Below are 114,473 nucleotides of genomic sequence, written 5' to 3'. Positions count from 1 at the left end.
TCCAAATTCCCAATCTCCTCACCGCGCTCTTTTAAAAAGAATTCCTGTATATCGGCTATGAGTTGTTCCTTTTGCTGTTTGCTGAATGAAATAAACATTGTAATTCCTCACTTCCCGGCCGACTATTGGGAAACCTCAATAGCCGCATTTTCGCAATAATCTGTATGTTAAAGAATAATGAATAACTGCCCTTTTGTAAAGCGCGAAAAAGCCGGTTCCTTTTGAGGAAAACCGGCCGCAATCAGGCGCTCTGTTTATGAAAAAGGCCCATAACTTCGATTGTTTTGGTGATGTTGACGAAAGCATCAGGGTCAACTTCCGCGATTAATGATTTTACCTCGGCAAGCTCGTAGCGGGTGATGACGGTCATAAGGATATTGCGTCCTTCTTTTGAAAATCCGCCCATACCATCCAGCACTGTCAGGCCACGGTAGACATTTTGCACTAGCTGCTCCCGCATTTCCTCGCCTTTTACCGTAATGATAGTCAACGTTAGTTTGACATGGTGGGTATAGATGGCGTCGATAACCTTTCCGGTCACAAAAATTGAAACCATCGTATTCAGCGCCGTATCCCAGTCAAACAGAAAACCGCTTATCCCAATTATGACGGCATTCATTGCCGAAAGCAGCGTTCCAATAGGGAAATCCTTTTTTCGGGATACAATCATCGCAATAATATCCAACCCGCCTGTGGACGCCGACTGGCGCAATACTAGCCCCATACCCAAACCAGCAAGCGCGCCGCCAAAAACCGATGAAAGGATGCTGCTGTTGGCAATTTCATACACCGGAATCACAGACAACCCAAGCGAGATAACGATGACGGAAAGAATTGTGTGTAAAATAAATTTCCTGCCCAGTTTCAGATAACCGATTACAAGGAGCGGCAAATTCAGGAGAAAGTTCGCGGCTCCCGTATCAAGAGGGGTAAGCATCCCAATCATCATCGATAGTCCGCTTAAACCGCTTGAAAGGACCTCATGCGGGATGAGGAAACAATTAAAGGCAGCCGCGATGATGACCGAACCAATCGTGATAGCTAGTAGCTGCATTCAAGTATCCTCCTATTAAAAATCACTTATTCTAAAATAACATCAACTCCGTCAGGCCGTAAATTTAATAGTTTATTTTCATTATTGAAAGAACTCATGAAAAGGCCGCAAAACAATTGCACGGCCCATGACAAAAGAAAAACGGAAGGAATTCGAGGTTCCTTCCGCAGCAATTACCTTTGTTCCAGAAATTCCAGGGTCTCTCCTCCAAGACCTGTATAAAAAACGGTTTTCCAGCCGTTTTCCAATGTATACGGCCCTTCCACTTTTTCCAAGCCTGCCTTTTCCAGTTTTTTAATCAAGTTGTCCAGCGAGCCGGTCTCAAAGCAAAGATGAACGGATCCTTCCCCACCACCCCGCATAATGCTTTCAACCAATTCGAGACGAAAGCCCCCGAGCGTCATAAAAATTAGCTTTTTTCCACGAAAATCCATCGTCTCTTCAAGCTGAAACCCCAGTATATTTTTATAAAAATTCTCCACCTCTTTAAGGCGGTCCGTTTCGATAGCATAATGATGAAATAGCACCATCACATTCCCTCTCAAATAATCAAATTCATATCGCCAAATTCATGCCAAAGGTATTTTGCTTCGACGGCGTCAGCGTATGCGCCATAAAGTTTATCCTGGGGAATGAATGCCGACAGCATGGCAAGATGGCTTGCTTCCGGCTCGTGGAGGCCGGTCAGAATACCATCGACGGCTTTCAGTTCATAGCCGGGATGGATAAACAAATTGGTCCACCCATGCGCCTGGCCGGTTGAAAAAGCAGTTTCGAGCGCGCGGACAACGGTCGTCCCGACGGCAATAACCCATCTGCCTTCCTTTCTTGCTTCACCTATTATAGATAAAGTCTCCTCGGGTATAGCGTATTCCTCTCTATTTTTCGAAGGATGGTGGTCAAAATTGTCATCAAGGAAATAGCTTAAGCCTGTATGCAGCTGGATAAACACGATTTTGATTCCTTTTCTTCTAAGTTTGAAAATCAGTTCCCAGCTGAACGCCCTTCCCGCGGAGGGCATTTCAACCGAACCCGGATGTGAAGCGAATACAGTTTGGTAATAATCGAGGTTCCAAGGCGTATCGATGTATTCGTAACGAATTGGCTCACCCAGCGAATAGATTTCATCAAACAGATTTGTACCCGATTTTGAAAAACAGATGACCGACAAGGGTGTTTCCTTGGCTGGCTGTTCAACGGCGGCTTTAAGCCTGCCTGAAAATGAAATCCTTTCCCCAGCTTGGACGGTTGGCCCGACAATCAAGGCATGCCAGCGGCTTTCATCGATTTTGCCCGCAAGCCGGATTTCAACTTCCTTCTGGCTGCCAGTGAGGCAGCCGCGCAAAATCGCGGGGATTGTCCGGGAGGTGTTCAGGACAAGTACGTCCCCTTCATTTAAATACTGATCAAGACGATAAAAAGAATCATGGCAGGCATATCCTGTTTCTTTCGATAGCACCATCATGCGGACATGGTCCCGCCTTATCCCCCGCCTTTCCGGAGGGGCGGAGGCATTCAGGGAGGGCGGCAGATTGAATTTCAGGCTTCCGGCGATCATGCAATCCCCTTCCCCTCAGCGAATTCCTGGGCAGAAATGCGCTGTCCGCTAACCGAGGCAGCTTCTTCCGACGCAAGGTAAAGGAAAACAGGCACAACATCATTCGGGTCCGCGAGTTCATAATCGCAATCCGGGACGGCGAGTTGATGCATGTCAGTATCCATTTCCCCCGGGTCGACCATATTTACCCTGACCCCGGTTTCGCTCAATTCGTCCGCCCATGTTTCAGTCAGTCCTTCAACAGCGAATTTGGAGATGCCATAAGCGCCCCATCCCGCGTACCCCGTATTTCCGGCTTCAGATGTCACATTGATAATCGAACCGCTGTCCCGCTGGATCATCGCTGGCAATACGCGCCGTGTGACAAGGAATGTGCTCATCGTATTGACCCTTATTACTTCCGCGAAATCTTCTTCAGGATAATCAAGCAGCATCGGCATCGGGCTCGGACCAAGAATCGAAGCGTTGTTAATCAAGACATCGATTTGGCCAAACCGTTCTTCAGTCAAAGCAACATAGCGCTCGACATCCCGAGCGATTGAAATATCTGCCCGGATGGCGAGGACCTCCGCCGCCCCGGCCGCCTCGGCTTCCTTTTTTACTTCAAGTAATGCTTCTTCATTTCTGGCGCAGATCGAAAGCCTCGCCCCCTGTTTCGCGAATGCCAGCGCCAATGCCTTTCCGAGTCCCCGAGACGCTCCGGTTATCATTACGTTTTTAATTTTGCTCATTTTAACTATCCCCTATCGTAAACCGCTAACTGGTTTCATGCTTTTATGATAGCCGGTTACGAAAAACGAAACCTCGGAAAGAAGCTTGAACTTGCCTACAACTTTAGTCCGAGATTCTTTTTTTTCGAAAAGTATTTTTTAGCGAAAAAGGGAGGAAAACTGCGTTTTTTGGCGAAACTATATAAAGAGTGACTATGAAGGGGGACGTTGAAATGGATAAGGTAACCAGCATTGCATTTATTCTTTATCATGCCACCGATGACCCTGCCGTGAAGGAAAAAGCTGTGGATTTGCTCAATGGGGAGAAAGACCTTCGGGAACTTAGGTCGGATCAAGGCATGCTCCATCTCGTAGAAACCGCCGAAGCTTCGTTGAAAAAGCATCCGATTAATAAGGAAGAAATCCAAAGGTTTGTTGAACAGCATTTGTTTGTAGAAGCATAGCGCGCCGCTCCCTTCCGAGGGGGCTTTTTTTTTGAAAAAATTGTCACAAAAACAAGTTAAATATAGTAATAAATACTGTTGTAGGGCGGGTTACTCCGTGGTAAGATGAGTTACTGGTATTTTCTTGCAGTACTCCTATGAGTCCGCATCGGCGGCTTTTCCTTTTTTAAAAAAACAGGCATGTCCCTCCAAATGAAGCATAGGATGGAACAGTATGAATGTTTAAGCTGGCTGGATTGTTGGTATATAGAAATTGTACCGCAAGTTATATCAGGAAAGTAATTTTGTTGAAGAAAGGGTGGTTTAAATGGTACAGGTTAATGTGAAGGTTGAGTACCTTGGCAAGAATTACATGACGAATGTAATTACGGACCCTCAGGCAAGCGATGAGGAAATCATGCAGCTGGCTCTTGAGCAAGTCAAGAAGCAATGGACGGAATAAGATGATGGCCCCTGTGGAAGGAAATAGACAATAGACGGAGTTGGTCCACTTTTTCAAAAAGGGATTGGCTCCGTCTATTTTAATATTTACTCGAGTTCGTAGCCTTTCATTTTATCAATGTGGCTGGCGATCATGGCGATGATCGTACCCGCTTCTTCTTTAGTGAAAATAAAGTTCGTTTCATCCTTGATTAGTTCATCGTCCTCTGTCCAGATCCGGTTCACCCTTCTCAGGACTCCATCACCAGTTCCTTCGACCAGTCCGAATTGGTAGGTTACTTCTACCTCTTCTTCCTTTTGGAACGCGGTAACTTCAGGTGTTTCCCACTCCACATCGATCTCCTCATACACTTCATCGTCGGAATAGGCGATGATCGTAACATCGTCATCCTCATCAAGCAGATCATCAAACTCTTCGAGGTCTTCTTCGTAGTCGTCTAACTGATATTCATAGTCCTCTGGATCATCGTTCATATATTCATGGAAGCTTTCATGGACCGCGTCAATGATATTTTCGATGTCTGGCAATATTGTCCTTGCCGGCTGTTCCAGGTCAGCGTCAAACGTTTCGACGTAAAACTCCTCATTGTGCGGGTCAAAGAATAGCGTGCAGAAATAATCTCGGCCGTCGCAATCATCCGTTTCGACGAAGAATTCAATTCGCGGGTGCTTTGAACTCCTTTCGACAGACATTTGGCCTGCCTGATCATATTTTTCACATATTGATTCCAAATGGTCCTGCAGTTCAGACGTTACGCGATCAAACCATTCCAGTGACATACGCATCCTTCCCTTCGGCTGTTTTCTGTGTTAGTATGCCACCTGCTGCGTGAAAATTAATTAGCATATTTTTGTAAAATGAAAATAGCGCCGGTGAGTTGAAGTGCCGGCGCCAGGTTTATTATACAGCTTGTTCAGTGGCAAAATGGTATTCGCCCGCGATTGTTTCAATGATTTGCCTGACGGGAAGGATTTCTTTAATTTCTCCGACCCTTGCCCCGGCGAAGACAAGGCCCATGTCGACATCGCCATTGAGTGAGCGGACGAGCGAGTCCATCGTGCAGAACCTGTAGGAGCAGTTTTTTAGGCAGTCTATGCATTTTGCGACCTTAAATTTTCCGTCATCCTTGATAATGTCTGTAAATGCATTTCGAATTGCCCTGCCCTGAAGCCCGACGGTTGTTTTAACCAGCATAAGGTCTTCCTGCTTCGCTTCAACATACTTTTGTTTAAAAGCTAGAGGGGCGTCACATTCTTCACTTGCGACAAAACGGGTCCCCATTTGGACGCCTGATGCCCCAAGGCTGATTGCTTTTGCGACATCCTGACCGGTTAATATGCCCCCTGCCGCGATAACCGGTATGTTCACCGCTTCGACGACTTCAGGCAAAATATCAAACATCGGCCGGTCCGTACCAAGGTGGCCCCCAGCCTCGAATCCTTCCACAACTACCGCCGCCGCGCCAAGCCGCTCCGACAGCCTGGCAAGTTTCGCTGTCGATACAATGGAGAGGACCGGTATACCCGCTTCCTTCCCCCATGCATACATATCCCGGGAAATCCCTGCTCCAGAAATGATAAAATCAACTTTTTCTGCCAATGCCACCTTCATTCTTTCGGCAAAGTCATTCATTGCAAACAAGACATTAACGCCGATATATCCGTTCCCGTTTGATAGGTCACGTGCGCGCCTGATATGGTATCTCAATTCGTCATTCGTGATACCCGTCCCCGATATGATCCCGATTCCTCCCGCGGAAGCAACCGCGGAAGCAAGCCCGCTAAGCGAAATGCCGACTCCCATTCCTCCCTGTATGATTGGGTATTTCGGGGCAATATGCCCGATTTTTAATTGTGGCATTTTCAACGTAAATTCCTCATTTCTTTTCGGATAGATGTTTTTCTTTAATTGTAAACCCGATAAACTGAATTTGCCGTGATATTTATCACCAGTTACTAATAGCTGGCTATATTTTTAAAATTTATTGATTTTTTTAGGCACTTTACCATAAAGAAGAGGTGAATATTAAAACGTATAAATAGAATATATTCTGAACCAAAAGCCTGCCCCCTGCTGTTCGGGCGTTAAGTTGCCATTTCAAGTCCGATTAATATGCAGAACCTTACTGTCATGCAATCCAACAAGAAAACTTAATTTTTTGTACCTAATAAAACATGCGCAAGAGCGATAATTCTTCTATTACCGACCAATATCCCAATTGTGCCGTGTTAAGCCTTTGATAAACTCCTTTTTTGAGCATTCTTTTTGCAAATATGTGGATAATATTGGTAAATGGTTTTTTGGCATATTCCGTTTATTGTTGTTTGTACGAGGTATATAAATAATGCAAGACCAAAACAAAACAGGAGGGACTGGTTAAATTGCAATACGCAATGGAAACAGCGACTCAAAGGTTGGTTCTTGGGCTTGCAAGTGGTGAAGGGACATTTGCAGAGATGTCGAAAGGCACGCTCGTCTATAATCGATATATTTAAGATCGATTCGGCCCCGTGCAAAATGTAACTTTCACTAAAGTCTGGTAAGTCCTGATATTTCGGGACGTTGAGCGAAGTCCTGCGTTAGCGGGACAGAAAAAAGGCGCTGACACATGTGTTAGCGCCTTTTTTCGTTGCCTGGATAAGGTTTAATCCCATATCCCTCAAATTGCCCCCTTTTTAAAATAGGCTCTCTACAAGGTGGAGCAAACTTCTATAATAATAAAATGCCGTTCTCAAGTCCCCCATGGCAATAGAATATATTTCGCCTCCCTAAAAATTTTTAACGAGTGAACCTGTAAACCAGTCCGTTAAAATGAGTCCTAAGTCCTTATCCTCAACTAATCAAAAGCAAGATATTTCCTTTTCTGTACTTCCTTTGTAATGCTTTTTTAATTATTTTTTCATTTTATGCCATTTGTATGGTTAAAAATTGAATAAAAGGTCTCGTTTTAATAGGCGAATTATTCTGATATATTCGAATAGTAAAATCTTAAAGGAGTGGTGATAATTGTTAAAAGTTCTTTCAAAATCAGCAATTGCACTTGCTTTGGCTGGAAGCATCGGCCTTGCGGGCGTGCAAACACAGGACGAGCCTGTGGCAAAAGCAAAGGCGGCTTACGACCTAAGCCTTGCGCATTATATTAGTGCCGCTCCTGAATTGGTCGATAAGGCTAAAAAGCTTGGCATCGACATTTCAAAAGCCGACCCGGCTGAAAAAATCGCCGACAAGACTGGCGCAAAGTTCAACCAGGCAGGCGAAAGCCGTGTCGCGTACAAAAAAGCGACCGGGGATATCCCTGTTCTTGTCCTCCTTGCCAAATACCCGGATGGCGATGAACCGGTTGGCGACATGCCTGGCCAAGTACCGGCCCATTATTACGAGGATTTAATTTTCGGAACCGAATATAATCCTTATGAATTGCCGCAATTCCAAAAATATGCGGAAATCAATGGAGCCAAAGCGCCAACTAATAGAACGATGCAAAACGCCTATAAAGAGTCCTCTTATGGTAAAACGAATCTTGTCCATCTCGAGGACGTCGACTTTGAATGGGTGGAAATGCCAAAAGGGGCTTCCTACTATCTTGACCAGGAAGGCAAATATGCTGAGAATGGAAAATATGTATATGGAAATGTAAACGGTGACGCGCATACAGGCGAATTCGTGCGTGACCTGTTGAAAGCCGCGGATGAACAGATCGACTTCTCAAAATACGCTGAAGACGGTGAAGTGCCGAATGTGTTCATCGTACATGAAGGAACCGGTGCGGAATTCAGCCGCGACCCTGCGCAATGGTGGTCCCACAAATGGAGCCTGCTGAGCGCCCTTTATTACGGCAAATACTATGAAACTGGCAAACCAGCTGATGTCCACGCTGGCATGAATCAATCAGAGTGGATCAATAAAACAGTCGCAGAAGAAATGACTTACGATGGCGTAATCGTAAATAACTACAACATCCAGCCGGGCATTGGCGGAAACGTTGCGGGTTATGATGCCGCGACCGATTCTTACAAGGAAGACTTGAAATCCGGCCCATTCCCTGCCCAGACAGGCGTGTATGCGCATGAGTTTGGCCACGCGCTTGGATTACCGGATTTCTATGACACTGTTTATTCTTCTGAAGGTGTAGGAAACTATTCGATGATGGCTGGCGGATCCTGGATGCGATTCCCAGATGCCGCTCCATTCTCAGGCAACTCACCAACCCATTTCGACCCGTTCTCCAAGGTCTTCCTTGGTTGGGTTGAACCAATTGAAGTAAAACCTCAGGATGGCGTCAAGACAATCACCCTGCCTCCTGTAAATGCCGCTAACGATAATAATGGAATTGTGAAAATGGAAGTTCCGGGATCGAACGGAACAGAGTACTTCCTGTTTGAAAACGTCCAGCAGCAAGGCTTTAACCAAGGCTTAATCCGCCAGGGCAAAGATGCCCATGGGCTTCTGGCATGGCATGTTGACGAAAATGTGATCAGCCTGTATCAAACAGCCGGGTTCCGCCCGAACAATGTGGAAAACTGGATGAACAAGCGATTCCAGTTCAATCAATCCCAGACTGCCAGCGATGGCACTGTCGTTACCCATTACGGCCTATCTGTCCTTCAAAAGGACGGCCTGTATGAGCTAGAGAAGAACCTGAACCGCGGAAACGCAGGCGACTTCTTTAAATCCGGCAACAAGTTGACTCCGGTTAGCGGGAATGTCCATACTGGTTCCTACTATTTCTGGAAAGGCTATAGCAGTACCGCTGCAGACTCGGGAATCCATCTAACAGACATAAAGGAAAACAAGGACGGTTCAATCACAGCCAAGTTCTTCTATAATTTCGACAGCTCCACAAAGTAATTGGAACGATGCCGGGCCCGAATTTCGGGACCCGGTTTTTTTAATGCGCACCACCTCCCGGAGAGGCTCTGGACAATGAACCATCGTGTCCGATATCTTGTAAGCCTCGTCGCAGTCTTATATAATAGTAGATAGTATAGGATGAAAGTGGGAAGAAAATGCCGACACCGAGCATGGAAGATTATATCGAACAAATTTATTTGCTAATTGAACAGAAAGGCTATGCCCGGGTTTCGGATATCGCGGTCAATTTGTCTGTCCAGCCTTCCGCTGTTACAAAAATGGTCCAAAAACTCGATAAGGATCAATATCTTATTTATGAAAAATACCGCGGCCTCGCTCTTACACCGAAGGGGCGAAAAATAGGCAAGCGCCTTGTTTATCGGCATGATTTGCTTGAGCAATTTTTAACACTCATAGGTGTAGACGATGAAAATATTTACGTAGATGTTGAAGGAATTGAACATCATCTTAGCTGGAACGCCATCGACAGGATCGGCGACCTCGTCCAGCTCCTACAGGACGACCCATCCATTTCAGCCCGCCTAAGGGAACTGCAGGATAAAAATGAATCTTAAAAAGGAAGCATCCATTGTGGACGCTTCCTTTTTCAATGGCAATATTCTGCCTAAACCTTTTCGAGCGGACGCACGGTATTGAAGGAAAAAACCACGGTAGCCCCCCGAAAACCAAGCGATTTTACCTTTTCGATTTTCGGTAACCTGCCTTCCGGGCATCGTTTTCCGTGCAAAACCAGACAATTTCCTTTATATCGGAATGGTAGTAAGCACCGCCAGGAGTATGGTAGATTTTCGACTTTACATTCCCTTTTATTTTTTCCTCGCATTTGTCGTGCTTGCTGGAAAGTATCCCGCCGTTCGCCTCCCTCTTGGGAAGTTCCGCACCGAATCCCTCTTCGGTTGCATAATTTTCAATCGACCAAATGCCGGCGCCTTTCTTTTTCGCCTTGTCCTGGATTTGATAAAGCCGGTCAACATATTTTGTATTGGGCGGATATACATAAGCTACCCTGGCCAGGCCGTTTTCGAGCAGGAGCTCATTGAACATTTTGCAGTCCACAAATACGTATGCGAGAAGCCTCCCGTATTTGTCCCTGCCCCAGTTAATTCCCGGTTCAACCTCGATTTCTTTCCCCTTGGGGAGGATTGTTTTTGCAAAATCCGATGCTTCTGGGCCAAAAGGCTGTACCCCAAGGCGGGGATACTGTGTTTCGGGCGTGTCGACACAAAGGAGCCGCACCGTTTCTTCTTTCCCATTAAGCGAAATGACAACTGTATCCCCGTCAATATTTTTTAGAACCTTTGCTTTATATAACCCATTGGCTGATTTAATCTCGGCAGGCACATCCCCTGTCTCGGTGACGCCGGTCTTCAATTGTATGGAACAGCCTGCGGCCAAAAATAAAAACAGCGTGAAAACGGCTGCTAATTTGTATTTGAATCCTTTTGAAGCCATGATTTCCTCCTTGCCTTTTCCTTCTTATCAACATTCTACCCTATCTTTGCGGGTGGAAGGGAATCCTCCATCCCTATCCAGAAGAAAAAATAAACCGGCATGGACCTCTTGTGGTAAAATTCAGGCAAGAACCCGTCCTTAATAGCCACAAGAGTTGTTAAGGTATTTCCGCCCTTCCACTCTGCCAATCTACCATAAACTCTTTCACGGAGGCTGTTATGACCAGGCTAACCGACCATCTGATCATTTTGTCATTTGATTGTCTCTCGTCACTCGACATCCCGGCCCTTTTGAAGCTTCCTAACTTTCAAACCTTCATGAATGGAAGCTCCTATTGCACGAATGTCGAAACGATCTATCCGTCTGTTACGTATCCCTGCCATACTTCAATTATTACAGGGAACTATCCGAACCGGCATCGCGTCGTGAACAACACCTTCATCCAGCCCGGAAGGCAGTCGCCGGACTGGTACTGGCATCGCCAGGCAATCAACGGAACAACACTGTATGATGAAGCAAAAAAAGCAGGCATGGAGACAGCCTCCCTCCTCTGGCCTGTAACCGCCCGCGCGAAAATTGACTACAACATGCCTGAAATTTTCGCAAACCGTCCTTGGCAAACTCAAGTAATGGTCTCACTTTTTAACGGTTCCCCCCTATTTCAAATTGAAATGGAAGCCCGTTTCGGGAAAATTCGCAAGGGTATCCGGCAGCCGGAGCTTGATGACTTTGTCCTTGAGTCCGCTGTCCATACGATTAAAGCTAAAAAGCCCGGTTTGATGCTTGTCCATTTTGTTGACCTTGACTCGCAGCGCCACCACCACGGTTTTTCATCCAATGAAGCAAACGCGGCTCTTAAACGGCATGACAAAAGGCTAGGAAGGATATTGGGGGCAATCAGGGATTCGGGCCTGGCGGATTCCTCGACCATCGCTATTCTTGGGGACCACAGCGCCTTGGACGTCTCTAAAGCGCTAAAAATGAATGTGCTATTAAAAGAAAATGGATTGATTAAAACAGATAAAAAAGGGAAAATCAACAGCTGGAAAGCGTTTTGCAAAAGCTGTGACGGCTCGGCGTATCTTTACCTGAAAAACCCTAAAGATCATGAAACAAAGAAAACATTGGAACGCCTTATTGACATGCTGATAACCGATAAACGGAACGGGATTGAAACGGCCTATACCGGTATGGAAGCTGACCGATTCGGCGCTGATGGCAGTGCAATCTTCATGCTTGAGGCCTTGAGGGGATTCTATTTCGAGGATAGCCATGAAGGAACATTCATTGAGGATATTACCGAGGAAGCCGTTGCGAAAAGGAACTTTTCATTTGCCTGCCATGGATACTCCCCTCTCAAGGAAAAGTACAGTACCGTCTTCTTTGCGAAGGGAAAGGGCATACTCGAAGGTGTTCGCATCCCTTCTATGAGGCTTGTTGACGAGGGGCCAACGTTCGCCAGGCTGCTCGGTATCAGCCTTGGCAACACGGATGGCCAGGTCATTGAAGACATAGTCGACTATTCGCCTAACAATATGATACAAATGAGATCCTCCATCAATTCCTGAATTTAATGAGGTAACCCATCCCGGTTGCCTTTTTTAATGCCTCTTCTCTGTAGCCCCTTATACAGGTTTTTTGGCTTTTAAGCTTTACTCGCAATAGCTCTTTATCACTAGTCATAATTTGTTCAAACCATTTTTACAGAATTGTGAAATGCTGAACATAATTCGCACAAGCGGAAAAATAAATGATATATTCTAACCATAGAAACAGTAATTAACCTTTAAGGAGTGAAATAAAATGGTTGTCAATTTTTTAAGGAACAACAAAATCGCAGCAGGCATTCTTACAGTCCTTCGTCTTTATCTCGGTTATTCTTGGTTAACGGCAGGCTATCATAAACTTACAGGCGGATTCGACGCATCTGGATTTTTGAAAGGAGCGGCCGCAAATCCCATTAAAGGACCGGACGGATCTTTGGTATACGGCTGGTATGTCGATTTCCTTAATTCATTCGCCATCCCGAACGCAGAGATTTTTAACACGTTGATTCCTATCGGCGAATTCCTTGTAGGTCTTGGCCTCCTTCTTGGATGTTTGACAACAGCCGCTATGTTCTTCGGGCTCGTCATGAACTTTAGCTTTATGCTTGCGGGAACGATTTCCCATAATCCGACAGATATTTTCCTTGGCGCGATTATCCTGTTCGCAGGCTATAACGCCGGCCGCTTTGGCCTTGATCGCTGGGTCGTTCCGTTCATTCGCAAAACAGTCTTCAAAACTAAAGGAAACGTAAACCACGCTGCATAAAACTTGCGGAACGTGTCAATAATAGGAAAAAGCCCCTTCCGTTGAAACCGCCCAACTCCCCCGGGTTAGTTTCCTGAAGGGGTTTCTTGTATATTAGAAGCTTTTCATTGGCATTCCCAGCCAATTCAAAAAGGTATGTACTATTCATCGATATCCTTCTTAAGGTGTGTTCTTGTCATGCCTGGCAGGTGGATGATGATTGTCGTTCCTACTCCTACCTCACTGGAGAAGATCAGCTTCCCATTGTGGCCTTCAATGATTTTGAAACAGGTCATCAGTCCAAGCCCAGTTCCTTTTTCCTTTGTAGTATAAAATGGCTCACCAATCGTTTTCATCCTTTCCTCCGGGATACCGACTCCTTCATCGACAATTTTTATAAACACTTCTTCCGGTTGCGATTTTTGGACACTGATATATATATTTCCGCCATTTGGCATGGCTTCGATAGAATTTTTTAAAAGATTGATAAAAACTTGCTTTAATTGGTTCTCTTCGCAAATGATTGGCGGAATATTTGGGCCGACAGCAGTTGTAATTCGCACATTGTTCATCGCGGATTGCGTATTGATTAAGGTGACAACGTCATGTAAGATCTGGACGAGATTCCCTTCCCTGAAAACCGCGGCAGTTGGTTTAGCAAGCAAAAGGAATTCACTGACAATGCTGTTGATCCTATCCAGCTCGGAAAGAACAACATCGTAATATTCCTTTTTATCCGTTTCGGCTTTGAAAAGTTGAATGAATCCTTTTATGGAAGTGAGTGGGTTTCTGATTTCGTGGGCAATTCCGGCCGCCATTTGGCCAAGCAGTGCGAGTTTCTCCGATTTCTGAAGCAGGCGGTCCGTCTCCTTCTTCCGGTTTGTAATATCTTTTCCAAGCGATAAGTGGCAATCCTTTCCCCCATACGTTATCGCCAGCGAGGAAACTTCGAAGAAGAAGGAATCGCCATCCAGTCGCTTCATCTTGTATTCCATAACCGTTAGGGGTTTTCGTTCCTGCTCAGCAAGGCGGATCCTTTCTTTCACCCTGTTAATATATTCGGGGTCGATGCACTTAAAAATATTTTGTCCGATGAGCTGCTGCTTGTTTTCTGCGCGCATCATTTTAACCGCGGCTTCATTGACATAGAGGACCTGATAATTCCTGTGGATGATGACGGCTTCCGGCAAGGATTCAACGAGACGCCGGTAACTGTCCTCACTCTCCTTCGTCTTTTTCATGTAAAAGGAAAGCCGGTCATATTGCCAGCCAACTACGACAGCCATCGCCAGAAAGAATAGTGTGTGGAACCGGAAAAAATCGTCCCCGTGGTATAGCTTATCTAACAAAAGCAAGCCAAATGATATGATCACTATCGTTATTCGTCCGTAAATCTTCATACCAGCACCCCGCGATGAAATCATTGAATGGATAGAGAAGGTTGGCCAATTTGACAAAATAGATAGGACCTTCCCCTATAAATTCGACAAGAGAATCGTATTTCCTTCAATTTTTTCCAAAATTGGGAGTGGGGTTTACCGGCCAAGTTCATGCGGGATGCTATTCCTGGAAAGGTTACTTTCATGTAGAAAATATTTTTTAAAGAAGAAAGGCCATCCTACCGGAGTCAGTTCCGAATGATGACCCGCGTTCCATTTGGGACAAGTGAAGCAAGTTCGAGAACATCTTTGTTATACATTCGAACGCAGCCGTGAGAGACAGCTTTCCCAATCGAGGATGGCCGGTTTGTTCCATGGATTCCATATCCCGCCCGAGACAATGACAGCCACATGACGCCAAACGGTCCGCCGGGATTCGGTTCCCTGTTTACGATGATATACTCGCCTGTAGGCGTGGCAGTCAGCATTTTGCCTACCCCAATCGGATAAATTTTAAAAAGTTTTCCGTCTTTAAAGAGTACGAGATTCCTCCTTTTTACAGAAATTTCAATACGGAATGGAATGCTTGCCGGATCTGGCAGGCCGGGAATGATGATCCGCTGCCCCGCTGTTACTGCTCCCACCCCTGGATTGGCTTTTTGAAGACTACGCAGGCTGACCCTGTAGTTCATCGCGATAATGGCAAGCGTTTCGCCGGGTTTAACAATATGGACCATATGGTTCACACCTTTTTCATAGCATATTCATGTTTGCCCGGCTGGTTGCCTGCCCCGTTCTATTCACAAAAGGTTTTATGGCTTGGAGCCAATTATGTCACCCTCCCTTTCTTTAATATCAAGTATCATTGAAGATCGGGTAAATTTTGTTAATCCAGGGTGAAGAATTTAACATTTCGCGGCTGTTATTGTAAAGAATTGTTAATTTCTCCGTTTTAAAGTTCATTCTCATGTATGATAGACCTGTAAGTCATTCTCGCAACTATTAAGGAGGCAAAGGAAAATGAAAGATATAAAGGGAATGAAAAAAGGGCTATTAGCGTTCTTGGCAGCTTTCATGTTAACGGGTATTGCCACAGGTTGCAGCGATAATGATACTGATGCAGAAGATCCTGAAACTGAAGAAACCGAAGAAGATTCTGAGGAATAAGTTTACGGTAATAAGCCCCTGCCAATCGGCAGGGGCCTATTTTTCTATACTATGTTGATTTCCACTTATGCCACCTTATTTTATAGTCCTTCCTTAAGTCCTATGCTGCCCGAATTCTTTTTCAATAAAGGCAGCAGGACAATAATTCCAATAATGAGAAGAATCGCCGATGTTTCATAAATGTAAACGATTGATAAATGTGTCTTTAGCCAGCCTGCAATCGACATGGTCAGTACAGTAGCCCCCATGAAAATTGGATTTAATAATCCATTCACTCTTCCAATAAACGCTTCCTCTGTATTTTGCAAGATCATTGTGTTTATTCCGATTTGAATGCATGGCATGAATAAACCTGAAAAACACTGTGCTGCAAGTGTCAGCCAGAGTGTTGTCGACATGCCCATTCCGATGAAACCAACGGCACTTGCCGCCATCCCAATGGCAAGAAGCACCTGCGGCTGTACCTTTCGGGCAATTGCTACTGTTATGCCTCCACCAAGAATCATGCCGACTCCAAATGCAGCCATCAGCCATTGTAAATCTTCTTTAGGAAGCCCAAGCCTCTCCGTAATCAGGAATACACCAAGCGGCTGAGTCAAACCGATGGCCAGCCCTGATACAGCAAAACAGCCACCAAGCAAAGTTAAGGCCCTGTGGTTCCAAACATAACGGAAACCTGCCTTCATTTCCTCTACCAATGTAGTCTTCTGCTTTTCTTCGGTTAAAGCCGGATCAGCCGGAAGCATTAGCAGGACAGCAGCCGAGCAAATAAACGCTACCCCCATGATGGCAATCGCAGCAAGGATACCAAAATGCTGATAGACGAATGTACCCAAAACCGGTCCCAAAATTAAAAAGAAAGCAAAAAGGGTTTGGTACATCGACATCCCCATCTGGACAAGTTCTGCAGGAACATGCAGTTTAAACAACTTCATGCCGGACGGCTGTGAAAATTGTGAAAGGATTGAAGATACCAACGTTGCAAAGAAAATCACTTTCCAACTGCCAAAAAATAACGTTAACATTACGATAAATACAGACACTGCACTTAAAATGTCACACCAAATCATGGTCTTCTTTGGCCGCCACCGGTCTGCAAATGTTCCGCCTATGATGGAAAATAAAAAGATTGGCGCAAACTCAGCAACCGAAATAAGTGATATCGCAATCGGGTCACTATCGGTCTTTTCAATTACAAATAACAGAATGGAGTAATTCCTAACCCAAATTCCTATTTGCAGGAACAGCATGGACATCAATATTGTCCTAATTACCTGGTTACGGAACAATGCCCCCATTCCCAGTTTTTCATTTCCAGTTATCTCAGACATAAAAAAGCCCCCTACCCCTTTCTGGACAGAAGGCTTTCATTCGGGCAAAAAGAAAATGAAGGGTATCCCCATCATTTTTATTTCACCTAAAGGCAAGACCTATCCCTTCCAGAAAAATTGTTTGTCTCCAGTTTAACCGCGAGCGTTTTTCTGAAATAGGATTATATCATCATCGCCCCAGGCCACCCTTTCTCGCTTAAGTATCAACATGTTACCTTTTTATCCCTGAAAAATCAATAGTGCCACAGTACTTATGATTGTTAAATTTTGATTAAAGTTGGAGCATAAAGTGAAACATCACCCAAGCATTTACGGGCAGTTGATCTCAGCTGGCAGACTTTATACAAAAGATTTCCTCCTGGTGCATGAAACATAGGATGTGTAAATAAAAACAGGCCATGGATATCCGTGGGCCTGCCTGCGCTTATGGATCCTTTTCCCTACCAGGAATGGTATAATACGTTTTTTTTTTGTATAGGCTGCTCCGGACTACACCTCAGCGGCCCGCCCCCATGAAATACAAGAACCAGACCGCGTGGTTCTGTTCATCAGCCGCCGCATTCCTGAACGTTTCACGGACTTCATTGGATGTTGTTTCCTTTGCAATCCGATGATAAAAATCCACTGTTTCCTGCTCATCATGAAACGCGAAATTAAGCCCTTCCCGATACGTTGCCGGACAGCCTTCAATCACTTGTACATTTGGCTGCCTGCCTGTCATGTTTGTGTAAATACGCACAAATTCCTGGTAGTGCCTTTGTTCATCAGCCCTTATTTCATTGATTTGCCGCCGGACCCGGTCATTTGGGGCGAGCCTGGCAATCCGCTCATAACACTGGATTGCTGAATATTCCCCATTGATTGCCCGCAATACATCCGCTGCTAGCTTTTCCTGCTGTCTGTAAAAATCATTCTCATAATAATTTGGATACATCCTCATCCCTCCTCTTTCATTCCAGTATATGGGCGAATCGGAGAACTGGTGAGTGCTGCTTGCAGGGAACGATTTAAGCAGCCACAACTTTATGGAGATCCGAAATCCGAAAAATTTGTCTGTATGCCGCGATAAGTATTTCACCTGCTCCCTATTTCGTGTCCAGTTGGCAAATTCTTTGGCCTTTGTTTAATTCGCTCAGTTTCCCACTAGTTTTGATAGCTTTTGTCATGATGCAGGAAATCGTCTATTTTACGGCTAAACTTATTTAATATCAATCGAATGTCTTACCCCGCCGACAAGGAAAAACAATTTGGGATGAAAGGATGCATGCAGATGAAAGATGGGCAAATCATGAAGGCATATACAATCCAGGAGGTTTCGAGGCTTATCAATGTTCCCCAGGGCACACTCCGCCAGTGGGAGCGAGATTTCAACGGGCTGTTGACGATTCCGCGGACAAGGCAGGGTTCACGTTTTTATACTGATACAGAGATTAACCTATTGGAAAAAATCAAACAAATGCGCGAAAAGAACCTGGGAAAGGAAATGATCAGGGATTTAATCAAGGAGCATTTCAGGCAATGTTCAGAAGCGACTTCCGAACCATTCGCAGCATCGGTTACAGTCGTAGGTGAAACAAAACCTTTGCCAGCTGAAGCTTCCCAGTCCCCTTTTGATATGGAAGCATTTTTCTCCGCAATGGATGTGTACAAGCAGGATTTCTTTGCCGGTGTAAGGGAAGAAATCCGGGGGACCATCCGTAAGGAACTTATCGAGGAAGTTAAAAAGGAAGTTTCGAAAGGCTCTTTCCACACAGTAAAAAGCCTGTCTGATTCTATTTATAAATCAGGCGAACGCGTCGCCGCGGAAGTTGCGGAGCTATCTTCGGAAGTTGCGAGAACTTCGGAACAAGCTTCCGAAACAGCCCGTTTCCTTTCGAACAGCATTTCGAATGTTTCGAAGGCAAGCTCCGAGCATTTCGTAACCATCAACAAGCGGATCGCCCAAAATGCGGAGCGGTCGTCAAAAGAAATGAAAGCGCTGGTGAAATCAATGTCTGACGCCAATCTGGTAACCGAAAGCGTAGTGGAAAGCTTTAACGAAACCCTGATCAAGGATAGGGAATTTTACCTTGAAACCCTGCATATGGAACGGCTGGTACATAGCCAGGAAATGGACCGCAGGGAAGAATTGCTTCAGGAAATCGTTTCAAGTTTCAGGGACGCAGCCGCCGCGAAAGAAAAAAGATGGTGGAAATTCTGGGGCTGATTTTTAGCCAATTTTTTTAAAAAAATAAAGCTCACTATCAAAAACGGGGGAATAAACATGAATTCTAGCGAAGTTGCCAAACTTCTTGGAGTGTCCACAAGCACAGTTCAACGATGGGTGAAACAGCTGAATTTACCGATGGAACGGAATGAGCGCGGCCACTATACATTTAATGAAGAAGACATCGCCCTTCTAGAAAACATCCGCGACCAAATCCAGAAAGGCGCGCTTTTGCAGGACGTCGCACCCGTAGCCGTGAAGGAATCGAGGAAAGGAACTGTGAAAGTGGCCGAAATGCATCCCGATATGGAAAAAGTTCTCCTAATGTTTGCGGACCTTGAACGGCGGATGGACGGGAAAGCCGACTCGGTCGCTGCCTATCAGCTCCTCCAGCACCGGAAAGAGATCGAGGAACTTCAGGCACAGGTTGCCGCCCTGGCCGCCGCCTTTGAAAATATGGCCCAGCCTGCGGCAGCAAAAGAACAGCAAAGCATGCCGCCCCTTGTCCTTGATTCGGCAATCATAGGAAAGCGAAAGAAAAAACGCAAAATTATGGGTTTGTTTTTTGATATCTAATAATAGCTGGGCGCACAACAACCGTGCGCCTTCTTTTTGTTTTGCAAAGAACTTTCTGATATCTTTAATCGCTGTTATTCTTTATTTAAGAAGGCAGAAAGGACTGAAGGAGGAGGCTTCATGGCAAATACCGTTAACAAAAGACGAATAGTACTGGATCTAGCAGTAACATTGGATGGTTTTATAGAAGGCAAAAATGGAGAAGTTGATTGGTGCATAATGGATCCTGACATGGAGTTTAGTGATTTCCTGGAGCAAATCGATACGATTTTTTATGGTAGAAAAAGCTATGATTTATGGGGACAATTTACTCCCGAAGGTATTAATGAGACTGATCAAGAAGTTTGGGAATCCATCCATGGCAAAGAAAAATATGTGTTTTCGAGATTGCAAAAAGGAACCGACAACAAGGCCACCTTCATAAATGGCAATATCCTTGAAGAAGTAAACAAAATTAAAAGCCAGCCGGGGAAAGACATCTGGTTATATGGTGGAGCCAGCCTGATTACTACTTTTATCGATTTAGGGCTTGTTGATGAGTTTAGATTATCTGTCCACCCTGTCATATTAGGGGAAGGGAAACCGCTGTTTAATAATATTAAACAAAGAGTGAATTTGAAATTGGCTAATACAAGGCCATTTTCCTCAGGGGTCGTCCAACTAATCTATCACTGGGATGGCAATTAAATCACCGTATAATTTTTCATCGGCCACACTTAGACAGTATGAAATAGAAACGGCCAATTGAGGGAAATGGTAAGGGAAAACCTTTCAAATTGCGTTTCCCTTATTCTTTTAACATCCTTACAAAGCCTATTTTAAAAACAGTTTAATCTTTTTAAGCGCGTCCTTTGTCTTCTGGTAGCGGAAGGGCAAATCGAATTTGGTTGTTTGTTTCATGATGCTTTTTTCATGGGAAAAAACATCGAAACTGCCCTTTCCATGGTATGCCCCTATCCCGCTCTCCCCTACACCGCCAAACGGAAGATACGGAGAAGCAAGATGCATGACTGTATCATTGATACAGCCGCCTCCAAAGGAGATTTTTGCGAGAATCTCCTCCTGGATCTCTTTGGTTTCGGAAAATAGATACAGGGCCAGGGGTTTCGGCTGGTTATTCACCATTGTGACAACTTCTGATAGCGAATCATATTCGAGCACCGGCAAAATTGGCCCGAAAATTTCCTCCCGCATGACAGGAGATTCCCAGTCCACTCCGTCAATCGCGGTATGCTCAATTAATAGTTTTTCGCGATTTATCCTCCCGCCAAAGAGTATCCTGCCGTTCCCAAGGAAGCTTCCGAGCCTGTCGAAATGGCGTTTGCTGACGATTCGTGTGAACGTATCCCCTTCATGAGGCGCCGTACCGTAAATTGTCGAAACTGCTTCGCCAAGCAGGCGGATGAACTGATTTTTAATCGATTTTTCCACGTAAAGGTAATCAGGGGCGACGCAAGTCTGTCCTGCATTGATATACTTTCCCCACGCTATCCGTTTCGCTGCGAGTTCAAGATTCGCGTCGCTATGGACGATACAGGGGCTTTTACCGCCAAGTTCCAATGTTACCGGGGTGAGGTTTTTGGCGGCCGCTTCCATGATGGCCCTTCCGACAGGCACACTTCCCGTGAAAAAAATAGTATCCACCTTCGACTGCAATAAGCCTTGGCTTGCTTCGCTGTCCCCTTCAACAACCGCGATATAGTCTTCGGGGAATGTTTTCCCAACCAGTTCCGCCAAAATCCTCGATGTTGCCGGCGTCAGTTCGGAAGGTTTGAGAATCGCGCAGTTACCTGCGGCAATCGCGCCAATCAGCGGAGCGACCGCGAGCTGGAACGGATAATTCCACGGAGAAATGATGAGTGCGACCCCATATGGTTCAGGATAAATATAGCTTTTAGAGCCGGCCATGGCGACAGTGGATTTCACTTTGCGAGGTTTTGCCCATTTACTAAGGTGTTTTTCGGTAAAATTCAGCTCGCTAAGGACGACGCCAATCTCTGTTAGATAGGCTTCAAATTCACTTTTATTCAAATCCAGCTTCAGTGCGTCCATCAATTCACGTTCATGCCCTTTTATCAGGCTGCGTAGTTTTGACATGGCCTCTTTCCTGAAACCGATCTCCATCGTCATACCTTTTTCAAAAAATGCCTTCTGCCTCTCGACCAGGCCAGAATATGTACTCATAGGAGAAGCCCCCTTCATATTGCATGTCTGTTGCTTCTATCGTAAAGTTTCCCTTTGACGGGCGCAAGATTATGGCATTTCCATTCCAGCCTTGCAGAGCAACCCGTTTTGAGAATAGGCGTTTCCTTGTTACAATCACTTTGAAAGCAATAATTGAAAGAAGTGATATTAATGACGATAAATGATAAAAAGAAGCCTGTCCGTTTTTCGGTTCTTGACCTCTCCCCTATCATTGAAGGCGGCACGGCGGCGGACTCTCTCCGTAATACAATTGATCTCGCGAGGAACGCGGAAAAGTGGGGATACACACGGTATTGGCTCGCTGAACACCATAATATGCCCGGCATTGCAAGCTCCGCCACAGCGGTTGTGATCGGCCAAGTCGCGGCCCATACGGACACAATTCGGGTCGGATCCGGAGGCGTCATGCTTCCGAACCATTCTCCTTTGGTTATTGCCGAGCAGTTCGGCACGCTTGAGTCCTTATTTCCAGGCAGGATCGACCTTGGCCTTGGACGCGCGCCCGGCACCGACCAGCTTACCGCCTCCGCCCTCCGAAGAGATTGGCGAATGAGCGCGGATGATTTCCCTAACCAGGTGGAAGAATTACGGGCGTATTTCGATCCATCAAGAAGAGAAGGCGTCATCCATGTCCGGGCAATACCAGGAGAAGGATTGAATATCCCGATCTGGCTCCTTGGTTCAAGCGGCTTCAGCGCGCAGCTTGCGGGCAGGCTCGGACTGCCATTCGCTTTCGCCAGCCACTTCGCACCTGAAAATACCCTTGCAGCCTTAAGGCTTTACAGGCAAACATTCCAGCCTTCAGAGGTATTGGTAGAACCCTACAGCATGGCCGGGGTCAATATCATTGTTTCCGATTCAAAAGAAAATGCCGAATTCCTCGCAACCTCCATGCAGCAGCAGTTCCTTTCGCTGCTAAGGAACCGTCCGGTTAAACTTCAGCCGCCAGTGGAAAACATTAAAGATATTGCCAGCCCATATGAATTAACCCTTCTCGAAGGCAGGCTATCCTCGACGATTACCGGGACAAAGGAAACGGTGAAAAAAAAGCTCAATTCCTTCCTGGAAGAAACATCTGTAGATGAAGTTATCATCAACGCCCAGATTTTTGACCATCAGGAACGGCTTAAATCATTCCAGACAGCAGCCGAAATTATGAATGAGCTAAATGAAACCTCTTTTTAATTCGCCAATTCTGTTAAATCCCGCTAAAAATCAGCGGGATTTTTTTCGGTAAAAATTAAACTTTTCAATTTCCAGTAAAATCCCACAACATTTCCCATTCGTTTTGCTTTATACTAGATTTTGTATTTATAATTTTTATAGGGGGAAAGGAATTGAGAATAAGAGATATTAAAAAAGACGCCCTAGCTTCCCTTAAAGGTCGCTGGGGAATCGCGATTCTATTGATGATTGTTACGTATGCGATTTACTTTATTGTCCCTAGTACGGCTGAAATAATCGCTAGCGGAGGCTTTGGAGTTTGGATTAACCAGGAAAACGCCACACCGGCTGCTTCGGGGCTGTCTACTGTCGTTTCATTGGCGCTTGCTCCGTTGCTGCTCAGCTTTTATTGGGTCTTCCTGGATATACGGCGTGGCCGCGAAGTGAGTATCGGCACCCTTTTTAGCAATTTGTCCGGCAAGATGTATATCAAAATGATTGGCCTTAACTTGCTTGTATCCATTTATACAATCCTATGGACACTCCTTTTGATCATCCCTGGCATTGTAAAAGGACTCGCCTATTCACAGACATACTTTATCCTTAAGGACAATCCGGGTATCGTCCTCAACGACGCGATTACGCAAAGCAGAAAGCTTATGGACGGATACAAAGGCAAGTACTTCCTGCTTAACCTTAGCTTCATCGGCTGGGGCTTGCTCTGTCTTTTGACACTTGGAATCGGCTTTATCTGGCTGGCTCCTTATATTACCGCATCACTTGCGTCGTTCTACCAAAGGCTAATTGAAAACAGGGACGCCCAGATTGCGGGGGTCTTGGAATAGCTGGCTCTTTTTTAAAAATGTATGTTAGCTTGAATAATTAGCAAAGCGGCCTCCTGATTGGGGCCGCTTTGCTTTTTATGGTCCCTCACCTGCTCAGGGGGACACTGCCAAACTTTCCTAATCAAATTGAAGCTGCTTCAATGCTTCTTTCGCCTTTTCCCTTGTCAGGTTATAAGATTGCCAGCGCTCACTTTCCGGCAGAGATTTTTTCTTTTCCAAAAGCAATCCCCTAAGACCTGGTGTTTCAGGCTGTTCACGGTACAGTTTAATCAGCCCGAGTGTGCCTGCATCCGACATGTAGGCAAGATAATGGAGGTCAATTTTTCCAGTTTCCTCAAATCTGTCCAGGTTCCGTTCCACCACGATTTTATCCACGCCGACTATATTAATCGCTGTATAAAAAACAAGCGCGGATATGAAGTAAAAATGCAGCAGGGATAGCCTGGCGAGCCAGATTTTCGCGAACGTGTAACAAAAAATGACGAGCAGGAAAATCATGAACGAATGGACGAGCACTCTTGTAAAAGTAAAACCGTATGCCGCTTCGTACATCATTAGCCTCATGAAAGCGGATGTCAGGATGACGCCGGTCGCCACCACAAGAATCGAGAGCGCGCCCTGCACCGTCCTCCAAAGCCGCTGGCCCCCAATTTTTGAAAAAGTAAGAACAAATATCGTGACACTCAAATTTATCAATGAAACGAAAACAAGTTCGAAAAACCCGCGGCGCGCGTACTCCGCGTACGTAAACTCTTCGCCAAGCGTCCCGCTGAAAAAGTATTTAAACTGGACAGCAACAAACAGGACATAGACCGCATCGAGAATTATGAGGACAGTCAAAGCTGTAACCGGATCGACTACCCCGCTTGGCCCGCCGCTTTTCAGCTGCTGGATTTCGAGCCTCCTTTTTAAATTGATCTGGAGGTACCCGAAAAACGCAAAAGTGTAAATCAAAGAAGCCACTATCCGGAAGACCATCTCGCCATCAATGCTAAACCAATCCGGAAATCCGGATAAAATACGTTCAAATTGGCTGTCCGCGGAAATCAGCAAGTTGAGGACAACCGCGAGGACAGGCAGGGAAATGACGGCTCCAATCAGGACCTTCTTTGCCACGACCCCTTTCCCTCCCCCTGTTTTTCGGATGGCAATCCGTCCAAACAATCGGGCGACGGCCGTGTTATAGGCAATGCTTGCGCCAATCCTTTTCAAGATATAGATCAGGAAAACAGGGTGAGCCCAATGCGCTTGTTTTGGCCCTGTGATCAGGGCAATATGGAACACGACAAGCGCTGGTATTGCAAGGATATTCAATCCATAAAAAACATCTGAATCAAACAGGAAATAACTTGCCGAAAGCAGCCAGATTGCTCCGAGCACAAGCCAGCCCAGGCGCTGATGCCTGAACTGGAAGCCGCGGAACCTCCAAAAGAAAACAGAATAGAATGCCGCGATAAAAACAAAATAGGAAATCCCGATCCGCCCCCATGTAAAAGCTTCCACAGCTAAAATCCCAATGCCAAGACAGGCTACTAAAAAGAGCCAATCCTCTTTCCTCATTCTTAATTCCATATCAATATCCTCCTAATTGTTAAAATACATAGTTATTCTTTATATATAGATATTCTATGTATATGTGCAAAAAAAAGCATAAACGATCAACTGTGCCCCCCATTTATTCTCTATATTATGGGTTATATTTGCGAAAAAACTTATACCGAAGCCCTGCGCCCCCATTTGTATGCAAATAGGCAGATCGGATAAAGCGCGGCAGTTAGGACGATACAAGCGGCGATAAAGGTATTGGTCAATAATGGATGAAACCATTCGAGGGGAATCGCCCCGGAAACAGTCAGCACCATGAGCGTTAAATTTGGGATGAGCGCTAGCAGGAAAGTTTTTTTGACAAGCGCCCTTCCTTTATGGCCGAAGCTCCGGCCGATTTCGTAGCCGAGCAGCGCCCAAAAAAATATGTATACAAATGCGATAATGAACGGGATTGATGTCAGGCAGCTCCATACAAATGTGGCCCACTTCCATTCAAATATGTTGTGCGCCGCCGTAAGCGCCGCCCCTCCCGCGAAGAGGAAGACATTGAGGAGGACGAACAGCCACTTCATGTTGCTTGGCGTGACAGACAGTTCCTCCTTCCACATTGCGGCAATCTCTTCCGGGCTTCCAAGCCGGTTGTAAACAATCCCGCGGGCATCTTCCACATCGTAGGTTAAAAGTTCAATAAGCATGTCATCCAGATGGGACTCGTATTCCAAAAGGATAGATTCTTTTTCCTTTACGGATCCTAGTTTTCGGCCAAGCTCATTCAAAAATTCATTCTTCAGCTGTTCCATGGTCCGTTCTCCCAATCATTTTGTTCATCATTTGAACAAAATCCTGCCATTCACGAGTTTTTTCTTTAAGGAGCTCCCTGCCTTCATCTGTGATCCGGTAATATTTACGGGCAGGGCCTTTTTCTTGTTCCTGCCAGTAGCACTCGATGTATTCTTGCTTCTCGAGCTTATGAAGTGCCGGGTAAAGCGTTCCTTCCTTCACGGTAAATCCATTCCCGCTCCTTGCTTCCAGTTCCTTTACAAGCTCATATCCGTACATATCCCTGTCCCCAAGCATTTGAAGGAGCAAAAGCGATGTACTTCCTTTAACAAGTTCACGATTGAACATTTTTCTCACCTACCTAGGTTTATTAGGTATATAGAAATACTACAATGAAACCCATGTCAATGTAAAGGATATTCATTTACCTTTGATAAAATTTTTTTGGACAATGCGAAAATTCCATATCCGATCATCCCTCCCACTGTGTTTAGGATTAGATCGTCCACGTCAAAAGCGCCGACCCTGAAAGAGAATTGGACAGTTTCGACGCAAAGGGACAGCAAAAAGGAACAAGCGGCAATCCTGGCCCGGGTGGCCAATTTTCCAAAAAGAAGGGGCATGAAAAAACCGAATGGAAGGAATGCAAGGATGTTTCCGAAAAATTCATCTGTCAGCGAGAATCCTTCCCAAGAGGAAAAATACCGAAGGATTGTGTGTAGCGGAATCAGGTTAAAGTCAACGATTCCCTTAATTCCGTTCCGGTAGGCGGAGAAAAACAGAAGATAAACTAATATGGTCATATAAAATGAAAAAACCGCCCAAACCAATGGTTCCATCGTTTTCTTCAACTGGTACGCCCTCCTTTACGGTTGTCATTATCCATTGTAAATGATTTTCCTCGATGTGATAATTATAATACAAGTTAATTTCGGGAGGGACAGGATTATGGGATTGCGGTTTCGAAAAAGTTTTAAAATTGCTCCTGGTGTGCGAATGACGGTTGGAAAGACAGGCGTTGGTGTGAGCGTTGGCGGGAGAGGGCTTCGCTATTCAGTACATTCGAGCGGCAGAAGGACTTCAACGGTCGGAATTCCAGGAAGCGGCCTGTCCTATTCCTCTACAAGCAGCGGCAGGACTTATCAATCCGCATCATATAGAAGGAGAACGGAATTGGCGAGGCAAGAGCGAGAAAGCAGGAAGCTACAGGAGCAGGAGTATGCCCGCCTACAGGTTGAATTGTTTGAAAACAAACTGGCGATGCTTACATCGATTCACCATGAATGCGATGTGGCTATCGATTGGCTAGAGGTTGCTAGCAGAAAGCTAGACTTTGCTATAAATTCACCAGGGCCTAATGAAATAGCAGCACAGGCAAGGCTTGCATCGTATCAGCCGGGTTTTTTCGAAAGGCTTTTCAGGAGGGACGAAAAAAAGCGGCGAGAGCTTGAGGCGAATGTTGAATTAGCGAAAAAAAGAGGACCTGGAAGCCTACAAGGACTGGAAACACATGACTGCTATCGCAAACCGCATCAATCAAGGGGACATCGATGCTTACTTTGAAGTCATCGAGGAATTTGGCCCGCTTGAGGATCTTGTCGAATTCGGCAGCGGGTTTGAATTTGCAGCGGATAATCCCGATGAAATTCACGTTTCCGTTGATGTGAATGCGCAAACTGTCATACCCGGAAAGGAACTATCGTTGACAAAAACGGGCAAACTTTCAGAAAAAGCGATGACAAAGACGAAATATTACGATCTTGCACAGGATTATGTTTGCAGCTGTGCCCTACGGATTGCACGGGATATGTTCGCCCTCCTTCCGGTTAAATTTGTCTTTGTCCATGCATACGAGGAACAGCTTGATCGAGCGACCGGGCATGTGGAAAAAATCCTTGTCCTTTCAGTAAAATACGATCGCGACACATTAAACGGCCTCCATTTTACAAAGCTGGATCCGTCTGAAGCGCTTGAGAATTTCCCACATGAGATGTCGTTCAAGAAAACAAAGGGCTTTGCCGAGGTGGAGCCTATCCTTCCCTAAAAAAAATGGTCCCCACCCTTTTGCCGGATGGGGGCCATTTGTTTATATCTCCTTAACCGCATCGAGCGCTTGGGAAAGCGATGGCAGTATTGATACATCCTCGAATTTAAGGCCAATCAGGACGGCAGTTTGTGCGATTTCAGGCCGGATTCCTGATAAGGTTGTGCGGACGCCGATTAATTTCAGTGCTTTAATAAGGTTAAACAGCTCATTGGCGACCATAGTATCCATGATCGCAACCCCGGAAAGGTCGATGCACAAGCTAGAAACGCTTTGTTCCACGCATTGGACAAGTGTGTTTTCAAGAATGATTTTCGCCCTCGCCGTATCGATATCCCCTATTAGCGGCAAAAGCGCTGAATTGCCCTGGAGTTTAATGACAGGTGAACTCAATTCATTGATGAGATCCTTTTGGGAAATCAGGCGGATCATCGTGTTTTTGTGGTAGCTTTCCACAAATATTGCAATTGAGAGATTGAATGCATTTATGGTTGTTTCATACCAGGAAAGCGCCTGCTTAAGGGAGACCCTTTCCTCATTTAGCTCGATAAACTTGTTTATGTATTTTAACGCAACCTTCTGGCTGTTCATATACTCGCGGATTATAAAATGGAGTGGAGTGTCCAAATGCTTGAGGTCATCTGCCAAATCCTGCGACCATTTTCTGAATTCGCCGTGCAAGTGGGTTTCGTCTTCCGTAAACAGCTTATAAAAGTGAAGGAAATATTCCTGATTCTGCTTTTTCAGTTCGGCAATGATTTCTGGATTTTCAGTTGAGTAAACGGACGAAGGGTCTTTGTCAACGACCATGGCATACCAGTCTTCTGATAACTGCCATGATTGGCTCATAAAAAAATCATATAATTCCTTGTTTAGTGTCATGCAGTTTCCCCCATTTTTACCATTGTCCATTCCATTGTACCGGAATTTGGGGAAATGCGACAATTTTCCGTCTCTCTACTTCATAAAATGAAAGTTCCCTAAGAACAAAATGCGCAAGCGCCTTGGTCAGCCCCGACCAGCATAAGACAGGGCCCGTAGGACGGGCCTGCCCTCCGGAGGGAACTGGCTTATGACCTCGAGGGGCTAGGCGCTGGAGCTGGATTACAATAACTTGTTTCGAGTTATTCACAAGGTTCCATTTTATAATTTCCCAGACAACAAAAACAGCCCGCGCGAGGGCAGGCCTTAAGTGTTCACATGCTGATTAAATAGGCTGTTCACATGCTTGAGAACCGGATGGCGGCTCGTCAAAGTTTTTAAAGGCCGGCAAAATATTCATTCTGCCAGGGCATTTGTGGCGGCTCTTTTGGCAGGAGCCGGTCATGTTTCGTTCTTATCCATCCCTCTTCCTCCAAAAGAAGGCCTTCCCTTTCAATTGTTGAATCATCCTCATCATAAGCAGCTATTTCAGCCATAAGGGGCGGATAAGGGCTTTTCCTTATATGGGCGGAAAGCTTCTTCATGACCAGCGGATAATCCATTTCCCGGCAAACTGCAAACCAGTTCTCGACCGTTTCATCTCTTACCGTAAACTCAGGATAAACAGATTCGATCAGCACCAGAATTTTCATCAATTCATGCTTCTCCATCCACTCTACCTCCCGCTATAATCTCCCAAATCCTAGTGGCCTGCCTGCCCAGTACACTTATAGAGAAACCTCCGCTTATTCGCCTTGATCCAGAGAATAAGGATTCTTGCCAATGTTCAGCCTCGCCTCATCCGTAAGTGTGAAAGGCTGTGAAAGTGGCTGGTTCTCGCCGTTTCCTTCAGGATGCATGCTGCCATCAAAATGAATTGGTTTCATTTCCATTTGTTGTCCCTCCTTGTCAGCTTACTTTTCCACGAGGTGAATGTTTTATTCATTCAAGGAGCCAGTATATTTTATAAAATTCTTACTTTTCAGTATAATTTATCAGCTTGAAAAATTCCAGTACAACAAAAAGGATGATACAAAACCATCGTGATGAAGCGCCAAATGGCAATTTAGTGCTCAATTTCCATTCAAAACGGTCTTGATAACTCATCACATTTCAAGAGTCATTCAAATTCAAAAGCCAGCCCAATTGGACCGGCTTTAAATGGTTGGCGAGGCTATGGCTTTTGTGCGGCTAAACCCGAGATACCGTGTGCCCTGGAAAGCCAGTTCTCCTGTATCGCCTTCCGCGAGCAGGCCATATTCCTGCCCGTTCAGCGCAAGTTCCATTCTGTCTCCGCTCTCCACCTCAAAGGTGGCATAATACCATGTTGACGAAGAGGAGTCGCCTGAGCCGCCGCTTACTTCCGCCCTTTTTGAGACGACCACCGCCTTAACAGTCAGCCGTGGCTGCTTGTTATTGCTCGACCATTCGCCAATTCCTTTAACGATTGTAAAAAGAAAGACCCCAATGACAATGGCAAAAATGACTATGAAAAAAACCGGAAAAACTGAAAAGAAAAACGGTTCATCTCCGAATCCCCCCATTTTACCCTTCCTGTTCACTATCTTTTCTATTTACCAATTCATTTCTGTAATGTATGGCTGATAATAACTTTATGCCTCTTAAAATCGAAATTTGCGTGTCCACCAAGGACAATGCTTCTGAAAACTTACCCCTCTTGGCGAGTTCCTCGATTTCTAGCCATGTCCGGTAATCCCTGTCTGTTACTTTTTCGCGATGGGCGGCGTAGCCCGATTCATCCCCTTCTTCAAGGGAGATTACTGCCAGGTAATAATGTTTAAACACGCCGTCCTTTATGTTGGTAAGAATTTTCCTGGCTTCCCCATATCGCTTTTGCTTCAGGTCCAGCATGACAAGAGCCATATCCTTTAGTTTTCCAGGACGCATCTTGCCGGCAATCTGGTTTGCAGACTCGATATCCTCTTTTAAATAGAAGTACAGAAAACGATAAAACAGATTGCGCGACTTTTTTAAATAAGCGTACATCCTCTCGGGATCTTTGCTCCATAAAATAGGCATGATATAAGGTACGCTCAATATGATGTAAAGCGCCACCGCCAAAAAGGTGAAAAACGATGGGACATCCAGCATTCCCATTAAGAACGCAATCATGAATAAACCCAAGTACCAAAAAACCATCAGTTTACCTCCCGGAATTTCCGAACCTTCCCTAGTAGCTACTTTACCATAACTCTTTTTTAATTGGGAAATATTATGTTGTTTACTATAGTTATGTTATGTAAACTTTCGTTTTGCTCCTTTCCTTTTCCTTGTCTGATTCCGAAAATTCCTATATCATTTACTCTTAGGCAAAAGAAAAAATCGCTAGAATTGGAGTTTGAACATGAATATTTGGGAAATTATTGTAGCACTTATACTGGGAATTGTAGAAGGATTAACTGAATTCGCGCCAGTCTCCTCCACAGGCCATATGATTATCGTCGATGACTTGTGGCTTCATTCAAAGGACCTTTTTTCGCCGCCGGTCGCCAACACGTTTAAGGTTGTCATACAGCTTGGCTCCATACTGGCCGTCGTCATCGTCTTTAAAGAGCGGATTTTAAGCTTGCTCGGCCTTTCAATAAAAACATCAACAGAGACAGGCGGAGAAAAATTAAGCCTTATGAAAATCTTTGTAGGACTCGTACCGGCTGGAATCATAGGCGTCTTGTTCGAAGATTATATCGATGAGCATTTATTCTCAGTCAAAACAGTCGTGGTCGGGCTTGTCCTTGGAGCAATTCTGATGATTTTAGCCGATTTTGTCCGCCCGAAAGAGCCGAAAGCGGAAACGGTCGATCAGGTTGGCTACAAGCAGGCGTTCGGAATCGGGTTATTCCAGTGCCTCGGACTGTGGCCAGGTTTTTCTCGCTCAGGCTCGACCATAGCGGGCGGCGTCATTCTCGGGATGAGCCACCGGGCGGCGTCCGACTTTACGTTCATCATGGCTGTCCCAATTATGGCGGGAGCGAGCGGAATTTCTCTTTTAAAAAACTGGCAGTACTTCAGCCTTGACGCCCTGCCCTTTTTTATCGCAGGATTCCTCGCAGCCTTTGTTGTGGCGCTTATATCCATCCGCTTCTTCCTGAAGCTGATTAACAGGATTAAACTTGTACCATTTGCGATTTACAGGATTTTGCTTGCGGGCTTGATCTATTTCATCTATTTTTAACCAAAAGATGGCTCCCGCCTACACTGGGAGCCATCTTTTTCGTGCTCATAAAAGTGCGAGGGCTCAGGACTATGCTGGAACCCCTTTTTTAGATCTCACGAAATGCGTTGTGCCGTTTTCCATGGTAATCGATATATTGAACGGAACTCTTGTCTTGTTTCACAAAAATGATTTGCTCGTTGACCATTTCCGTCGCAAAAACAGTTGCCTCTCTATCGTTATGAATCGGAATTAGCTTGAATTTATATGGCACTCCATACATTTTCGGGACTGTAAGGTAAAGCGCCTCTTTTTCTAAATACACGGTAAGTGGCATTCCGGGACGATTTTCCAAAGAGAATGTTCCTACATAATCAATCGCGTCCTCAATCTTGACCGGAGCCAGTGGGGCTGGACAAGCAGCATCTCCCCCGAAAAGAATGTTCGCAGCTTGCCTTGTTAAATGTGTGACAGGCGTGATGTTCATGTTGCTAAGGAAAATGATTGCCATATCCTCATCCGGAAACGTGAGAAAATCGCTAAAATAACCGCTAACGTCGCCAAAATGGTTCAGGCACCTCTTACCGGAAATTTCGGATACCATCCACCCGCATGCATAACCCTCAAGATTCGGCTTGAACATGATTTCTTTCAGTCTTCCATCGAGGAAATCATCGGACAGGAGCGCGCACTGCCATGTGAAAAGGTCGCCAACGGTTGAATACATTCCGTAAGCTCCAAGCGGAAACGACATATCGGCATAAGCCGCAAGCAACGGTTCCTCCCAGAATGTATAGCCCGAGGCAAGGAACGGAATCAATTTTGTGCCATCGTCACAGCCTGTATTTTCCATGGCGAGCGGGCCGCAAATATGTTCCTGCAGGTAATCCCTATATGTTAAACCTGAGGCTTCTTCGATAATCGCTGTTAAAATTGAATAGTTTGAATTTGAGTATTCGAATTCTACGCCTGGCGGGAATCCCGGCTCACGCTTTTTTATAGATTCAAGCAATTGGCCCAGGGTTGAAGGCAGCCTCATTGTTTTTGCCCAGAAATCCGGGGCCGCGGCGAAATCTGGAATTCCGGACGTATGGGTCAGGCAATGATAAATGGTAATAAAGTCCCCATTCGGTACGCCTTCAACATATTTGCCGATTGGGTCATGCAAATCTACGGCTTGCTTTTTATACAATTGGAAAATGGCCGCGGCCGTGAAACTTTTGGTAAGTGAGCCAATCCGGAACTTTGTTGCTTTTGTATTCGGTACGCGGTGCTCCCAGTTGGCCATGCCAAAACCGTCATTCACGATTAGCTCGCCCCCTACCGATATGAGCATCGCGCCATTCAAATAGCCATTCTCGGCATAAGCTTTGAGCCATTTTGTTAATTTTTCTGTTGGTGACAAATGCATATCCCCCTGATGATAAAATTAAAGTTTCATGCCTCGATTCTCCATTGCTTAATGCTCTATAAAAAATTGATCAAGATCTTTCTCATCCGTATTCTCCTGCACTTGTTGTTTTGAGGTGCGCCAGCTGAAGGAAGGAATTTCTTTTTTCATTTTAAAAACATCAGGATCCTGGTTTCCTTCTTCGTAGTAGAGCCATTCAATTGAGAAATCTTTAAGTCCCCGCTGCAAAGTGTAATCAAGTAAATTGGAAACCTTGCCTCTTTCTTTTTCTTTCTCAAAGGATTTCTCAATTTCCGCAATGAAGATGTACTCGCTCATTAAATGTTTGTGTTTTTGATAGATTTCACTATATGTATCTTCCAAATCAAATTGTTTGGCAATCTCTTCAGGAATACTGATGTTAACCGCATAGGAAACGTGTCCGAACTTGCCCATGAATGGCTTCCAGGTTTGGATTGCTTCCCTTCTCCATTTTGTTTCCTTTAACGATTCATCAATAATTTTACCGTTTTCAGCGACGTGGACCTGGAACGTTAAATTTTTGTCTACTGTTGGATAAACCATGGACGTGTATGTACCTACTTTATCGCCAAGCGCATTGCTATAGTCTATTTCACTTACTTTGAATTTCATCCCTTAGGTTGCGGAAAGCTGCTCAAGCATGTTTTCCTTCGCTGCTGCCTGCTCCTTTTTGGGCTGGAAATAAAAATAATTTGCGAAGAGGACCGCTCCCAATAAAAGCATGATGATTATAACTGCCGTATTAGCGGATTTTCCTTTCATAGAACACTTCCTTAAAAGATTTTAAAATTAAATAATAGTAGAAAAGCAGCTTATCTCTTTCCTCGCCTAAGCTTTTGCGGGTTGGAACCATTTTTTCATTCCATCACAAGACTATAAATTCGTGCATCGATTCCTTCGCTTTTTTACCCTGGACCAGATTCTGCAATTGAATTTTAGGCATTTTTTCCCACTCCCCTTTTATAAGATAAATGATTTCACCTTTCCCGACAAATATGAAATGCGTAAAACCGTAGGAAAATGCCTTTACGGAGACTTCTCCTTGTGAAATTTATCCTTAAACTGCTGGGTAATTATGGTATGATGGTCCTATATGCTTTTTTAGTGGGAGTGGTTAGTATGGGTTCTTTTATTGCGGAACTAATGGATACTTTGAAGGATCTTATAATGAATCCGGCTTCCTTCAAGGGAAGGATGGGCGAAAAGCAGGTTGGCAGGCTTTTGCAGACGCCTGGACGTTAATTAAATATAAGCACCGTTCTTATTTTCCAAACCCGATATGGCAAAATTACGGGCACATTAAATCAATCCAGGACTATCTAGATGACACGGCTGACGGCATCCCTTTTTATTCCGTGGTGGTCTTTTGCCACAACGCCACCCTTAAAGTAAAACAGCCGATTCGGGATGCCGATGTCGTCCACATCGGGAATCTCCTTCCCCTGGTTGCATCGAAACAGGCAGATGAACGGCTTACTAAATTCCGGATGGAAAAAATAAGGCTCCTCCTTTCAAAATTATACATACAGGACAGGCATGCAAGGAAAATTCAAAGCCAAAATCATATCAGGAATATAAAAAGCAGCATGGAAGAAAGAAAGCTCCACATCGCCAATAATATTTGCCCGCGCTGCGGCGGCCATCTCATCACCCGGATTGGAAAAGGCGGATCGTTCAAAGGATGTTCAAATTATCCTAAATGCCGGTTTATCGCATGAATTTGAAGGTTTTTGAAAAACAAAAAAAGCAACCAGCGCGGTTGCTTTTTTTGCATCTAGTATGGGTCGTTATTTGGGTCAATATACGACTCGATCGCCTGGTCCAACGCATTAAATGCTTCACCGAATGCCGCCGAAGATGAAATGGTGCCTGCCTGCTCAAGTTCAACCGCAGCATTTCTCGCTTGAGTAAGCGCGGTGATGGCATCCTCGATCATCGTTCCTTTGTCGCCATGTTCTTCAAGCGCAGACCTCAGCTTGGAAATGCTCTCGTCCAGATTATGCATCTCCGGATGGTCGAAGGCTTTTTCCAATTCCTTTTTAACTTGCTGCAAAATTTCCTTCATGTCCAATCCCCTTTTTCCGCAAGATATCAATCCCACGGTATTTTGCCCCTTATATCTAGATCATTATTCAGGATAGTTACGTTAACGAATAGAAAACTCCTTACTGCAAACGCTAAGTAAAATTGGGATTGGGAGGGTTCCGGGATGAAATTCGGCTGCCACGTGAGCATCAGGGGCGGGTATTTAGCTGCCGCGAAACATGCCATACAAATCGGGGCCGAGGCGTATCAATACTTCCCGAAAAATCCTCGCAATCTTTCCGTCAAGGAGTACAACCAAGCCGATGCGGCCGCCTGCAAGCAGTTCTGTGAGGAAAAAAGGCTGTTTACGATTGCCCATACTCCCTATCCGACAAGCATCACCCCCTCTCCCAATAAAAAAGAGCTTAACATCGCCTCAATCCTTAATGATCTCGCCATCGCGGATGCATGTGGATCGGCGGGAATCGTCGTCCACTTCGGGAGCAGGATTGAGGGGGAAAATCCCTTGGCGAGCTACCACCTTATGCTCGAAATGCTCAATTCCGTTTTGTCAAAATGGGAAGGAAAATGCCTTCTTCTCCTTGAAAATAATGCGGGCAAGCAGGCAGCGCTCGGAACAAACTTGGAGGAACTTGCCCAGGTGAGAAATCTCTGCGAGTACCCTGAAAAAATTGGTTTTTGCCTCGATACATGCCATGCATTCGCAAGCGGAATGTGGAATGGCGTTGATACGGCGCAATTCCGTGAAAAAGCAGACGCGCTGGGCTACACCGCTCACCTGAAGGCAATTCATTTGAATAATTCCATGCATCCATTTGGTTCCCGGAAGGACCGCCACGCCAATATTTACAAAGGCGGGTTTATTTCCGCAGGGCAAATGGAAGGATTCATCACCGCCTTTTCGGATGTGCCTTTCATATTGGAGACTCCATCGGACCTTGGGATTTCGCATGAGGAGGAAATTGCGGCCCTTAAGGAATTAGAAACTTAATAACGATTATTAGGAAGGAAGCTGACAAAGTTGAAAAACGTTCGCTATATCATCCAGGACGAATATGAAGCGAATAAAATTGCCGAAGCACTTAAAACCCAACTGGACATAAACCGTTTCATCGATGTGGAAGTAACAGCCGTTGACCTGTGGAACGAACTCATTGTCCAGATACCCGAAAATAACGCTGCTCTTGAAGAAACACTAGGAAGCTTCATGGCCGGCTATCAGGATGGCGTTATTTTAGAGTAGAAAAATAACCGCATTTCTTGATGGGATCTATTTTGAAGTGAAAATTAACGGTACTTTTCGCACATACATTGGCGCTCGTATTAGCATGCAAACCGTTGAAAAGATTGGAAACAGGCTTTTCAACGGTTTTTCTTTTAATTAAAAAAACTCCCAAGTCATTTTGGGAGTTTGCTGTAAATATGTCCATCTAAACCCAATTAACTAAATCATTCATTATTTCATTTCAATCCCATATTTCGCAGCAATTGAAATCAAGGCATGAATGGCTTCAGGGCTAGGTGGGCCATCTGGGGCTAGAGGTAATTGTTCAGGTACAGGTTCACTAAGTTCATTTACAAACTGCTCAAATCCAGAGGGATAAACAGTAAGTAAAACCTTAGATGTTTCCGTGTTGGCTTTAAAGGTATGTTTAATTCCTTTAGGAGCATATACATACGTTCCTGGAACAGCGTGAATAACAGTTTTATCTATGCAAAAAGTTATTTCACCTTCAAGAACGTAAAAAAAGTTTCATCTTCCCTCAGATGAGTGTGTGGTGGCGGTTCAAATCCTCTTCTTTCCTCAGTTAAAATTGTGGCATACTTGCCTTTTGTATCCCCACCGCTAACTAAAACGGAAACCTTGTTTCCTAAAAACAATCGTGTGTTGTCCTCTGTTACCTGGTTTTTCCAAGTTAACGGCCCCCTCGCATTTAACCTCGGAATAATCATATGCTTACGGGTACACTCGTATTCTTCTTGTACGTTTTAACTAATAAGTCGCTATGGTTCATGAAATTTGCCTATAAATACCGAATTAACATCTTCTGAATTTTAGAATGGGAATTCGCATTTCAATCAACATGGCAATTTAGTGTTTTATACGAAAAGCGAACCCGTTTTTGAATTGTAAAAAGGTTATTAAATTGCCGGTAAATTTTCAAAAATCCGAAAAAGGCTAGACCTTCCGCTGCCATTGTGTATACTTAATAACATGGCAAAAAGGAGTGTTTACAGATGAAAGTAGCGTATTTAGGACCTAATGGAAGTTTTTCGGAAGAAGCCGCACTAAAAACATTTGTTGATTCAACTATTGATTGGCAGCTGTGCGGCTCAATCCTTGAAGTTCTCGAAGCTGTAGGTGACAGGAAAGTGGATAAAGGAATTGTCCCAATCGAAAACTCAATTGAAGGAACTATCAATATTACCGCTGACGGCCTGCTGGCCAATAACCTTTTTATTGAATCGGAGGTCATCTTCCCTGTCTCCCTTCGGCTGCTTGTCAACGAAGGGGTGCAATTGGAGGATGTCCAGGAAGTATGGTCGATCACCCCCGCCCTTGCCCAATGCAAGGAATTCATCCGCGAAAACCAGGTTAAAACAAAAGAATTCGACAGTACTTCTTCGGCGGCAAAAGCGCTTAAAGAACAGGGCCGAATCGATGCAGGGGCTATTGCCTCAAGCGCAGCTGCAAGGCTGTTTGGCCTGCAAATCGCCAGCACCAAGGTCCAGGATAATGGAGAAAACCATACTCGTTTCCTTGTTGTCGGAAAACGGAGCGCGGATGTCCTCCCTTTCCATAAAAGGAACAAAATCATGCTATTGATCGCCCCGGCGCTAGATCAATCAGGCGTCCTGTCATCCATTTTGAACGTCTTTTCGGCCCTGTCCATCAACCTGACCTGGATTGAATCACGACCGACGAAGAAAAGGCTTGGCACATACCATTTCTTCATCGAAGCCGAAACAGGCAAGGACGAAGCGAAAACAGGAAAGGCACTGAAAATCCTGCGGGCGTTTGGCCATGAAGTCCAGGTGCTCGGAAGCTATGATACGAACCGTCTTTAAAGTGATTTTCGCACCTTTTTAAGCATTCTTTTTTGTGCCCGGAGCACCGGGTGCCCACTCCTGTTCGGTCGTTAAAGCTTCTTTAAATTATGGTGGGGTATGTTTGATATTCGCAATTGAAACTTCATTGCAGGATGGGACCGGCTTCCCGGTGCCAATTACATTACTCTCATGTCAAAAGTCCGCTTCCGGCGGGCTTTTTTTCATTCTCTAGCAGTGGAGCTGACTAACAAAACGTTTAAATAGGACGAAAGGTGGAAAGATAAGTAGGGTAAATACTGTTTGGAGTGGATATTTATGGAAGTCATTGGCCTTGAAAAAGAAGTTGGCGGTTACATTGGAAAGCTTCTTCGGGATAATTTCGGGCGGGGCCCTGGAGCGGTTCATTGCACGTACGCTGAGCCATTCATCACTGTCCATATCACGAATTTCCTTTCTCCGATGGAAAAATCGCTTATGTACAGCAAGCAAAACGTGTATGTTGAAAAAACACGCGACCTTCTTATGGAAACATTGATTGAGGAAATTAAAAGCTATTTCACATTAAATATTGGGCGTACGGTTGAAGAATTTTACTATGACTGGAACCTGGACTCCCAAACAGGCGCCTTCATTGTCGTGCTCTCCCCCGCAGGTTTCACCGGGCTTCGTGAACCATACAGAAACAAGGAAAAGGTCCACAGGGAAATCGTCGATATAAGCATCGATGCACAGAAGCCACCTGAGGAAACCTATTCCGAGCTCCTGAGCCCGAGGGTGCTTCTGATTGCGAGGACAGGCATCCTTGTCCAAATCGAGAAAGAGTTAATCCTGCTCGGCTTTGAAGAAACGTTAAAGCTTGCGAAACGAAGCCTTGAAAAGAAATTGCTTGGTGAGCACCAGCCGGCTTTTGAAAACTACCTTTACACCCAGATTGAAGATGTATTCGTCGACTGGAATTTCCAAAAGGATTTGAGCTATATCCTGATAATTTTAAAAGGCTAGGTATGATTAAAACCCGGAATTGTATTGATTGCCCTTATTGGCAATGTTACAATAGTGGAAGGGTAAGACAAAAATCTTACCTAGCCAATTGTACAAATAAGTTAAACAGTTAAATAGAATTCATTCTGATAGCAATGGATGGACACGAGCCAAACATAAGTCAGAAAAGGGGAAGCGCCGCCGCTTCTCCTTTTCTGGCTTTTTCTTTTTGCATTTACTGTTTTTCATCATGCAACGGAAAGGGATGAGACTAACACCATAATGATAAAAAATTACGGGGAAAATGAGATTATAGAAAAAATAGACAGAGTAATTAAAGAAAAACAGGAAAGTAAGCTGGCGCCAGGCAAATCGCCAACAATAAAGAAAAATGAACTGGAAGCGTATTTGGAAGGCCTGGCAAAAGCCTCGTCGATTCAATTCACTAAAAAGAGTTCCGCCCTGAAAACTATGTATCTAGCAGAATACAACAATCGGCAAGTGCAGCTGGAGCTGTTTTACCGGTATTCGAACTTTTATACGAGGCATCAGGCCATCATTCTTTCGGACGAAATCAAGGACTAACCAACAGAGTCAAAACAAATAAATCCGATTTATCCGCGCATCATTAGAGTCCTCCGCCCCCGCCTTGCTGAAGGCATTTTTCAGGCACGATATGGATTCCTTCCCACCCCCCGCCCGGTTTCTTCCTGTACTGGGCGGCGAGGATATCGGTATGGTTTGTGAGCTGAAAAAAGATGAACCGATATTCGTTTCCATCTGTTCCAGAAAATTCGATCGTTTTACGATGCCCCTCCTGCTCGACGGGTTTGATTTTCTTAACAAGCTTGCACCATTCACCGAATTTAATTTCAACGACTGCCAGCGCGTCGTGATCCCATCCATGAAAGGCCGCGCAAAGGAAATCCTCACCGAAGAGCCGAATCGAACTAATTTTATAGACCCCTTTTTCTTTTCCCACATCGACATACCCATAATAATAGGCAAAGTATGTGACGTCCTTATCCGACCCTTCGATCGTTTCCAATTCGATAAAAAAATAATCCTTGCCTGGTTTGTCGGCTGGAACTTGCTCCAAAAGGATCAAATGTGTCCGCCCCACCCCTTCGAATGATTTCAGGTAGTTAGGATAGCTAAGTTTTTTACGGTATTGTTCAGTTAGCATATTATATGCAAAGGGAAATGGGATCCTCGCCATTCCAACCGTCCCGCATCCCCCCATTTTTCCCATCTTCAAGTTTTCGGCGTCACGTAAAATGCTGAAATAATTCAGAACGGTATCACGCGGGGAGCTTACTAGTGAACGCGGTATTACGATTTCTTTATGGCTTTTTCCGTAAAAAGGGGTAAAAAAGCTGGATTCAGCAAAACGGTTGTTCAAAACAGCCGAACAGGATGGCCTAAAATACACTTCAATTGGGAGTTGCCGCTTGGTGGGGTTTACATGGGCCGAAGACCGGTGGGCAATCGCTTGCTTTTTGAATTCCGCCCCCATACGGTTGTGGGCGCCGAAGGCATTTTTCCGAAAAAAGAACATCCTTGGTCCTCCTTAAGATGTTGTTTGCCTTAGGCTATTCATATGGGGCGTGCCGAGTGCGTTAGGACGCCGAATTTCCGTGAAATAGAAAAAGCGGCGGGTTGGGCCCGACGCCTTCTATTTAAACCAGCCTTTTTCCTTTGAGTGGGTGATGGCTTCGATCCGGTTTTTGACTTGGAGCTTGTCGAGTATGGTGGAGATGTAGTTTCGGACGGTACCGGCGGATAAGGTGAGTTCGCTGGCGATTTCTTTTGTGTTTTTGCCGTCAGCGATGAGCCCGAGGACGTCCATTTCCCTATCTGTCAACGGGTTGTCCTCGCTGTACAAATCGTCCATCAGTTCCGGTGCGTAGATCCGTTTCCCTGCCATGACATTCCGGATTGAGCCGGCTAGTTCTTCACTTGGGCCGTCTTTAAGCAAGTAGGCGCTGACTCCGGCTTTCAATGCGCGTTTGAAGTACCCGGGCCGGGCGAATGTTGTCAGGATGATGATTTTGCAGTCTGTGTCCTTTAATTCCTCCGCAGCTTCAAGGCCGCTTTTGCTGGGCATTTCGATATCCATGATGCATACATCCGGCTGGAGCGAGCGGACGAGCGTGACGGCTTCTTCCCCGTTCGCGGCCATTCCGACAACCTCCATGTCTTCTTCAAGGTTCAGCAGAGACCCGAATGCGCCGAGAAGCATCCGCTGGTCTTCCGCTATGACAATCCGAATCATCTCATACCCTCCCTTTCTAAATGTTTGACGATGGTCGGCACGCGAATCAAAAGTTCGGTCCCGTCGTCGGATACAACTTCAAGTGTCCCATTAACAAAGTCAAGACGTTCCCTCATCCCGGAAAGTCCGCTTCCCTTTAAAAAATGCTCTTTTCCGACATTTCCTATGCCGTTATCCTTAACAGAAAGCGAAATTTCTTTATTTGTGTGCGAAAGTGTGATTTCGCAGTGGGTCGCCTTGCTGTGCCGGACCACGTTTGTGACGGCTTCTTTCAGGCACATGCTTAAAATATTTTCGACGAGGAGCGGCACGTTTGGAAGCGACCATTCCTGGCTGCCCGAAAATTTGATTTGCGCTGCTTTAAGCATTTCCTGGACGCGGACGATTTCTTCGCTGAGCCGGATGCCGCGCATTTCGGCGACCATTTTCCTTACTTCGTTCAAGGCTGTCCGGGCGGTTTGCTGGACGTCCTTCAATTCGTCGGCGGCGCGGGCAGGGTCTTTTGAAATAAGCCTTCGCGCGAGATCGCTTTTCAGGCCGATCAGCGAGAGCTTTTGGCCGAGTGTATCATGGAGGTCGCGGGCAATCCGCTGGCGCTCCTCGATTTTGATGAGCTCGGAAATCCGTTTGTTCGCGTCCTCAAGCTTTTCCTCAAGCAGGCCGCGCTCGTTCCGGTGGCGGAGACTGAACGGCAGGAGGATCAGGCTGAGTAAGACGATAATCACGAGCGGCAATTGCCTTAGTAAAAATTCGTCACGCAGGATGATTTTTAAATTGATCGCGATGACCATCCCTGCAAGGTTGATGGAATACAGGATATAGAAGGGTATTTTGTTTTTAATATTCCCGATGAAATAGGCGATGAAAAAAGCGAAATATACATAGCTGAACAGGCTTGTAAGCGCGATGGAAATCCCAATAAGGAGCAGAGTCCATACATAAACCGTCCAGCCCTTTGAGATAAAGGCGAGCCTGTAAATCGCGAAAAATGCCAATGTCAGGATGATTCCTGCCATTATTCTTACTGTCGAAGAGGACAGGTAAATAAAGTAAAACGGGAGGATCCCGAGGATTGTCCATATATAAGGTGAAATCCCGGTACTCCCTAGCAAAGCCCAATATTTTTTAAACATATGCCAACCTCGTTTTTGTGAAATCTCTTACCGGTATTTTACCATAGAACATTGGTTCCTCCACGCTGGCCATACAAAAACACTCCCCTTTTGTAAGGGGAGCAGGAATGATTTTAACTTAATCGCCGTATTCGGTTTTCGGATTCATTTTGATACCGGCTGGTTTTTTTGAAAAAGTTTTCGCGGCAGAGTAGCCGACGAAGCGTTTCTTTTCCTCATCCCAAAGGCGGTATTTCAGCGATTCAAGGCTTGTGGACAGGGTCACTGTCGGCACATGCTGAAGCGGCTGTGTGTTGTTGTGCACTTCTTCAAGATTGTAGTTCGGAATCCTTGGCGCCAGATGGTGGACATGGTGGTAACCGATGTTCCCTGTCACCCATTGCAGGATTTTTGGAAGTTTGTAATACGAGCTGCCTTCAACAGCGGCAAGGACGTATTCCCATTCAGCATCATGTTCGAAGTACGAATCCTCGAAAGTATGCTGGATGTAGAACAGCCAGATGCCGAGGACGCCAGCAACGAACATGATTGGAAGCTGAACCATCAGGAACGCTTTCCAGCCAATCGCCAAAACCAAAATCGTAACGATGCCTGCGATCAGGACGTTTGTCAGCCATGTGTTCATTTTTTCAGGCATGCGCGCATCGCGGCGATTGAACCTGTTTTTGATGATGACCAGCCAGATTGGTCCGAGTCCGAACATGACAAGTGGGTTTCGGTATAGCCTGTACCCCAATTTTTTCATTGGCGTTGCGTTAGCATATTCCTCAACAGTCATGACCCAGATGTCGCCAGTGCCGCGCTTGTCCAGGTTTCCGCTTGTCGCGTGGTGGATGTTATGGTCGCGCCCCCATTGGCTGTATGGGAAAAACGTCAATACGCCTGTAATGGTGCCGACGAATTTATTCGCTTTCCTGTTTTTGAAAAAAGAGTGGTGGCAGCAATCATGGAAAATGATGAAGGTCCGGACCATAAAGCCAGATGCCAGTATTGCAAGTGCGAGCGTTAACAAATAGCTGACAGGCAGTGCTTTATAAGCAAGGAACCATAAGCCCATAAAAGGGATGAGTGTGTTCAAAATTTGAAATACGCTTTTTTTAGTGTCCGATTTTTCATAAGGAGCAACCTGTTTCTTGAGTGCTTTTTGCTGGTTTTGTACAGTCATTGAGTAAAAAGCCCCTTCCTTTACAATCTTAGTACTATGATTATAAAAGAAATTCAAATCGCTGTGCAGTAGCAGCTGTCATGTGTGTCACATGACAAATGTCATATTTTAGAGTTTTTTTTATGATTTGGTGCTAATATTTAGTGCTAATTGGCTTGAAATTTGGCGGGAATGTGGCAGTTTTCGATATCTGCCCTGAAATTTTCGATAACTGGGTAAAAATTTTCGATAACCTTGCTAAAACTTTCGATAAATCAAAAAAAGTGGGCGATATCGTTTCCCCGACCTAAAAATTCAAAAGCAATTTATCGATCTCCAACAGGGTTTTCCCTATCGAATCATGGATCACAACGGTGTTATGGGCGTGGTCGTACGGAGTTTCATCCATATTAATGATGATTAGCGGCACATCCGGCCCACGATGCTGCGGAAATGATGAAAACGGGACTACTTTCAAGCTGGTCCCGAGCACCAAAATGCAGTCAGCCTCTCCAATCCGCCCCAGTATGGCTGAGAAGCCTTCCGGCGTGAACCACTCACCCGCATCACCGAACAGGACAACATCCGGCTTGATGTACCGGTCACGTTCCTTACGAGTATCACACTCGCTGCACACATAAAAATCGTCCAGTTCATGGTAGCGGCGCATCATTTCCTCCGCACTGTACTTTGTTCCGCAGTTAAGGCAGCTGGCGGTATTCATCGAGCCATGAAATTCGATGACCTCCCTGCTCCCTGCTTTCTGGTGGAGGCCGTCAATGTTCTGCGTGATGACCTGCCCGACCCGGCCATCCCTCTCCCACTTTGCTAAAATCTCATGGCCAACATTCGGATGAGCATCGGGGTGATATAAATTTTCCAAGGCAAATTGGTAAAACTCTTTTGGTTTATTAAAGAAGTAATCCAGCGAGAGGATGTATTCCGGCGCCATTTTGTAAATGCCTGTTCGGGACCGGAAGTCCTTGATTCCCGACTCCGTGCTGATCCCCGCCCCGGTAAGGACGGCTATGTTCCTTGATTTCGCGATTATTTCCGCCGCTTTTGCAAACTTCATAAGGTTCACCCCCGAAAATTATTAGTGTCTAATTAGAATAATACTCATTTAGAGGAAGGATAAACAAATTCAATCTAGAATTAAGTCCTAAACCAATTTTTTGGAGGAATGATGTTGGATAAAATACTTTGCGAAATTAAGGATGCTCTAGAAACAAATGAATTGTTCGGTATTCCAATCGGAGGAGATTTTAACGAGCTTCTTTCAAGGCCCGAATTCTCGGAACCATTAAAGATTGAAAAAAACAATTACGATTATGGCCAGTTCGTTGTTGAAAGATACGAAGATGTTATCCTCGTAATCCGGATGCGTCCCGAAAAGGAAGTTTCTCTCCCTGATGTCCTTTCGCTTTTCGGCGAGGGAGAAGTGAACACGACAAGCCAATATAAATTTCTTTCTTATTCCAGTGAAAATGTATATATTCTCTTTTCATTCGGACTTGAAACCGATATCCTACAGCGAATCGACGTGTCTTCGACGATTTTTATGGATTGATGAAAAAGAGCAAAATAAACAATCGCCTTCGTACGGGCAATTACCACTTTTCTAATCCATTACAAAAAGCAGGCGCGCAAAACGCAGCCTGCTTCTTCACTATCCCCTTTTTTCTACCCTTAATAACTTAATCCAGTTCCAAATCCATACAAGCCTGGTATGCTGACTGGAAGTTTGCCCGAAGGATTTACTTCCCCTGCCAGGACCCTCGACAGTGCCAGGATCGACACATCGCGGTCGCCATATGTTGTGAGGTAGGCGCTGGCTGTCGGGAACGCCATCAAGTCATATGGATTTCGGATTGCCACGACAATCACTTTTTTACCCGAATCCTGCAACGCTTTGACAAGTTGCTGCTGTCCTGCGTTGGTAGCTCCATTGTACGTTGTGACAATGACTTTATCGGCCTGTTTCGCCAATTCCACTGCAGCTGCAATTTGTGCGGCTGTTGGAGTTGCTGACGCGGAAGACGCGCTTGTATTGAAGCCCTTCGCTTTCAGTAGATCAGCGAGCATTGTAGGCTTCCCTGTTGATGGGCCAGCAATCAGGATTGAATCTGTTTTCTTAAGCGGGAGCAGTCCGCCCTCATTTTTTACAAGCGTGATGCTCTTATTGGCGATTTCTTCAGCGGCGGCAAGGTGTTCCGGAGCGCCAACTACTTTAACCGCGGAAGCATCCGTATACGGATTGTCGAACAAGCCGCGCTTCATTTTGTATTCAAGGATACGGAATACGGATTCATCGAGGCGCTTCTTGCTGATTTCGCCGTTTTTCACGGCATTTAGAACTGCATTGTACGCTACCTCAACATTTGGCGGGTTCAAAAGAATATCGGCGCCAGCCTTGAACGCTTCAACCGCAATCCGGTCCGCTGGAACGACATTTGCTCCTGACATATCGAGGCTGTCCGTGATGATCAGACCATCGAATCCAAGTTCCTTCCGGAGCAAATCGGTGAGGATCGGTTTCGACAAAGTAGCCGGCAGGCCAGAATCATCAAGGGCCGGGACAACGATGTGAGCCGTCATGATCGAATCGACGCCCGCATCGATTGCCGCTTTGAACGGAGCTAAATCAACTTTATGAAGTGTTTCAAGGTCATGGTTGATGATTGGCAGGCCGTAATGCGAATCAGTAGCCGTATCTCCATGGCCAGGGAAATGTTTCGCTGTCGCGATGACATTCTGGTTCTGGAATGCTTCCACCTGGGCAACTGTCAAATCGGAAACAAGCTTCGGATCTTCCCCGAATGACCTTACCCCGATGACCGGGTTCGCCGGGTTCATATTTACATCGGCAACAGGCGCGAAATCCATGTTGACGCCAATTGCCTTAAGCTCTTTTGCTAAAATATCAGCTGTTTTCGCGGCGTATTCAGTTGACCTTGTCGCTCCCAGCGCCATATTGCCAGGGAAGACCGTTCCAGGTGATGTAAGCCTCTGTACAATGCCGCCTTCCTGGTCTGTCGAAATATACAGCGGTATCTGCATGCGCTGGGACATAGCTATTTTCTGCAGTTCGTTAGACAACGCATTTACCTGCGGCGGGTCTGCTGGAGTCGTGATGTTTTGGCTCCAGTTAAAATATATGACTCCGCCAATTTTGTATTTCTCGATAACTTCTTTAAAATTTTTGCCACCACGGTTATTTTTCAGGTTAGTCTCTTCATAAGCTTGGTCCTCCGCTTTTTTTCCATATACATGGACAATAAAAAGCTGGCCGACCTTTTCTTCAAGCGTCATGTGCTGCAGCTTGCTCTGGATCCAGCCTTTTTTGGCTTCGCCATCCTTCCATCCCGGCTTAACAGGATCCTGCCAGTTTGCATGGGTGTAGAATGGCATGCCAAGCAAGACAAGGGACAACGCCATCGCCACAATCAAAAATCGGTTAATTTTCAAAAAATCTTCCTCCTCCTTTAGGGTATTTGGAACGATTTTCACCTTGGCAGCCGTTGTGTTCGATACTCTAACGAGGTACTATGTAAAGGCTTACAACTGCCGCCAATTTTACCCTAACAGGGAATCAGAATGATGTCCATGCCGCTATAGGCCCAAAAGTTTGCAGTTAATTCAGAAAACTATGCCTTTTTGCCTATGATAGTGGAATCATTATTTTTTAACCAGTGTTTTTGCCGCTTACGGAAATAGCAAGCAGGTTTATGAATTGCTTCATAACTACACATTTCATTCTTATAGTTTCTATTTACTAAAAAATACAGGCAGCCAACGACGCGGCTGCCTGCTGTGCTGTATTCATTAGCGCCCTTGAGCTGCCTGGGCGGCCAATTCGCTGCTTTCATGCGGCTCATCCCAGCCCTTGCACACATCGGCCCAGCCTTTTGCGGAAGAATATGTATACAATTCCTCGAGCGTTACTTCAATTGCTGAGTTGGCGCTTCCGCACGCCGGAAAAACAGTAATAAACCGTTTTAACGATTCATCCAAATAAACGTCGAGATCGTTTTTCAACCCAAACGGGCATACTCCGCCAATCGCATGGCCGGTCTGTTCGAGAACCTCGTCCGGATTCAGCATTCTCGCCTTGAACCCAAAGGTTTGTCTGAACTTTTTGTTGTCCACTTTTGCATCCCCGGCCGCGACAATCAAAATGGCCTCATCACCTTCACCCCTAAACGATAAGGTCTTGGCAATCCGCGCGGGAATAACGCCGAGAGTTTCTGCCGCCAGCTCGACGGTCGCGCTCGACGTATCGAACTCCATGACATCCTGTTCCCTGTTCCATTGTTTCAAATGCTCTTTAACGCTTTCAATCGACATAGCGCAACCTCCTTTTTAAGCTATCTTAAGCCAAGGGTTGCTGGATGTAAACCATTCTGCGTTTTATTCGAACAGAGGAATTCCCGGGTCTTTATGGAGGCAATGGACGAGGATGGCATGCAGCTGGCCACGGTGATGGCAAAGATGGGCAAGGATTTCAAGCAGCCATTCGAACCTGGAGTACGTCACTCCCCAATAGGAAGTGATCTGTTCATTTAGTTCCTTTTCTGAAAATCCCAAATACGCTTCTTTTAAAATTTGGTAGTTTTCCGCAATCGAAGCTTTAATTTCCGGTATTGTCTTATAGGAACGCCCGGAATAAAACGTATCCATTTCTTCCTTCGAAAAGCCTTGGGCAATCCGCAAATCCGCAAGGCAAATCATCGCCAAGTGCTCAAACAATTCCCCAACGGAGTGTTTGTTTTCAGTGGGGCGGAATTTCAGGTCTTCTTCCTTAAGCTGATCGGCGATATCTGTAATGGTATCTAGGACGAATTTTATTTGATTTAGAGTATTTTTGCTAAAATTCATTGGTTCTCTCCCTTGAAGCCAACATTTGTATTCTTTTTTTCTATGTCTGAAGCAAGGCAATTTAAAAAAGGCCGAATCCCGGCCTTTCGTGCAAACGTCTATTTCGGATTTTTTCCTTTTGTCAGCGCCTTGTTCAGGCGTTCTTCATTGGCGAGGCCTCGGTCGCTGAACGCGTTGTCGCTTGTGAATTCGTTGCCGGCGGGTCCGCCGCTCATTTTATCCGTACCAATCTTCTTTTCGTTGTCATTCCTGGCCATCTGGACATCCTCCTTTTGGAAATATCACTATTATTTTTTCCAAAAGAGCCGGTGCTATGCAAATTGTGCCATTAAGAGGAAATGCGTTGCTGAAGGCTATGAAGTTTTTCCTCGAGCAGCTGGGTGTAATGGTCCCTCTCCTCCCTGGCGGCTGGCGGGATTTCGATTGGCTCTCCGAAAATGATCGTAGAACCTTTAAATGAAAACAATTCCCTGAATGTATTCGGGCCACTGTAGGCAGCCGGGATGATTGGTACTTTGGAGCGCGTGGCAATGGTGATGGCGCCCTGCTTCAATTCAGCCTGCTCCTTCACTCGGGTCCCGCTTGGAAAAATGCCGACAATTTCACCTTTTGACAAGAGGCGATGCGGAATTTTCAGCACGCTTGGACCTGGTGCGTCCCTGTCGACCGGGAATGCGTTCAGCTTTTTTAAAAACCAGGCTCCAAACCGGCTAGCGAACAATTGTTTTTTTGCCATATAGTGAATTTGCCTTGGCAGGACAGCTGTCCCGAGGACGAGTACATCGACCCAGCCTGTATGGGTACAAGCAATGACGAAGCCGCCTTCCTTAGGGAGAACCCCTCGATTAACAACCTTTGGCCTTGTAAAAAAAGCCAGGATTCCTTTAGCCAAATAGCCAACGAACGTATACATGATGCATCCCCCGCACGAAAAGGTTTCTCCCTTGAGCCATGCCTGATGGAAATGCGGGCAAGCCAGGAAAGAATACCGTTTTAAAAACATCTTCCTTCTATTAATCATTTAATCACAACGGATGCCATTTGCAAGAAAGATTTTCCTGCATTCAGGTGGAGATCGCGGGAAAACGATTAACGGATGCTGTAAAATCTTTCTGAAGTATCTGCCTTGGCGGCATGCTTTTTTTCGTCAATCAAATATCGCTCTATTATTTTCGTATCGTCGGGGTGGAACGCATGCGCGGATTTCTCCGCCCAAATGAGCCTCTTCCCTTTTTCGGCCTTCAACATTCCGGCATATTGTTCGACAAGCGCTCCATTTACATGGAAATCCTTCCGACCGTGAATAAATGTGACGGGTATCGGCATCTCCTTCACCGTTTCCATGAAATTATTCGTGGCCAGTTCTTCGATGAACGCCTGGTGGTAGACAAGCTTAAAGCCTTTGGCAAACGTATTGTAAATATCCTTTAACGTATAATCCGGGGATTGGAACATGGAAAAAGTGAGCCTGATGAGGCCCGGATGCTTGATTTCCTCGTCTGTATAAATGAGCGTGTTGAATCTTTGCTGCCACTGGCGGATGACAGCCCATTGCTCAAAGCTTTCCAGAAACGGCGGCTCCCCGACGGACTCGAGTTGTTTTAGTGCTTTTTTATTTCCGCGGCGTTTCGCTTCTTCTCTTAGCCAGTTGAGCGCCAGCCGGTCATTTTCCGTCCAGCTGACAATTTGGGACAAACCGACATAGGAATAGAATTTCTCCGGGCGTGTGGAGGCAAGGGTAAGAGCGACCGTCGATCCCCATGAATGGCCTGCCAGAAAGATTTTTTCGACGCCGAACCGGCTCCTCAGATAATCCGTAACCTCATTTGTGTCCTCAACAAACCGAGCGAGGCTCATTGTTTCCTGCGGAATGTCCGGGTAGTAGGATTTTCCTGTTCCCCGCTGATCCCAGAACACGACGTTGAAGTGCCGGACCAATTCCTTTGTATTTGTAACGATTGTGTAATCCCTTCCCCTTGATGATACACCTGGAAGCGGCAGCGATGGCCCGCCATGGATAACGAGCAGGACCGGGTTTTCTTTATCCTGGCCCTGAATCAAAATCGATTGCGCCAATCCACCTATTTTTATTTTTTCCACCGAACTGATTCCTCTTGATGAAATTTCAAAATCCGCTTTTTTTGTAAAAATTCCCGCCATCCCCATTTCCCCCTTTGGACCATGCTCAAGATACTGCTTTTATGAAAAAATCGATATGCCCCTTAAGCCGCTTTTCAATTTCCTCTGTTGATTTCCCCTCGAATTTCAGCACATTGTATTCCATGACAAGCGCGAAAACCGGATAATGGTATTCCGCCGAAAGCATTTGCCCATCCTCCTGATTAGGGAGCTTGCCGAGAACAATCATCTTTTGAAAAATCACTCCAACTCGATCAATCGTCTGGTTGATAATGGTCTCAAAGTAAATCGCCCTTGCCCGTGGATCGGAAAACAGCTCATTGTAAATGATCCGCCAGATTTTTCGCATTGTGAGGTTGTTGATGTGGTTCATAAAATTTTGCAGTCCGCGTTCAAGGACGCCGCGTGGATCCATCAATCCGGCAATCTGTTCGATTCGATCTTCGGGAGGAAGGATTTTTACGACTTCCACTTCAAAATTCGCGAATATCGTATCAAGGATTTCGCCTTTATTTTGAAAGTGCTTATACAACGAGCTTTCCTTAATCCCCACCTCGCCGGTTATTTGGCGAATTGACACTCCACGGTAACCCCTCTGGGAATAAAGATCGATCGCCACATGCAAAATCTTATTTTTTGTTGCATTCATAATCGGTTTTAGGTCCTTATCAAGGAATTGCTCAATCTCTTGGTCCTTTATCATCATTTTTACTCCTTGCAGCTAGTAAGATAACAACTGTTAGCTCGATTATAGGATAACAGTTGTTAGCCGTCAATGAGGATTGTTATTTTTTACTAATATCTGCTTGTTGTGGTCCCCCATAGGATGTGGTTGGGCCAGAACATGATTTGAGTGACACCTTTTTGGATTTCCGGAAAACCTTTGTCACTCAACGGGATTTGAGTGACACCTTTACCGGTTATTGCCCAATCGCTCTCACTTAACCTCCTTCCGGAAAACTAAGCAAACAAAAAAACCATCCAACGAAATAAGGGCTGGATGGCTTTAAATAAGTTGTAAATATTTTATCAGTTCAAGGGCTTTTTCAATGTACCCATCTCAGCCTTATTTTTTCGCCTGGAACGTGCCTGTGCCCCACTCTCCCAATTTAGCTTTCAAGATGGACTTGACTGTTTAGTATACGGATCATCTTCCTGCCGTTCTTAGTTTGGAGCACATGGAATCCCGTGTCCCCCGTTGGAAAAATCGTTTCATTGGCCACAGGAAGCCCAAGAAACGCATTGATGAGTTTCGAAATCATCCCACCGTGAGAAACGATGGCAATCCGTCCGTCAGTTGGCTGTTCATGAAGAATTTTTTGAAAAACCGCTTCTGCCCTGAACCGGAATTCAAGCTCTGATTCACCGCCATCGATTGGGATATGCGGCGGGCGCCCTCCCGGAGGAAGTGGATATTTCGTCGCGGCAACCTCCCTTGGCAGCCCGGCGAGCACCCCGTTATTAAACTCCATAAGATCGGTTTCCGCTACTAATTCGCAACCAGTTGCTTTTTGTAAAAATTGGGCCGTTTCCCATGCGCGTTTCAGCGTGCTAGCCAAGATGATATCCGGCTTCCATTTCGCCGCGATATAAGCAGCCATTTTCCCAGCCTGCTCCCTGCCGTAATCGGTCAATGGAAAATCAGCCCTTCCTTCATGAACTCCTAAAAGATCAGCTTCTGATTCACCGTGGCGTATGATAATCAATTCCAAACCTATTTCCCCCTAGAAAACTTCTATTTTTACTTTTCACCCATCCCGAAACCGAGCAACAATAAAAAGCCGATCGTACAAATTGCAATTACGTGCAGGGTGATTAGTAGGGTTTTTCCAACCCGGTTTTGGCTTTTCCTAACTCTAAAAATCCCAAAAAGCGGGAAAAGCAACAATAAAGCAATGTTTAATCGGCCAAAATTGCCAGAAGCCATTCCACTCAACATCCAATAGAAAAATCCAACAAAAAGACCGACATACCACATAGAATTCCAAATATACCTGTCCATAACTCCTCCTTTAAGAATGTTCTCCTAAGGCTACTTTCCTTATGTACTTGAAGACCTTAATAAAGGCAGTACAAAACAGAGTTGCTCCCAGCAAAATAAAACCAATAGAATAATAGATGATATGCCAGGCAGAAATTTGATCACTTACTTCAAATCCTAAAAATGAAAGCCCCATTCCGCTATCATCAACCATATGAATGGCACCCAGCAGGCTCATCCCTTTTTCAAAAAACAGCACACCAAAGACGGCATAAAAGATTATCCAAATGATCCTCCGTCCCGTCATTCCACCTCCCAACTAATAAAGCCTTGTTGCATAGCCTTCCTGGAGGGCCTTTTCAACATCCTCCGCTGTCATATCGGGGATTTTGCAATGATCCGCGAGCATTTTTGGCATGGATGGCTGTGAATCTTCCGAAAGCCAGGTATCAGGCTTCCAAAGCCCTGACCGAAGGAACGCCTTCGCACAATGCGCGAAGCATTCTTCGACTTTTACGCCTATCCCGAATAACGGCGTTTTTCCATTAGCCGCTGTCCTTTCCAACAGGTCCTGGTCGCGGCACACGTATGCTTTCCCGTTAATCCTCAGCGTTTCGCCGAGCCCCGGTATCATAAACAAAAGGCCGACGTTTGGATTGTGAAGGATGTTTTGCACAGAATCCATCCTCTTATTGCCAGGACGCTCGGGAATGAACAAATGATGATCGTCCAAAACTAGGACGAATCCCGGAGCATCCCCGCGGGGCGAAACATCGCATCTGCCCTCTAGGCCAGAGGTAGCCATGGTCAGGAAGGGCGACTTCGAAATGAATTCCCTGCAATGTTCATCCAGGTGGTTAATCACCTTGTTAAACGCTCGGACGCTTGGTTTCCCCGCTTGCGCACGTAATTCAAGAAATTGTTCCTCGCACGTAAGAATATCTTTAAACACGATGTAAACCTCTTTTCTATTCTTGTAAAAAAATAACTCTCTATCCAAATGTAGGTTTCCGTAATATCAGAATATACGAAAAACGGGTTTTGGGAAATAGATACACTGTTTTTAAAAAGAGGAAATAAGCTTTTTTACTAGAAGTATAAAAGAAAAAATAGAGCAAATGAGGTTATTAGATGATAACGTATCCGTTTTTACAAAAAGGGACGACAATCGGGGTAACGGCGCCTTCTTCCGGTGTTTCCGCAGACTTGCATGGCATCGTAAAACAAGCGGTTGAAAGGCTTGAGGCAAAGGGCTATAAGGTGGAGGTCGGTGAAACAGTATGGACCGACGACAAAACCCGATCAGCGCCCGCAATCAAGCGTGCAGAAGAATTTACTGCCATGATGCAAAATAATGAAATCGGAGCCATCGTCCCGCCATGGGGCGGCGAACTGCTGATTGAAATGCTTGAACCACTTGACTTCGACTCTTTGAAAAATAAATGGGTCCTGGGCTATTCGGACACGAGCGCATTGCTGCTTGCCATTACACTAAAAACCGGCATCGCGACAGCGCACGGAACCAACCTTGTAGACCTGCGCGGGGAATATTCCGACACTGTCACAGCGATGTGGGAAACAGTCCTTGAGACCAAACCGGGAGAATCCGTCCTTCAAGTATCTTCGGAAAAATACCAACTGGATTGGCAGCACGAAAATCCGGCTCCCTGCGTCTTCCACCTGACAGAACCGACTGTCTGGAAGTCCGTTTCACCCGGAAAAGTTGATATGAGCGGCAGGCTGCTCGGCGGCTGCATCGATATTATCAGGCATCTGGTTGGCACGCCTTACGGGAATATTCCCCGTTTCCGTGAAAGCCATATCCCTGGTGAGCCAATCATCTGGTATTTTGAAAATTGTAATATGAAAACGACCGATCTAAGAAGGTCGCTCGTCCAAATGAAGCTTGCCGGCTGGTTTGAAGGGTGTTCGGGCATTCTGTTCGGGCGCAGTCCCGCGAACGAATCGGTTGATAATTATACGATAGAAGATGTCTATCAAGATTTGCATCACGAACTCGCCGTGCCGATTGTCTACGATATTGACTGCGGCCATATGCCTCCGCAGCTTACATTCATTAACGGCGCTTATGCAGAGGTGGTTTTTGAAGACGGTAAAGGCACCGTCCGTCAAACGTTCAAATAAGTTTTCCTATAAATTAGAGAAAAACATGATGGTCCTGGGATCATCATGTTTTTATTTTTGCTATATGGCAAGCGATGCGATTCCTAACACTATTAAAAAAGTCCCGGAAATATAAGCTTTTTTACTATTATAATCTCCCTCGGAGAACAAATCTGCCAACAATAGCCTTAAGATCCTGTTTTCCCTTTTCTGAATGGATATGGCAATTAACAAGTACCAAACACCCGCAGTAAATAAGACCAACTCATACCCGAGGACAATGGAGATTAATATGAAAGCCCAAATTAAATAATAAAGAATCCGTCTAATCATTTTTAATAGTAATCCACCTTAACGTTTACCTAATAATATCCTTCTTCATCCCAATCGTAAATCTCTGAAACCCACGCTTCTCGTAATATGGTTCAAGTTTTTCCACACACATGAGCTGCGGAATAACCCGATTCAGCTCGCAATGGTGCGCAAGCCTGTTCATGATTTCAGTCCCAATCCCTTTTGATTGGTACTCCGGATGCACGCAAACCCCGCAAATGACGCCGGTAATAACTCCATCCGAAATCACCCGCCCCATGCCGATCAGCCTTTCGCCATCGAACGCATAAACCGAAAACCAGCTCTGCCGGCACATTTTCTCCATCTCTTCGGCTGTCAGATTCAATGAATTCCAATTGAGTGATTCATAAAGCTCCACCAGTTGCCTGATATCCAACGGAGAATCGCTTGTATAAAGTATTTTATTTTCCATAAAGGCTCCTTTTCATTTGTTAAAATTGTACAAGATTTGACTTAGAACTCAGACCGGTACCTGTCTTACTACGAACCGGCAAGAGTAATAGAACCACAATACTATCTTAGTCATAGATAAAAAACAAAATCAAAACTTAATTTACAAATCTCTCCTTAAGAGTAAAAACTCTATGAAAAAAAAGCAGCCAATTTGAAAGCTGCTTTCATAAGTAACTCTATTTTGCTCTATCTATTTGGTAAATTTTCAAGGTAAATATCTGAGTATTCAAGTAGTTTAAGTGTTTTATTATAATCTTCTTCGATATTATTTTTATCAAATCCATTTGCCTTTCCGTTTAAGGGAAGTATTTTAGAATCGGAAGATGAATACATAACCTTGTCGTTGATATATGAGCCGGTTACCATATAAAAACGCTCAGGCAGCAGATTCGGTTGAACATTTAGCAGGTCCTGGCCAAAATGAACTTGATTAACATTGATCCCTAATAAATTTGTTACCGTCGGCAAAATATCAACCTGGCCTCCTACGTTGTCCCTCACTTCGCCTTTTATTCCTGGAATTCTAATGAGTAAAGGTGTGTTCATCATCGTTTGTTTCGTATACGGTTCTCCAATAAAATCTTCCAGCATTGTCCTATCTTTGGTCTGAACAGTATCGGAATGAATCGCGAAATGGTCTCCATAAATAACCAGGAGCGTTTTATCCCATAAATTATTTTTCTTTAATTCCTCGACTAGTGTGCCTAGAGCGAAATCAGCGTAATGGATCGATTGCAAATAATCTCCTATTAAGGTCCCTTCATATTTTTCCGGTAAGTTCAGTTTCTGTAAATCTTTAGGGATTTTAAAAGGATGGTGGCTAGACATTCCGATGTAATGCGCATAAAACCTATTATTGTTTTCTGTTAATTTAACCAGCTCATTGAGTGAGTCCCGATAAAGCAGTTCATCTATTTCGCCAAATAGCAGCGTACGATCTTCGCCGAAGAACTCTTTGTCGTATACCCGGTCAAAACCTAAAGCCTTATAAAATTCCCCTCTGTTATAAAATTCTTTATCATTGGTGTGCAAAGTTGCCGTTTGATAGCCAACTCCATGTAATAGTCGTGGCAAACTTGGTATTTCTTTTCCCGCATATCGCTTGGAAGTGACATATTGTCCTGACGGATAAAGTGACGTATTAGCTAGGAACTCCGCATCCACCGTATTCCCCTGGGAAATCTGTTGATAAAATTTTGTAAAATAATAATTTTCACTAGCCAGTTGATTCAAAACCGGAGTTATTTCCTGTCCATTAATATCCTTGCCTATAGGGAAATTTTGAAAAGCCTCCAACTGGACCATGATCACATTCATGTCTTTGGCTGCTCCAAACAATTCAGGGTTTGGCTTCGTTTTAATTCCCTTGGTTTCACTTATTAATTTATTGGTGATTTGATTGGCATCGGTAATTACCGGTTCAGCAAAAAGCTGGCTATAGGTACTTGCTAATTGGTAATTAACAATCCCCATGTCCTGAATTTTTTTGTCTCTTTCTTTCGCTATTTCAGAAGAATGAGTGATCGGTACAGCTATAGAAAAAATACAGAATACAAGAAAACTGATAAGCAGTTTTTTCGGTTTAATCGTACTAAAAATATCTATTTTAAAGTCAATTCTTTTAAGCAAAAGCAGCAGTACAAGTAATAATGTATCCAGCATAAATATCAAATAAGCGGGATTAAATAACGCCCAGATACTTTCGCCTAACTTGCCTGCTTCGGAAAATTGAAGCAAAACCTGATAGTTGGGAATGGTCCCATAATAGTTGTGATATACAATAACAAATATAAAAAAGACAGAAGTAAGAAGATTGAATAGGATGTATCCCCATAATTTCTTGCTCTTAAATAGTAACTCCATGAATAGGAATATGCCTATCACTGAAACAATCTCCAGCCCGAAAAAATAACGGATGCTAAATTCCGAAAAAATCAGGGAATTAAAAGCAACCCTTTTAATTATGAAAAGAATTAAAAATAAGAAAAAGTATGTGTTGAAAATTGTATATTCTCTAACAGGCTCATTGTTTGCAGGGTTCGTGTGAGCATGTTTATCCGAATTTATTGAGCTGTACATTTATAGAATTACTCCTTTGGCCGTTATATTGTAAAGATTGTTAAAAAATTATATTTAAATAGTAAATTATTTTCTTATAGGAATTAATTTACTAACATTTCGTGAGATATTCAAACGAAAAAATATCCATATTAATATATCGGAAAATAAAAGCTTAAAAAATTTCAATGAAATTTACCCAAACGAAAAGGCAGGCACTATTTAGCGCCTGCCTCGACCAATATTTTTTCAATCTCTTTAAACCCTTTGTTCCGTGCATGCGTTAGCGGCGTAACTCCATCGCCATCCGGGATATTTACATCGGCACCGTGTTTGATTAGAAGCCGAATAATCTCCTGCTGCCTCATGTTCCCGTTGTTCAAAATGATCGCTTCGATAAGCGCTGTCCAGCCGAGATTGTTTACATGGTTCACACTAATATCCGTTTCGGTTAGAAGCAATTCCACAACTTTGACGTGTCCGCGCTCTGATGCGGGAATAACCGCAACCCCGCCATAGCGGTTCGTAATATGCGGATCCGCGCCTGCTTTTATTGCAAGCTTCAAGATATCAATATACCCTTCCGCGCCGGCATACAAAAACACATTGTTTTTCATATTGTCACGGATGTCCATGTCGGCTCCAGCATCTATCAATACTTTCGCCGCCGCCACATCATTGTTGTATGTAGCAATCATGACCGGGGTACGCCCGTTCGAATCCTGGACATTGATATTCGCCCCATCTTCAATCAGGCGGCTTATTTCGCTAACATCTCCGCGTTCGGCCGCGGCAAGCAACTGCTCTTTCAATCCGTTTTCCACGTTTGCACTCTCCTTTTGATGTTGTACTGGATGGCTATCCTTATCAAAACTGCAGCCTGAAAGCACTATGAACCCCGATAACAAGGCTACCAACCATTTCCTCACAATTTTACGCTCCTTGTCCAAGACTATTTTTATTAAAGGGGCAGCGCCAGAAAAAAAGCGAATTTACAACGTTAAGGATATAAAAGCAAAATAACTTCGTATTAGGAGCTATTATTTTTTATTATGATAAAATCGCTTTGCTTTTGCACGATTCCCGCAGTCTGCCATCGAACACCAACGTCTGCTACGATTGCGGCTTGTATCCAAAAACAGCCACCCACACGGAACCCCTTCACACTTTTTCACCCTACTTAGTTCTTTTTCAGAAATAAGGATGTCTATAGCAGATTGAATAATTGGTGGAAGCATTTCGTCTAATGCTTCTTCACAATTCGAAAATTCCAATGAAAATTTATTTTCACCAGGCACTACTCGCATCATCCCGTAAGCATTGCCTAAGGCTTTATTCAAAATAGAAAGATCTTTTGGGGCTGGTGTTTCATTGTTTATTACTCGACTAAAAATTTGGTAAATCGATTCCCGCAGCTCAATAGCTTGTTGGAGAACTTCGTTTGCCCTAGAAGGTAGATCTTCTGCTTTTTTTAATAGCGCAAGCGATTGTTGTTTCTTAAGAATATTGGCATGCAAACTCCAGTTTACCAACTTCTCGTAACTCGTCAGCAACTCCTGTGATTCCTCACTGCTATCGTGCCAACTTACTGTATTGGCAAAATCCAAACACAAACGTCCTCCGAGCAAATCATGCTTGTGTACATCTTTATTTATTTCAGACATGTGACTTCTCCTTTTCTTGCCGTAAGTATTTTGAGAGTCCGGGCAAAATAACTTTGAATTTTGGCTTATAACCATTATAAAAGGTATTGACAGTTAGAATCAACCACATCATAATATAACCATCAAAACAATTATAGAAGGTTATATAAATCCAGGAGGAATTCACTGATTCCACTCGAAAGTCTTTTTCAAATTTAGCTTTGAATTCGGTTCGCAAAGGATGTCGCCCATTACGGGCAAATCGATTATTATGAAGTTTTTGAAGGGAGCGGCTGAAAATGAAAGTTGACATCCATCCACTGACGCCGGATCGATGGCCTGATGTGGAGCGATTGTTTGGTAAAAATGGAGCCTGTGAAGGGTGTTGGTGTATGTACTGGCGTGTAAGAAATAAAGATTATAAAAAAAGAAGCAACTCTGAAAATCGCGCTGATTTTAAGAACATTGTTGAAGAAGGACGGAAACCGGGGTTATTGGCTTATGTAGAGGATCAGCCAGTCGGTTGGTGTTTAATTGCACCGCGTGAGGAATTCAGCGAACGAATCACTCATTCTCATGTTTTTAAACCGATAGATAATAGACCGGTGTGGTCCATTCTTTGTTTTTACGTACACAAAGATTTCCGAAATCGAGGGATTGCAAGGCAATTGTTGAGGGATGCCATTGAATTCGCAAAGACACAGGGTGCCAAAGCATTGGAAGCCTTCCCGAAGGACTTTGCTGGTAGAACTTCAGATGCAGCAGTATACATGGGATCATTCGATTTATTTCAAGAATTCAATTTTGTTGAAGTTCAACGCCATCATCCGAAACGCCCCATCATGAGATTAGAAATCACCTAAATTGTTGAGGAGTTATTTAAATAATTATCAAATTGAAGATGTAAAACAAAAAGTGGCAGAAGTAGATTGGGTTGGAATGAGAAAAAGCTGGTGCCAATCGACTTTTATTTGACTTTTATATTTCAATTAAAATGATATGTTATTGGAGTTTGTTCAACATGAGGATAAGAGATTGGAATAAAAGCTTGAAATCAAGGCTAATCGGCGAAGTATTCATGAACATTACATATTGGATGTTATTTCCGTTCCTAGCGATATATTTTGCTGATGAGTTCGGCAAGACAATGGCCGGTATGCTGATGATTCTTTCACAAATCTTTTCGGTAACGTCCAATTTAGTAGGAGGATATTGTGCCGACCGTTTTGGGCGTAAACGGATGATGGTTTTTGCGGCTACTGGGCAAGGATTATCATTTTTCATATTTGCTCTTGCTAATTCGCCATTTTACAATTCACCATTACTCGCGTTTGCAGGGTTTACATTAGCCGGTGTATTTGGTGCTTTCTACGCGCCGGCCAGGGATGCATCTGTTGCGGATATGGTACCGGAGGAACACCGGAGCGTTGTATATGCCGTTTTCTATACGTCTTTCAATATCGCGGTGGTCATAGGGCCAATATTAGGGGGGATTTTCTTTTTCCTGTACCGATTCGAACTCCTACTGTTTGCGACAGTGGTTTGTCTTTTATTGGCATGGATCCTCTACCGTTTTTCACACGAATCATTATCTCCCCAAACGATGATGGAGATGAAAGTGAAATCTTCCGGCTGGATCGGAGCTATTAAATACGGGAACTTCTATATATTCATTTTAGCAATGTTCATCTTCACGATGGGTGAGTTGTTGATCGTTGGAGTACAACAAAGCTTCATTTCAAAATTGGCTCCTGAAAATATGATGGGACAATATTTTGCGGCTGCGAGCCTTCGTAATACGATCGGACGCATGATTGCCCCGCTTTCGATTCCGATGACAGCTTGGTTCGGTTTTGTTTGGACGTTCATGATATTAACAGGTTTAGCTGTAGTAAGCGCATTCCTATATCTTATAGTATTTACATTATTTGAACAAAAAAGGGCAGCTTCCTCTTCATTGTAAGGGAGCTGCTTCTATTTGTAATGATTTTCAACATTGCGGCCGCAACAGTCATCCGTATCAATTGAGTTTGTTATAACTCCTCGATTTCTTCGGATTTTTCAAAATAGGATGATCATTAACCGAGTATCGGTACTAGTAGACGTAAAGGTGCACCTTTCGATATTTGAGTCCATCCGTCTAATATTTGTAATTAACCACATCATTGATGGACATTCTACAAGGCGAGTCGCTGATCCAAATTAACATCAAATCGACAAATTCTTTGAGACAATAGAAACTGTCTTAACGTTGTTAAAATTGGGGCAATCGTCCTGAAAAAAGGGTTTAGAGTTGTAAATCCGCATTTTCCTGACGGTACCCTTTGAAAAATATCAGCCTATATTTTAAGATAATTAGTTTTGCAAACTTTAAATGATTCTATTTTTTCAAAGAAAGCCTGATGACGAACACGAGCATAAGAAATGCGCCTAAAAGCTGGATGCCTTTCAGCATTACGCCAAGCCAGACGACCGAGACGAGCATCGCGGTCAGCGGTTCAATACTGGACAGCACGCTGTTTTCAACAGGAGTGATATATTTCAGGCTGCCGAGGAACAGGACGAACGCGGCTGTGCCAAAAATAATCAGAATCGCCATCAGTGCCACTATTTTCGGATCGGCAAACTCGTTCCACTCACCAGAGTTCCAAATCTGGCTGGCAACACTAAGGACAACCCCGGCGACCAGCATCCCCCAGCCAATGACAATCAAGACGCCCCATTCGTTCATCAAACGAATTGGATGGAGTGTATAGAAAGTAAACGCCAACCCAAGAAGCAGTCCCCAGATCAGTGCTTCTTTGCTGACCAACAGATTATTGAACGAGCCATTCGTTAATAGCAGGAAAAGCCCTGCCAGTGTTCCGAGTATGCCAACAACCTGATAGACAGGAGGAAACTTCCTTGCTTTTACCGAAACGAAAATAATTATGAATATCGGCGCGGAAAACTGCATGAGTGTCGCCATGACCGCGTTGCTGGCGTGAATAGAGGCGACGAAGGTGTACTGGACCCCGAGCATGCCAAAAATGCTGTAAATCACAAGCTGTTTTGCCCAATAGCCGTTTTTCCACACGGCAAGCACTGGTTTTTTCATAAGCACCAATGTCCCCAATATGACAACGCCGGCAACCAGCATCCGGATGCTCAACATAAATGGCACCGTAATCGTTGTTTCTGATAAAATCCATTCCATAATCGGCCCGGTTGTCCCCCACAACATCGCGCCTATTACAATCATAGCAAGTCCCTTCGCACGCAATTCAATTCTCTCCTGTCTCTGAGCTGCATTGATTTCTCCTGATTTTTAAAAGAAACCTGCTACCGTAGATGAATTTATCTTATTCTCAAATATTTATATATCTAAACTCTATAAAAAATATAGTAAATGGTATTTATAAACGGGTCCTATTCTGTAATACTACTTCGCATCCCCGGTATTCGTAAAGGTAATCGACAAATTTTGCTGAATTGCTGTTATATTCACCGTATCAATGGGTAAAGGTTGTACAAATCCTACAACAAGAGAGGCCGGGTGGAAATCGCATGCCGCAATATCTGGTAACGTATATCAAAAAAGGCGAAGAAAAACCCCGAACAAAAAAGCTTTCAGGCGACCGCATATCCGATATTTATGAGCTGGTCTTTGAAATTGAGAAGAAGCATACTATAGTAGCCATTGAAAATACTAAGCTGAATAAATAATGAAAGGCACCTGGCCCATTAGAGGAATAGCCGGGTGCCAACATGCCGAATGGCGCTTATCGGTAATCGAATGGAGTTTTACAGTATAGTTGCGACCAATATCGCTGCAACTTTGTACTCGTTGGCCATGATTTTCTTGTTCTCTGTCCAAACATGAGGCGCTTTGGACTAATAGGCACGAAATTTTCCGTTCTCTGTCCAAACATGTGGCATCTTTGGACTCAATGGCCGTGATTTTCTTGTTCTGTGTCCAAACATGGCGCATCTTTGGTGCAATGATCCCGGTTCAAAAAAGACCCGTCAGAGCCTTCATCAAGAAACAAAAATATATTACTCCTTCGCCACTTCCACACCCAAAATCCGATAAAGCTCCGCCAGGCTGTGGATTTCATACGTCGGAGCGATTCCTGTCCGGTTCGCCTTCATCAGCGGATTGAACCAGCATGTATCGATCCCTGCCTGGTTGCCGCCCTTTATATCCGAGCTCAGAGAATCGCCGATAATCAATGTTTCCTCAAGCGAAATCTCAGGAATCCGCGAGAATACGAAATCAAAAAACTCTTTCATCGGCTTCTGGTAACCCGTCTCCTCTGAAATAAAAATCCCTTTAAACAGCGGCAGCAATCCTGAATCTTGCAGGCGCCTATATTGTGTCCGCGATACACCGTTGGTCACGATATACAAATCGAACCGGCCTTGAAGGTCCGTAACGAGTTCGAGCGCACCATCCAGCAAGTCATGCCCTTCATCCAAATAGCTCCGGTAGCTCACCTCAAGCAAAGCGCCGTCAACCTCATGACCAATTTCCTGGAAAAAATGCGAAAAGCGGGAATTCAACACCTCGTCCCTGCTAAGCTTCCCTTCCTCAAATGCGGCCCACAGCCCGCTGTTCACCTTCTTGTACAATTCCTTGATTTCGGGAGTCACCTTAACTTTTTGCCCTTCAAGCAGCATTTCCAATGCAATCTTTTCGGCCGCCGCGAAATCAAGCAGCGTGTCATCGACATCGAACAGCAATGTTTTGTACATCTTCATCCGTAACTCCCCTCTTCCTATTTGAAAATTGCACAATGTCCTTACATAATTTTAAAAAATAGCTGGGTATTCCTTTAAAAAATTTCTCCCCCAGTCGATGACAATTAGGTAAGCTTCTCGCTTAAGCTTTGTCTGCTTTCCTGACGCCGCCAAACTTAAAGACGAGAATACCCGCTACAATTACCAAAACCCCGACCAGGTGCTTTCCAGAGATAGCCATTTTTTCGAGTCCCATCAGCCCGAGGGAATCCATGATCAGCGCATACACGAGCTGGGAAACCATTACAATTGAAATGCCATAAGTCGGGCCAAGACGCATAACCGCTTGTACGACGGAGACAACGACCCCAACCCCTAACATTCCGCTAAACCAGTACCACGTCTGCATATTCTGCAGCGCGAACATCGATTTTCCTTCGACCCCAAGGCCAATCAAAAATGAAGCCAGGAAACCAAGGAACAACACAAGCGCGGTTGTTGCCTTTGTTCCGGCGCGGAGGCTTACTTTACTGTTAAAAACATTTTGGACGCTGAGCAGCGCCCCTGATACAGCTGCCAAAACAAGTCCAGTGATCATGCTGCACTCCCCTTTTTATGTATTGTACCAACGTGAAAAACTGGGGCTTTTTTTAAAAAAAATATGCTAAAAGACTACTCGTATATATTCCGGCTTGCCACCCCTTGCAAGCCCTCCCGATCAATAATCTGGATGAATCCCTTTTCCGTTGAAGAAATTTTTCTTCGCAAAATTTCCGTAGAACCCGGTTCATATGCCGGTAGCTTGTCCCAATCAGGTTCGCCGCATCGGTAAGCTCCTCGGTGCTCAGCTGCCCGTTAAATTCTGCAACCGATTCATCAAATGAGACAGAAAGCAAGTAGCTGGCGAGGCGTACTTCAACAGGATACATCAAATTAAAATTGGCTGAGTGTGAATTGGCATAAAATTTTTCGGTTATAATCCCGAGCATAAATTTCAGAAACGGTGCGTGGTTATCCGCGTATTTTTTCAGCCAGCGATAATGGATGCCGAGGAAAAGCGCAGGAGATACTGCCTCAACCGTATTGATGATGTCCTGCTGCTGTATGTATTCTATATCCCCAATGATTTCAAGCGGTGTCCTAAAGGAAAGGATCAGCGTCCGGCCTTCAGGCGAGGTAGTAAATATTTTAATCTTTCCCTTTATCAACACATACAAATACTCCGGACTTTCCCCTTGGGAACATACCAGTTCCCCCTGTTCGAAACTGTAGAGCCCAAGATAAGGCCTTAAGGTATCTATGAAAATTTGCTGGAGCCCATGTTCCTCCAGAATGCCTTCTATTTGATCAACATCTAGCAATTCCTGCATAACCGGCCTCCTACAGGTAAAAATTCATTTTAAAAAGTTGTCCGTGGTGTCGTTCTGGCAATCTTTTTTAAAATTGCATAATCATAACACCAGTAATCATAAGCCCAATCCCGATGAATTGAGGAAGTTTCATGTCCTGCTTCGGCACTTCAAACATGCCCTTGCCATCAATAATAAACGCGGCACCCAGCTGGGCTATCAAAGTTGCGGAAGTCGTCAGTGTCACGCCAACGAGTTGAATCGCCACCACATTGCTCGATAAAATCAAAGCTGCAAAAGCACCGCCAAGCAGGTAAAGAGGTTTCACGTTTTTGAATTCCCGCCAACTGCGATCCTTAGTAACCAGCAATATCAAAAGCGCCGCGAGAAAACCGGTCAGCTGAGTTATCGTGGCCGTTTGCCACATGCCGATATCCTGGCTAATCCGTGCGTTTGCGACACTTTGCAGAGTAATAAATGCCCCGCCCATTAAAGCAAATAAGATACCTTTCATGTTAAACTCTCCCAAACTGTGATGAACCTATTATGAATCTCATCCCACATTATTGCAAAGGACATATGTCCTGAACGAAAAAAATTATATAGAAGGCGACCCTATTGTATAAAATATACTTCCATAGTTCTTCCGATAATTGACAAACTACTTTTTTATATGGGAACTGGATTTATATTCCAAATTATATGCTACAATAACTGTTGTAGTAGGATTTGTAATTAAACGAACGAAGCATAATCATTTTCAGATTAAATCCTGTGAATAAACATAATAAACCGAGAATGAAAGGAGAATTTAATGAATAGGATATTTGGACTTTTAATCATTAGCTTATCATTGCTTACCACCTCAATTGTTTTGCAAATTGCTTGGGGAATAAATTATGTTTCTATTTTTCTAATTATTATTGTTTTCATCTTGGGCATTTTATTGTTAATTCCCGATAGGAAGAATCAAAAAATTCAAGAAGAATTTGTGTCAGACGAGGAAATAGAGGCAGAATTACTGAAATCTGATAATAAGAATAAATGAAATAAGTATGTGCTTTTATATAGGTCAATGTATTTTTTAACATTAAACAATCACGACATTATTTTATAATAAGCAATAGAGTAAATGAAAAAGCATGATTCATTCTGTAATAGAATGACCATGCTCTTTCTTTTGTTAATTGAAATGCTTTTTTACATATTGTGATTCAAAAGAAAAGGTCCTACAACAATAGGGCAGCTGTTAACATGGTTTACTTATTTTTATGAAATCTTGGCTGGCTTATCTACTTTTTTGGGGTTGATTTCGTAGTTGAGAAAAAAGATAGATAGCAAAACAATAGCCGCCGGAAGAATGTATTTTTTTATACGTACCATCCCCTATTAAAAAATCATTTCTCCCCTTTATCCTCAAGCACAATCCGTTCTTCTTTGCCGTTCCAGCTAAGTTCAACGGACAGTTGTTCCGTTTTGGACAGAAAAACGGGTGTTTGACCGGAAACAGTAAGAGTTCCTGACTGCAGTTCACCTTTAGGGAGTTCCCACCCCCACTGTTCACCACGGAAGATGATCGCGATCTCCCCGGTGATCGCTTCTTTTTCCCGGTAGGAAATAATAATTTCAGCACTCCTAACCGAAATATTCTGCTTCGCATGAACTTGAACATGCCAATTCTCGTTTGCACCCTCGTAAACATTCTTTTTAACCTCGGTAATAAGGGAACGCAACTCGCTCATATCTTCACTTTTAAAAACACGCATCATTCCCTGAAAAATATAAATAGAAGGGAGAGTCCTAATTCCGAGATCAGGGTACTTCTTCTGAAGTTCCGGAAGATTCCCCTTCACTTCCTGGGTAATGTAATTTTGCGAGTTGAGTGCCAGGTCGCCAATTCCTTCGTCATTATTAGAAAAAACAATAAGCGTATAGCCATCCAAATCCGGTTGAAGTAATTCCTGGTATGAGTAATTTTTCTTTACTTTAATCTTTGTCAGATACGTTACCGTTCCCTCATCCGTTTTCGCGCGAATCAGGATGATTCTTGTGTCCAGATTGTTTAGCGTCCCAAGAATCCAGTACGGTTCCAGCTTCCCTATTTCCTTCCCTGCTTTCAAATCCCATTCGCTTAACTCCATCTGGCTTTGGTTATGGGCCAATTTGACCGATGCTTCTGCAGCAGGGTCAATTTCCAAGACAGCGGCCTTCTTTGCCGCGTTGGCAACCATTTTGTTCGTTATTTTTCGATCACCTTTGAAAACAAAAACGGATTTCACTTTATTTTCCCAGGAAGCAATTTCCGGTGCATCGCTGTCATTTGTGTCTACCCGCTCCTTTTTTTCATTATCAATAAATGTATTTAGGAAAAAAATTGATAGAATGATGATTGCTGCCGGCAGTGCGTATTTTTTAATCTGAACCCCTCCCTTGAAAAAAATCATTTCTCCCCTTTATACCCAAGAGCAATTCGCTCTTCTTTGCCGTCCCACCTGAGAACAATGGAGAGTTTATCCGATTTGGAGAGAAAAACGGGGGTTTCACCTGAAGCGGCAAGAATTCCCGATTGCAGGCTGCCCTCTGCTGCTCCCCATCCCCAATGTTCGCCTTCCAACGAGATATCGATGTCTTCTGTAATCGGTTCGGTTCCTTTATACGTTATGAAAAACTCGGCATTCCTTTTGTAAATGCCTTGTTCCGCATTGAATTGAACCTGCCAATTCCCGTTCGCACCCTCGTAAACATGCGTTTTAACTTCAGTTGTTAGAGAACGCATTTCATCCATATCCTCGCTTTTAAAAATTCTATTCAAGCCATTAAAAATATAAATGGAAGGAAGTTTCTCGATGCCCAGATCAGGATACATATTTTGAAGTTCAGCGAGTGGGCCGTTTACCTGACTGGTTATATAACCAGGTTCATTGAATGAAAAATTGTCAATTTTCCCTTCTTCGTCGGAAAGAATAAAAAACGAATGTTTAGTTAAATCCGGGTTTAGATGTTTCTGGTAGGAGTATACGTTCAGCATCTGCACTTTCGTTAAATACGTAGCCGGTCTGCCATCTATGTTGACCCGAATAAGGTAGATAATAGGTTCAAACCTGTTAATCGTCCCTTCAATCTGGTACCAGTCCTGTTTTTTTAATTCTTTGCCCGCTATTGGATCCCATTCGCTTAAAAACATCCTGTCTTGATTTTCGGCCAATTGGACTTCACCGTTTTCATAAGGGGCAAGGCGGAGAACAGCAGCTTTTTTTGCGGCATCGGCAACCATCTTCTTCGTTAAGTTCGTTTCCCCGCTAGATAGAAAAACAGCTTTCACTTTTTTATTCCCTGCATGGATCACTGGTGCCTCACTGTCACTTGCTTTAATCTTCTCCTCTTTATCACTATCAATAAACGTATTTAGGAAAAAAATTGATAGAATAATAATCGCTGCCGGCAAGATGAATCTTTTAATCTGAAGTCACTCCTTTTCAGTAAGGATTTTTCCTATAAGCAAGGATGATTTCCTCTTTTTTCCCATCCCACGTTAATTCAATTGGAATAGAATCAATTTCGGATAATTTATATCTCATGTCGCTGGAAGAGAAAATTTTACCCGATTCGTCTGGTATTTTTCCGCTGCTTCCCCAGCTCCATCCACGTCCACTCAAATGAAAGTCCATCTTTTTAGGCTTCTCATCCTGTCCTTTATACGTAATGAAGAGTTCCGCTGTTCCTTCAGACAAGTTTTGCCTTGCCCGTAATTCAACTTGCCAGTTTTCGCTCTCTCCCAGGAAAAATGTTGTCGATATATCTGTAATAAAGGATTGCAGTTCCTTCATATCCTCGCTTCTAAAAATAATGGCGCCCTGGTGAAATACATAGATGGTGGGGAGATTTTTTATATCAAGACCATGGTACTTTTCCTTGAACTCCGCAACTGTGCCCCTGACTTCGCGTGTTACATATTTTGTTTCATCACCGGATGGGACCTCCCTTATTCCGGATTCACCTTCTGAAAATACAAGAATTGTATAAACGTTTCCTGCAGGGTGAAGCAACTCCTGAAAAGAGTACAGCTTAAGAACGTTAATTTTACCTAGATAGACGGCCGGGCCAGCATCCGTTTCCACCCGGATAATGATAACCCTGGTTCCGGGTTCGTTCGCCAATACTGGTATGTAGCCTCCTTCAAACGGTTGGAGCTCTCTCCCAGTTTTCGGATCCCATTCAGACAATTTGAGTGGTGCATCGTTATCCGGTAGTTTAATTTCGACTTCACCGTAAGGGTTTACGTTAACGGCATGCGCTTTATGAACCGCCTTGTCGACCAATGTTTTCGTTATCTTTCCATTATCTTTGAAAAGCAAAACCGGCTCGACCGACTGATTTCCGGATTGGATAACGGGAACAGGCATGTTCTTCGCCACAATCGTTTCCTTATCTATATCCTTTTGAATGAAAATATTTATAAGGAAAACGGACAGAAGGATTATGATTGTCGGTAAAACTGTTTTTTTCACAACCACCTCTCCTTTACTTTGCAAAAATTACGCCGCTTATTCCATCTTTTCCTTAAAATCCAATGGTATGAGCTCTTCCTTCCCATCCCATGTGACAGTGGCTAGAATGGAATCTGTTTTTAAAAGCGTTTGGTAGCCATTAAAAACGGACAGGTACCTGCCATTTTGGTCGAGAGGGAATCCGCTTTCTGAAAAAGATAATGAAGCGCTATCCAGACGCAAGGAGGCGGCCCAGCCTGGTTTTTCGCCGTCCCCAATAAAGGTTATGGCTGTTTCAATTTTTCCATCCCCGAGTGTTTGCCTTGATTTCATTTCAATCTTCCAATTTTCAGATTCCCCGCCGAATTCATAGGCCAAGCCTTCGCCGAGGAACTTTGCAAGCTCTTCGTATTCATCAATACGGATGGGAACATCTTTTCCGCCAAAAACATAGTACGTTGGGAGCTGTTCAAAAGCCAACTCAGGGAATGTAACGATCAAATGTCCAAGAGGCATGCTAATCTCCCGTATATCAAAGAGATTTTCATTCCTCATAGGCATCTGTTTTACACTATCCTTTTCATCAAAGAAACCTATGACCGTGTAGGAATTCGCCCTTGGCGTTAACAATTCCTGATAGGAATAAATTCTCGGTATTCTTATCTTTGCGACATAGGTTGCCTGCCCTTCGTTTAGCCACTGCCCTCGGATAATAAAAAGTTTGACGCCAGGACGTCCAACAGTGGGAATCACATTCGTATCGGTTACATTTGTTTCTTTGCCTTTATTCCATTCTGTAATGGACAGGACTGAGGGATTTTTGGAAAATGATACAATCACCTCTTCATAAGGCATGGCGATGACCGGCCGCAAGTCCCTTGCCGCCTTTTCAACCTGCTCCCTTGATAGCTTTTTCGGATTCTTTTTCCCTTTATATAGGAGTGCGGCTTCCGCCTTATCCTGTGCCACCCTGAGTTCGGGAATCGGAATTGTTTTTGCCTCCGTTTTCGGCTTTTTCTCCTCCGGATCAATCACTGTATTCAAAAAGAAAATCGTTACGATCATGATTAACAATGGAAAAAAGTATTTTTTCATGCAGCATCCCCATTTCATGGTACTACAGTAAGGATACCACTTTTGGAAAATTGTTGAAAATGTAATTTTCTTTTCGTTGCCTTTACTTTCTGAATATTTAGATAAACTTGAATCAAGCGAAAAATGACTAGAATGTTTGAAAAAATGGCTAGAATACCTTGAAAAATCGCTAGAATATCTAATGGGGCATTCTGATAATTTTAAGAAAGAAAAATGGAAGTGAATTCCGGCCACACAAAAAGGCTGAAGCCCCCATGCTTCAGCCTTTCCTGTATTCATTAATAATTAGCCTAATCATTTCAAATAGCAGGAAGTTGAAAGATATCCAGACAGCGCCGTACACGTAGCCGCCGACAATATCGCTCGGGAGGACATCTATGCTCAACACTTTGGCTATCCCTGTACATAACAAAGCAAATAATCCTGCCAACGAAGCCAGGATGAGCGCGAAATTCCTAACCGAATGCCTGGCAAGCAAAAACAAGCTCGATCCGTAAACAACCATCAACATAAAGGAACCGAACTCCGGAAAATCTTCGGAACGGACAGCCCCAATTTTTAAAGGAGAAAGAACAATTAAAATCAGGATATGGAACAGCTTCGCACCAACGATGCACACAACGAGCAAACTGTATTCCAAAAGACGGTTTCTGTTTTTCGCCCAAATGACCGAAACGGTAATCGCAAGAAGGAAAAACAGTGTATAACCGGAGCCGAAGACCGAAAAGCTTGCCAATGAATTTTTAAAAACAGCCCTCGACAAAACATATTTCGTTACCGCATTGAATTGTGAAAATTCATCATGCCAATAATTTTGCGCCAACCCGATCATCAATACGGCAAATACAGCCGAAACAAGCGCCATCGTACTAAGGAAAAATTCGGCTGCCCTAATCGTTTTTGAATGGGCCAAAATCCATTTCAGCAGCTTTTTTGAAAAAGCCTTTATCTCGTCCTTATAATGGCGGTACCCAAGGAAAGCTGCGACCAGCAATGCGCCGGCTGCGACAAAGTACATAAAATAATGGCCAGCGGCGTCATGGAAAACAGACCATTGTGGGCCAAGGATTTTGCCAAGCGTGACAAATCCAAAACTCCAAAGCAACGCCCCGCTGTATGCGGGAATCGCGAATGACCTGAACGGAAGCCTGGAAATGCCTGACACATAGCCTGCAAAATGGCGCACCCCCGGTATGAAATAGGAAAAAACGAGCAGCACTTTACCCGACCGCTCAAACCAGGAAGATGTCTTTTTATATTTTTCGGGCGTCAAATGGATATACCGGCCGTACTTTTCAACGAGTTTGTAACCGCCTGTTTTTCCAATAACATACGTAATTGTGATTCCAGCAACCGCAGCCCCAAAGGCAGTCAGAAATGCCAAAGGATAGCTCATTTTCCCAAGGAAGGCAAAATAGCCGGCATACGCCATCAATAGCTGGCCGGAAATCGGGAGCGCCATTAACTCAAGGAAGATGCCAATCGCTAAAATCAGGTAGCTGTATTGTTCGAACAAGGATAACAGTTGGGACATAAGAACCTCCAAAGTAAAACGGAAATTCGACACTACTCTTCGTTACCCGGAAATTTTCTTTTGTAAAAGCATCGGCAAAAATTAAAAGCACCACCCTATGGAAGGATGGTGCTGAAGTAATTAATTATTTAGCAAAACGATGGTTGCCAATTACGATTGTCGTTTCCCTGGAGAAAACCCACTTGCTTACAGCTGTTTTTGGATTAAAGAAGAACAGGCTGCCATTTCCCTGGCCTTGGAAAGCAAGTGCTTCATTTACAGCCCTTTTGGATTCCGCATCCGCCGGCTTGTTGATTTGGCCGTTCTGGACAGGAGAGAATGCATAGTAGCCATTGGAAATCTGGTTGATGACACCCTTTACTGTATTAGGGAAATCCTTGCTTGCCACACGGTTCAGGACGACTGTCGCGACTGCAACCTTTCCGGCATACGGCTCGCCGACTGCTTCCGCGCGTACAAGACGGGCCATCAAATCTTTTTCACCTGCTGTAATAGTGGAATTGGGAATAACAAGATTCCTCCCCGGATTCAACGCGGAATTTTTCGCATTGTTTGCGCTCATTAATTTCTTAACTGGGACACCATAATTAACTGCGATTTTGTAGTACGTTTCACCTGATTTAACCTGGTGGTTTGTCGCTGCCTCTGTTGTTCCTGCCAACGTAAATGCTGACGCGGAAAAGATCAATCCAGCTGCGATTACTAGTTTTTTGAATTTATTCATGTCACTTTCCCCCTAGTAGCTCAGTTGTTGTCTCTACCACTAGGCTATCAGCTGTAACATTCTTATTCATTAACCAAAATTTCACAGTGTGAAAAAGAACCGCGTAAACCCTATCAGCAAGCATACTGGCAAGCAAGCAGGAAAAACCTTCCCTAGCAGGCAATTATGGATGAACTACCCAAAGGGTGAAAGTGTTGGATGGTTTTTTACAAACTGTTACAGGAATGTTTCAAAGGAGTTGGGGATTTTTGTGAAAAGGGAGTGAGTGGATTCCTTATGGTATGGAGATTTCAACAGGACTGTAACGTAATTTTTTGGTAAAAATAACGCCCTTTAGAGGTAATGCATCTTTTCAATCCTGTTGATTCTCATCTCATTCTTGGCCTGTTTTTTAACCAAAAAATCAACGTCAAATTTAAACGAATTCAAGATGTCGGTGTGCGAGTTCACTGTCTTTTCAATTCGGCTAACCTTATTGTCCAGTTCCTTTTGCTCTGTTTGGATTTCATTCACTGCCTCCAGGATTTGAACGAGCAATTCCTTCTCTCCCATATTTATCCTCCTCTCTTGTAAAAGCCCTTTCTATTATAACAATTATTTTCCGAAAAGAATGAAGAATGGGCAAATATCTACGTATTCTTTATAAGGAAAAGTATGAACATTTCCATATAGGAAACAGTAAAACTGAGCAGATTTTTTGCTCAAAACCTTGATGGGAGTGATCGAACATGGGTAGAAACAAACTGTTGGTTCCAGGTTCAGGCAACGCTCTTGACCAAATGAAAGAGGAAATTTCCAATGAGTTTGGAGTACAACTTGGTGCAGACACAACCGCAAGGGCAAACGGTTCGGTCGGCGGCGAAATGACCAAGCGTCTTGTCGCGATGGGCGAACAAGCAATGCGAAATCGGCAAGGGCAATAACCCGGTTGGTTTCGGTAAAGGGGCTCGCTTCTAAAGGAGCCTCTTTTCGTTTTTGTAAACGAAAGGCCAGGGCTGGACCATACCATTCAACTTGATTTAGGTTTTTTCCATGTCACTGTACTGGCGGAATTTTGTCTAAAAAGTAGCAAATCCGGATATAGGTGCTAAAAACCCGGATATATTCTCTGGAAACCCGGATATATTCTCTGAAAACCCGGATATAACCTTTGAAAACCCGGATATAACCTCTAAAAACGCGGATATAACCTCCGAAAACCCGGATATAATCTCTAAAAACCCGGATATAACCGCAAAGTTCCCAGATAGTTTCAAAAAACTCATCGATTGCCCTCCAAGTAGATTCGAAATGCCTTCTCAAAGAATGTCTTTTACTCAAAAAAAGGGCTTCCCCGGGAAGGGAAGCCCTATCACACAAACTTTTACTACTTCTTTAACCTGCTTTCTTTTCCGGTTTTCCGGTCACGATGACTTTCATCGTGGATGGAGACTCGGTGATACCGGCATAGTTTTCGGCCGACAAATGTAGTATGTGCTGGCCGTTCGGTAGTTCCAGCTGAATCGAGAACGTTCCGTCGACTCCGGCTTTTACAGAGCCAAGCAGGTTCCGTTTATTGCCTGCCTGTTCGTAAACATGCACAGTCACCGTTGAATCCGCTTTTCCGGTCAGGACAGCCGGTCCCTCTTTTAAAATCAAATTATCAGTGTCCCAAGCTGAAGCGTTTGGAATTTGCTGCTCCGCGCTCATCGACCAGCGGACCGCATTGGTGAACAATTGCTGGCCAGCTCCGGTCCAGCCTTGTTCAGGGCCAATGATATTCGTGGCTGTGAACGAAGACAATAGCAGGTGCATGTGGTCCTTGCCCCTGAATTCATAAGCAATCGCCGTACCCTTATCTGTGCCATCAACGTTCAACCCGGCAAGCGGAATTCCGTTGTAATTTTTGAAAGTGGCATACGGGCTCTTTTCACTGTGAATCTTAATCAGCCCGTTTTCTTCAGCCTGAAGGCCATCGAAGAGCGGATGCCCACCGAGTGGTTTCAAGTAAACCGCGCCTTCATTGTATCCCTGCTCGCCTAACTCAGGAGTGCCCAAAGCCTGCTGGAGAAGCTGGATGGAGCCATCTTTCGCTCCCCACGTTCCCGTGAAGATCAGGCTGACTTTCTTGGCATCGCTCTCCTTAATCAGCTGATCAGCTTGTTCTTTCGTGCCGCTGTTTTTGTTTACAATGACGGTTTCGTACTTGCCAAGCTGGCCAAGGATATCCCAGCTTCTCTCTTCCGCAAAAATGCCCTGTTCGTTCAGGAAGCCGGTAAGCGTACCGTTATGGTCGCCTAATACCGCAACCTCGATTGCGTTCAGTTCAAGCTGCACAGTCGCATCCTTATCTCCAATAGCTGCCTCGGCTTTTGCAGGAAGATAGCCATCCATGGCAACTTCTACCGTATAATCGCCAGGAAGAAGGTTTTCAAAGACGAATGAGCCGTCCGAACCGGTTTCTATGTTGCTGATAAAATCAGGATCATCCTTTGGAATGAGTGTCACGGTTGCTCCGGCTATCGGGCCGCCGGTCTTTTTATCAATAACGAGGCCCTTAAGGTCGGATCCTTCAATTGCTTCAAGGACAAAGTTCAAGTCGACGCTGCTGCCTGTTTCAACGATTTCCACGTTGCCAATTTGCTCGGCATAGCCTCGCGCCTGCACTTTTACATCGTATTTTCCGATTCCGATCCCGATTCGGTAAAGCCCTGCCGAATTGGTCGCGGTTTTTACATTAGTGCCTGGGATGGTGATGAGTGCATTCGCAATCGGTTTGCCCTGTTCGTCTGTCACAGACCCTTTGATCTCGCCCTGGCTCGCAATCAACGCGTAGTCGATGGCGTTCAGGTAGAGCTTCTCCGCATTTTCCGTCCATCGGTCTGCTGGATTGCCGTAGCTTCCAATCTGAAGCGCCGATAGAAGGATGTGGACACTGTTGGACGAGCTGAACTTAACCGCGACGGATGAGCCAACATTGCCTTTCACAGGGTTGCTCAATGTTCCGAGCGTCATTCCACTGTAATTTTCAAAAATGGAATATTGGACAGCTCCCTTCAGATTTACCATGAGCGGATATTCCTTGCCCGCCTCAAAGCCGCGGAAAATCGGATGGTTCTGCTCAACGCGGACATTTAGTTCCTTTTCCACATAACTGGATGACGTTTTTTGCGGATCGCCATAGGCCGATGAAAGGGTGCTTATCGAACCCGAACCATATTGGCCGACGAATAGGATGCTCGTTTCATTTTCATTCGCTTTCTCGACCAATGCCTTGAAGCGGTCCTTCATCGTGCTGGAAATGTCGTTCGCGATAATTAGCTTGTAATCACCGATATTTTCAATCAGGTATTCAAAATTTGAATACGGAATGAAATCGAAGTCGTATCCGTATTTTCCTAGAAGTGGTGCAATTCTTGGTTCATTTATCGGATTACCCAGTACGGCGATCTTTTCAGCGGCGAACATCGATACATTGAGGGAAAGTGCCTTTCCTTCCTCAATCTGCACCGTTTCGAATACCGGCTTGTAGCCAGAAGCGCTGATGCGGAGTTCATAAGAGCCACCCGGCAATGTCAATTCATACTCCCCTGCCGCGTTCGTTTTCGTGACAGCCGGGGTTCCGAGCACCTCAATCGAAGCACCATCAATTACATCCTTTGTTGCGGCATCGATGATTTTCCCTTTCACCGTGCCAGCATTTTCAGATTGGATGACGAAAGTTTCGTTTAATACCTGGCCGTTTTTAATCGAAATGGTGAAATCCTTCTCGATATGTCCGAACGCTTTAACACCAAGTGTATACGTACCGGTTTCAAGCGCTGTAAAGAATTTGCCTTCGTCATCAATGACCAGGTTTTTGCCGGTCTCCTTGATAACCGCTTCACCCTTTAATGCGATGCCGCTTTCGTTTTTAATCTCGCCGTGCAATTCTCCAACGAGTGGAGCTTTTTCAGAAAGCGCCCAGTCAAAAGCGTTCATGAGCAGCTTTTCCCTTCCTGCGTCAAAGAGGGTTGGATCACCTGGCTGGAACACGTTGCTTATCGTCATATTGGCAAGGAGGATTTCCAGCGATTCGCTCGTCCTTCCTTTGTATGCGACCATCGATCCTTTCTGGCCGGTCTGGCCCTGTTCAAAATCGACAACCGTTTTTCCTGAATAGCCAGTGAACCCGTAATAATATCCGGACTTTCCTGGAATCTCGATCACATCCCCGGCCTTATAACCCGCCGTTAAAGGATGTTCTTCCTTCACGATACCTTTTGAACCTGTTTTATTCGTTCCTTCAAATATGGCTGTAGGGTCGCGATCATATTCCCACAAATATCGGATTGAGCTGCGGCCGCCAGCCTGGCCGGTCCAGATGACCGTTTTCCGCTTTTTGTCGAGCGCGGCCTGGAATGCCTTGAATTCAGCTTTTGTAGGAACTGCTTCCGGCTTGTAATCGGCGTTCGCGAAGACAAGGTCGACCGCATCGAGCTTGTCAATATCCTTGAAGCCAAGGTATTCAACCTTATAGCCCCGCTCCTCTAGATACTGTTTAAACGTCATTCCGGAAGCGGTCAGATCAACAATGATGCCGATCGTTGGGGATGGCCTCAGCTTTAAGCTGACCGGCAATTTTTCCCCATCCTTAACGGTTACCTGGACTTCCTTCCTGACGAAGCCTTCTTTTTCAGCACGGACGGTATAGGTTCCCGGTTCGAGATTCGACAGGCTGTATTGTCCCTGTGTATTTGACTCCGTAGACCTCGGCTTGCCCACTAGCGTAACCTTCGCCCCGGAAATCGCATTGCCGTCCTTTTCATTCTCGACAGTGCCTGTTATGGAAGCGACATTTCCGGCAACTTTCATTGATATTGCCTGCGGTTCCCCATCAAGCGCGGTTTTTAGTTTAACCGTCTTCGTCTCATAGCCGTAAGCGCTGATCGTCACATCGTACTCTCCTGCAAGCAGGGCGATCGAGAAAGCGCCAGTAGCAACATCAGATTGGGTCCCGAACGGTTGGCCAACAACGTTGATATCCGCTTTTAATGGATTTCCGTTTTCATCCAGCACTGTTCCTTTGATTGTCTCGAACTTCGCATTTGCGGCCCAAAGGATGGCATTGAGCAAAATTTGTTTCCCTTCAGCCGTATAATCTTTCGCCCCATGGTATGAAGAGAAACCATGGCCGCCCATTAGCAGCTCGACGCTAGTTTCGGTTCTCGGCTTGTATGCCATGCCAAGTCCGCTTGTCGCGGTTGCACCGTCAAGGCCAATTTCCGCGAGCGGATAGCCGCTGTAATTTTTAAAATATGCAAAGGTGCTTGCTGAAGGAGCCAAAATCTTGATTGCATCGCCCGCTTTTGCTCCATTGAAAATAGGATGTTCATTCAGGACTTTGTAAACAGCTGCCTGCGTTGTGCTCCGGACAGTTGTGCGTGATTCCGGGTCCTTCCTGTGGTTAACGAGATGGTTGAGGCCCGAACCGCTCCAGTAATTTTCGCCGAAAATCAAACTTGTTCCCGCTGCATCGGCGGCTTTCATTGTATTTTCAAAAACAGTTTTGTTAAATGTTGATGTGCTCGGTTCGTTCAGGAACACAACATCGAATTCCGCCACCCGTTTCGGCAAGTCTGCTGGCTGGACATCGACAGCCGTTATTCCGAACTCCCTGAGCAGCGCTTTAAAACTGCCATCTGTTGTATAATGGTCGCCAACGACCGCGACTGACGGCATCGTGTGAAGCTTGACGTCGATGTCGCCGGTATGGCGGGCGATATCCACCGTTGTAGAGTAGGCGATATAGCGTTCCTTCGAGAAGGCTATTTTATACGATTCCTCTTGTAGGCCTGTGATTTCATAGCGGCCGTTCGCGGCGGATTCCGTCTCGAAGACCATTTCGCCCGCGGCATTCGTCACTTCAACCTTAACCCCGGCAATTTCCAGTTTGGTCAACGCATCGGTAACGACGCCGGATAACGTGCCTTTTTCAGAGTTTCCTAGCTGAACCGCTATCTGGGCAGGCTTCCCTTTCGCCGAGGTGAACTTTCCTGTATATGTTCCTAGGCCTTTGCCCCGGACTTCAATCGTAAAGGAGCCTTCGTCATGGAAAAATTCAAATTCCCCTTTGGCGTTGCTTACTGCCTTCACGCCTGTTTCAACGACTGCAATGGTCGCTTCAACGGGCTTTCCGTCGGCGTCAACAACTGTCCCGCTAACTTTCCCGAACCGTGAGTTATACAAAAAGTCGAGGCCGTTCAAAAGAATTTGTGTCTGCCCTAGCAGCCAGCCATCAACTGTTTCCCACGGAGCCACAGCGGAACTCGACAGCAGGAGGTGCGCGCTGTTTTCCGAAACGGCCTGATAGGCGACTCCCGAACCAACATAGCCAATTTCGGTAGTGCCAATTTTGCCAAGCGTCCGGCCTGAATAATGGTTGAACCAGGCAAAGTCCGCATCATGCATTAAGAGCGGAATTTCACTTCCCGCCTTGTAACCCTTCAGGATTGGATGCTCGGACTCCACCATGAGACTAACCGCGCCAACATCATAGTTATGGCCGAGGTCCGCCGGATTATTGAAATAATCTTTCAGCTGGTGGATCGAACCGTAATTTTGGCCCCATTGGTCGGTAAAAATTATGCTCACATCATGCCTGTTTGCTTCGTCAATAAGGTTCTTAACCTCTTCTTTTGTCGGCTTGACGCCATCCGACCCATACGCGCCGTTCAAGTATAAAACCTTGTAGCGGCCAACGTCTTGAAGGACGTCCCAGCCGCGTTCTTCGGCCGTATAGCCATTTGCTTCAAGAAGATTGGTGATTTGGGATTTGTAATCGTTCAATACCGCGACATCGATTGGCTGCAGTTCAAAGGTGAGTGCAGCAGCTTCGCCTGGCTTGACAGTAATTTTAGCAGAACCGTCCTTAAAGCCCCCAAGCGAGAAAGCAATATCCCAAGTACCTTCGAAGACATCTGCCTTTGAAAAATTGCCATTATCGTCCGTTACGCCATTGATGCCAGTTGACATCAGGCCGACCGATACGCCTTTCAGCGGCTTTCCGGTCCGCTTATCCTTGACGGTAATCGAAACCGAGCCCTTATTCGCAACTTCAAGAGTAAAGTTTTTAGAGAACGTATAGCCTGTTACAAACTGAACCTTTTCCGCCACTTGCTTTTTGCCGTATTGTGCAACGAGGACGGTGTAATCGCCAGGCGTATGCTTCAGGATATAGGTTCCATCCGCGCTTGCGGAAGCCGTCTCGCCTGTTTCCACGACTGTCAGCGTTCCTTTCGCCGGCTGTCCATTCGCATCCTTCAAGGTACCCTGCAGGATACCTGGCGCATTATAACTTTCGACTCCCTTTAGATGCGGCAAAATAACCTGCCCGGGGATGACCGGGATGCCGGATGTGCTGTACGTTGGCTGGACGATATCCTTCAGCCTTTCACCGGTATAAACGTCCAGAACGGAAACCGCACCATTGGTGGAAGCAAAGAACAGCAAGCCGTTCGCCGTAACGGAACCACTGTTCAAGGCAGTCCCAAGCGTCGTGTTGCTCCAAATTTCCTTCCCTGTTTCCTTATCAAACGCGCGCAGGTTCGATTGGACCGAAGAACCCATAATCACCATGTTCTCATAGACAATCGGCGAAGCCGCTTGCGTATCCCCTATGTTGGCGACCTTCCACTTTTCGGCTCCTGTCGCAGCATCGAATGCATACAGGGTGCCCGCGTCGGTATCGAAATTGATTCCTGTAAAATAAAGAACTCCGTTTTCATAAACCGGCTTTGATGCAATCCCTTCACCGGACAGCTTCTTCTGCCAAACTTCCGTGCCGTCTGATACCTTGAGAGCGCGGACTGTCTGGTTGTCATAGCTGCCGACATAGATCAGGCCATTTCCGATGCTCGGGCCAAAATAAGTCGGCGCGCCAAGCTTTACGCTCCACAGCCTGCTGCCTGTTTCAGGATTCAGCGCATACAATTGAGCATTTGCCGTAAGGTCGGATGATACATAAAGCACGCCATCGTAGTAAACCGGGGATTCGTAAACCGCCACCGAACCGACCGCTGTGTTCCATTTAATGCCGCCGGACCTCAGGTCAAGCGCGTAAATCTTTCCATCCGTACCCCCGGAGAGGTAAACAGTGCCGTTTTCAATTGTCGGTGATGACCGGTTCGAACTGCCAATCCTGACGGCCCATTGCTCCTTGCCGGACTTCGAATCAAGCTCGATGACCCAGCCCCTGTCTGTTGTTAAAACAACTTTTCCTTCTGCTGCGGCCGGCGTCGAGAAAAGGATATCCCCTTTTCCTTCGGTGCTGAATTCCCAGCCTTTTTCAAGCGCCTGGACGTCAATCGCATTGCCGGAAACCGCGTTCCGCTGGACATTCCCGTTCGCAATGCCCCATTGCTTATTTGGTGTGGCGGCAAGTTTCTGGACTTTTAGCTCGAGCGCCACATTTTTGTTAACCGTGATTTCTTCCGCTTTCCCTTTAATGCCTTCACCGGTTACCTGAATGCCATAGGTCGCCGCTGGTACCCGCTGGATGGCGTAATTGCCTGCGGCATCGGTCCGGATTGCGGACAGAGGCGTATTTTTGATCCTGATAAACGCATAAGGTACTCCCTTTCCGGTTTCATCAACGACTTTTCCGCTGACCGTATAGGCTTCCGCGTCGTCCAGGACAATGTTTACAGTTGTGACTTGTCCTTTTTTAAGGGTGACAGTTCCTTCGTACGCCTTGTAGCCAAAGGACGTAACGGCCACTTTGTGAGTGCCTTCCCTTATTTTAAAAGAAAAGCTTCCGGCAGGGGGAATGTCGTAGGAAATCCCTTCAGCCTGGATCGCCAGTTTCGCGGCAATCGGTTCGCCTTTTTTATTCTTGACAGTTCCCTTCAGTTCACCTGCATACGCGGCTTCGGTTACTGCCTGGTAGATGTTAATAATACCATTTCCGTATGAGTCGTTTGGCAAGGTTCCCATATGGGGATCCTTGCGTGCGGTATCCTTCAGGATCTTTTTCACATCATCAACGGAAAGATCCGGATTTGCCTGGTAAAGGAGCGCGATGGCGCCGGTTACGTGCGGCGTTGCCATCGATGTCCCGCTGATCGTGTTGTATTTCCCTTTATTCAGCTTCCCTGGCCAAGCGGAATAAATCTTATGGCCCGGAGCGGAAATATCCGGCTTAATGATCCGCTTCGTTTCGCCGTTCCCATCCTGCCAATAAACCGGCCCGCGGCTAGAGAAGTAGGCAGTCTGGTCGTAAATATCGGTCGCTCCGACGGCAAATGTCTCGGGGAAACTTCCCGGCGATCCGATTGTCTGGGAACCCGGCCCGTCATTCCCCGCCGCGAACGAAGGGAAAATGCCTGCAGAAACCCAAGCTTTTACATCTTCATAGAATTCGAGGTTATATGTATTCGAATTCCCCCATGAATTGTTGACGACATGCGGCGCTTTCGATGGGTCTCCGCCTGGCGCCAGGAACCACTGGAACGCCTGGTGAATTCCGGATAACGTGGCCGATCCGTTGTCGTTGAATATTTTTGCCGCGATCCATTCCGCTCCCGGCGCTACGCCGACCGGTTCGCCGTCGCCTCCTCCGACAGATGTGCCGGCAACATGTGTTCCGTGCCCATTTCCATCGTTCGGGGTCTGGTATTTATCTCCGGACACGTCAATCCAGGAATACTGGTGGTTGCCATCGCGGCCGCGGTAATTCTTTCTAAGCGCTTCATGGTTCCCGTCAACTCCTGAATCCATGATGCCAACTACAATTCCTTCGCCTTTCATGCCATACTGGCCCCAAACCTTCGTTGCGAAAATTTTCTCGAGGCCCCATTCCGGAAGACGCGGCTTGGAGTCTTCCACGGTTATTTCAGGTACGCTTACAATCCCATCAAGCGAGATTTCCGCTACGTCGTCCCGCTGTTTCAGTTCATCGTACGCTTCTTTTGTGAGGGTTGCGGAGACGCCATTGATAATCCAAAGCGTTTCCTTTTTCTTTGCTTTTCCTTTGGTTTCCATTGCCTGAAGTGCCTGCTGTAGCCCTTTTTGCGAATTATCGGCTTTTTGTGTGAGATGGTCTTTGATGGCTTTGTTTTTTTCAGTACGGTCTTTCTTTTGTTTCACCTGGGGGTAGATTGCCTGGAGGTCAGGAGTATCTTTCATTCTGATGATCACGTCTACTTCATTGCTCTTTTGAAAGGCTTCTTCTAGTTTTGCTTCTTCTTCGTGAACTGCTGGCTGTTCAAGTGGAGCCGGCTGGATCCCGAGGCCTTTCAAGAGGTCGGGAAGCTCATTCGAGTTGGAATCCTCGCTTTTTTCCTGCTCGCCCGGCTTCAGCCCGCCTGCCCTAGCATCCTGCTCCCGCTTCTTTTCAAGCTGAAGGTCCTCCTCGGAAAAATTGCCCGGGTTCCCCTCGGCAGCCAAAATCTGCGGCGCAAACGTCGAAAGCAGGACCATAAGCGACAACAGGACAGCAAACCACTTACTCGTTGTTTTCTTTCGTAAAAATGACAATAAAATAGCACCTCCAAAAGTTTGATAAACGAAAGAATACTATAAGCATATTACCAATTCCTGCTAAAAATACTAATTTTCTAAAAATTCTGATAGAATTGGTACTAGAGTCCCGTACTAGTTAAGGAAACACATAGGCCGATAGACTCAGAGGGTATTTTTGAGGATTTTTACGGGACTATACTGGTCCCTGAATCGTGACTGTACCGGCGAAAACTATCAGGGAATTTGCTTGAGTATGTTGTATTTTTAGGTTTAGGTGATTCTTTCCTTGATTTGGATGGACATTGTCATCCAAGGGGGATTTGAGTGACATTCTTTCTGGATTTTGGCCGTACGATGTCACGCATATGGGGTTTGAGTGACATTCTTTCCGGATTTAGGCTGTACAATGTCACGTAAATTGGGTTTGAGTGACATTCTTTCCGGATTTGGGCCGTACAATGTCACGCAAATGAGATTTGAGTGACATTCTATTTAAATGTTGGCAGTACAATGTCACGCAAATGGGGTTTAAGTGACATTCTTTCTCGCTTTTGGCCGTACAATGGCACGCAAATGGGGGTTGAGGGACATTCTTTCCGGATTTGGGCCGTACAATGTCACGCAAATGAGATTTGAGTGACATTCTATTTAAATTTTGGCAGTACAATGTCACGCAAATGGGGTTTAAGTGACATTCTTTCTCGATTTTGGCCGTACAATGGCACGCAAATGGGGGTTGAGTGACATTCTTTCCGGATTTGGGCCGTACAATGTCACGCAAATGGGGTTTGAGTGACATTCTTTCTCGATTTTGGCCAAACAATGTCACTCAAGTGCACCTTTCCTAAACCGGTTTTAATGCAATCTTGTCACGAATCCCCGCCTAGCATCCCATTGCCCTGTCACTCAACCAGTCTCCGTGAACCCTCACCGATTTTTTTTACCAAAGCTATGCAAACCCTAGATGGGACTCAAAACCCCTTGTTTGCCAATAGCCATGCTTTTGATGACACCCCCGATTTAACCTCACCCGACCACATAAAAAAGCCCCGGCAATTTAACCGGGGCCACGCGTTTATTTTCCAAAAAGCCATACAGTTCTACAGCATTTTCTCAATAACCGCTTTTGCGGTTAGTTCCTTATTATACGCCGATTCCTTGTTTGTCCGCTTAAAGTACTCGAAGTACAGAAGGTCTAGGAGGTAGAGCTGCGCTATCTTCGCGGTCAAGCTACCACCTTGTAAAGGCCCTTCGTTCGCGCCGCACAACAAGGTGATGTCGGAATAGGTCGTGAGCGGTGATTTAGCAAACCGGGTGATGGCGATGATTTTCGCGCCGCGTTCCTTAGCCACTTTCGCCACCTCAATCGTATCCTTAGTTGAACCGGAATACGATATCAAAACCGCGACATCCTTCTCAGTCATGAGCGCGGCAGCCATGATCTGAAGATGTGAATCAAGCGTGCATTCCGCTTTGTTCGTAATCCGCATGAATTTGTTCTTCGCCTCAAGCGCAGTCATCAGCGACGAACCGACGCCGAAGAAATGCACCCTGTCCGCCTTCATGATGCTGTCGACCGCATCCGAAATGTCCTGCTTGGAAATCAAATTGTACGTTTCCGTCATCGCGTTCACATTCGCCGACAGGATTTTGGAGGAAAGCTCTTCGATTGTGTCGTCCATCGTAATCCTGCTCGACAGCTGCGGCGACTCATCATCCGGTGACGTGCTGTGCGCGAGCATAATCTTGAACTCCTGGTAGCCTTTCAAGTTCATCGTCTTGCAGAAACGGAAGATGCTCGACTCCCCCACATTGCAGGCGTCCGCTAGATCAGTAATCGACATGAAGATGACATCCTTCATATTCTCAAGGATATAATCGGCTACTTTTTTTTCGGTATTTGTAAAAGAATTATAGCGTGAGTGTATGAGTGTAAAGATATCCTGGCCGGCCATAGTGGCTCCTCCTAACTGACTCGAGTAAGATGAAGCGAAGCTGCGCCAAGCACGCCTGCTTTGTTGCCGAGCTCAGCCTTTAGTATTTTCACATCGGAGAAGCTTTCCATGATAAGCTCTTTCACCTTATCCGAAACCATCCGGACAAGCAGTTCCTGCTCCATGATCCCTCCGCCTAGCACGACCGCCGGAGGATTGAATGTATGGATGAGGGAAACGAGCCCAAGCGCGATTTCAAAAACCCAATCCTGGACAACTTTTTCAACAGATGACTCTCTTTGGAAAAACTTCTCAAAAACTATTCTGCCATTATTATAGAGTTTGTCAATTTCTTTCGCGTTCCGGACGAGCGCTGTGGTAGACGCATACTGCTCATAGCAGCCCAGTCCGCCGCAATTGCATGGCCGGCCAAGTGGGTGGGTGATGATATGCCCGAATTCAGCCGCGCTTCCGGTATGGCCCCTGTACAATTCACCGCCAAGGATGATCGCGCCGCCAATCCCTGTGCCGTAGGTCAGACACAGGAAATCGGCGACCCCCCTGCCGGCCCCGAAATGCTTTTCGCCAAGCGCTGCGGCGTTTACATCGTTTTCCACTTTAACAGGTACGCCAAACCTTTTTTGAAAACTATCCTTCAGCCTCACGCCCGTATAGCCGGGAATGTTATCGTTGGCATAAATGATTTTTCCTTCGGCGCTGTCCACCTGGCCGGCCGTGCTGATGCCGATTGCGTCAAAACCGCTATACGCGGCGAAGATTTCTCCCAGCACATCAACCGGATTGAGTCCGGTGCGCGCCCATTCGGTGCTGTATTCTTTAAAGGATTCGAGTTGGCCGCCTTCGCTGCACAAGCCTACCTTGGTGGATGTTCCGCCGATATCCGCCGCGAGAATTTTCATCGTTTCCAACCTCTTTACTGTTTTAAAATTCCGCTTTATTCTTAAAAACCTTTTTCTAAAAGGATACTACCCAATCGCTTCCACGAATCGTTTGGTGATTTCCATCGGCCTCGTGATGGCGGTGCCGACGACAGCTGTGTGGACGCCGATTTCAAAGATGCGCTTCACCTGTTCCGGAGTCCAGATTCCGCCTTCCGCGATGACTGGGATATCAAAATCCTTTACGAGCCTTTCGAGCAGCGCGATATCAGGGAGTTCGACACCTTTGGTATAGGAGGTATAGCCGCTTAGCGTCGTACCGATGCAGTCAAAGCCAAGTCGATAGGCTTCTTCCGCTTCCTCATAGGTCGAACAATCCGCCATGAACAGCTGGTCCGGATACGTTTCCCTTATCTTTGGAAAAATTTCGCTGATTGTCGTGCCGTCAGGCCGAACACGTTTCGTGGCGTCAATGGCGATGATGTCCACACCTTCTTCATGAAGGAGGGCGATTTCATCCATTGTCGGGGTGATAAATACTTCGGAACCTTCATAATCCTTCTTGATAATCCCGATGATGGGCAGATCAACCGTTTTCTTAATTTCGCGGATGTCCTCCACCCCGTTCGCACGGATTCCCTTCGCGCCGCCAAGCATCGCTGCATACGCCATTCTCCCCATAATGAACGGGCTATGAAGCGGCTCGGTCGGCAGCGCCTGACAGGAAACGATAAGCTTCCCGTGGATTCGTTCAAATGTATTTTCTTTGCTGCGCATATAAAACATCTCCAAGTTCGAATTTGGCCCGGCAAAAAGGCAGCATCCCCACCGCGAATTTAGCGTATATGGTCATGCCGCCTTGTTTTGCCGGCAGGTTTTGCCTATATTTCAGCCGAGGGTAAAAAAAACCTGAGTTTTCCGCCGAATGACAAATGCGGCTTTATTCCTTTACAGCGCCAATTGAAATTCCTGCTGTGAAGTAGCGCTGGAAGAAAATAAAGATAACCAGCATTGGAATCGCGGCGACGGTCGCGCCAGCCATTTTATAGGCAAAGTTCGGATTCAGATCCTGCATCAGCGTCGCAATCCCGACCATTAGGGTCTTTGAATTTTGGCTCTGGCCGACAACGAGCTGCCATAAATAGTCGTTCCAGACATTGACAAAGTTAAGAATGAAAAGTGCGCCTATCCCCGGCTTCACCATTGGAAGCATGATTTTAAAGAAGACGGTGAATTCGCTTGCGCCGTCAATTTTAGCCGACTCGCGCAATGAGTCGGGAATCGTGTCAAAAAAACCTTTTAGCATGAACACGCCGAAAGCTGTCGCCACGTTGGGCCAAATCATTCCGCTAAGTGTATTGACCATTCCAAGGTCCTGGATAATCCTGAAGAGCGGGACGATCATGACTTCTTTCGGAACCATCAAACTTGAGATGAAGATAATGAAGATAATATTTCTTCCCTTAAACCTTAATTTTGAAAATGCGTACGCTGCGAGGCAGCTGACCGCGATCAGCAGGATCGTCGAAACGAGAGAGACGAAAATGCTGTTGAACGCCCAGCGCAAAGCCGGCTGGTTGTTGAAAACATCAACATAGTTGCTGAACGTGAATGTTTTTGGCCACCAGTCCGGAGGCATTTTTACAACGTCCGAGCTGTTTTTCAACGAGCTTGTAGCAAGCCAGTACAGCGGGAACAAGTTCAGGATCGCGAAAAAAATGATCAGCACGTTGAAGACGATATCGATCTTTTCCTTCTTTTTCTTATTCGAGTTCTTTGCTCCAAACATGTCCGGCCACCCCCTAATCTTTCTTGAACATCGCGCGCAGCTGCGGAATCGACAGGGCGAGCGTGATCAGGAACATGATCACTCCGACAGCGGAGGCAATGCCAAGCTGGTTGTATTTAAACGCATTATTATATAGGAAGTACATCAAGGTGGTCGAAGCGTTGTTCGGCCCACCGCCGGTCAATAACTGGATGACGACGAAGATTTTCAAAACCGCGATGATGTTCATGATGATGATGTAAATCGTTGTCGGCTTGACCATTGGAATCAGGATTTTAAAAATGATCTGCAGCCTGTTCGCGCCATCGACCTCCGCCGCCTCAAAAACATCCTTCGGCACACCAATCATCGAGGCAACATACAGGATAATCGCCTGGCCAACGTTCGTTGCGAATGTGATGAAAATGATAACCGGCAGGACGAGATCCTTGTCGCCCAGGAAATTGACCGAGGCCAATTCAAGCTGCCGAGCCGCGTAAGGAATCAGACCGTTGGCAGGGTTCAACAGGAAGCTCCAGACCATACTCATAACAACCATGGAAACCATAACAGGTATATAATAACTGCCTCTGATAAAGGACACGTATTTTGCATTTTTATCGAAAATTGAAGCAGAAACGAAGAGTGCGAAGACCACTGTCAGCGCAACGATGAAGACTACGAAAATCACAGTGTTGATGGTGGATTTCATGAATACGGGATTTGCGAAAAGCCTTGTATAGTTTTCAAAACCGATGAACGTTTCCTGCTGATAGTTGATTCGATACAGGCTCAGCCTGATTCCTTCTATAATCGGATAAACGATGAACACGAGGAACAATAATAGCTGCGGCGCGATAAAAAGGTAGCCCGTTATATTTTCCTTCAAAGCCGAGTTGTTTTTCATAGGCCTTCCCCTACCTTTCTATAACTGCAGGCCCGCCATCCGGGCCCGCAGCTATCAGTCAATGCCTTGCAAAAATTACTGGTTAAATATCACGGAATTCGCTTTAGCGTTTTCGAGTACGCTATTGCCGTTTTTCTGGTAATCCTTCACTGCCTGGGCAGGAGTTTTTTCACCAGTGTAGAGGGCTTGAAGCTCCGGATACAATACTTGCCTTAATTCGCCATAGCCAGGAACGCTGCCAGTGAAGTTGAACATGTACTGCGCGTTTTTGTCATATGCTTCGAACAATGGCTTTTCGGACTTGAACTCTTCAACGACGGAAGTCCTTACAGGAACACCGTTTTTCGATGCTTTAACAAGCTCTGGATCAGAAGAGAAGAACTTAACGAACTCTTTGCTGATCTTGATTTTTTCATCATCGCCAGTATTGAATACGCTTGCACCGGTTACATACGTAAATGTCAGCGGGTCGCCGCTCTCGGACGGAATGTTCGCGAGCCTAGCGTCAAACTTTGGCGCTTTGCCGCTGTTCATATCCGCGAGCGCATTGTTGTAAAGGACAGAGTTTGTGAAGCTGATTCCAAGCTGCTGGTTTTGGAACATCGCGTTCACATCGTTCGAAGATACGGATTCAGCGCCAGGGTTGGTGAGCTTCGCGTCATAGATTTTTTTCAGCCATGCCGCGGCCTTTTCACCTTTTGCGTCATCAAGGACAATATTGGACTCGTCATCGAAAAATTCGCTGCCAAACATTCTCAGGTATGCAAGATTCCAGGTGTCACCCTGATTGTTGAGAGCGTAAAGGCCCATTGGGTAAGCGTTTGCATATTTGTCTTTAGGAACATCAGTTTTCAGTTTGTTCAGGATCGTTTCATATTCTTCAAGAGTCCAAGTCTTGATTTCGGTTGGTTCACCGATATAGCTTTCAAGCCCGGCAGCCTTGAACATGTCAGCATTGTACACGAGTGTACCCGGCATGTGGGAGAACGGATAGAAGTAAATGTCCTTGCCGAATGTCACTGTGTCCCAGAAGTTTTGTTCGATATCTTTCTTCGCGTCCTCATCGACGATGTCGTTCAGCGGAACGAGCGCTCCCCTGTGTGCATAATCGCCCATTGCAAAAGTACTTTCAAAGAAGATATCCGGCGGAGTGCCGCCATTCAGGTTGACGTTCAGCAGTTCATCACGCTGGTCGCCAGCCACGACTTCAACGTTTACCTTTACTTCACGGTCTTTATACTGCTTCGAGAATTTTTCACCAGCATACTTGAAGAAGCTGTTGAAATCAGCACCCTCTTCGGTTGCATCCATGACTCCCTTCCATTGCGGTGTAAGCCAAACGGAGATTTCTACCGGTTTCTTAGAATCGCTGCTAGAGGCTTCCTTGTCTTTTCCGCTTGTGCAACCTGCTAAAAGTCCAAGGCCTAGTACAGCAGCGGACGTCAATGCGACAAACCGTTTTTTCAACATAAACTTTCCCCCTGACAATTGTGTTTGTTTTTTATGAAGACAGGCTGTTGCCTGGAGCTCCCTTTGGTAAAAGTTCTTTCCTTTTAAACTGGTTTTTCGGCAATCTATTAATCTTGGTATTTCGCAATTGCGGCATCAATCATGTCGCGGATTGCTGGAATTTTGGTTTCGAGATCGTCTCCGGTTACTGGCTCTAGCGGACCGCGGACGCTGCCGACATTCACGCCGCGCAGCTTCAGGACTTCCTTGATGGCGGAATACATGTTTCCGTTCAAGGAGCAAAGCGCGATGATGAGGTCGTTAATGTCTTTCTGGATGCTTCTTGCTTTTGCAAAATTGCCTGTCGAGACATATTGCTCGGCTTTCAGGTAAAGCTCCGGCATCGCCGCGTATGTTCCACCGATTCCGGCATCCGCGCCAATCAGGCGTCCTGATACGTATTGTTCGTCGGGACCGTTGAACACAATAAAGTTTTCGCCGCCCGCCGCTTTGAATCGTTCGATATCAAGCGCTGGCATGGACGAGTTCTTAACACCGATTACCTTTTTGTTCTCGATTAATTTTCCGAACAGGTTAAGCGACAAGTTGTAGCCCGTCGTCTGCGGAATGTTATAAATGATAAATGGGAGCCCTGTCGCGTCCATGATGCTTGTCCAATACTTATAGATCGAGCTCTCCGGAAGCTTGAAATAGATTGGCGGAATCGCCGACAGCGCGTCGTACCCCAATTCCTCCGCATATTTCGCAAGTTCCACGCTTTCCCTCGTAGACGGGGCGCCGACATGGGCAATCAGGATAAGCTTCCCTTTCATGCTCTCAGCGACGTATTTCAATGTCGCTTTCCTCTCCTCAAGGTTCTGGTAAATGCATTCCCCTGAGCTTCCGCCAACGTAAAGGCCCTGGACGCCTTTATCGAATAAATAGCTGCATAGCGCTTTTGTACGCGCTTCCGAAACGTCGCCGGTTTCGTCATAGCAAGCGTAAAAAGCAGGAATAATCCCCTTGAATTTTTCGACTGTCATCTTTCAACCCCACCTAGTTTTTTTGTCATGATAGCGCTTACGGATTCAGCATAGCATAGTTACATATATTGTGTAAATTATTTTCACCATTTTCTTTCTTTTTGAAAAAAATATCCATCAATTTCTTCCATTGCTATTTCCGCTGGCAATAAAGTTATATTAATAATTTCGTTTTGAGTATCTGGATTTGTGAGGTTTTTATAAAAAGAACTCTTTGGAGCTTACGTATCAATATTTTTATGATGAAAAATATTTCTTTTCTTTTTTGAAAATTTTTTTCAGGTAAAAGAAGACAAGAAAAATACATCAAGGATGCTTATAGAACATGTGAGATATGGCAAAAATTGTAGAGACAGGCAGGTATATTTTTTATGAAAGTGTCCCGGGAACTACAAACGAAGTATTTAAAGGCCGATTCACAGCGCTTTTTGGGGAGGATCGGTCTTTAGCTAGGTTTTATAAACCGATGAAAGTGGTTTTCCGAGGATAAACGGTCTTTAGATAAGTCCCAATGACCAGTTGAAGTAGTTTTTCGAGGAGAAATACAGTCTTTAGAAAATTCAGGGGATTGTTTTTAAGGCCCTATAAGATTACAGCTTTACAACAATCATTTGGAGGCTGAGGATGATGTTTCGCTTGTTTACGCTTATTTTATCAATTATGTTCCTCCTTTCCGCCTGGCCGGCGATTGAGCGCCAGCTGGACAACCCCGGCGAAGCAGTCGACCGGGTCCAAACCGAACTGCGGGCGTTGAAGGAAAATCCGGAAGTGACGGAAGCGGCCTGGCTCCTGCTCGCCGACTTCCAGCAATTCGTGAAACACACATGGGTTTTAGTGCGTGAAATCAGTGAGGATAATCGGAACCGGGAGCCGCTTGATAACGAGCGAATTGAGCCTGTTCGCCCAGACGAGCATTTTTAGCTGCTACATATTCACCATCACAAAATAAACACCGAAAAACGCGGTAATAACGGCTACCAGGACACCAAGGAGAATGATGGACATCCGGGGTGTCCTGAATGTTTGCTCATTGATTGAGCGTACCTTTTTCAAATACGCAACCATTGACATCACAATCACCAAAATTCCGAGCCCAACAGAGGAAATTCCAATTAAATTGGCCATGAAATTCCCAAATGGGTTCAGGCTGGACTCCATATTAAAATGCAGATTTGTGACGAGGAAACCTACCCCTATAATCGCGATCGCGGTCCGGACCCAGGCAAGGAACGTCCGCTCATTAGCAAGATGCTGCTGAATGTATTTGGATTCGATTGTCTTTTCTGCTTCATTCACTTTTATGTTTTCGTCCGTCACGGAATCCCTCCCTTTGCTTAAAATGGAGCGGACACCAACTAAACGAGCGGCTTTTGCCCCGCAAATTGAATCACATGCGACAGCCCGTTATGAAGCTCCCCTTCTCGCCTCATTACTTCGCCCATGAAAAAATGAACGATCCGCCAACCGCTGAACGTTTTTAAAAATTCCTCAGGTTTATAGAGGAATTCAACCTCTTTTGGCCCGCCGCTTCCGTACGGAATTTGGTGCACCGAGTACACTTCCGTCACAAAGTAGCCGCCTGGCTTTACAGCTTCTCTTACTCCCTCCAACGTTTTGGACCGCAAGCCGCCGGGAAAGTGCCCGTATACGCATACGATTTCGTCCCATTTGTCTTTATCCCATTTTGCCCCGTTTAAATCAACAAGGCGGGTTTCCACCGAGACGTCCTGCGATTCGGCCAGCTTTTTAGTTTTAACAAGAGCTGATTCAGAAAAATCCCAGGCAGTCACATTCATTCCCTGCCCGGCGAGAAAAACGGCGTTCCGTCCCTCTCCCTCCGCAATTGCCAGCGCTTCGCCTTTAAGGTTCAGCTTCTTATGCATTTCTGCGATAAACTCATTCGGCTCAGTTCCATAAATATAGTTATCCGCTTTAAAACGCTCATTCCACGAATTCAAAGGTTTCCCCACCCTTTCAAAAAATTATTCCCTTTAGTTTATCACTGTGCGTATCCCAGTATGAAAAATACTCCACTTCAAATTTCACAAACATTCTCTTTTAGTGTAAAATTACACTAAAGGAAAAATCCCGAAGTAGGTACAAATTGATGCTAAAGTGGCTTTTATTCATCCTGATGTTCGTAAGCTTTTTGGGCTTTCTCTTTTTCACATTTTTAGGCGGAATTATTGGGAGTTACGCGATTGAATTCCACGCCAACCCATCCATTTTCCAAAAAACCGCGTATGCCTTCCAACATTCCAATTATCCTTATGTCGCCGTATGCTTTTTCATATGGTTTGTATTAACGCTCTTCTTTTTTAAGAAACAACAAGAGAAATGTGAAAGCTAGCCTAAACTGTATTTTCAAGGAGGGGAACATGAATGAAATTGGTTATGTTCTTTGGGCTAATTGCCTTATCTTTAGTCGCCTCAATCATAGTTTGTCTGCATGATTTTAAAAACAACAATAAACCTATGATGACAATTTTTAAAGGAATCATAATAAACCTAATCATCTTGGGTTTAGGCAGCATTTGGTGGTTCCTGACTGAAACCGATGGAATCAGCCAAGGCATAGGGATTATGATTTATGCGGGCTCCATTGCGGGCATTACTATTATTGATGTAATTTTCATCTTGGTATACCAGAGAATATCGAATCAACATTTTTTGAAAAAATAAAAGGGAACTCAGGTAATTTTGAAGTTCCCCTTTTTGCTTATAAAGCCTCTTTAAAAGGTGTAAGCGAGTATTCGATTCAACTTTACCAGCCCAACCTCAACGGATGTTTCGATATAGCCAATAATCTGGTTAAATGTGAAAACATTAAGCTTTTCTGTTAAAACTTCTTTTTCGTAATCCAAATCCCCCAAAACATAGGGAACAAAATTTTCAACGTCCTTTGATTTAACTTCGTCCAAATCGATAATCTCAGGAAAAATGGCAAACAGTTCTCTCAGTTCATTTGTACAGCCATAGTGATCCAGCAATTTTCCATTAAGCATCCTGAAATCGTTGTGATATAACTTATAATATCCTTCATCAGCAGCCATTCGGTTCCTCAACCACGGAAGATAAAAACCTCTTAACCATATGTCATCAGCAATTAAGTGCGTATAATAACCCAATATGTACTCACTCTTGCTTTCTACCTGCATACTGTATTTTTGCAAAAATCCTTCATAATCTACCCTTCTTGAAAAATCCTGTGCATCACCCACGAAGAAGTGCGATGCATTTTTCTCTTCCACTGAAAAAACAGCATCCGCAGCAATGCTTCCAAGCAGAAATGAAGTTTTATCCTTGATTGGCAATGCTACAGCAATTTTATTGCCTATTATAGAATGCATGATCCTTGAACCCATTATTCTCTCTCCCTTACAATTATCCTTTTGTCCGTTTTAGTCTCTAAAAGGTTCCAGCGGTTTTAATTGCATCTATTCAACAGTGACCTTTATTGGGGAGTGATTTTCAATTTCTGCTACAAAATCCACTTCAGGTGCGGCAGATGTTCTGAAAAAGCATAGACTCCTTGTTGACATAACCTTGGTAGGTTTTGAAGGCAATTCCCCATTTTTATCATAATTGTACCATTCAACATTTATAATTCCGTATATGTGAAGCCGTTGTAAGTTGCTTTTAAATACTATTTTACTAATATCCTTGTAATAAAATTTATTAAATTCCCTCCGTGTAACTCGTTCATCATAATACCGCTTGGGACGATATACGACCAAATAATCATCATAGAACCGCAATTCAATTGGCGACGGCGCTCTTGTGCTACCCCCTGCTGAAAAAATTCCAATCACCAGTGAAATGAGCAGGATTTGCGTTGTCGCACTTAACTCTGAAAATAAATTATCTTGAAAAAGGATAGAGCCAATAAGCATTACTGCTATGATAATCAGTACGGGCAGTTTCAGTCTGCTTATTTTTTTGTTTTTTGGCACCAAAATATTTTCATTCGTTGATAAAACATAATTCGGCTGATCCATATTGTACCTCCATATATTAAATATTCCATATTCCGACAAATTTTCCTTCTCTGAATTTGTGCCATGTTCCCCGGTTTGAGGTTCAAAATGTTAATTTCCCTAAAGAAAAGGCATACGCATTGACGTATGCCTTTTTCCTTTAATATGTTTCAACGCAGCTTTTATTTGTAACTATATACATGATAATCCTTGTTAAAATAATTATTTTTAAATTCTATAAAAAATAATCCGTATTTAAAATTATCCGGATCAGGAGCACGTTCCCAAGTATAATTCTTGGGAATCATTGTTTTTCCTATAAGTTTTCCAGACTTATTGTATTTATTTACACTTACTGGTGCCGTAAGATTCAGGTAGTACATATTTTTGTTATTATCGATACTAATTATTAAATTCTCAACACCAAATCCTATTGCTGATGACGTTGCCTTGGGAATCACACTTTTTTCTGTCATTTTGTTGGAATCATACCATTCACATGTCAGTGCAGAGTTTCTCGTATCCTTATAAGTGATTAACAACTGTTCCTTTTCATTAAATAGTATCTGGCCTGTTTGATATGGATTTATTATTTGTTTACTGAATAATTCGTTTCCATTCACATCGTATACAACTATTATAGTATTCAGAAGTTTACCATGAGCTTGAAATACAACGGCAAGTTTCCCTTCCTTTGAGAATGAAGCACGAAGTAAATAATAATCCTCTGGAGGAGTCAATTCCCGTACTAGTTTATTATTTTTATAAATTGGATATCTTTTTTCCATGTTTCCGAATATCACATGGCCACTCGGACCGTAATAGGCGTAACCATTTGCCTTTGAAGACCAGATTGTCTTTCCGCTTTTTGTGTCGATGTTCATAATGAACCAGTTTTTCCCGTCATTCCCGTTTAAAAAAAGGCTTCCTTGGTCTAGTAAAGCGAGCTTTGCATACCCTGTAGGTACTTCCTTCCTCCATTTTTGCTTTCCTTTTACATCTAGAGAAACAATGTAGGTTTTTTTACTGCCAACTTTCCCGTTCTCCTCAATTAAATAAACTAAGCCATCTTTATGAATAACCGAACTATTTATATACGGTGACTTATATTTGTATAAAGTTTTTCCTTTTGAATTAACAAGTTCATATTCCTGATATGTACTAATTCCTTTAAACCCGTTTGGCCCTAGAGTAACATTCGCCGTATTCTTAGCTTTTGGTTTAGTCCAGGACTTCACTACAGAGTCCGGTAAAGAGGCAGCATCGGTACCACCCGCAAGGAAAATGCTGAAAATAAGGAAAATGACCAAAGAAATTTTGATTTTCATAATTTTAAATCCCCCTACTACAATCATTCTTTTTAATGATCGTATTCAACATTTTACCTTAAAAGGAAAATAGTTGTAAATCAGTATTTAGCAGACCGGATATCCTTAAATTCTCAAAAGGGATAACGGACTGCATTTTTACTATTACTAAGTGTGAAAAAAGATGCCCAGTCCCCTCTATTTGGGTGGGGACCAGGCATCCTTGGGGTTAATATTATTTCTTGCCGATTGTGTACGAAGCCTGCTTTTCAGCAACTTCTACGCCTTTATCATTGGTGCCTTTGAAGATGACTTTGTACGTTCCTTTTGCCGCGTTCTTATCAGGAGTGTACGTTTCTTTGTACGATTTTCCTGTCTGGGATTTCAGATTGATCGCGGAACCATCCGGCTTAACGATTTTTACTGTCCAAGTGATGGACTCGCTCGCTTCACCAGAGATGGAAACCGGCGTCTTAAAGCTGACATCCGTGTTCGGAGTTACGCTTACAGACTTAATTTCCGGCGCTGGTACTGGTTCTGGTTTTGGTTCTTCAGCCTTTGCTTCACGTTTAATCGTTACGGTCTTTGTCGTAGTTTTTCCCGACAGGTCAACCGCGCGGATTGTGAACGTATTGTCGCCTTCTTTCAGGCTTACCTCATGGCTGATAGTTTTTTCGTATGGCACCGCTTCAACCCAGGAACTTGGACCGGAGTTGAACAACACTTCGTCGTCATTCACATACATACGGATTGAATCGAAATTATCCCTCACCGTAATCTCGAGGTTTGCCTTATCAACAGGCAAGTCAACCCTTGTCGGAGCATTTACCTCCACAGTGGCAGGGGTTGTATCAACGAATACCGGACGCTTTACAATTTGCATTTCATTACCGGCCATATCAATGGCTTTAATCATAAAATCGTGTACGCCATCATTTTCAACAGTTACAGTTGTATCAAATCGATAGCGTACTTCGTCTACAGCACCGTTTTTCTCTGTTACTTTGTTAAAAGGTACGGAAATCCCATTCACAAAGATCTCTTTTACTCCAGACTCATCCAAAACATACCCGTTAACTGGAATAATCTTTGTTGTAAAAACAGATGCGTTGGCAGGATTGGACATCATAATAACCGGCGGAGCAGAATCAGCGCTATCCACGATTTTGGCTTCCTGAACAGCCATGTTATTGGCGTAATCATTCGCCACCACTTCCACCTTCGCATCTGCTGGCACATCTACATTGGTCATGCTGTATGTCTTTGCAGTTGGAAGAATAAGCGTTTTTTCAGGTAGGACGCTTTTGCCATTAACTCTTACATCATAGTATTGGATTCCAATGCCGCCATCATCGGTCGCTTCCCATGAAAGCTGCTTTTTGGCCGCATTGTAAACAGCATTTTGGAAAACCGGTTTTTTCGTATCAAGGACAAACGGGATCCTCTTCGTTTGCCACATTGCTTCCCTGTGCTGCATGTCGACACGCGCTTTTATTTCATAATAATACTTGCCGTCTGGAGCCAGTGCACCGTTTATCTTTCCATCCCAGCCACGGGCTAAGGTGTAAGAATATCGGCTAGAAGCTGCAAGGCTTCCATAATGCTTCCTCACATAAGCCTCATTTCGAATCGTACGGAGCTTATTTCCGTTTTCATCAAGAATGTTAAACTGCATATCCGCAGCGTTACGCAAGAAGCTCATGACGGGAACAATTGTTTCAAATACATTATCACCGTTTGGTGATAGAACAAGACGTTCAGCAGCATTTGTATATCCAACAAATGGGTCATTGCCGATATAGACGCCACGATTATCTACCATACCCGCGACCGGAGTTCCGCCGGCTGCATCCGTAAAGTAGAATTTGCTATCAATATAGCGCATTCCATCAAGGATGCTCGGGCGGTCCCACTGGCCGTAGAAACCGACATACGGTACGCCGAGGCTGACCTTTTGGCCATTCACATCGGTCAGGCGGACGAAGCCTTCAACGAAAATATCTTCTTTCAGGTCGAAGGTTGTCTTCGCACCTGTGGCTGTATAGCCAGGAATTTTTGCATTGTTTAAATCAATCCTTACTGGAATTTCAACGCTTCCGCCAGCAGGTACCGTTACAGTAGCAGGCGCTGTAACATTCGCGCCAGGCATTGGCTCTGCGCCTCTTAAGTGCGGATCGCCAGTCGTGGCGACTGCAGCGGACCAGTTTACATCACCGGATTCCAAACGCTGGATTGCGTCAGTCAGGACATCGACATTCACATTATAAGTGACAGCGCTATTCGAATCGTTGGTTGCTTTTACCTTGAAATCAACAACTTTGCTTGTAAAATCCCTCAGCTCCACTTTCGCTTCGTTCGTTGCCGGATTGACAACACGAACTGGTGTTAAAGTGGCATTGTAGATCTGCATCATACCCGCACCCTGGAGGCGAGGAGAATATGGCTGATCATTTACCCCAGTTGTAATTTTTGCCGTGTTCATTAAAAGAACCTTTGCTAGGCGCGTCTGCTGGCCAAGCGTCAGGTTTTTATAAAGCGGGCTCTTCTTAATGTACTCCATGACCAATGCGGACCCGCCTGATACATGTGGAGCAGCCATTGAAGTTCCACTCATGAAACCGTACTTGTTATCGTTTAACGTAGAATAAATATTTCCGCCAGGAGCCATAATTTCAGGCTTGATATCAAGGCTTGGCGTTGTTCCCCATGAAGAAAACTCTGTCGGGCGGCCGTTTTGTGGTGCCAGTTCGGACGTAACCACATTAAATTTCAGTGTTGTTTTTCCTTCATTATACAATTGCGTCAGTTGATCCCCTGTTGGTTTCGAAACCAACATGAATGGAATCGCAAATCCACCCTGGTCCCTGAACATTGTACCGCCAGTGCCAGCGTCCATAACAATAATGCCAGCTGCGCCTTGCTTACCTGCTTCTGTCGCCTTATCTGTTAATGCGGATGGCGTCCCGCCACGCATAACGGCAACAATTTTACCTTGAACATCAAGTCCGGCATAATCGGCAGCACTTCCGTTTTTAGTGCCAAGTGAAACAAAACCGTATTCCTTATTGCCAAGCTTCTTAATCCAATCATCACTTGAATAGCCAACGCCGCTCACTGCACTTTGTGACAAATTCAATCCATACTCATACCAAGTCTGCTTGTTGCCGGATGCCGCAACCTGGATTGAGTTGTAGGAAAGCCCAGGCGCGCCGACAACGCCGATATCCGGATTTTCGGCATATGGCGTTTTGTAACCGCGGCCGACGTGGCGGGAGTTCCCGGCGGATACGGAGCAGACGATTCCGTTATCAACCGCGCGAGTGATCGCCAGGTTGGCGGGATCATCAGCGGAATAGAACGATGCAACCGAGCCGAGGCTCATGTTTAATACATCGGCGCCAAGTTTGATTGCTTCGTCAATCGCCACGATATAAATATCGGAGAAAGTTGAAGCATAGTTCGGGTCGTTACTGAAAACCTTCATCGCGAGCAGTTGCGCTTCAGGCGCTACGCCTTTTACGCCGCCCTGCTCAGTGTTGCCGTTCGCCGCTACTGTACCGGCAACGTGCATCCCGTGGTTGGAACCTCCAGGAACCAAATCGCGGATTTCCTGGCTGCGGTCAAAGTAGTTGTATCCGTAAGGAACCTTATCCGAGAAAAACTTCCCTGGAAGGCTATGCTCTGCTATCGCGGCGTTTACCTTGGAAAGCGTCAGATCGGCTTTGTTTGCGTTGGTCAAAATCATGTCGCGGTGGGAAGGATCGATTCCGGAGTCGATAATCGCGACGACCATTCCTTCACCTTTAAACTTGCCTGTATTCCAGGCGCTGTACGACTGGATGAACTCATGGCTTGTCGTCATATCAGGCTCAACTACCGGGCGTTCGTACTCGTTTGCCAGGTAAACCTTATTGACTTCAGGCAGGCTCTCGATTTCCTTAATCTCACCGTATGTAACCTCGCCGCTAAAGCCGTTCATTACGGTAGTAAAATTATTTTTATAATTCATCTTGACCTTTTTATCGGCAAGTTTCTGTTTCACTTTTTGCTGCGCATTGGCAGCTTTGCTATTCAATGCTTTTTTATCTTCTTTTGAGAGACTCGAAAATTTAACTCCCTTTTTGGTCGCATACTCAATCGCGGATTCTTCCTTGAGTTCAACTACGACCCTTACTTTTTCATTGTCTGAAAAAGCGGGCTCATTTCCATCCGTCGGAGTGACGGATTCTTCCCCATTCTGCACAGCAGCCAATGCAGGGTTTACTTCCTCGGCGCCATTTTGCGGCGCGGCAAACGCAAAGCTGGAGAATGATAGTAGAAAAATAAGGAATAAACTAAAACTCTTTTTCATTCTTCGCATTAGGACTCTCCTTTTCTAATAATCTCTCTTTTTCAACCTTCCAAACCCCATACCTTTTAAAAAATAACCACCCCCTTTCCTGTCCTTCGATATTCCAACATTTATATTGTCAGAATAATCCGAATGTACCATGACCTTGTAAAATTATGTAAGTGTATTATGTACTAGCTTGAAAGTTTTTACTGTAAGCCTTTCTACCTCGCTTTCTTCCTTAAAATTCCACAATAGTTAAATAGGAGGCGCATTGGGATTCTGGAAGCCCTTTTGCAAAGGGGGTCGTCCGGAAAAATACCTATTTTTATACTTCGATCTATTGAAACCTCGATCGCAAAATACGGCTTGTACACTTCCGGTATGGAATATGAGGAATTTCCTATTAATCCTCATTATAGATAGTACGGCAGTCGAAGTATGTCTGTTCTTAATTGAGGTTATAAATTTCGATTGACAAGAAAGACGAGATTTCCATCCTCCCTGTCGATTTACGTTTCCAAGTTGCTTATGGTAAAAAGATAATTTGAAGCCATATGTTTTAAAAATTCAAAGTTTGTCCATATACCCATAGGGGAAAAAGGAGGTAATTTCTTTTTTCTGAAGAATATATATAGCTAGAAAGAGAAATTCATTGGGAATTAAGGAGGAATGGCATGAAAATTCAACAGTTCGTAATCGACAAGGAAGATGTAAGCTACCTTTCGGAAAAACATTCCATAGCGGAGGCGCTCGCTTTCCTGGATGAAACTGGATACCGCAGGGTGCCGGTTCTCGAATCAGGTACAAACCGGTTTTTGGGCAATGTCGAAAAAATTGATATTTTCGAATATTCAGGCGACAAAAATGATAGTGTATTGAAGATTATTAAAGAAGCGGATGGCTATGTACAGGGCGGGGATTCCTTCAGGACAATTTTTAAAAGCATTAAAAGGCTTCCTTACCTAGCAATCATTAACAAAGACGGGAAATTCGACGGCATCCTGACGCACGCGCAAATCATGGACCTCCTTGAGGATACATACAGCGACGGCATATCGCTGACAATCGGCCTGTTCGAACAAAACCATGCGATTGAGCGTATTTCCGCCATCGTCGGTAAACACACGAGCATCCTCTCGATGTTCACACTCGGCAGCAACCGCGCCGTCCGCCAAATCCATCTTTCCATTCCAAAAGAAACGCCAAAAGAAACCGTCAACCAGATCATCGAAGAACTCAACAACACCGGCGTCCGCGTAACCAATATCGAATAATGAAAAATGAGGCAGGGAACGTATCCCCTGCCTCATTTGTTTTATAAAAATTAATAAACATATGTAACTTTTTAAACATAGCAATTTAAAAGAAACCATGGCTCATTTTTTAAACTAAACTGTATTGTGAATAAACCTTCTAAAACGCTTGAATAGTAAGGAGGAAAAAATTATGAATAACAAAATCCAAAAAATCACCCCAAACTTGTGGTTCGATACACAAGCCGAACAGGCGGCAGAGTTGTATACTTCTATCTTTAAAAATTCGAAGATAGGAAGAATCACTCACCATGGCAAAAATGATCACGGGATACCAGAAGGAACCGTAATGACTGTGGAATTTCAACTTGACGGGCAAGAATTCGTAGCCTTAAATGGTGGTCCGTATTTCAAATTCACAGAGGCAATATCATTTATCGTAAACTGTGAAGATCAAGATGAATTGGACTATTTTTGGGAAAAACTCTCCGAAGGCGGAGATGAAAAGGCTCAAAACTGCGGTTGGCTAAAAGATAGGTATGGCGTGTCATGGCAAATTATTCCTTCCACTCTAACCGAGATGGTAAGCGACCCAGACCCAGAAAAATCAGAAAGAGTTATGAAAGCATTGCTCCAAACGAAGAATAAAATTAACATAAAAACTTTGATGCAAGCGTATGAGGGATAAAGTGCACTTTGCCGTTACAGACTTGGGGGAAGATCGTACCACGAGTCATTGATAACGGAAAACGTGGATTAAGAATTTACCGCCCTATGATTGATAGGGCGGTTTTTCTTTTGGCCAGAAATCAACAATTAAGGATAATAGAGCCTTTCTTTTAAGTCATAGATAGGGATCATTCTTCAATCCGCTTTATTATTTTCGCAGGATTCCCGCCTACTACTACATTATCCGGTACGTCTTTTGTAACAACCGCACCCGATGCGATTACAACGTTATTACCAATCGTCACTCCGGGGTTGATTACCGCACTTCCTCCAATCCATACATTGTTTCCAAAGGAAATCGGCTTTGCATATTCTTTTCCCGAATTACGTTCAGCTGGACTAAGCGGATGTGTTGCCGTATAGATTTGAACGCCAGGTCCAAGCATGCAGTTATCACCAAATCGCACTTCACACACATCTAAAATCGTGCAATCAAAATTTGCGTAAAAGTTTTCTCCTACATATGTATTGAAGCCATAATCAAATCGTATATTGGGTTCCATATAGATAGTTTCTCCAGTTGACCCAAGTAGCTCCTTCAATAGTTTAGTGCGTTTTTCTCCTTCAGTTTCTAAGGTTTGATTATAGAGTCTAACCTTGCATCTGGCTTCCTCGCGTTCCTTTACTAATACGGGGTCTGCAGGATTGTATAGTTCCCCAGCCAACATCTTTTCTTTTTCTTTTCTCATAAGAATCAGCTTCCTTCCTGATTTCCTGTTTTAAATGCCCGAAACGATCCTTTAATTATGAGATCAAGGGAGAGTCTTTGCAAACCATATAAATAATCTTCAACAAATTTATGAATATATGATTCAACATTCCGGCCCTTATATCTACCCTTATTCGTTCTTCATAAGACAGACTTCCTCTTAAACTCCCCGCTTGTTCGACCAAACTAAAGCATGCAGCTGCGGCAAAGGACGAACATTGTTCATATCAGGATCGTCCAATACCTTACCCCACAGCCAGTCCAGCGAGTGAAGAAGCCTGCTTGAAATATCCCCATCCTCACCAGGATTGCTATTTCCGACTGAAAGGAAGAATGGAATATTATGCTTCATGTAACGGTGATTTAACATCTTTGCATAATCAAAATCCACATCATCGAAAACAACAATTTTAAGCGAAAAATTCGACTTAAAATGAAATAATTTTAGAACTATATCATCTAAAAGCTCAAGGTCCGGTTTCATGCCGCTGCTAGGCGGTTTAGGGGAGATCGTTAAGTCGTCAACAAGATAAAACCAGTCCTGCCACTTGCTTCCCTGTGTCTCCAAACCTACTTCGATATTGGATTTATGGAGAAGTTCAATGAACTCTTTCATTGGCTCACCAATCAAAGCCGGGTTTCCGCCCGTAATCGTCACATGGTTGAAGTTATTCCCGCCAAGCTCCTTTAGTTTTTGAAAAACTTCCAAAGGAGTCATCATTCGTATTTTTTCTTTTTCCGAACCGTCCCATGTAAAAGCTGAATCACACCAGGAGCACTTGTAATCACAGCCAGCAGTGCGGACGAACATACTTTTGCGTCCCATCACCATCCCTTCTCCCTGAATGGTCGGGCCGAAGATTTCCATAACAGGTATCTTACTCAAGCTCCATCCACTCCCTTCTCGCTTCCGCATAGCTCGTCGGAGTTTCATAGAGGCGAACGAATTCGACCCGCGCGCCATCGTATTGAGTTGCTCGATCACCTTGTTGCAGTGCTTCAGCCATTTTTTCATAAATCCACACAACAATGTTTTCAGCTGTTGTATTCATCGGCGGCAGTGTTTCGTTCAAATATTTATGGTCAAGGAAAATCTCAATTTTATTTTTCCAAATTTCCTTTATGTCCCCGAAGTCAATCATCAATCCGCGGGCGTCAACAAAACCGCTGATTCCAAACACGACCTTGTACGTATGGCCGTGGAGGTTTTTGCATTTACCTTCGTACTCATGTAAATGATGGGCCGAATCGAAGGCGAACTCCTTGCTGACGAGGACCCGTTTTGAATGGTACTTCAATTGATCTCGCCTTATATCAACGTCAATTTTTTGCAATTTATCTACAATCCTGAATCCGTACATGCCTACAACCCCTGCCGTTCTGCCAGATAGTCATCAAGGCCTTTTTTCCTCAGCTTGCAGGCGGGGCACTCACCGCAGCCATCTGCGATGATTCCGTTATAGCAAGTCAGCGTCTTTTCACGGACAAACTCGAAAGCTCCAAGATTATCTGCGAGTTTCCATGTCTCCGCCTTGTTAAGCCACATCAACGGAGTGTGAATGACAAAGTTTTGATCCATTGATAAATTGAGAGTAACGTTAAGCGACTTCACAAACACATCTCGGCAGTCGGGATAGCCGCTGAAATCCGTTTCGCATACGCCTGTAACGATGTTCTTCGCCCCAATTTGGCTTGCAAGCACCCCGGCAAATGACATGAACAGCAAATTTCTGCCCGGCACAAATGTGTTCGGCAGGCCGCCGCCTTCCCCATCCTTCACTTCGATGTCTTCCCGGGTCAACGCATTCGGGGCGAGCTGGTTCAACAGGCTCATATCAAGGATATAATGCTCAATGCCAAGTTCCTTTGCAATATTTTTAGCACATTCAATTTCTGTAATATGCCGCTGGTTGTAGTCAAACGTAACAGCCGCGACTTCGGCAAATTGCTCCAGCGCCCAAAACAGGCAGGTTGTGCTGTCCTGTCCCCCACTGAATACTACTACCGCTTTTTCACTCTTCAACATTTTCTTTCTCCTTCCAACAAAAAAACAGCACGCCTAAAGAAAGCAGTGCTGTTTCCTTAGTTTTTTAAAGAGGGTAGCTAGAACCTCCACCGCAATTAAGCGGATTTTTATATTCGCGATTTGTTTATTATATATGAAAAAACGGATTAATGTATAGTGGGTTTGCAGTTTCCAAACATTTCTTAGAGAGCTGTTGAATGCTTTTCAAACTCTTACAGGTAGGATTTTCACGCTATACCGCGTAATAGTTAAAGGAGGCGCGGCATAGCAGAAGAAAGTGACCAAATTTATTCTGTATATTTTACGGAAGAAGTTAGCACTTGTTTAGATCAAATCCTTCAGAACCGTCACCATGTTATTATTCATCCTCATCATCTAAAAACAACTCTTCCAAGTACCTTTCCTTCCTATTTAAAAACCCCTTTGTGATTTGGTAATGTTCTGTATCTTCATACGTGATGCTTTCGATTGCATCGGCATCAAAACTGAAGATCTTTGCGTTTGGATAGCTCAGCAGAATCGGTGAATGCGTGGCGATTATAAATTGTGAATTGCCGCGACTCGCCAATTGATAAATAACCCTCATAAAAGCTAATTGGCGAGCTGGCGATAATGCTGCCTCGGGTTCATCCAATAGATAAATTCCCTCATCCGAAAAACGGTTTAAAAACAATGATACAAAGGATTCTCCATGGGATTGGTGGTGCAATGACCTGCCTCCATATGCTTTATAATTAAACGTAGGATCTTCCTCGGCTAGTTGATCGAGATGCGTGGCAAAATGATAAAAACTTTCAGCCCGTAAAAAGAAGCCTTGGCTGGTTTTGGGCAGCCAGGACAAACGAATGTAATTTCCTAAAGCAGCGTGGGATGACTCCACATCATAGAGATTGTTCAGTCCACCCCCCGCGGTATGAAACCCACACTGGTACGCAATTGACTCAAGCAAAGTAGATTTTCCAGAACCATTTTCCCCTACAAAAAATGTCACTTCACTATCCAATTCCAATACATCCATACCTCTTATAGCAGGAACAGTGAAAGGGTATTTATTAAAATCGGGAATGTCTTCTCGCAAAAGAGTAATTTTTCGTAAAAACAACATTGGGCAATTCTCCTTCAATTTCATACATGTGTTTATTGAAAGTCATGTGGAGACTAGTAATTATCGACTGTCTGTCAAAAATATTTATTCGTTCCGTGCTATATTCCTCGTCAACCTTTGCAGGGTCAGTTTCTACCGAGATGATAAATTAATAAATATATTTCACCGCATACCATTCCCATGTCGGTGTTTTCTCCCATTTTCCTTATTCATTTTCTTACCCCTATTATTAGGTCTTTCTTTACTATTCTAGGTATCGGTTTAAATATCCTTCAGATTCCTTCTTTGCCGAATCTCCACAATGAGAGAGTTTAGGGCGGGCCGAAAAATTTCCTCTGCCAATTCTTCCATCCAATGCTGTCCATTTGGTTTTTCGGAAAAAAGGCCCCCGCCTGAGAAATAAGGAGCAACGAAAAATTCATAGTCTTCCACCCTTACTTCGGCTGTACCTCGAGCAGCAACGATAACATACTGGCGGAAAAGCTCATCGTGTATGATTGTTAATGGTTCAGGTAGTTTTTCCTTCACTGCTTCTTCCCCCATCGTAAAAAGAGCATCAGTGGTCAAAGAATCAAAGTTCCTAAACAAAAAGCTTTCTCCCAATCCCCCGCCCAAAAAATCCATTTGTAAAATCGTATACATAACGAAATCAAGCCTTCGTTCCAATGCTGCCCAAAACCCGTCCGATTTCAGAAGATCATTCATAAGTTCCCCGCAATCCTTTAGGAAAGCCTTATTTCGAAGCAGATTAATAAAATCCGCCCTGCAACTCGGCCTATACTTGTCCGAGACCATCATCATCTTAATACCTCCCATTCAATTCCCTCCCTTTAGACACCTCCAACCATACATACGCTTATGAAAAAATGTCACGCTGCCAGCCGGGGACAGAACAGGAACAATTTTTTAAAAAAGCAACTGTTCACCAATCTGTCGCGACTGGCTACCCAATTATTGAAATTTTATTTAATCAGCGACCTTTTGCGAAATTCGCCACAATAAGAAGGAAATTCATGTAAAGGGTTTGAGGAGGAATAAAAAAGAGCCAATCAAATAGCTTGATCAGCTCTAAATAGATTCGTTTGGTTTCCTTTTTCCACGATTCAGCTGCTTCACCTAGTCTTAATTACAGCTCGGGAATCTTCAATCATTATTTCATCTTGGCCAGCTGTCACACTTCTTCAAGATCGGTTTCCGCCAGTCACAAACAGGATATGTAATAATCGCACCTCAATGAATCATTGATTTATAGGATAATAAAGCTTTCTACGACCCTGGATTCTTTGCATGTGCATTACCACTTACAAACTTGCAAAACGTGGGTATCCAATTACATAACACCTTTCAAGTTTTTTTAATTAACTGGATAGACTGATTTATGATCTGCAATAATTGTCATCGTAGAGTTCTTCTCATTAAACTCAACGTTTGCATTTGATGTATAATACCAAGTCTTCTGGTTTTTCCCGACATCAAAGAGGTTCAATTCGTCTTTAAATTTGATGATTTCTTTAGATTCCTCTTCGGAAATTTTGAAGGAAATGACCCACTTATCTTGTACTGAATGAATCTCATATTCATCCGTTTGATAAAAAAGTCTGCTTCCAATCGAATGGCGAATCAATAACATAATTAAACACCACCCAAATCTATCAATAAAAAGAAGGCTTCTTTTGTTGATTTTAAAGTAAGTTGGTTTTGTTCAGTTATGCGCGCACTGTCTCTTTTTCCAACGACAACATCGTTATCTAAAATTAGCTCCCCTTCAATCACAAAGACATACATCTTTCTTCCCTGTTCTTGTTGAAAGAAGATCTTTTCTCCCTCATCCAATTTGGATAAGTATAATGTAACATCACTATGAATTTTCGCTGCACCATTGGTTGGGATCGAAGAAACGATTGGCAACAATTTATTCTTCATTGAATCAACGTTATAAGAAATATCCTCATAAGAAGGAGGTAATTGCTTTTTGGAAGGTTTAAACCATAGCTGTAAAAAGCTTGCTTCCTCTTCTAAAGAAGGATTCATTTCAGAATGGAGCAAACCAGTTCCTGCAGTCATACGCTGCACATTTCCAAATTGTAATATCCCGCTGTTCCCAAGGCTATCTTCATGCTTTAACTGCCCATGCAATACAATCGATACAATTTCCGCTTCCCTATGTGGATGGATGCCAAATCCTTTACCGGCTTGTACTGTGTCATCATTAAAAACTCGAAGTGGACCAAATTGGATATTTTCCTCATCATAGTACTCACCAAAGGAAAAACTAAGATTACTCTCCAGCCAATCATTTTTTACAGAGTAACGAGATGCTGCCGAAAACCTCTGAATCATTTATCTCACTCCCAGATGTCTCAAATTAAAGATAAATATAGATGAAAAAACCCAAACTGTCAATTTGAACTTCCTATTCCAAATTCCGTATTAGCTAAAAAAACATAAGAATCCAGGCATTTAGCTGAAATATCATCAAAAATCTAACCTAAAATAATGTCCTGATTACAAAAATGATCTTTTCGCGTTTTGAAGGGTAATTTTAAATAGTGATTAACTATTATTTAAGTATACCTATTTATTTAAGAATGATAACCGTATTCCCTTTTTAGATTGCGAAGCATTTATTTTGCTAATATATCTTGAATTCAATACAATTATATTGAATTCAAGATAATTAGTTTGAATTCATTATTAAAAAAGAAGGATGGATGAATCGTATGACGAAAGTTGGCATCATTGTTGGAAGTCTTCGCAAAAATTCTTTTTCAAAGCAAGTTGCGGATAACGTAGCACCTTTATTCCCAGAAGGCTATGTTACTGAGTTTGTTGAAATTGGCCACCTGCCATTATTTAACCAGGATTTTGAAGGAGACCTAGGAACTCCTGAAGAATATACTGCATTCCGTAATACAGTCAAAGAATTGGACGCGGTATTATTCGTAACACCAGAATACAACCGTTCTATTCCAGCTGCATTAAAGAATGCGCTAGATGTAGCATCCCGCCCTTATGGCGAAAGTGTTTGGAGTGGAAAACCTGCAGCAATCATCAGCCAATCTCCAGGTGCTCTTGCTGGATTCGGTGCAAACCATCACCTACGCCAAGTACTTGCATTTTTAAATATGCCAGTGGTACAACAACCAGAAGCATATATCGGTTCCGTTCATGAATTGCTAGATGAAAATGGCAAGCTGAATGAAGGAACAACTGGATTCCTACAAGGCTTCGTTAATGAATTCGTTGAATTAATCAAGAAATATCAATAAGCTATAAAAAGTTGGAGTGCTGTGCAGGATATCCCCTGCCAAAACTCCAACTTTTTTTATTGCAAGTTAACTGCAATGGATTGCGCTTTAAACTCACAGCTTCACTAACTTCATAGTCCGTTATAATTTTAAACTATAAAATAATGTTTAGAATGTATAATGCGTTAAAATCACGGTAATTTAAAACTTGAAGCGGTTAAACAGACTATAATTCAAGTTTAAAGACTGAAACCTTGTGACTGTCCTTACTACTACTAATTATGCTTGTCAATTTCTTCTCCATATCTATTAATGAAATCGCTTATAGCATATAAGGCTAGGAAATTCTTAAATCCTTTCTTTTTTCCTGCGGCTATTTGATTTAAACTTTCATCAATTTCTTTAGGAAGATAGAACCCTACTACTTTAAATCCTTTCTCTTTAAGTGGTCTCTCATCAAGTCGATACTCATGATAGGCTTTATAAAATTTTTCAATCACTTCTTCATCAGTTTCAAGCTTCTCAAGCCATGCAATAATTTGTTGTTTTTTATTAATTTTTTCCACTATTTTTTTCTCTCCTATCTAACCACCTTGTCGCTCTATTCCAGCAAGGGGATTATAAAATTGAATGTATTAATGTTACTCAGGTTTCCTTTAGCAAAGAGTTTGTTATTTTTCCTTATGTTTGCTGTCATCAATTTATATACCCGACCCCGGCAAAATCATTCATACCATACAGACCTTCAATAAAACGATATTTTTCTACTGGAAAATATCGACGGGGGTTTTAAATGAAAGTTTACCTTGGCAAAGGGGTCTTGCGTTTGCCGGTAAAATCTTTGTCGTTGTGTGGTAAAAAAAGATTGCAGAGGTGGTACATTTGGGTGGCCGTAATCAGAGATACATAAAAAACGAATTCCAATTGAGGAATTCGTTTTTTTACCTATAGAATCTTTCTTCCTCTCTCCAGCATTCATCCCTAATAGAAGGCACGTTTTAATTGAAGAATACTGGATCTTTGCCTTGCTTTAACAGCCGAACCTAAAACGCGCTGACGGAAGGTTCATTTTATGTTAACTTTCTCGGCCTTTTGCTTAGAGCGTTCCAATAAAACGTTATCCAAATATTGGGTGAACTCTGAAGTACCGGAATACGAAAGGCACAAAAACTCCTTTGCCCTGGTCATGCCAATGTACAGCAACGATACCTCCCTTTCATGGTCATCCTCCAACGGAAATGGCATGGAATCCGTGTTGACGATGAACACTGCCCGGAAATCTAGCCCTTTGCTACTGTCGATTGTACTTATCTTGATCCGGCCGTCCTCTTTCTCAAAAGACCGCTTCGACTGCTCGTTTTCGGTTATCCAAAAATACGGCAGCCCGGCATCCTTTATAGACCTCTGAATTATGTCTATGATTGGAATCTTAGATGTCTTCTTTACCCGATAAAGGACAAGCATTTCATGGTAAGGTACTTTTCGTTCGTCATGTAGCTTTTTCATCTGGCGGGCAACAAGCTTCATTTCTTCATAGAAATTGTTCGCACGAATAATTCCCGGCTCCGGACCTTTGCGTTTCGTGCTTTGCGGAGCAATGATTTCCCCTTCCAACTCCCGATTTACAACTTTATTTTTAAGCATCGAATGTTTTCTGTAAAAGTCCCAGGCAAACTTGACGATTTGCGCAGTATTCCTGTAGTTAATGGACAGGATTTTCGATCTTCCCTGGAAACTGAGCCCTGTATCCTGGACATATGTGCGTTTCCGTTTGTAAATTTCCTGCGCACGGTCTTCCACCAGCAGCAACGATTGCGTCTGCTCATTAAGAAGGGAGCTGACCAGGCTAAGCCAATCCGCTTCAAAATCCTGCCCTTCGTCAATCAAAATGGCATCATAAGTTGGAAGAATGGCTTCTTTCCGTTTAATTTTCTCAATGAAATTCGGGATTTGCCCTTCTTTTATCTTCAAATCATTTTTCAGCCAGGCATGGAAATTCCGAACAACAATATTATGGTTTTTCACCGGATTCTCGACTTCCCCGCCTGTAAAGTTAAAGTCGAACAAATCTTCCGGCTCGTTTAGCATATGGGTAATCATCTGCTGGATGGCATTGGCCAACGAGATATTATAGCAAAGGATAAGAATCTTCCAGTCAGGATTCTGTTTTGAAAGCATTTTTGCCCGGCTTGCGAGAATGATCGTCTTCCCGCTTCCAGCTACGCCACGAATGAGTCTATTTTTATCCCCGAGCTGCTTGGCCAGGTTTTCCTGGTGGAGATCCATTGTCTTAATGTCATGCAGCGACAACAGCAATTGATCCTGATATGGAACTGGCGGCTTGAACTCCGCGCTGATTCGCACTTCCGGGAAAAGATAATAGCGGATTGCATCAATATCCTCTTTCGAGAGCGTATCCTTCAACCGGTAAGGCACGACAAACATATTCATGATCTTTTCCATCAAAATTTCTTCAGAAAATCCTTCCTTATCGGGATCAATCTCATCACGGTTTAAGCACAACTCCGGCTCTATAACGGAATAAAGGCCTTCCTCGACAAAATCCTTCGCGTACAGGCGCGTGAAAACAACCCCATATCCATACGGAAACTTCAAATTAAATTGATATTTCCCTTCTGTTTGGATGAGGCTCTTATCCTTTTTCAACACATCAACAACTTTAAAAACATTATCTCTTGCCTGCTTAATTGGGCTCTTAATTACCGCCTGGTCACCTGAAGTAGTCAAAATATGCCATTCCTCATGATTCAAGCGGAAAAGTGTATTCTTTGTGTAATCCTTCACTTCCAAAACAACCAAGCCCAAATCCGGCCCAATTATGACAAAATCTGGCCTCCGTCCATGAATCTCCGGCTCGAAATACACAATATAATCATCAGGCAAATATATTTTCAAAGTCCGGAACACAAGCCGCTCCCCTGCCGTCGCACTGCTCCGAATCGTTTCAGGTACAGTAATCGCCATGTCAACCGCCCCAACTCTAGCATTTTCTTACATTATACTACAATCGGCTTATTATATGCCCAGATATTTACATAATTAACGTTTTCCCACTAAAAAATATACAAATTTCTCCAAAAGGATTGTAATTTCCAGGCAAAAATCTAAAATAGGAATTAGCAAGTTCTTACATATTAATACAATGAAAGAGATGTGAAGAAATGCTAAAAGGTCTTTTCAATAAACTGTTTACCTCTACAGAAACTAAAACCGATCAACCCAAGAGCATAAGCCATCGGGAAGTAGAAGCCCTTGTAGAGGCAAAAATAAAAGAACATGCCGCTACTCTTGAAAAAAATTCATCACCAAACTTGCTCGCAGACCAGGAGGATTACTCCTTAACTGAAAAACAGATTGAATTCGCTCTTTCCCTCCTTAGTAAAATTAAAGAATATACTCTTGCTATGGATCCTACCAATCTGACACTCAAAGATTTAAACAAACTAATTGCGTACAATAGATTTAAAAATAAAGGCATCCTAGTAAACTTGGAGAAAAAGGGAG

The 114,473-nt window shown here is 44.4% G+C and carries 116 protein-coding genes, 4 pseudogenes and 1 riboswitch (1 of these 121 running past the window's edge); of the genes and pseudogenes, 36 read left to right on the top strand and 84 right to left on the bottom strand.

All coding sequences use genetic code 11. The features are described 5' to 3' along the window. The 5 genes from DRW41_RS16595 to DRW41_RS16575 form a co-directional block, all read right to left on the bottom strand. On the bottom strand, window positions 1-98 hold the 5' portion of the coding sequence (locus DRW41_RS16595) for a DUF2164 domain-containing protein (protein ID WP_115453138.1). It extends 145 nt beyond the left edge of the window; only the first 98 of its 243 coding nucleotides appear in the window; it begins with the start codon at window positions 96-98; its stop codon lies off the left edge, out of view. Between the two features lie 143 nt (window positions 99-241). Continuing rightward, window positions 242-1,054, bottom strand: coding sequence for a YitT family protein (locus tag DRW41_RS16590; protein WP_115453137.1), 813 nt, complete (start codon window positions 1,052-1,054; stop codon window positions 242-244). A 173-nt stretch (window positions 1,055-1,227) separates the two neighbouring features. Beyond that, entirely contained in the window at window positions 1,228-1,584 is a 357-nt protein-coding gene (locus tag DRW41_RS16585; protein ID WP_115453136.1) for a VOC family protein, read from the bottom strand. A gap of 11 nt (window positions 1,585-1,595) precedes the next feature. Beyond that, window positions 1,596-2,612 (bottom strand): S-adenosylmethionine:tRNA ribosyltransferase-isomerase, encoded by a 1,017-nt coding sequence (locus tag DRW41_RS16580; protein WP_115453135.1) that lies wholly within the window; start codon window positions 2,610-2,612, stop codon window positions 1,596-1,598. Then, entirely contained in the window at window positions 2,609-3,343 is a 735-nt protein-coding gene (locus DRW41_RS16575) for an SDR family oxidoreductase (RefSeq protein WP_115453134.1), read from the bottom strand. Before DRW41_RS16575 ends, DRW41_RS16580 begins: the two co-directional genes overlap by 4 nt. Before the next feature lie 212 nt (window positions 3,344-3,555). Between DRW41_RS16575 and DRW41_RS16570 the strand changes: the two genes are divergently transcribed. Both DRW41_RS16570 and DRW41_RS16565 read left to right on the top strand, forming a co-directional pair. Beyond that, window positions 3,556-3,786 (top strand): hypothetical protein, encoded by a 231-nt coding sequence (locus DRW41_RS16570; RefSeq protein ID WP_115453133.1) that lies wholly within the window; start codon window positions 3,556-3,558, stop codon window positions 3,784-3,786. 307 nt (window positions 3,787-4,093) lie between these two features. Then, window positions 4,094-4,228 (top strand): BA3454 family stress response protein, encoded by a 135-nt coding sequence (locus DRW41_RS16565; protein ID WP_115453132.1) that lies wholly within the window; start codon window positions 4,094-4,096, stop codon window positions 4,226-4,228. Between the two features lie 86 nt (window positions 4,229-4,314). Here the strand turns inward: DRW41_RS16565 and DRW41_RS16560 are convergent, their stop codons facing one another. Together DRW41_RS16560 and DRW41_RS16555 are read right to left on the bottom strand one after the other, a co-directional pair. Next, complete coding sequence (locus DRW41_RS16560) at window positions 4,315-5,007, bottom strand: hypothetical protein (protein ID WP_115453131.1); 693 nt, start codon at window positions 5,005-5,007, stop codon at window positions 4,315-4,317. Between the two features lie 121 nt (window positions 5,008-5,128). After that, window positions 5,129-6,088 (bottom strand): NAD(P)H-dependent flavin oxidoreductase, encoded by a 960-nt coding sequence (locus tag DRW41_RS16555; protein WP_181884617.1) that lies wholly within the window; start codon window positions 6,086-6,088, stop codon window positions 5,129-5,131. 1,146 nt (window positions 6,089-7,234) lie between these two features. Here DRW41_RS16555 and DRW41_RS16550 point away from each other — a divergent pair. Beyond that, window positions 7,235-9,076, top strand: coding sequence for a M6 family metalloprotease domain-containing protein (locus DRW41_RS16550; RefSeq protein ID WP_115453129.1), 1,842 nt, complete (start codon window positions 7,235-7,237; stop codon window positions 9,074-9,076). Between the two features lie 158 nt (window positions 9,077-9,234). Beyond that, on the top strand, window positions 9,235-9,654 hold the full coding sequence (gene mntR / locus DRW41_RS16545) for a transcriptional regulator MntR (protein ID WP_115453128.1): 420 nt from the start codon (window positions 9,235-9,237) through the stop codon (window positions 9,652-9,654). Between the two features lie 121 nt (window positions 9,655-9,775). Here the strand turns inward: mntR and DRW41_RS16540 are convergent, their stop codons facing one another. After that, complete coding sequence (locus DRW41_RS16540) at window positions 9,776-10,552, bottom strand: thermonuclease family protein (RefSeq protein WP_115453127.1); 777 nt, start codon at window positions 10,550-10,552, stop codon at window positions 9,776-9,778. A 218-nt stretch (window positions 10,553-10,770) separates the two neighbouring features. On the opposite strand from DRW41_RS16540, the gene DRW41_RS16535 reads away from it, so the two are divergent. Both DRW41_RS16535 and DRW41_RS16530 read left to right on the top strand, forming a co-directional pair. Beyond that, window positions 10,771-12,120, top strand: coding sequence for an alkaline phosphatase family protein (locus DRW41_RS16535; protein WP_115453126.1), 1,350 nt, complete (start codon window positions 10,771-10,773; stop codon window positions 12,118-12,120). 235 nt (window positions 12,121-12,355) lie between these two features. Continuing rightward, window positions 12,356-12,865, top strand: coding sequence for a DoxX family membrane protein (locus DRW41_RS16530; protein ID WP_115453125.1), 510 nt, complete (start codon window positions 12,356-12,358; stop codon window positions 12,863-12,865). A gap of 140 nt (window positions 12,866-13,005) precedes the next feature. Here the strand turns inward: DRW41_RS16530 and DRW41_RS16525 are convergent, their stop codons facing one another. Both DRW41_RS16525 and DRW41_RS16520 read right to left on the bottom strand, forming a co-directional pair. After that, a complete protein-coding gene (locus DRW41_RS16525; RefSeq protein WP_245959471.1) occupies window positions 13,006-14,217 on the bottom strand; it encodes an ATP-binding protein in 1,212 nt (403 codons plus the stop codon). Window positions 14,218-14,471: 254 nt separating this feature from the next. Beyond that, entirely contained in the window at window positions 14,472-14,960 is a 489-nt protein-coding gene (locus DRW41_RS16520; protein WP_115453123.1) for a L,D-transpeptidase family protein, read from the bottom strand. A 283-nt stretch (window positions 14,961-15,243) separates the two neighbouring features. Between DRW41_RS16520 and DRW41_RS23085 the strand changes: the two genes are divergently transcribed. Continuing rightward, entirely contained in the window at window positions 15,244-15,390 is a 147-nt protein-coding gene (locus DRW41_RS23085; protein WP_181884607.1) for a hypothetical protein, read from the top strand. A gap of 80 nt (window positions 15,391-15,470) precedes the next feature. Here DRW41_RS23085 and DRW41_RS16515 read toward each other — a convergent pair whose 3' ends face one another. Next, on the bottom strand, window positions 15,471-16,721 hold the full coding sequence (locus DRW41_RS16515) for an MFS transporter (RefSeq protein WP_115453122.1): 1,251 nt from the start codon (window positions 16,719-16,721) through the stop codon (window positions 15,471-15,473). A 496-nt stretch (window positions 16,722-17,217) separates the two neighbouring features. Beyond that, the gene (locus DRW41_RS16510; RefSeq protein WP_115453121.1) at window positions 17,218-17,655 is read right to left on the bottom strand and encodes a ferritin family protein; all 438 of its coding nucleotides are present in this window, start codon (window positions 17,653-17,655) and stop codon (window positions 17,218-17,220) included. Window positions 17,656-17,985: 330 nt separating this feature from the next. On the opposite strand from DRW41_RS16510, the gene DRW41_RS16505 reads away from it, so the two are divergent. The 3 genes from DRW41_RS16505 to DRW41_RS16495 all read left to right on the top strand — a co-directional run bounded on the left by DRW41_RS16505 (window position 17,986) and on the right by DRW41_RS16495 (window position 20,190). After that, window positions 17,986-18,927: a MerR family transcriptional regulator gene (locus DRW41_RS16505; RefSeq protein ID WP_222928857.1), complete on the top strand. Its 942-nt coding sequence runs from the start codon at window positions 17,986-17,988 to the stop codon at window positions 18,925-18,927. A 57-nt stretch (window positions 18,928-18,984) separates the two neighbouring features. Beyond that, complete coding sequence (locus DRW41_RS16500) at window positions 18,985-19,503, top strand: MerR family transcriptional regulator (RefSeq protein WP_115453119.1); 519 nt, start codon at window positions 18,985-18,987, stop codon at window positions 19,501-19,503. Window positions 19,504-19,623: 120 nt separating this feature from the next. After that, window positions 19,624-20,190 carry a dihydrofolate reductase family protein gene (locus tag DRW41_RS16495; RefSeq protein ID WP_115453118.1) on the top strand — a complete coding sequence of 189 codons (567 nt, stop codon included), beginning with the start codon at window positions 19,624-19,626 and terminating at the stop codon, window positions 20,188-20,190. Window positions 20,191-20,316: 126 nt separating this feature from the next. On the opposite strand, the gene DRW41_RS16490 is transcribed toward DRW41_RS16495, so the two are convergent. After that, complete coding sequence (locus DRW41_RS16490) at window positions 20,317-21,687, bottom strand: aldehyde dehydrogenase (RefSeq protein ID WP_115453117.1); 1,371 nt, start codon at window positions 21,685-21,687, stop codon at window positions 20,317-20,319. A gap of 171 nt (window positions 21,688-21,858) precedes the next feature. On the opposite strand from DRW41_RS16490, the gene DRW41_RS16485 reads away from it, so the two are divergent. Both DRW41_RS16485 and DRW41_RS16480 read left to right on the top strand, forming a co-directional pair. After that, a complete protein-coding gene (locus DRW41_RS16485; protein WP_115453116.1) occupies window positions 21,859-22,893 on the top strand; it encodes an LLM class flavin-dependent oxidoreductase in 1,035 nt (344 codons plus the stop codon). A gap of 152 nt (window positions 22,894-23,045) precedes the next feature. After that, on the top strand, window positions 23,046-23,717 hold the full coding sequence (locus DRW41_RS16480; RefSeq protein ID WP_115453115.1) for a DUF975 family protein: 672 nt from the start codon (window positions 23,046-23,048) through the stop codon (window positions 23,715-23,717). A 117-nt stretch (window positions 23,718-23,834) separates the two neighbouring features. Here DRW41_RS16480 and DRW41_RS16475 read toward each other — a convergent pair whose 3' ends face one another. The 4 genes from DRW41_RS16475 to DRW41_RS16460 all read right to left on the bottom strand — a co-directional run bounded on the left by DRW41_RS16475 (window position 23,835) and on the right by DRW41_RS16460 (window position 26,896). Then, entirely contained in the window at window positions 23,835-25,289 is a 1,455-nt protein-coding gene (locus tag DRW41_RS16475; RefSeq protein WP_115453114.1) for a DUF4153 domain-containing protein, read from the bottom strand. A gap of 140 nt (window positions 25,290-25,429) precedes the next feature. Continuing rightward, a complete protein-coding gene (locus DRW41_RS16470; protein WP_115453113.1) occupies window positions 25,430-26,065 on the bottom strand; it encodes an HAAS signaling domain-containing protein in 636 nt (211 codons plus the stop codon). Beyond that, entirely contained in the window at window positions 26,046-26,393 is a 348-nt protein-coding gene (locus tag DRW41_RS16465) for a PadR family transcriptional regulator (protein ID WP_115453112.1), read from the bottom strand. The genes DRW41_RS16470 and DRW41_RS16465 overlap by 20 nt, the downstream gene beginning before the upstream one ends. A 56-nt stretch (window positions 26,394-26,449) precedes the next feature. Continuing rightward, window positions 26,450-26,896: a VanZ family protein gene (locus DRW41_RS16460; RefSeq protein WP_222928856.1), complete on the bottom strand. Its 447-nt coding sequence runs from the start codon at window positions 26,894-26,896 to the stop codon at window positions 26,450-26,452. Window positions 26,897-26,993: 97 nt separating this feature from the next. On the opposite strand from DRW41_RS16460, the gene DRW41_RS23470 reads away from it, so the two are divergent. Both DRW41_RS23470 and DRW41_RS23465 read left to right on the top strand, forming a co-directional pair. Next, window positions 26,994-27,608 (top strand): DUF4236 domain-containing protein, encoded by a 615-nt coding sequence (locus DRW41_RS23470; protein ID WP_245959470.1) that lies wholly within the window; start codon window positions 26,994-26,996, stop codon window positions 27,606-27,608. After that, on the top strand, window positions 27,556-28,089 hold the full coding sequence (locus tag DRW41_RS23465; protein WP_245959469.1) for a hypothetical protein: 534 nt from the start codon (window positions 27,556-27,558) through the stop codon (window positions 28,087-28,089). The genes DRW41_RS23470 and DRW41_RS23465 overlap by 53 nt, the downstream gene beginning before the upstream one ends. A gap of 42 nt (window positions 28,090-28,131) precedes the next feature. Here the strand turns inward: DRW41_RS23465 and DRW41_RS16450 are convergent, their stop codons facing one another. The 5 genes from DRW41_RS16450 to DRW41_RS16435 form a co-directional block, all read right to left on the bottom strand. After that, entirely contained in the window at window positions 28,132-28,971 is an 840-nt protein-coding gene (locus DRW41_RS16450) for an STAS domain-containing protein (RefSeq protein ID WP_115453111.1), read from the bottom strand. A gap of 377 nt (window positions 28,972-29,348) precedes the next feature. Beyond that, a complete protein-coding gene (locus DRW41_RS16445) occupies window positions 29,349-29,681 on the bottom strand; it encodes a replicative helicase loader/inhibitor (protein WP_115453110.1) in 333 nt (110 codons plus the stop codon). 75 nt (window positions 29,682-29,756) lie between these two features. Then, complete coding sequence (locus DRW41_RS23080; RefSeq protein WP_181884604.1) at window positions 29,757-29,903, bottom strand: hypothetical protein; 147 nt, start codon at window positions 29,901-29,903, stop codon at window positions 29,757-29,759. A gap of 264 nt (window positions 29,904-30,167) precedes the next feature. Further along, on the bottom strand, window positions 30,168-30,554 hold the full coding sequence (locus tag DRW41_RS16440) for a DUF2500 domain-containing protein (protein WP_115453109.1): 387 nt from the start codon (window positions 30,552-30,554) through the stop codon (window positions 30,168-30,170). 1 nt (window position 30,555) lies between these two features. Further along, window positions 30,556-31,170 carry a hypothetical protein gene (locus DRW41_RS16435; RefSeq protein ID WP_115453108.1) on the bottom strand — a complete coding sequence of 205 codons (615 nt, stop codon included), beginning with the start codon at window positions 31,168-31,170 and terminating at the stop codon, window positions 30,556-30,558. Window positions 31,171-31,375: 205 nt separating this feature from the next. Between DRW41_RS16435 and DRW41_RS16430 the strand changes: the two genes are divergently transcribed. Further along, the gene (locus DRW41_RS16430) at window positions 31,376-32,203 is read left to right on the top strand and encodes an undecaprenyl-diphosphate phosphatase (protein WP_115453107.1); all 828 of its coding nucleotides are present in this window, start codon (window positions 31,376-31,378) and stop codon (window positions 32,201-32,203) included. Window positions 32,204-32,291: 88 nt separating this feature from the next. Here the strand turns inward: DRW41_RS16430 and DRW41_RS16425 are convergent, their stop codons facing one another. Genes DRW41_RS16425 through DRW41_RS23075 form a run of 3 tightly spaced genes read right to left on the bottom strand, consistent with a single transcriptional unit; the run spans window position 32,292 to window position 34,376 of the window. Further along, complete coding sequence (locus tag DRW41_RS16425; protein WP_439330879.1) at window positions 32,292-33,587, bottom strand: serine hydrolase domain-containing protein; 1,296 nt, start codon at window positions 33,585-33,587, stop codon at window positions 32,292-32,294. A 54-nt stretch (window positions 33,588-33,641) separates the two neighbouring features. Next, window positions 33,642-34,226 (bottom strand): hypothetical protein, encoded by a 585-nt coding sequence (locus DRW41_RS16420; RefSeq protein WP_115453105.1) that lies wholly within the window; start codon window positions 34,224-34,226, stop codon window positions 33,642-33,644. A gap of 3 nt (window positions 34,227-34,229) precedes the next feature. After that, the gene (locus DRW41_RS23075; RefSeq protein ID WP_181884603.1) at window positions 34,230-34,376 is read right to left on the bottom strand and encodes a hypothetical protein; all 147 of its coding nucleotides are present in this window, start codon (window positions 34,374-34,376) and stop codon (window positions 34,230-34,232) included. Window positions 34,377-34,733: 357 nt separating this feature from the next. Between DRW41_RS23075 and DRW41_RS23670 the strand changes: the two genes are divergently transcribed. From DRW41_RS23670 to DRW41_RS16415, 3 genes and pseudogenes are all read left to right on the top strand, one after another. Continuing rightward, window positions 34,734-34,856, top strand: coding sequence for a hypothetical protein (locus DRW41_RS23670; RefSeq protein ID WP_281272326.1), 123 nt, complete (start codon window positions 34,734-34,736; stop codon window positions 34,854-34,856). Next, window positions 34,856-34,924: pseudogene (locus DRW41_RS23765) on the top strand (hypothetical protein); the annotation flags it as partial. The gene DRW41_RS23670 and the pseudogene DRW41_RS23765, both read left to right, overlap by 1 nt. 48 nt (window positions 34,925-34,972) lie before the next feature. Then, window positions 34,973-35,332 carry a topoisomerase DNA-binding C4 zinc finger domain-containing protein gene (locus tag DRW41_RS16415; protein ID WP_142752247.1) on the top strand — a complete coding sequence of 120 codons (360 nt, stop codon included), beginning with the start codon at window positions 34,973-34,975 and terminating at the stop codon, window positions 35,330-35,332. A gap of 56 nt (window positions 35,333-35,388) precedes the next feature. Here DRW41_RS16415 and DRW41_RS16410 read toward each other — a convergent pair whose 3' ends face one another. Then, a complete protein-coding gene (locus DRW41_RS16410; RefSeq protein WP_115453103.1) occupies window positions 35,389-35,679 on the bottom strand; it encodes a hypothetical protein in 291 nt (96 codons plus the stop codon). A 144-nt stretch (window positions 35,680-35,823) separates the two neighbouring features. Between DRW41_RS16410 and DRW41_RS16405 the strand changes: the two genes are divergently transcribed. Together DRW41_RS16405 and DRW41_RS16400 are read left to right on the top strand one after the other, a co-directional pair. Beyond that, window positions 35,824-36,651, top strand: coding sequence for a deoxyribonuclease IV (locus tag DRW41_RS16405; RefSeq protein WP_115453102.1), 828 nt, complete (start codon window positions 35,824-35,826; stop codon window positions 36,649-36,651). A 30-nt stretch (window positions 36,652-36,681) separates the two neighbouring features. Beyond that, entirely contained in the window at window positions 36,682-36,903 is a 222-nt protein-coding gene (locus tag DRW41_RS16400; RefSeq protein WP_115453101.1) for a hypothetical protein, read from the top strand. A gap of 213 nt (window positions 36,904-37,116) precedes the next feature. On the opposite strand, the pseudogene DRW41_RS23760 reads toward DRW41_RS16400, so the two are convergent. After that, window positions 37,117-37,398 (bottom strand): annotated as a pseudogene (locus DRW41_RS23760) (cupin domain-containing protein); the annotation flags it as partial. Window positions 37,399-37,898: 500 nt separating this feature from the next. Between DRW41_RS23760 and pheA the strand changes: the two are divergent. The 3 genes from pheA (at window position 37,899) to DRW41_RS16375 (ending at window position 40,277) form a co-directional block, all read left to right on the top strand. Next, window positions 37,899-38,729 carry a prephenate dehydratase gene (gene pheA / locus DRW41_RS16385; protein ID WP_115453099.1) on the top strand — a complete coding sequence of 277 codons (831 nt, stop codon included), beginning with the start codon at window positions 37,899-37,901 and terminating at the stop codon, window positions 38,727-38,729. Window positions 38,730-39,026: 297 nt separating this feature from the next. Next, complete coding sequence (locus DRW41_RS16380) at window positions 39,027-39,713, top strand: Na-translocating system protein MpsC family protein (RefSeq protein WP_115453098.1); 687 nt, start codon at window positions 39,027-39,029, stop codon at window positions 39,711-39,713. A 261-nt stretch (window positions 39,714-39,974) separates the two neighbouring features. After that, window positions 39,975-40,277 (top strand): hypothetical protein, encoded by a 303-nt coding sequence (locus tag DRW41_RS16375; RefSeq protein ID WP_115453097.1) that lies wholly within the window; start codon window positions 39,975-39,977, stop codon window positions 40,275-40,277. A 43-nt stretch (window positions 40,278-40,320) separates the two neighbouring features. Here the strand turns inward: DRW41_RS16375 and DRW41_RS16370 are convergent, their stop codons facing one another. The 5 genes from DRW41_RS16370 to DRW41_RS16350 form a co-directional block, all read right to left on the bottom strand. Next, entirely contained in the window at window positions 40,321-41,250 is a 930-nt protein-coding gene (locus tag DRW41_RS16370) for a hypothetical protein (protein WP_115453096.1), read from the bottom strand. A gap of 117 nt (window positions 41,251-41,367) precedes the next feature. Continuing rightward, on the bottom strand, window positions 41,368-41,967 hold the full coding sequence (locus DRW41_RS16365; protein WP_115453095.1) for a response regulator transcription factor: 600 nt from the start codon (window positions 41,965-41,967) through the stop codon (window positions 41,368-41,370). Further along, window positions 41,964-43,100, bottom strand: a complete 1,137-nt coding sequence (locus DRW41_RS16360) for a sensor histidine kinase (protein ID WP_115453094.1) — start codon at window positions 43,098-43,100, stop codon at window positions 41,964-41,966. The genes DRW41_RS16365 and DRW41_RS16360 overlap by 4 nt, the downstream gene beginning before the upstream one ends. A gap of 118 nt (window positions 43,101-43,218) precedes the next feature. Continuing rightward, window positions 43,219-44,265 (bottom strand): Delta(5) desaturase DesA, encoded by a 1,047-nt coding sequence (gene desA, locus DRW41_RS16355; RefSeq protein WP_115453093.1) that lies wholly within the window; start codon window positions 44,263-44,265, stop codon window positions 43,219-43,221. Window positions 44,266-44,551: 286 nt separating this feature from the next. Further along, on the bottom strand, window positions 44,552-45,319 hold the full coding sequence (locus tag DRW41_RS16350) for an NAD-dependent protein deacylase (RefSeq protein WP_115453092.1): 768 nt from the start codon (window positions 45,317-45,319) through the stop codon (window positions 44,552-44,554). Window positions 45,320-45,433: 114 nt separating this feature from the next. Between DRW41_RS16350 and DRW41_RS16345 the strand changes: the two genes are divergently transcribed. After that, entirely contained in the window at window positions 45,434-45,814 is a 381-nt protein-coding gene (locus DRW41_RS16345) for a hypothetical protein (RefSeq protein ID WP_115453091.1), read from the top strand. Window positions 45,815-45,933: 119 nt separating this feature from the next. On the opposite strand, the gene DRW41_RS16340 is transcribed toward DRW41_RS16345, so the two are convergent. The 11 genes from DRW41_RS16340 to DRW41_RS16295 all read right to left on the bottom strand — a co-directional run bounded on the left by DRW41_RS16340 (window position 45,934) and on the right by DRW41_RS16295 (window position 54,194). Further along, window positions 45,934-47,712 carry a glycoside hydrolase family 3 protein gene (locus DRW41_RS16340; RefSeq protein ID WP_342772001.1) on the bottom strand — a complete coding sequence of 593 codons (1,779 nt, stop codon included), beginning with the start codon at window positions 47,710-47,712 and terminating at the stop codon, window positions 45,934-45,936. 357 nt (window positions 47,713-48,069) lie between these two features. Next, window positions 48,070-48,591 (bottom strand): YbaK/EbsC family protein, encoded by a 522-nt coding sequence (locus DRW41_RS16335; protein ID WP_115453090.1) that lies wholly within the window; start codon window positions 48,589-48,591, stop codon window positions 48,070-48,072. Between the two features lie 63 nt (window positions 48,592-48,654). After that, a complete protein-coding gene (locus tag DRW41_RS16330) occupies window positions 48,655-49,122 on the bottom strand; it encodes a DinB family protein (protein WP_115453089.1) in 468 nt (155 codons plus the stop codon). A gap of 98 nt (window positions 49,123-49,220) precedes the next feature. Next, on the bottom strand, window positions 49,221-49,379 hold the full coding sequence (locus tag DRW41_RS23065; RefSeq protein ID WP_181884602.1) for a hypothetical protein: 159 nt from the start codon (window positions 49,377-49,379) through the stop codon (window positions 49,221-49,223). A 71-nt stretch (window positions 49,380-49,450) separates the two neighbouring features. Continuing rightward, window positions 49,451-50,143: a lysophospholipid acyltransferase family protein gene (locus DRW41_RS16325; protein WP_342772000.1), complete on the bottom strand. Its 693-nt coding sequence runs from the start codon at window positions 50,141-50,143 to the stop codon at window positions 49,451-49,453. A 68-nt stretch (window positions 50,144-50,211) separates the two neighbouring features. Next, window positions 50,212-51,282, bottom strand: a complete 1,071-nt coding sequence (locus DRW41_RS16320; RefSeq protein WP_115453087.1) for an alpha/beta fold hydrolase — start codon at window positions 51,280-51,282, stop codon at window positions 50,212-50,214. A 25-nt stretch (window positions 51,283-51,307) separates the two neighbouring features. Next, on the bottom strand, window positions 51,308-51,964 hold the full coding sequence (locus DRW41_RS16315; RefSeq protein WP_181884601.1) for a TetR/AcrR family transcriptional regulator: 657 nt from the start codon (window positions 51,962-51,964) through the stop codon (window positions 51,308-51,310). Window positions 51,965-52,370: 406 nt separating this feature from the next. Continuing rightward, window positions 52,371-52,973, bottom strand: a complete 603-nt coding sequence (locus DRW41_RS16310; protein ID WP_115453085.1) for a histidine phosphatase family protein — start codon at window positions 52,971-52,973, stop codon at window positions 52,371-52,373. A 29-nt stretch (window positions 52,974-53,002) separates the two neighbouring features. Then, entirely contained in the window at window positions 53,003-53,263 is a 261-nt protein-coding gene (locus DRW41_RS16305) for a hypothetical protein (RefSeq protein WP_115453084.1), read from the bottom strand. 10 nt (window positions 53,264-53,273) lie between these two features. Then, window positions 53,274-53,549, bottom strand: coding sequence for a hypothetical protein (locus DRW41_RS16300; RefSeq protein ID WP_115453083.1), 276 nt, complete (start codon window positions 53,547-53,549; stop codon window positions 53,274-53,276). Window positions 53,550-53,561: 12 nt separating this feature from the next. Next, on the bottom strand, window positions 53,562-54,194 hold the full coding sequence (locus tag DRW41_RS16295; RefSeq protein ID WP_245959468.1) for a pyridoxamine 5'-phosphate oxidase family protein: 633 nt from the start codon (window positions 54,192-54,194) through the stop codon (window positions 53,562-53,564). 179 nt (window positions 54,195-54,373) lie between these two features. On the opposite strand from DRW41_RS16295, the gene DRW41_RS16290 reads away from it, so the two are divergent. Beyond that, on the top strand, window positions 54,374-55,387 hold the full coding sequence (locus DRW41_RS16290) for a S66 family peptidase (RefSeq protein WP_115453081.1): 1,014 nt from the start codon (window positions 54,374-54,376) through the stop codon (window positions 55,385-55,387). A gap of 337 nt (window positions 55,388-55,724) precedes the next feature. On the opposite strand, the gene DRW41_RS16280 is transcribed toward DRW41_RS16290, so the two are convergent. The 4 genes from DRW41_RS16280 to DRW41_RS16265 form a co-directional block, all read right to left on the bottom strand. Then, complete coding sequence (locus DRW41_RS16280) at window positions 55,725-56,132, bottom strand: GNAT family N-acetyltransferase (RefSeq protein ID WP_115453079.1); 408 nt, start codon at window positions 56,130-56,132, stop codon at window positions 55,725-55,727. A 227-nt stretch (window positions 56,133-56,359) separates the two neighbouring features. Beyond that, window positions 56,360-58,252, bottom strand: a complete 1,893-nt coding sequence (locus DRW41_RS16275) for an LTA synthase family protein (RefSeq protein WP_115453078.1) — start codon at window positions 58,250-58,252, stop codon at window positions 56,360-56,362. Between the two features lie 197 nt (window positions 58,253-58,449). Beyond that, entirely contained in the window at window positions 58,450-59,160 is a 711-nt protein-coding gene (locus tag DRW41_RS16270) for an ankyrin repeat domain-containing protein (protein WP_115453077.1), read from the bottom strand. A 111-nt stretch (window positions 59,161-59,271) separates the two neighbouring features. Beyond that, window positions 59,272-59,895, bottom strand: a complete 624-nt coding sequence (locus DRW41_RS16265) for a CGNR zinc finger domain-containing protein (RefSeq protein WP_115453076.1) — start codon at window positions 59,893-59,895, stop codon at window positions 59,272-59,274. 278 nt (window positions 59,896-60,173) lie between these two features. On the opposite strand from DRW41_RS16265, the gene DRW41_RS16260 reads away from it, so the two are divergent. Both DRW41_RS16260 and DRW41_RS16255 read left to right on the top strand, forming a co-directional pair. After that, window positions 60,174-60,737: a GNAT family N-acetyltransferase gene (locus DRW41_RS16260; protein ID WP_115453075.1), complete on the top strand. Its 564-nt coding sequence runs from the start codon at window positions 60,174-60,176 to the stop codon at window positions 60,735-60,737. Between the two features lie 158 nt (window positions 60,738-60,895). Further along, window positions 60,896-61,837, top strand: a complete 942-nt coding sequence (locus tag DRW41_RS16255) for an MFS transporter (protein ID WP_115453074.1) — start codon at window positions 60,896-60,898, stop codon at window positions 61,835-61,837. A 417-nt stretch (window positions 61,838-62,254) separates the two neighbouring features. On the opposite strand, the gene DRW41_RS16250 is transcribed toward DRW41_RS16255, so the two are convergent. Then, entirely contained in the window at window positions 62,255-63,115 is an 861-nt protein-coding gene (locus DRW41_RS16250; protein WP_115453236.1) for a DMT family transporter, read from the bottom strand. A 305-nt stretch (window positions 63,116-63,420) separates the two neighbouring features. Here DRW41_RS16250 and DRW41_RS23060 point away from each other — a divergent pair, with 305 nt between their 5' ends. Then, the gene (locus tag DRW41_RS23060) at window positions 63,421-63,579 is read left to right on the top strand and encodes a hypothetical protein (protein ID WP_181884599.1); all 159 of its coding nucleotides are present in this window, start codon (window positions 63,421-63,423) and stop codon (window positions 63,577-63,579) included. Between the two features lie 330 nt (window positions 63,580-63,909). On the opposite strand, the gene DRW41_RS16245 is transcribed toward DRW41_RS23060, so the two are convergent. The 4 genes and pseudogenes from DRW41_RS16245 to DRW41_RS16230 all read right to left on the bottom strand — a co-directional run bounded on the left by DRW41_RS16245 (window position 63,910) and on the right by DRW41_RS16230 (window position 66,456). Beyond that, window positions 63,910-64,614, bottom strand: a complete 705-nt coding sequence (locus tag DRW41_RS16245; protein ID WP_115453073.1) for a YjjG family noncanonical pyrimidine nucleotidase — start codon at window positions 64,612-64,614, stop codon at window positions 63,910-63,912. A 121-nt stretch (window positions 64,615-64,735) separates the two neighbouring features. Then, entirely contained in the window at window positions 64,736-65,191 is a 456-nt protein-coding gene (locus tag DRW41_RS16240) for a DMT family transporter (protein ID WP_115453072.1), read from the bottom strand. Between the two features lie 74 nt (window positions 65,192-65,265). Then, window positions 65,266-65,963, bottom strand: a pseudogene (locus tag DRW41_RS16235) (Crp/Fnr family transcriptional regulator). A 67-nt stretch (window positions 65,964-66,030) separates the two neighbouring features. Continuing rightward, window positions 66,031-66,456 carry a DMT family transporter gene (locus tag DRW41_RS16230; protein ID WP_115453071.1) on the bottom strand — a complete coding sequence of 142 codons (426 nt, stop codon included), beginning with the start codon at window positions 66,454-66,456 and terminating at the stop codon, window positions 66,031-66,033. A gap of 300 nt (window positions 66,457-66,756) precedes the next feature. On the opposite strand from DRW41_RS16230, the gene DRW41_RS16225 reads away from it, so the two are divergent. Continuing rightward, entirely contained in the window at window positions 66,757-66,990 is a 234-nt protein-coding gene (locus tag DRW41_RS16225; RefSeq protein ID WP_115453070.1) for a hypothetical protein, read from the top strand. 349 nt (window positions 66,991-67,339) lie between these two features. Here the strand turns inward: DRW41_RS16225 and DRW41_RS16220 are convergent, their stop codons facing one another. From DRW41_RS16220 to DRW41_RS16190, 7 genes are all read right to left on the bottom strand, one after another. Then, window positions 67,340-68,386, bottom strand: a complete 1,047-nt coding sequence (locus tag DRW41_RS16220) for a hypothetical protein (protein WP_115453069.1) — start codon at window positions 68,384-68,386, stop codon at window positions 67,340-67,342. Further along, window positions 68,383-69,387 carry a hypothetical protein gene (locus tag DRW41_RS16215; RefSeq protein ID WP_115453068.1) on the bottom strand — a complete coding sequence of 335 codons (1,005 nt, stop codon included), beginning with the start codon at window positions 69,385-69,387 and terminating at the stop codon, window positions 68,383-68,385. Before DRW41_RS16215 ends, DRW41_RS16220 begins: the two co-directional genes overlap by 4 nt. Window positions 69,388-69,418: 31 nt before the next feature. Further along, on the bottom strand, window positions 69,419-70,450 hold the full coding sequence (locus DRW41_RS16210) for a hypothetical protein (RefSeq protein ID WP_115453067.1): 1,032 nt from the start codon (window positions 70,448-70,450) through the stop codon (window positions 69,419-69,421). 36 nt (window positions 70,451-70,486) lie between these two features. Next, window positions 70,487-71,524 (bottom strand): hypothetical protein, encoded by a 1,038-nt coding sequence (locus DRW41_RS16205; RefSeq protein ID WP_115453066.1) that lies wholly within the window; start codon window positions 71,522-71,524, stop codon window positions 70,487-70,489. Between the two features lie 259 nt (window positions 71,525-71,783). After that, window positions 71,784-73,058 (bottom strand): VTT domain-containing protein, encoded by a 1,275-nt coding sequence (locus DRW41_RS16200; RefSeq protein ID WP_115453065.1) that lies wholly within the window; start codon window positions 73,056-73,058, stop codon window positions 71,784-71,786. A gap of 124 nt (window positions 73,059-73,182) precedes the next feature. After that, window positions 73,183-73,782: a cell wall hydrolase gene (locus tag DRW41_RS16195; protein WP_115453064.1), complete on the bottom strand. Its 600-nt coding sequence runs from the start codon at window positions 73,780-73,782 to the stop codon at window positions 73,183-73,185. A 333-nt stretch (window positions 73,783-74,115) separates the two neighbouring features. Beyond that, window positions 74,116-74,334 carry a hypothetical protein gene (locus tag DRW41_RS16190; RefSeq protein WP_115453063.1) on the bottom strand — a complete coding sequence of 73 codons (219 nt, stop codon included), beginning with the start codon at window positions 74,332-74,334 and terminating at the stop codon, window positions 74,116-74,118. A gap of 176 nt (window positions 74,335-74,510) precedes the next feature. On the opposite strand from DRW41_RS16190, the gene DRW41_RS16185 reads away from it, so the two are divergent. After that, window positions 74,511-74,705, top strand: coding sequence for an alpha/beta-type small acid-soluble spore protein (locus DRW41_RS16185; protein ID WP_115453062.1), 195 nt, complete (start codon window positions 74,511-74,513; stop codon window positions 74,703-74,705). Between the two features lie 135 nt (window positions 74,706-74,840). Here the strand turns inward: DRW41_RS16185 and DRW41_RS16180 are convergent, their stop codons facing one another. The 9 genes from DRW41_RS16180 to DRW41_RS16140 all read right to left on the bottom strand — a co-directional run bounded on the left by DRW41_RS16180 (window position 74,841) and on the right by DRW41_RS16140 (window position 92,261). Beyond that, entirely contained in the window at window positions 74,841-75,047 is a 207-nt protein-coding gene (locus DRW41_RS16180) for a hypothetical protein (RefSeq protein ID WP_115453061.1), read from the bottom strand. 109 nt (window positions 75,048-75,156) lie between these two features. Next, complete coding sequence (locus DRW41_RS16175) at window positions 75,157-84,276, bottom strand: carboxypeptidase regulatory-like domain-containing protein (RefSeq protein WP_115453060.1); 9,120 nt, start codon at window positions 84,274-84,276, stop codon at window positions 75,157-75,159. 1,085 nt (window positions 84,277-85,361) lie between these two features. Next, entirely contained in the window at window positions 85,362-86,216 is an 855-nt protein-coding gene (locus DRW41_RS16170; RefSeq protein WP_115453059.1) for a MurR/RpiR family transcriptional regulator, read from the bottom strand. Window positions 86,217-86,227: 11 nt separating this feature from the next. After that, on the bottom strand, window positions 86,228-87,115 hold the full coding sequence (locus tag DRW41_RS16165; RefSeq protein WP_115453058.1) for an ROK family protein: 888 nt from the start codon (window positions 87,113-87,115) through the stop codon (window positions 86,228-86,230). A gap of 66 nt (window positions 87,116-87,181) precedes the next feature. Continuing rightward, window positions 87,182-87,871, bottom strand: a complete 690-nt coding sequence (locus DRW41_RS16160; protein ID WP_222928855.1) for an N-acetylmannosamine-6-phosphate 2-epimerase — start codon at window positions 87,869-87,871, stop codon at window positions 87,182-87,184. 163 nt (window positions 87,872-88,034) lie between these two features. Further along, window positions 88,035-88,883: a carbohydrate ABC transporter permease gene (locus DRW41_RS16155; RefSeq protein WP_115453056.1), complete on the bottom strand. Its 849-nt coding sequence runs from the start codon at window positions 88,881-88,883 to the stop codon at window positions 88,035-88,037. Window positions 88,884-88,896: 13 nt separating this feature from the next. Beyond that, window positions 88,897-89,769 (bottom strand): carbohydrate ABC transporter permease, encoded by an 873-nt coding sequence (locus tag DRW41_RS16150; protein ID WP_115453055.1) that lies wholly within the window; start codon window positions 89,767-89,769, stop codon window positions 88,897-88,899. 75 nt (window positions 89,770-89,844) lie between these two features. Next, window positions 89,845-91,239: an ABC transporter substrate-binding protein gene (locus DRW41_RS16145; protein WP_115453054.1), complete on the bottom strand. Its 1,395-nt coding sequence runs from the start codon at window positions 91,237-91,239 to the stop codon at window positions 89,845-89,847. A 107-nt stretch (window positions 91,240-91,346) separates the two neighbouring features. Then, window positions 91,347-92,261 carry a dihydrodipicolinate synthase family protein gene (locus tag DRW41_RS16140; protein ID WP_115453053.1) on the bottom strand — a complete coding sequence of 305 codons (915 nt, stop codon included), beginning with the start codon at window positions 92,259-92,261 and terminating at the stop codon, window positions 91,347-91,349. Between the two features lie 627 nt (window positions 92,262-92,888). Between DRW41_RS16140 and DRW41_RS16135 the strand changes: the two genes are divergently transcribed. Next, window positions 92,889-93,182 carry a hypothetical protein gene (locus DRW41_RS16135; RefSeq protein WP_142752245.1) on the top strand — a complete coding sequence of 98 codons (294 nt, stop codon included), beginning with the start codon at window positions 92,889-92,891 and terminating at the stop codon, window positions 93,180-93,182. 3 nt (window positions 93,183-93,185) lie between these two features. Here the strand turns inward: DRW41_RS16135 and DRW41_RS16130 are convergent, their stop codons facing one another. Both DRW41_RS16130 and DRW41_RS16125 read right to left on the bottom strand, forming a co-directional pair. Continuing rightward, entirely contained in the window at window positions 93,186-93,578 is a 393-nt protein-coding gene (locus DRW41_RS16130) for a YidH family protein (protein ID WP_245959467.1), read from the bottom strand. A 38-nt stretch (window positions 93,579-93,616) separates the two neighbouring features. Further along, complete coding sequence (locus DRW41_RS16125; protein ID WP_115453051.1) at window positions 93,617-94,219, bottom strand: SAM-dependent methyltransferase; 603 nt, start codon at window positions 94,217-94,219, stop codon at window positions 93,617-93,619. A gap of 424 nt (window positions 94,220-94,643) precedes the next feature. On the opposite strand from DRW41_RS16125, the gene DRW41_RS16115 reads away from it, so the two are divergent. Beyond that, on the top strand, window positions 94,644-94,943 hold the full coding sequence (locus DRW41_RS16115) for a hypothetical protein (RefSeq protein ID WP_115453049.1): 300 nt from the start codon (window positions 94,644-94,646) through the stop codon (window positions 94,941-94,943). A 50-nt stretch (window positions 94,944-94,993) separates the two neighbouring features. Here DRW41_RS16115 and DRW41_RS16110 read toward each other — a convergent pair whose 3' ends face one another. The 4 genes from DRW41_RS16110 to DRW41_RS23665 all read right to left on the bottom strand — a co-directional run bounded on the left by DRW41_RS16110 (window position 94,994) and on the right by DRW41_RS23665 (window position 101,905). Further along, window positions 94,994-95,626 carry a zinc dependent phospholipase C family protein gene (locus DRW41_RS16110; RefSeq protein WP_115453048.1) on the bottom strand — a complete coding sequence of 211 codons (633 nt, stop codon included), beginning with the start codon at window positions 95,624-95,626 and terminating at the stop codon, window positions 94,994-94,996. 72 nt (window positions 95,627-95,698) lie between these two features. Beyond that, window positions 95,699-96,259 (bottom strand): hypothetical protein, encoded by a 561-nt coding sequence (locus DRW41_RS16105; protein ID WP_115453047.1) that lies wholly within the window; start codon window positions 96,257-96,259, stop codon window positions 95,699-95,701. 161 nt (window positions 96,260-96,420) lie between these two features. Continuing rightward, entirely contained in the window at window positions 96,421-97,566 is a 1,146-nt protein-coding gene (locus tag DRW41_RS16100) for a hypothetical protein (RefSeq protein ID WP_115453046.1), read from the bottom strand. Between the two features lie 214 nt (window positions 97,567-97,780). Next, window positions 97,781-101,905: a S8 family serine peptidase gene (locus DRW41_RS23665; RefSeq protein ID WP_115453045.1), complete on the bottom strand. Its 4,125-nt coding sequence runs from the start codon at window positions 101,903-101,905 to the stop codon at window positions 97,781-97,783. 647 nt (window positions 101,906-102,552) lie between these two features. On the opposite strand from DRW41_RS23665, the gene DRW41_RS16085 reads away from it, so the two are divergent. Together DRW41_RS16085 and DRW41_RS16080 are read left to right on the top strand one after the other, a co-directional pair. Beyond that, the gene (locus tag DRW41_RS16085; RefSeq protein WP_115453043.1) at window positions 102,553-103,152 is read left to right on the top strand and encodes a CBS domain-containing protein; all 600 of its coding nucleotides are present in this window, start codon (window positions 102,553-102,555) and stop codon (window positions 103,150-103,152) included. A 172-nt stretch (window positions 103,153-103,324) separates the two neighbouring features. Then, the gene (locus tag DRW41_RS16080; RefSeq protein ID WP_115453042.1) at window positions 103,325-103,819 is read left to right on the top strand and encodes a VOC family protein; all 495 of its coding nucleotides are present in this window, start codon (window positions 103,325-103,327) and stop codon (window positions 103,817-103,819) included. 169 nt (window positions 103,820-103,988) lie between these two features. On the opposite strand, the gene DRW41_RS16075 is transcribed toward DRW41_RS16080, so the two are convergent. The 8 genes and pseudogenes from DRW41_RS16075 to DRW41_RS16040 all read right to left on the bottom strand — a co-directional run bounded on the left by DRW41_RS16075 (window position 103,989) and on the right by DRW41_RS16040 (window position 110,040). After that, on the bottom strand, window positions 103,989-104,549 hold the full coding sequence (locus DRW41_RS16075) for a sugar O-acetyltransferase (RefSeq protein WP_115453041.1): 561 nt from the start codon (window positions 104,547-104,549) through the stop codon (window positions 103,989-103,991). Window positions 104,550-104,729: 180 nt separating this feature from the next. After that, window positions 104,730-105,455 carry a 7-carboxy-7-deazaguanine synthase QueE gene (gene queE / locus DRW41_RS16070; protein WP_115453040.1) on the bottom strand — a complete coding sequence of 242 codons (726 nt, stop codon included), beginning with the start codon at window positions 105,453-105,455 and terminating at the stop codon, window positions 104,730-104,732. After that, window positions 105,448-105,930 (bottom strand): 6-carboxytetrahydropterin synthase QueD, encoded by a 483-nt coding sequence (queD, locus tag DRW41_RS16065; RefSeq protein ID WP_115453039.1) that lies wholly within the window; start codon window positions 105,928-105,930, stop codon window positions 105,448-105,450. Before queD ends, queE begins: the two co-directional genes overlap by 8 nt. Before the next feature lie 2 nt (window positions 105,931-105,932). Then, window positions 105,933-106,601, bottom strand: a pseudogene (gene queC, locus DRW41_RS16060) (7-cyano-7-deazaguanine synthase QueC); the annotation flags it as partial. 44 nt (window positions 106,602-106,645) lie between these two features. Continuing rightward, window positions 106,646-106,688, bottom strand: a riboswitch (PreQ1 riboswitch). Window positions 106,689-106,953: 265 nt separating this feature from the next. Next, complete coding sequence (locus tag DRW41_RS16055; protein WP_115453233.1) at window positions 106,954-107,697, bottom strand: AAA family ATPase; 744 nt, start codon at window positions 107,695-107,697, stop codon at window positions 106,954-106,956. A 264-nt stretch (window positions 107,698-107,961) separates the two neighbouring features. Then, window positions 107,962-108,516 (bottom strand): hypothetical protein, encoded by a 555-nt coding sequence (locus tag DRW41_RS16050; protein WP_115453038.1) that lies wholly within the window; start codon window positions 108,514-108,516, stop codon window positions 107,962-107,964. A gap of 538 nt (window positions 108,517-109,054) precedes the next feature. Next, window positions 109,055-109,330 carry a hypothetical protein gene (locus DRW41_RS16045; RefSeq protein ID WP_115453037.1) on the bottom strand — a complete coding sequence of 92 codons (276 nt, stop codon included), beginning with the start codon at window positions 109,328-109,330 and terminating at the stop codon, window positions 109,055-109,057. Between the two features lie 2 nt (window positions 109,331-109,332). Next, window positions 109,333-110,040, bottom strand: coding sequence for a pirin family protein (locus tag DRW41_RS16040; RefSeq protein ID WP_115453036.1), 708 nt, complete (start codon window positions 110,038-110,040; stop codon window positions 109,333-109,335). A 380-nt stretch (window positions 110,041-110,420) separates the two neighbouring features. Here DRW41_RS16040 and DRW41_RS16035 point away from each other — a divergent pair, with 380 nt between their 5' ends. Continuing rightward, window positions 110,421-110,969, top strand: a complete 549-nt coding sequence (locus DRW41_RS16035; RefSeq protein WP_115453035.1) for an NADPH-dependent FMN reductase — start codon at window positions 110,421-110,423, stop codon at window positions 110,967-110,969. Window positions 110,970-111,223: 254 nt separating this feature from the next. On the opposite strand, the gene DRW41_RS16030 is transcribed toward DRW41_RS16035, so the two are convergent. Together DRW41_RS16030 and DRW41_RS16025 are read right to left on the bottom strand one after the other, a co-directional pair. Then, the gene (locus DRW41_RS16030; RefSeq protein WP_115453034.1) at window positions 111,224-111,514 is read right to left on the bottom strand and encodes a hypothetical protein; all 291 of its coding nucleotides are present in this window, start codon (window positions 111,512-111,514) and stop codon (window positions 111,224-111,226) included. Between the two features lie 499 nt (window positions 111,515-112,013). Further along, a complete protein-coding gene (locus DRW41_RS16025; protein ID WP_115453033.1) occupies window positions 112,014-113,933 on the bottom strand; it encodes a 3'-5' exonuclease in 1,920 nt (639 codons plus the stop codon). Window positions 113,934-114,130: 197 nt separating this feature from the next. Between DRW41_RS16025 and DRW41_RS16020 the strand changes: the two genes are divergently transcribed. Then, window positions 114,131-114,473, top strand: a 343-nt coding sequence (locus tag DRW41_RS16020; RefSeq protein ID WP_115453032.1) for an ABC transporter ATP-binding protein, incomplete at its 3' end; no start/stop codon positions are given.

Origin of the sequence: Neobacillus piezotolerans, assembly GCF_003362805.1 — a bacterium.
Lineage (GTDB): Bacteria > Bacillota > Bacilli > Bacillales > Cytobacillaceae > Bacillus_D > Bacillus_D piezotolerans.
This window is presented reverse-complemented; position numbering and strand designations above follow the sequence as displayed.

Bases quoted from the DNA above. Each gene is read 5' to 3' on its own strand.
- DRW41_RS23465 (WP_245959469.1), top strand. From the start codon at position 27,556: ATGACTGCTATCGCAAACCGCATCAATCAAGGGGACATCGATGCTTAC.
- DRW41_RS23080 (WP_181884604.1), bottom strand. From the start codon at position 29,903: ATGGAAATGAAACCAATTCATTTTGATGGCAGCATGCATCCTGAAGGA.
- DRW41_RS16195 (WP_115453064.1), bottom strand. From the start codon at position 73,782: ATGAATAAATTCAAAAAACTAGTAATCGCAGCTGGATTGATCTTTTCC.
- DRW41_RS16590 (WP_115453137.1), bottom strand. From the start codon at position 1,054: ATGCAGCTACTAGCTATCACGATTGGTTCGGTCATCATCGCGGCTGCC.
- DRW41_RS16535 (WP_115453126.1), top strand. From the start codon at position 10,771: ATGACCAGGCTAACCGACCATCTGATCATTTTGTCATTTGATTGTCTC.
- DRW41_RS16155 (WP_115453056.1), bottom strand. From the start codon at position 88,883: ATGTTTGGAGCAAAGAACTCGAATAAGAAAAAGAAGGAAAAGATCGAT.
- DRW41_RS16410 (WP_115453103.1), bottom strand. From the start codon at position 35,679: ATGAAGGAAATTTTGCAGCAAGTTAAAAAGGAATTGGAAAAAGCCTTC.
- DRW41_RS16170 (WP_115453059.1), bottom strand. From the start codon at position 86,216: ATGGCCGGCCAGGATATCTTTACACTCATACACTCACGCTATAATTCT.
- DRW41_RS16165 (WP_115453058.1), bottom strand. From the start codon at position 87,115: ATGAAAATTCTCGCGGCGGATATCGGCGGAACATCCACCAAGGTAGGC.
- DRW41_RS16435 (WP_115453108.1), bottom strand. From the start codon at position 31,170: ATGGTTTTTTGGTACTTGGGTTTATTCATGATTGCGTTCTTAATGGGA.
- DRW41_RS16380 (WP_115453098.1), top strand. From the start codon at position 39,027: ATGGAAGTCATTGGCCTTGAAAAAGAAGTTGGCGGTTACATTGGAAAG.
- DRW41_RS16465 (WP_115453112.1), bottom strand. From the start codon at position 26,393: ATGTTCAATCGTGAACTTGTTAAAGGAAGTACATCGCTTTTGCTCCTT.
- DRW41_RS23060 (WP_181884599.1), top strand. From the start codon at position 63,421: ATGCCGCAATATCTGGTAACGTATATCAAAAAAGGCGAAGAAAAACCC.
- DRW41_RS16040 (WP_115453036.1), bottom strand. From the start codon at position 110,040: ATGATTCAGAGGTTTTCGGCAGCATCTCGTTACTCTGTAAAAAATGAT.
- DRW41_RS16260 (WP_115453075.1), top strand. From the start codon at position 60,174: ATGAAAGTTGACATCCATCCACTGACGCCGGATCGATGGCCTGATGTG.
- DRW41_RS16100 (WP_115453046.1), bottom strand. From the start codon at position 97,566: ATGAAAATCAAAATTTCTTTGGTCATTTTCCTTATTTTCAGCATTTTC.
- DRW41_RS16580 (WP_115453135.1), bottom strand. From the start codon at position 2,612: ATGATCGCCGGAAGCCTGAAATTCAATCTGCCGCCCTCCCTGAATGCC.
- DRW41_RS16080 (WP_115453042.1), top strand. From the start codon at position 103,325: ATGAATAACAAAATCCAAAAAATCACCCCAAACTTGTGGTTCGATACA.
- DRW41_RS16220 (WP_115453069.1), bottom strand. From the start codon at position 68,386: ATGATTTTTTTCAAGGGAGGGGTTCAGATTAAAAAATACGCACTGCCG.
- DRW41_RS16275 (WP_115453078.1), bottom strand. From the start codon at position 58,252: ATGTACAGCTCAATAAATTCGGATAAACATGCTCACACGAACCCTGCA.
- DRW41_RS16035 (WP_115453035.1), top strand. From the start codon at position 110,421: ATGACGAAAGTTGGCATCATTGTTGGAAGTCTTCGCAAAAATTCTTTT.
- DRW41_RS16185 (WP_115453062.1), top strand. From the start codon at position 74,511: ATGGGTAGAAACAAACTGTTGGTTCCAGGTTCAGGCAACGCTCTTGAC.
- DRW41_RS16570 (WP_115453133.1), top strand. From the start codon at position 3,556: ATGGATAAGGTAACCAGCATTGCATTTATTCTTTATCATGCCACCGAT.
- DRW41_RS16510 (WP_115453121.1), bottom strand. From the start codon at position 17,655: ATGTATCCAAATTATTATGAGAATGATTTTTACAGACAGCAGGAAAAG.
- DRW41_RS16495 (WP_115453118.1), top strand. From the start codon at position 19,624: ATGGCAAATACCGTTAACAAAAGACGAATAGTACTGGATCTAGCAGTA.
- DRW41_RS16290 (WP_115453081.1), top strand. From the start codon at position 54,374: ATGATAACGTATCCGTTTTTACAAAAAGGGACGACAATCGGGGTAACG.
- DRW41_RS16140 (WP_115453053.1), bottom strand. From the start codon at position 92,261: ATGACAGTCGAAAAATTCAAGGGGATTATTCCTGCTTTTTACGCTTGC.
- DRW41_RS23470 (WP_245959470.1), top strand. From the start codon at position 26,994: ATGGGATTGCGGTTTCGAAAAAGTTTTAAAATTGCTCCTGGTGTGCGA.
- DRW41_RS16540 (WP_115453127.1), bottom strand. From the start codon at position 10,552: ATGGCTTCAAAAGGATTCAAATACAAATTAGCAGCCGTTTTCACGCTG.
- DRW41_RS16505 (WP_222928857.1), top strand. From the start codon at position 17,986: ATGCAGATGAAAGATGGGCAAATCATGAAGGCATATACAATCCAGGAG.
- DRW41_RS16555 (WP_181884617.1), bottom strand. From the start codon at position 6,088: ATGCCACAATTAAAAATCGGGCATATTGCCCCGAAATACCCAATCATA.
- DRW41_RS16530 (WP_115453125.1), top strand. From the start codon at position 12,356: ATGGTTGTCAATTTTTTAAGGAACAACAAAATCGCAGCAGGCATTCTT.
- DRW41_RS23085 (WP_181884607.1), top strand. From the start codon at position 15,244: ATGAAAGATATAAAGGGAATGAAAAAAGGGCTATTAGCGTTCTTGGCA.
- DRW41_RS16485 (WP_115453116.1), top strand. From the start codon at position 21,859: ATGACGATAAATGATAAAAAGAAGCCTGTCCGTTTTTCGGTTCTTGAC.
- DRW41_RS16230 (WP_115453071.1), bottom strand. From the start codon at position 66,456: ATGAAAGGTATCTTATTTGCTTTAATGGGCGGGGCATTTATTACTCTG.
- mntR (WP_115453128.1), top strand. From the start codon at position 9,235: ATGCCGACACCGAGCATGGAAGATTATATCGAACAAATTTATTTGCTA.
- DRW41_RS16445 (WP_115453110.1), bottom strand. From the start codon at position 29,681: ATGGAGAAGCATGAATTGATGAAAATTCTGGTGCTGATCGAATCTGTT.
- DRW41_RS16190 (WP_115453063.1), bottom strand. From the start codon at position 74,334: ATGGGAGAGAAGGAATTGCTCGTTCAAATCCTGGAGGCAGTGAATGAA.
- DRW41_RS16265 (WP_115453076.1), bottom strand. From the start codon at position 59,895: ATGTCTGAAATAAATAAAGATGTACACAAGCATGATTTGCTCGGAGGA.
- DRW41_RS16325 (WP_342772000.1), bottom strand. From the start codon at position 50,143: ATGATTAATAGAAGGAAGATGTTTTTAAAACGGTATTCTTTCCTGGCT.
- DRW41_RS16240 (WP_115453072.1), bottom strand. From the start codon at position 65,191: ATGATCACTGGACTTGTTTTGGCAGCTGTATCAGGGGCGCTGCTCAGC.
- DRW41_RS16560 (WP_115453131.1), bottom strand. From the start codon at position 5,007: ATGTCACTGGAATGGTTTGATCGCGTAACGTCTGAACTGCAGGACCAT.
- DRW41_RS16365 (WP_115453095.1), bottom strand. From the start codon at position 41,967: ATGATTCGGATTGTCATAGCGGAAGACCAGCGGATGCTTCTCGGCGCA.
- DRW41_RS16180 (WP_115453061.1), bottom strand. From the start codon at position 75,047: ATGAGTTTTTTGAAACTATCTGGGAACTTTGCGGTTATATCCGGGTTT.
- DRW41_RS16475 (WP_115453114.1), bottom strand. From the start codon at position 25,289: ATGGAATTAAGAATGAGGAAAGAGGATTGGCTCTTTTTAGTAGCCTGT.
- DRW41_RS16145 (WP_115453054.1), bottom strand. From the start codon at position 91,239: ATGTTGAAAAAACGGTTTGTCGCATTGACGTCCGCTGCTGTACTAGGC.
- DRW41_RS16045 (WP_115453037.1), bottom strand. From the start codon at position 109,330: ATGTTATTGATTCGCCATTCGATTGGAAGCAGACTTTTTTATCAAACG.
- desA (WP_115453093.1), bottom strand. From the start codon at position 44,265: ATGACTGTACAAAACCAGCAAAAAGCACTCAAGAAACAGGTTGCTCCT.
- DRW41_RS16335 (WP_115453090.1), bottom strand. From the start codon at position 48,591: ATGTCGATTGAAAGCGTTAAAGAGCATTTGAAACAATGGAACAGGGAA.
- DRW41_RS16110 (WP_115453048.1), bottom strand. From the start codon at position 95,626: ATGGGTTCAAGGATCATGCATTCTATAATAGGCAATAAAATTGCTGTA.
- DRW41_RS16520 (WP_115453123.1), bottom strand. From the start codon at position 14,960: ATGGTCCATATTGTTAAACCCGGCGAAACGCTTGCCATTATCGCGATG.
- DRW41_RS16430 (WP_115453107.1), top strand. From the start codon at position 31,376: ATGAATATTTGGGAAATTATTGTAGCACTTATACTGGGAATTGTAGAA.
- DRW41_RS16490 (WP_115453117.1), bottom strand. From the start codon at position 21,687: ATGAGTACATATTCTGGCCTGGTCGAGAGGCAGAAGGCATTTTTTGAA.
- DRW41_RS16470 (WP_115453113.1), bottom strand. From the start codon at position 26,065: ATGGAACAGCTGAAGAATGAATTTTTGAATGAGCTTGGCCGAAAACTA.
- DRW41_RS16420 (WP_115453105.1), bottom strand. From the start codon at position 34,226: ATGAAATTCAAAGTAAGTGAAATAGACTATAGCAATGCGCTTGGCGAT.
- DRW41_RS16320 (WP_115453087.1), bottom strand. From the start codon at position 51,282: ATGGCGGGAATTTTTACAAAAAAAGCGGATTTTGAAATTTCATCAAGA.
- DRW41_RS16375 (WP_115453097.1), top strand. From the start codon at position 39,975: ATGATAAAAAATTACGGGGAAAATGAGATTATAGAAAAAATAGACAGA.
- DRW41_RS16050 (WP_115453038.1), bottom strand. From the start codon at position 108,516: ATGGGAGGTATTAAGATGATGATGGTCTCGGACAAGTATAGGCCGAGT.
- DRW41_RS16360 (WP_115453094.1), bottom strand. From the start codon at position 43,100: ATGTTTAAAAAATATTGGGCTTTGCTAGGGAGTACCGGGATTTCACCT.
- DRW41_RS16135 (WP_142752245.1), top strand. From the start codon at position 92,889: ATGTTTCGCTTGTTTACGCTTATTTTATCAATTATGTTCCTCCTTTCC.
- DRW41_RS23665 (WP_115453045.1), bottom strand. From the start codon at position 101,905: ATGCGAAGAATGAAAAAGAGTTTTAGTTTATTCCTTATTTTTCTACTA.
- DRW41_RS16585 (WP_115453136.1), bottom strand. From the start codon at position 1,584: ATGGTGCTATTTCATCATTATGCTATCGAAACGGACCGCCTTAAAGAG.
- DRW41_RS16105 (WP_115453047.1), bottom strand. From the start codon at position 96,259: ATGGATCAGCCGAATTATGTTTTATCAACGAATGAAAATATTTTGGTG.
- DRW41_RS16245 (WP_115453073.1), bottom strand. From the start codon at position 64,614: ATGAAGATGTACAAAACATTGCTGTTCGATGTCGATGACACGCTGCTT.
- DRW41_RS23670 (WP_281272326.1), top strand. From the start codon at position 34,734: ATGGGTTCTTTTATTGCGGAACTAATGGATACTTTGAAGGATCTTATA.
- DRW41_RS16305 (WP_115453084.1), bottom strand. From the start codon at position 53,263: ATGGACAGGTATATTTGGAATTCTATGTGGTATGTCGGTCTTTTTGTT.
- DRW41_RS23075 (WP_181884603.1), bottom strand. From the start codon at position 34,376: ATGAAAGGAAAATCCGCTAATACGGCAGTTATAATCATCATGCTTTTA.
- DRW41_RS16205 (WP_115453066.1), bottom strand. From the start codon at position 71,524: ATGAAAAAATACTTTTTTCCATTGTTAATCATGATCGTAACGATTTTC.
- DRW41_RS16150 (WP_115453055.1), bottom strand. From the start codon at position 89,769: ATGAAAAACAACTCGGCTTTGAAGGAAAATATAACGGGCTACCTTTTT.
- DRW41_RS16250 (WP_115453236.1), bottom strand. From the start codon at position 63,115: ATGATTGTAATAGGCGCGATGTTGTGGGGGACAACCGGGCCGATTATG.
- pheA (WP_115453099.1), top strand. From the start codon at position 37,899: ATGAAAGTAGCGTATTTAGGACCTAATGGAAGTTTTTCGGAAGAAGCC.
- DRW41_RS16160 (WP_222928855.1), bottom strand. From the start codon at position 87,871: ATGCGCAGCAAAGAAAATACATTTGAACGAATCCACGGGAAGCTTATC.
- DRW41_RS16280 (WP_115453079.1), bottom strand. From the start codon at position 56,132: ATGGAAAATAAAATACTTTATACAAGCGATTCTCCGTTGGATATCAGG.
- DRW41_RS16200 (WP_115453065.1), bottom strand. From the start codon at position 73,058: ATGTCCCAACTGTTATCCTTGTTCGAACAATACAGCTACCTGATTTTA.
- DRW41_RS16370 (WP_115453096.1), bottom strand. From the start codon at position 41,250: ATGTTCTTTTTTCGGAAAAATGCCTTCGGCGCCCACAACCGTATGGGG.
- DRW41_RS16300 (WP_115453083.1), bottom strand. From the start codon at position 53,549: ATGACGGGACGGAGGATCATTTGGATAATCTTTTATGCCGTCTTTGGT.
- DRW41_RS16500 (WP_115453119.1), top strand. From the start codon at position 18,985: ATGAATTCTAGCGAAGTTGCCAAACTTCTTGGAGTGTCCACAAGCACA.
- DRW41_RS16440 (WP_115453109.1), bottom strand. From the start codon at position 30,554: ATGGGGGGATTCGGAGATGAACCGTTTTTCTTTTCAGTTTTTCCGGTT.
- DRW41_RS16225 (WP_115453070.1), top strand. From the start codon at position 66,757: ATGAATAGGATATTTGGACTTTTAATCATTAGCTTATCATTGCTTACC.
- DRW41_RS23065 (WP_181884602.1), bottom strand. From the start codon at position 49,379: ATGGCCAGGAATGACAACGAAAAGAAGATTGGTACGGATAAAATGAGC.
- DRW41_RS16575 (WP_115453134.1), bottom strand. From the start codon at position 3,343: ATGAGCAAAATTAAAAACGTAATGATAACCGGAGCGTCTCGGGGACTC.
- DRW41_RS16255 (WP_115453074.1), top strand. From the start codon at position 60,896: ATGAGGATAAGAGATTGGAATAAAAGCTTGAAATCAAGGCTAATCGGC.
- DRW41_RS16565 (WP_115453132.1), top strand. From the start codon at position 4,094: ATGGTACAGGTTAATGTGAAGGTTGAGTACCTTGGCAAGAATTACATG.
- DRW41_RS16450 (WP_115453111.1), bottom strand. From the start codon at position 28,971: ATGACACTAAACAAGGAATTATATGATTTTTTTATGAGCCAATCATGG.
- DRW41_RS16115 (WP_115453049.1), top strand. From the start codon at position 94,644: ATGAAATTGGTTATGTTCTTTGGGCTAATTGCCTTATCTTTAGTCGCC.
- DRW41_RS16085 (WP_115453043.1), top strand. From the start codon at position 102,553: ATGAAAATTCAACAGTTCGTAATCGACAAGGAAGATGTAAGCTACCTT.
- DRW41_RS16075 (WP_115453041.1), bottom strand. From the start codon at position 104,549: ATGAGAAAAGAAAAAGAAAAGATGTTGGCTGGGGAACTATACAATCCT.
- DRW41_RS16515 (WP_115453122.1), bottom strand. From the start codon at position 16,721: ATGTCTGAGATAACTGGAAATGAAAAACTGGGAATGGGGGCATTGTTC.
- DRW41_RS16315 (WP_181884601.1), bottom strand. From the start codon at position 51,964: ATGATAAAGGACCAAGAGATTGAGCAATTCCTTGATAAGGACCTAAAA.
- queD (WP_115453039.1), bottom strand. From the start codon at position 105,930: ATGTACGGATTCAGGATTGTAGATAAATTGCAAAAAATTGACGTTGAT.
- DRW41_RS16350 (WP_115453092.1), bottom strand. From the start codon at position 45,319: ATGAAGTTTGCAAAAGCGGCGGAAATAATCGCGAAATCAAGGAACATA.
- DRW41_RS16330 (WP_115453089.1), bottom strand. From the start codon at position 49,122: ATGAATTTTAGCAAAAATACTCTAAATCAAATAAAATTCGTCCTAGAT.
- DRW41_RS16405 (WP_115453102.1), top strand. From the start codon at position 35,824: ATGAAATTCGGCTGCCACGTGAGCATCAGGGGCGGGTATTTAGCTGCC.
- DRW41_RS16025 (WP_115453033.1), bottom strand. From the start codon at position 113,933: ATGGCGATTACTGTACCTGAAACGATTCGGAGCAGTGCGACGGCAGGG.